Origin of the sequence: Kushneria sinocarnis (assembly GCF_003633775.1) — a bacterium.
In the GTDB taxonomy this organism is placed as follows: domain Bacteria; phylum Pseudomonadota; class Gammaproteobacteria; order Pseudomonadales; family Halomonadaceae; genus Kushneria; species Kushneria sinocarnis.
Genome location: NZ_RBIN01000009.1, coordinates 1 through 114,042, shown reverse-complemented (window position 1 = coordinate 114,042; position 114,042 = coordinate 1). Strand labels below are relative to the sequence as shown.

Annotated in this window: 105 protein-coding genes, 1 tRNA gene and 1 pseudogene (1 of these 107 only partly in view); 40 read left to right on the top strand and 67 right to left on the bottom strand. The window is 64.9% G+C overall.

The window, feature by feature from the left end; translation table 11 throughout:
- The 4 genes from msrB to htpX all read left to right on the top strand — a co-directional run.
- A protein-coding gene (gene msrB, locus C7446_RS14595) for a peptide-methionine (R)-S-oxide reductase MsrB (RefSeq protein ID WP_121173861.1) crosses the window boundary here: on the top strand, window positions 1-291 show its 3' portion. Its footprint begins 108 nt before the window's first position; 291 of the gene's 399 nt are visible here — the last part of the coding sequence; its start codon lies off the left edge, out of view; its stop codon occupies window positions 289-291.
- Between the two features lie 105 nt (window positions 292-396).
- Window positions 397-1,296 (top strand): ribosome biogenesis GTPase YlqF, encoded by a 900-nt coding sequence (gene ylqF / locus C7446_RS14590; RefSeq protein WP_121173860.1) that lies wholly within the window; start codon window positions 397-399, stop codon window positions 1,294-1,296.
- 124 nt (window positions 1,297-1,420) lie between these two features.
- Window positions 1,421-2,635: a pyridoxal phosphate-dependent aminotransferase gene (locus tag C7446_RS14585; protein WP_121173859.1), complete on the top strand. Its 1,215-nt coding sequence runs from the start codon at window positions 1,421-1,423 to the stop codon at window positions 2,633-2,635.
- Window positions 2,636-2,746: 111 nt separating this feature from the next.
- Window positions 2,747-3,652 carry a protease HtpX gene (gene htpX, locus C7446_RS14580; protein WP_121173858.1) on the top strand — a complete coding sequence of 302 codons (906 nt, stop codon included), beginning with the start codon at window positions 2,747-2,749 and terminating at the stop codon, window positions 3,650-3,652.
- A 62-nt stretch (window positions 3,653-3,714) separates the two neighbouring features.
- On the opposite strand, the gene pdxB is transcribed toward htpX, so the two are convergent.
- Window positions 3,715-4,872: a 4-phosphoerythronate dehydrogenase PdxB gene (gene pdxB / locus C7446_RS14575; protein WP_121173906.1), complete on the bottom strand. Its 1,158-nt coding sequence runs from the start codon at window positions 4,870-4,872 to the stop codon at window positions 3,715-3,717.
- Between the two features lie 155 nt (window positions 4,873-5,027).
- On the opposite strand from pdxB, the gene C7446_RS14570 reads away from it, so the two are divergent.
- Entirely contained in the window at window positions 5,028-5,312 is a 285-nt protein-coding gene (locus C7446_RS14570; protein ID WP_121173857.1) for a hypothetical protein, read from the top strand.
- A 60-nt stretch (window positions 5,313-5,372) separates the two neighbouring features.
- Here the strand turns inward: C7446_RS14570 and rlmKL are convergent, their stop codons facing one another.
- Window positions 5,373-7,634, bottom strand: a complete 2,262-nt coding sequence (gene rlmKL / locus C7446_RS14565; RefSeq protein ID WP_121173856.1) for a bifunctional 23S rRNA (guanine(2069)-N(7))-methyltransferase RlmK/23S rRNA (guanine(2445)-N(2))-methyltransferase RlmL — start codon at window positions 7,632-7,634, stop codon at window positions 5,373-5,375.
- Window positions 7,635-7,856: 222 nt separating this feature from the next.
- Here rlmKL and rmf point away from each other — a divergent pair, with 222 nt between their 5' ends.
- The gene (gene rmf / locus C7446_RS14560) at window positions 7,857-8,063 is read left to right on the top strand and encodes a ribosome modulation factor (RefSeq protein ID WP_121173855.1); all 207 of its coding nucleotides are present in this window, start codon (window positions 7,857-7,859) and stop codon (window positions 8,061-8,063) included.
- Window positions 8,064-8,237: 174 nt separating this feature from the next.
- Here the strand turns inward: rmf and C7446_RS14555 are convergent, their stop codons facing one another.
- The 3 genes from C7446_RS14555 to C7446_RS14545 all read right to left on the bottom strand — a co-directional run bounded on the left by C7446_RS14555 (window position 8,238) and on the right by C7446_RS14545 (window position 11,548).
- The gene (locus C7446_RS14555; protein ID WP_121173854.1) at window positions 8,238-9,245 is read right to left on the bottom strand and encodes a quinone-dependent dihydroorotate dehydrogenase; all 1,008 of its coding nucleotides are present in this window, start codon (window positions 9,243-9,245) and stop codon (window positions 8,238-8,240) included.
- Window positions 9,246-9,318: 73 nt separating this feature from the next.
- Entirely contained in the window at window positions 9,319-10,479 is a 1,161-nt protein-coding gene (locus C7446_RS14550) for a hypothetical protein (RefSeq protein WP_170150103.1), read from the bottom strand.
- 187 nt (window positions 10,480-10,666) lie between these two features.
- Entirely contained in the window at window positions 10,667-11,548 is an 882-nt protein-coding gene (locus C7446_RS14545) for an MOSC domain-containing protein (protein WP_121173852.1), read from the bottom strand.
- Between the two features lie 154 nt (window positions 11,549-11,702).
- Here C7446_RS14545 and C7446_RS16505 point away from each other — a divergent pair, with 154 nt between their 5' ends.
- Window positions 11,703-11,846, top strand: a complete 144-nt coding sequence (locus tag C7446_RS16505; RefSeq protein ID WP_170150102.1) for a hypothetical protein — start codon at window positions 11,703-11,705, stop codon at window positions 11,844-11,846.
- 73 nt (window positions 11,847-11,919) lie between these two features.
- On the opposite strand, the gene C7446_RS14540 is transcribed toward C7446_RS16505, so the two are convergent.
- The 7 genes from C7446_RS14540 to C7446_RS14510 form a co-directional block, all read right to left on the bottom strand.
- Window positions 11,920-16,758, bottom strand: a complete 4,839-nt coding sequence (locus C7446_RS14540) for an NAD-glutamate dehydrogenase (RefSeq protein WP_121173851.1) — start codon at window positions 16,756-16,758, stop codon at window positions 11,920-11,922.
- A gap of 153 nt (window positions 16,759-16,911) precedes the next feature.
- A complete protein-coding gene (gene trmA / locus C7446_RS14535) occupies window positions 16,912-18,039 on the bottom strand; it encodes a tRNA (uridine(54)-C5)-methyltransferase TrmA (RefSeq protein WP_121173850.1) in 1,128 nt (375 codons plus the stop codon).
- Window positions 18,040-18,130: 91 nt separating this feature from the next.
- A complete protein-coding gene (garD, locus tag C7446_RS14530) occupies window positions 18,131-19,687 on the bottom strand; it encodes a galactarate dehydratase (protein ID WP_121173849.1) in 1,557 nt (518 codons plus the stop codon).
- Window positions 19,688-19,813: 126 nt separating this feature from the next.
- Window positions 19,814-20,551 carry a FadR/GntR family transcriptional regulator gene (locus tag C7446_RS14525; RefSeq protein ID WP_121173848.1) on the bottom strand — a complete coding sequence of 246 codons (738 nt, stop codon included), beginning with the start codon at window positions 20,549-20,551 and terminating at the stop codon, window positions 19,814-19,816.
- Window positions 20,552-20,664: 113 nt separating this feature from the next.
- A complete protein-coding gene (kdgD, locus tag C7446_RS14520) occupies window positions 20,665-21,588 on the bottom strand; it encodes a 5-dehydro-4-deoxyglucarate dehydratase (protein ID WP_121173847.1) in 924 nt (307 codons plus the stop codon).
- A 77-nt stretch (window positions 21,589-21,665) separates the two neighbouring features.
- On the bottom strand, window positions 21,666-23,003 hold the full coding sequence (locus C7446_RS14515) for an enolase C-terminal domain-like protein (protein WP_121173846.1): 1,338 nt from the start codon (window positions 23,001-23,003) through the stop codon (window positions 21,666-21,668).
- Between the two features lie 140 nt (window positions 23,004-23,143).
- Window positions 23,144-24,445: an Nramp family divalent metal transporter gene (locus tag C7446_RS14510; protein ID WP_121173845.1), complete on the bottom strand. Its 1,302-nt coding sequence runs from the start codon at window positions 24,443-24,445 to the stop codon at window positions 23,144-23,146.
- A gap of 334 nt (window positions 24,446-24,779) precedes the next feature.
- On the opposite strand from C7446_RS14510, the gene C7446_RS14505 reads away from it, so the two are divergent.
- The gene (locus C7446_RS14505) at window positions 24,780-25,367 is read left to right on the top strand and encodes a DsrE family protein (protein WP_170150101.1); all 588 of its coding nucleotides are present in this window, start codon (window positions 24,780-24,782) and stop codon (window positions 25,365-25,367) included.
- 177 nt (window positions 25,368-25,544) lie between these two features.
- Window positions 25,545-26,132: a DsrE family protein gene (locus C7446_RS14500; protein ID WP_121173843.1), complete on the top strand. Its 588-nt coding sequence runs from the start codon at window positions 25,545-25,547 to the stop codon at window positions 26,130-26,132.
- 99 nt (window positions 26,133-26,231) lie between these two features.
- Here the strand turns inward: C7446_RS14500 and C7446_RS14495 are convergent, their stop codons facing one another.
- The 6 genes and pseudogenes from C7446_RS14495 to C7446_RS14470 form a co-directional block, all read right to left on the bottom strand.
- Window positions 26,232-26,783, bottom strand: a complete 552-nt coding sequence (locus C7446_RS14495; protein WP_121173842.1) for a hemerythrin domain-containing protein — start codon at window positions 26,781-26,783, stop codon at window positions 26,232-26,234.
- A 141-nt stretch (window positions 26,784-26,924) separates the two neighbouring features.
- Window positions 26,925-27,623: a hypothetical protein gene (locus tag C7446_RS14490; protein WP_121173841.1), complete on the bottom strand. Its 699-nt coding sequence runs from the start codon at window positions 27,621-27,623 to the stop codon at window positions 26,925-26,927.
- A 38-nt stretch (window positions 27,624-27,661) separates the two neighbouring features.
- Window positions 27,662-28,996 carry a replication-associated recombination protein A gene (locus tag C7446_RS14485; RefSeq protein WP_121173840.1) on the bottom strand — a complete coding sequence of 445 codons (1,335 nt, stop codon included), beginning with the start codon at window positions 28,994-28,996 and terminating at the stop codon, window positions 27,662-27,664.
- An 18-nt stretch (window positions 28,997-29,014) separates the two neighbouring features.
- Complete coding sequence (gene lolA, locus C7446_RS14480; RefSeq protein WP_121173839.1) at window positions 29,015-29,722, bottom strand: outer membrane lipoprotein periplasmic chaperone LolA; 708 nt, start codon at window positions 29,720-29,722, stop codon at window positions 29,015-29,017.
- Window positions 29,723-29,798: 76 nt separating this feature from the next.
- On the bottom strand, window positions 29,799-33,356 hold the full coding sequence (locus tag C7446_RS14475) for a DNA translocase FtsK (protein WP_425454115.1): 3,558 nt from the start codon (window positions 33,354-33,356) through the stop codon (window positions 29,799-29,801).
- A 190-nt stretch (window positions 33,357-33,546) separates the two neighbouring features.
- Window positions 33,547-35,415 (bottom strand): annotated as a pseudogene (locus C7446_RS14470) (methyl-accepting chemotaxis protein); the annotation flags it as partial.
- A gap of 331 nt (window positions 35,416-35,746) precedes the next feature.
- Between C7446_RS14470 and aat the strand changes: the two are divergent.
- From aat to infA, 3 genes are all read left to right on the top strand, one after another.
- Window positions 35,747-36,433, top strand: coding sequence for a leucyl/phenylalanyl-tRNA--protein transferase (gene aat / locus C7446_RS14465; RefSeq protein ID WP_121173836.1), 687 nt, complete (start codon window positions 35,747-35,749; stop codon window positions 36,431-36,433).
- Between the two features lie 34 nt (window positions 36,434-36,467).
- Complete coding sequence (locus C7446_RS14460) at window positions 36,468-37,223, top strand: arginyltransferase (RefSeq protein ID WP_245977865.1); 756 nt, start codon at window positions 36,468-36,470, stop codon at window positions 37,221-37,223.
- A gap of 185 nt (window positions 37,224-37,408) precedes the next feature.
- Window positions 37,409-37,627, top strand: a complete 219-nt coding sequence (gene infA / locus C7446_RS14455) for a translation initiation factor IF-1 (RefSeq protein WP_025732678.1) — start codon at window positions 37,409-37,411, stop codon at window positions 37,625-37,627.
- Window positions 37,628-37,832: 205 nt separating this feature from the next.
- On the opposite strand, the gene clpA is transcribed toward infA, so the two are convergent.
- From clpA to icd, 3 genes are all read right to left on the bottom strand, one after another.
- Window positions 37,833-40,106, bottom strand: coding sequence for an ATP-dependent Clp protease ATP-binding subunit ClpA (clpA, locus tag C7446_RS14450; protein WP_121173834.1), 2,274 nt, complete (start codon window positions 40,104-40,106; stop codon window positions 37,833-37,835).
- 29 nt (window positions 40,107-40,135) lie between these two features.
- Window positions 40,136-40,465, bottom strand: a complete 330-nt coding sequence (gene clpS / locus C7446_RS14445) for an ATP-dependent Clp protease adapter ClpS (protein ID WP_245977864.1) — start codon at window positions 40,463-40,465, stop codon at window positions 40,136-40,138.
- 303 nt (window positions 40,466-40,768) lie between these two features.
- Window positions 40,769-42,025 carry an NADP-dependent isocitrate dehydrogenase gene (gene icd, locus C7446_RS14440; protein WP_121173832.1) on the bottom strand — a complete coding sequence of 419 codons (1,257 nt, stop codon included), beginning with the start codon at window positions 42,023-42,025 and terminating at the stop codon, window positions 40,769-40,771.
- A 93-nt stretch (window positions 42,026-42,118) separates the two neighbouring features.
- Between icd and C7446_RS14435 the strand changes: the two genes are divergently transcribed.
- The 8 genes from C7446_RS14435 to C7446_RS14400 all read left to right on the top strand — a co-directional run bounded on the left by C7446_RS14435 (window position 42,119) and on the right by C7446_RS14400 (window position 48,762).
- Window positions 42,119-42,730, top strand: a complete 612-nt coding sequence (locus tag C7446_RS14435; RefSeq protein WP_121173831.1) for a pseudouridine synthase — start codon at window positions 42,119-42,121, stop codon at window positions 42,728-42,730.
- Entirely contained in the window at window positions 42,727-43,206 is a 480-nt protein-coding gene (locus C7446_RS14430) for an NUDIX domain-containing protein (RefSeq protein ID WP_121173830.1), read from the top strand. Before C7446_RS14435 ends, C7446_RS14430 begins: the two co-directional genes overlap by 4 nt.
- An 81-nt stretch (window positions 43,207-43,287) precedes the next feature.
- A complete protein-coding gene (gene mnmA / locus C7446_RS14425; protein WP_121173829.1) occupies window positions 43,288-44,418 on the top strand; it encodes a tRNA 2-thiouridine(34) synthase MnmA in 1,131 nt (376 codons plus the stop codon).
- Window positions 44,415-45,023 (top strand): high frequency lysogenization protein HflD, encoded by a 609-nt coding sequence (gene hflD, locus C7446_RS14420; protein ID WP_121173828.1) that lies wholly within the window; start codon window positions 44,415-44,417, stop codon window positions 45,021-45,023. Before mnmA ends, hflD begins: the two co-directional genes overlap by 4 nt.
- Window positions 45,024-45,080: 57 nt before the next feature.
- The gene (gene purB, locus C7446_RS14415) at window positions 45,081-46,448 is read left to right on the top strand and encodes an adenylosuccinate lyase (protein ID WP_121173827.1); all 1,368 of its coding nucleotides are present in this window, start codon (window positions 45,081-45,083) and stop codon (window positions 46,446-46,448) included.
- Between the two features lie 61 nt (window positions 46,449-46,509).
- Complete coding sequence (locus C7446_RS14410; RefSeq protein ID WP_121173826.1) at window positions 46,510-47,682, top strand: cupin domain-containing protein; 1,173 nt, start codon at window positions 46,510-46,512, stop codon at window positions 47,680-47,682.
- Complete coding sequence (locus C7446_RS14405; protein WP_121173825.1) at window positions 47,679-48,140, top strand: GNAT family N-acetyltransferase; 462 nt, start codon at window positions 47,679-47,681, stop codon at window positions 48,138-48,140. Before C7446_RS14410 ends, C7446_RS14405 begins: the two co-directional genes overlap by 4 nt.
- Window positions 48,141-48,291: 151 nt before the next feature.
- Window positions 48,292-48,762, top strand: coding sequence for an outer membrane lipoprotein (locus C7446_RS14400; RefSeq protein WP_121173824.1), 471 nt, complete (start codon window positions 48,292-48,294; stop codon window positions 48,760-48,762).
- 87 nt (window positions 48,763-48,849) lie between these two features.
- On the opposite strand, the gene C7446_RS14395 is transcribed toward C7446_RS14400, so the two are convergent.
- Together C7446_RS14395 and C7446_RS14390 are read right to left on the bottom strand one after the other, a co-directional pair.
- Window positions 48,850-49,227 (bottom strand): GtrA family protein, encoded by a 378-nt coding sequence (locus C7446_RS14395; protein ID WP_121173823.1) that lies wholly within the window; start codon window positions 49,225-49,227, stop codon window positions 48,850-48,852.
- Window positions 49,224-50,219, bottom strand: a complete 996-nt coding sequence (locus C7446_RS14390) for a glycosyltransferase family 2 protein (protein WP_121173822.1) — start codon at window positions 50,217-50,219, stop codon at window positions 49,224-49,226. Before C7446_RS14390 ends, C7446_RS14395 begins: the two co-directional genes overlap by 4 nt.
- 140 nt (window positions 50,220-50,359) lie before the next feature.
- Here C7446_RS14390 and C7446_RS14385 point away from each other — a divergent pair, with 140 nt between their 5' ends.
- Both C7446_RS14385 and C7446_RS14380 read left to right on the top strand, forming a co-directional pair.
- Window positions 50,360-51,118 carry a lipopolysaccharide kinase InaA family protein gene (locus C7446_RS14385; protein WP_121173821.1) on the top strand — a complete coding sequence of 253 codons (759 nt, stop codon included), beginning with the start codon at window positions 50,360-50,362 and terminating at the stop codon, window positions 51,116-51,118.
- 221 nt (window positions 51,119-51,339) lie between these two features.
- Window positions 51,340-51,906 (top strand): OmpW/AlkL family protein, encoded by a 567-nt coding sequence (locus C7446_RS14380; RefSeq protein ID WP_121173820.1) that lies wholly within the window; start codon window positions 51,340-51,342, stop codon window positions 51,904-51,906.
- Between the two features lie 70 nt (window positions 51,907-51,976).
- Here the strand turns inward: C7446_RS14380 and C7446_RS14375 are convergent, their stop codons facing one another.
- Both C7446_RS14375 and C7446_RS14370 read right to left on the bottom strand, forming a co-directional pair.
- Entirely contained in the window at window positions 51,977-52,486 is a 510-nt protein-coding gene (locus tag C7446_RS14375; protein ID WP_121173819.1) for a gamma-glutamylcyclotransferase family protein, read from the bottom strand.
- Complete coding sequence (locus C7446_RS14370; RefSeq protein WP_121173818.1) at window positions 52,483-52,833, bottom strand: YqcC family protein; 351 nt, start codon at window positions 52,831-52,833, stop codon at window positions 52,483-52,485. The genes C7446_RS14375 and C7446_RS14370 overlap by 4 nt, the downstream gene beginning before the upstream one ends.
- Window positions 52,834-53,079: 246 nt before the next feature.
- Between C7446_RS14370 and C7446_RS14365 the strand changes: the two genes are divergently transcribed.
- From C7446_RS14365 to C7446_RS14350, 4 genes are all read left to right on the top strand, one after another.
- Window positions 53,080-54,087 (top strand): DUF3549 family protein, encoded by a 1,008-nt coding sequence (locus C7446_RS14365; RefSeq protein ID WP_170150099.1) that lies wholly within the window; start codon window positions 53,080-53,082, stop codon window positions 54,085-54,087.
- Window positions 54,084-54,521 (top strand): ATP-dependent zinc protease family protein, encoded by a 438-nt coding sequence (locus C7446_RS14360; RefSeq protein ID WP_121173816.1) that lies wholly within the window; start codon window positions 54,084-54,086, stop codon window positions 54,519-54,521. Before C7446_RS14365 ends, C7446_RS14360 begins: the two co-directional genes overlap by 4 nt.
- Window positions 54,522-54,560: 39 nt before the next feature.
- Window positions 54,561-55,469: a 30S ribosomal protein S6--L-glutamate ligase gene (gene rimK / locus C7446_RS14355; RefSeq protein ID WP_121173815.1), complete on the top strand. Its 909-nt coding sequence runs from the start codon at window positions 54,561-54,563 to the stop codon at window positions 55,467-55,469.
- Window positions 55,470-55,595: 126 nt separating this feature from the next.
- Window positions 55,596-56,045 carry a hypothetical protein gene (locus C7446_RS14350; RefSeq protein ID WP_121173814.1) on the top strand — a complete coding sequence of 150 codons (450 nt, stop codon included), beginning with the start codon at window positions 55,596-55,598 and terminating at the stop codon, window positions 56,043-56,045.
- Here C7446_RS14350 and C7446_RS14345 read toward each other — a convergent pair.
- The 7 genes from C7446_RS14345 to C7446_RS14315 form a co-directional block, all read right to left on the bottom strand.
- Window positions 55,963-56,760, bottom strand: coding sequence for a SanA/YdcF family protein (locus C7446_RS14345; RefSeq protein ID WP_121173813.1), 798 nt, complete (start codon window positions 56,758-56,760; stop codon window positions 55,963-55,965). The two genes, C7446_RS14350 and C7446_RS14345, sit on opposite strands and share 83 nt — an antisense overlap.
- 122 nt (window positions 56,761-56,882) lie before the next feature.
- Window positions 56,883-57,443 (bottom strand): putative Fe-S cluster assembly protein SufT, encoded by a 561-nt coding sequence (gene sufT, locus C7446_RS14340; protein ID WP_121173812.1) that lies wholly within the window; start codon window positions 57,441-57,443, stop codon window positions 56,883-56,885.
- Between the two features lie 61 nt (window positions 57,444-57,504).
- On the bottom strand, window positions 57,505-58,749 hold the full coding sequence (locus C7446_RS14335; protein WP_121173811.1) for a cysteine desulfurase: 1,245 nt from the start codon (window positions 58,747-58,749) through the stop codon (window positions 57,505-57,507).
- Window positions 58,746-60,074: a Fe-S cluster assembly protein SufD gene (gene sufD, locus C7446_RS14330; RefSeq protein WP_121173810.1), complete on the bottom strand. Its 1,329-nt coding sequence runs from the start codon at window positions 60,072-60,074 to the stop codon at window positions 58,746-58,748. Before sufD ends, C7446_RS14335 begins: the two co-directional genes overlap by 4 nt.
- A complete protein-coding gene (gene sufC, locus C7446_RS14325; protein ID WP_121173809.1) occupies window positions 60,071-60,823 on the bottom strand; it encodes a Fe-S cluster assembly ATPase SufC in 753 nt (250 codons plus the stop codon). The genes sufD and sufC overlap by 4 nt, the downstream gene beginning before the upstream one ends.
- Before the next feature lie 109 nt (window positions 60,824-60,932).
- Window positions 60,933-62,375 carry a Fe-S cluster assembly protein SufB gene (gene sufB / locus C7446_RS14320; protein WP_121173808.1) on the bottom strand — a complete coding sequence of 481 codons (1,443 nt, stop codon included), beginning with the start codon at window positions 62,373-62,375 and terminating at the stop codon, window positions 60,933-60,935.
- A 43-nt stretch (window positions 62,376-62,418) separates the two neighbouring features.
- Window positions 62,419-62,913 carry an SUF system Fe-S cluster assembly regulator gene (locus tag C7446_RS14315; RefSeq protein ID WP_121173807.1) on the bottom strand — a complete coding sequence of 165 codons (495 nt, stop codon included), beginning with the start codon at window positions 62,911-62,913 and terminating at the stop codon, window positions 62,419-62,421.
- A 210-nt stretch (window positions 62,914-63,123) separates the two neighbouring features.
- Here C7446_RS14315 and C7446_RS16705 point away from each other — a divergent pair, with 210 nt between their 5' ends.
- Window positions 63,124-63,606 (top strand): thiamine pyrophosphate-binding protein, encoded by a 483-nt coding sequence (locus tag C7446_RS16705; RefSeq protein WP_245977863.1) that lies wholly within the window; start codon window positions 63,124-63,126, stop codon window positions 63,604-63,606.
- On the top strand, window positions 63,581-64,837 hold the full coding sequence (locus C7446_RS14310) for a thiamine pyrophosphate-dependent enzyme (RefSeq protein ID WP_245977862.1): 1,257 nt from the start codon (window positions 63,581-63,583) through the stop codon (window positions 64,835-64,837). The genes C7446_RS16705 and C7446_RS14310 overlap by 26 nt, the downstream gene beginning before the upstream one ends.
- Window positions 64,838-64,914: 77 nt before the next feature.
- Here C7446_RS14310 and C7446_RS14305 read toward each other — a convergent pair whose 3' ends face one another.
- The 11 genes from C7446_RS14305 to C7446_RS14255 all read right to left on the bottom strand — a co-directional run bounded on the left by C7446_RS14305 (window position 64,915) and on the right by C7446_RS14255 (window position 78,188).
- The gene (locus C7446_RS14305) at window positions 64,915-66,210 is read right to left on the bottom strand and encodes an adenylosuccinate synthase (protein ID WP_121173806.1); all 1,296 of its coding nucleotides are present in this window, start codon (window positions 66,208-66,210) and stop codon (window positions 64,915-64,917) included.
- 69 nt (window positions 66,211-66,279) lie between these two features.
- On the bottom strand, window positions 66,280-67,464 hold the full coding sequence (locus C7446_RS14300; protein ID WP_121173805.1) for an ATP phosphoribosyltransferase regulatory subunit: 1,185 nt from the start codon (window positions 67,462-67,464) through the stop codon (window positions 66,280-66,282).
- A gap of 167 nt (window positions 67,465-67,631) precedes the next feature.
- Window positions 67,632-68,546 carry a protease modulator HflC gene (hflC, locus tag C7446_RS14295; RefSeq protein WP_121173804.1) on the bottom strand — a complete coding sequence of 305 codons (915 nt, stop codon included), beginning with the start codon at window positions 68,544-68,546 and terminating at the stop codon, window positions 67,632-67,634.
- Entirely contained in the window at window positions 68,546-69,751 is a 1,206-nt protein-coding gene (hflK, locus tag C7446_RS14290; RefSeq protein WP_121173803.1) for an FtsH protease activity modulator HflK, read from the bottom strand. Before hflK ends, hflC begins: the two co-directional genes overlap by 1 nt.
- Before the next feature lie 177 nt (window positions 69,752-69,928).
- Window positions 69,929-71,257, bottom strand: a complete 1,329-nt coding sequence (gene hflX, locus C7446_RS14285; RefSeq protein ID WP_121173802.1) for a ribosome rescue GTPase HflX — start codon at window positions 71,255-71,257, stop codon at window positions 69,929-69,931.
- 13 nt (window positions 71,258-71,270) lie between these two features.
- Window positions 71,271-71,522, bottom strand: a complete 252-nt coding sequence (gene hfq, locus C7446_RS14280) for an RNA chaperone Hfq (RefSeq protein WP_121173801.1) — start codon at window positions 71,520-71,522, stop codon at window positions 71,271-71,273.
- A gap of 175 nt (window positions 71,523-71,697) precedes the next feature.
- Entirely contained in the window at window positions 71,698-72,651 is a 954-nt protein-coding gene (gene miaA / locus C7446_RS14275; RefSeq protein ID WP_121173800.1) for a tRNA (adenosine(37)-N6)-dimethylallyltransferase MiaA, read from the bottom strand.
- A gap of 2 nt (window positions 72,652-72,653) precedes the next feature.
- On the bottom strand, window positions 72,654-74,651 hold the full coding sequence (gene mutL, locus C7446_RS14270; protein WP_121173799.1) for a DNA mismatch repair endonuclease MutL: 1,998 nt from the start codon (window positions 74,649-74,651) through the stop codon (window positions 72,654-72,656).
- Between the two features lie 76 nt (window positions 74,652-74,727).
- Window positions 74,728-76,182, bottom strand: coding sequence for an N-acetylmuramoyl-L-alanine amidase (locus C7446_RS14265; RefSeq protein ID WP_121173798.1), 1,455 nt, complete (start codon window positions 76,180-76,182; stop codon window positions 74,728-74,730).
- On the bottom strand, window positions 76,179-76,673 hold the full coding sequence (gene tsaE / locus C7446_RS14260; protein ID WP_121173797.1) for a tRNA (adenosine(37)-N6)-threonylcarbamoyltransferase complex ATPase subunit type 1 TsaE: 495 nt from the start codon (window positions 76,671-76,673) through the stop codon (window positions 76,179-76,181). Before tsaE ends, C7446_RS14265 begins: the two co-directional genes overlap by 4 nt.
- A 21-nt stretch (window positions 76,674-76,694) precedes the next feature.
- A complete protein-coding gene (locus C7446_RS14255; RefSeq protein WP_121173796.1) occupies window positions 76,695-78,188 on the bottom strand; it encodes an NAD(P)H-hydrate dehydratase in 1,494 nt (497 codons plus the stop codon).
- Window positions 78,189-78,301: 113 nt separating this feature from the next.
- Between C7446_RS14255 and queG the strand changes: the two genes are divergently transcribed.
- Window positions 78,302-79,477 (top strand): tRNA epoxyqueuosine(34) reductase QueG, encoded by a 1,176-nt coding sequence (gene queG / locus C7446_RS14250; RefSeq protein WP_121173905.1) that lies wholly within the window; start codon window positions 78,302-78,304, stop codon window positions 79,475-79,477.
- Between the two features lie 273 nt (window positions 79,478-79,750).
- On the opposite strand, the gene orn is transcribed toward queG, so the two are convergent.
- Window positions 79,751-80,302 (bottom strand): oligoribonuclease, encoded by a 552-nt coding sequence (orn, locus tag C7446_RS14245; RefSeq protein WP_121173795.1) that lies wholly within the window; start codon window positions 80,300-80,302, stop codon window positions 79,751-79,753.
- 156 nt (window positions 80,303-80,458) lie between these two features.
- Here orn and rsgA point away from each other — a divergent pair, with 156 nt between their 5' ends.
- A complete protein-coding gene (rsgA, locus tag C7446_RS14240; protein WP_121173794.1) occupies window positions 80,459-81,466 on the top strand; it encodes a small ribosomal subunit biogenesis GTPase RsgA in 1,008 nt (335 codons plus the stop codon).
- Window position 81,467: 1 nt separating this feature from the next.
- On the opposite strand, the gene C7446_RS14235 is transcribed toward rsgA, so the two are convergent.
- Together C7446_RS14235 and C7446_RS14230 are read right to left on the bottom strand one after the other, a co-directional pair.
- On the bottom strand, window positions 81,468-81,941 hold the full coding sequence (locus C7446_RS14235) for a YbaK/EbsC family protein (protein ID WP_121173793.1): 474 nt from the start codon (window positions 81,939-81,941) through the stop codon (window positions 81,468-81,470).
- Window positions 81,942-82,048: 107 nt separating this feature from the next.
- Window positions 82,049-83,377, bottom strand: coding sequence for an NCS2 family permease (locus C7446_RS14230; protein WP_121173792.1), 1,329 nt, complete (start codon window positions 83,375-83,377; stop codon window positions 82,049-82,051).
- Window positions 83,378-83,574: 197 nt separating this feature from the next.
- Between C7446_RS14230 and C7446_RS14225 the strand changes: the two genes are divergently transcribed.
- Complete coding sequence (locus C7446_RS14225) at window positions 83,575-84,399, top strand: sulfurtransferase (protein WP_121173791.1); 825 nt, start codon at window positions 83,575-83,577, stop codon at window positions 84,397-84,399.
- 78 nt (window positions 84,400-84,477) lie between these two features.
- The gene (gene asd, locus C7446_RS14220) at window positions 84,478-85,320 is read left to right on the top strand and encodes an archaetidylserine decarboxylase (RefSeq protein ID WP_121173790.1); all 843 of its coding nucleotides are present in this window, start codon (window positions 84,478-84,480) and stop codon (window positions 85,318-85,320) included.
- Window positions 85,321-85,344: 24 nt separating this feature from the next.
- Here asd and epmA read toward each other — a convergent pair whose 3' ends face one another.
- Both epmA and efp read right to left on the bottom strand, forming a co-directional pair.
- Window positions 85,345-86,325 carry an EF-P lysine aminoacylase EpmA gene (gene epmA / locus C7446_RS14215; protein WP_245977861.1) on the bottom strand — a complete coding sequence of 327 codons (981 nt, stop codon included), beginning with the start codon at window positions 86,323-86,325 and terminating at the stop codon, window positions 85,345-85,347.
- A gap of 186 nt (window positions 86,326-86,511) precedes the next feature.
- Complete coding sequence (efp, locus tag C7446_RS14210) at window positions 86,512-87,078, bottom strand: elongation factor P (protein ID WP_121173789.1); 567 nt, start codon at window positions 87,076-87,078, stop codon at window positions 86,512-86,514.
- Between the two features lie 78 nt (window positions 87,079-87,156).
- Between efp and epmB the strand changes: the two genes are divergently transcribed.
- Complete coding sequence (epmB, locus tag C7446_RS14205; protein ID WP_121173788.1) at window positions 87,157-88,182, top strand: EF-P beta-lysylation protein EpmB; 1,026 nt, start codon at window positions 87,157-87,159, stop codon at window positions 88,180-88,182.
- Between the two features lie 49 nt (window positions 88,183-88,231).
- Here the strand turns inward: epmB and C7446_RS14200 are convergent, their stop codons facing one another.
- Window positions 88,232-88,582: a protealysin inhibitor emfourin gene (locus C7446_RS14200; protein WP_121173787.1), complete on the bottom strand. Its 351-nt coding sequence runs from the start codon at window positions 88,580-88,582 to the stop codon at window positions 88,232-88,234.
- Window positions 88,583-88,664: 82 nt separating this feature from the next.
- A complete protein-coding gene (locus C7446_RS14195; RefSeq protein ID WP_245977860.1) occupies window positions 88,665-89,621 on the bottom strand; it encodes a M4 family metallopeptidase in 957 nt (318 codons plus the stop codon).
- Window positions 89,622-89,814: 193 nt separating this feature from the next.
- On the opposite strand from C7446_RS14195, the gene C7446_RS14190 reads away from it, so the two are divergent.
- A complete protein-coding gene (locus tag C7446_RS14190) occupies window positions 89,815-90,258 on the top strand; it encodes a DUF4385 domain-containing protein (protein WP_121173786.1) in 444 nt (147 codons plus the stop codon).
- Here C7446_RS14190 and C7446_RS14185 read toward each other — a convergent pair.
- From C7446_RS14185 to pgi, 7 genes are all read right to left on the bottom strand, one after another.
- Window positions 90,255-90,623, bottom strand: coding sequence for a DUF2237 family protein (locus C7446_RS14185; protein ID WP_121173785.1), 369 nt, complete (start codon window positions 90,621-90,623; stop codon window positions 90,255-90,257). The genes C7446_RS14190 and C7446_RS14185 overlap by 4 nt on opposite strands.
- 95 nt (window positions 90,624-90,718) lie before the next feature.
- Window positions 90,719-91,510: a PilZ domain-containing protein gene (locus C7446_RS14180; RefSeq protein WP_121173784.1), complete on the bottom strand. Its 792-nt coding sequence runs from the start codon at window positions 91,508-91,510 to the stop codon at window positions 90,719-90,721.
- A gap of 89 nt (window positions 91,511-91,599) precedes the next feature.
- Entirely contained in the window at window positions 91,600-92,835 is a 1,236-nt protein-coding gene (gene serB, locus C7446_RS14175; RefSeq protein WP_121173783.1) for a phosphoserine phosphatase SerB, read from the bottom strand.
- Window positions 92,832-95,126, bottom strand: a complete 2,295-nt coding sequence (gene parC, locus C7446_RS14170) for a DNA topoisomerase IV subunit A (protein ID WP_121173782.1) — start codon at window positions 95,124-95,126, stop codon at window positions 92,832-92,834. Before parC ends, serB begins: the two co-directional genes overlap by 4 nt.
- A gap of 2 nt (window positions 95,127-95,128) precedes the next feature.
- A complete protein-coding gene (parE, locus tag C7446_RS14165) occupies window positions 95,129-97,009 on the bottom strand; it encodes a DNA topoisomerase IV subunit B (RefSeq protein WP_121173781.1) in 1,881 nt (626 codons plus the stop codon).
- Window positions 97,010-97,064: 55 nt separating this feature from the next.
- The gene (locus C7446_RS14160) at window positions 97,065-97,733 is read right to left on the bottom strand and encodes a YqiA/YcfP family alpha/beta fold hydrolase (protein WP_121173780.1); all 669 of its coding nucleotides are present in this window, start codon (window positions 97,731-97,733) and stop codon (window positions 97,065-97,067) included.
- 96 nt (window positions 97,734-97,829) lie between these two features.
- Window positions 97,830-99,476 (bottom strand): glucose-6-phosphate isomerase, encoded by a 1,647-nt coding sequence (gene pgi / locus C7446_RS14155; protein ID WP_121173779.1) that lies wholly within the window; start codon window positions 99,474-99,476, stop codon window positions 97,830-97,832.
- Window positions 99,477-99,614: 138 nt separating this feature from the next.
- Here pgi and cmoA point away from each other — a divergent pair, with 138 nt between their 5' ends.
- From cmoA to C7446_RS14140, 3 genes are all read left to right on the top strand, one after another.
- Entirely contained in the window at window positions 99,615-100,355 is a 741-nt protein-coding gene (cmoA, locus tag C7446_RS14150) for a carboxy-S-adenosyl-L-methionine synthase CmoA (protein ID WP_121173778.1), read from the top strand.
- A gap of 16 nt (window positions 100,356-100,371) precedes the next feature.
- Entirely contained in the window at window positions 100,372-101,355 is a 984-nt protein-coding gene (gene cmoB, locus C7446_RS14145; RefSeq protein WP_121173777.1) for a tRNA 5-methoxyuridine(34)/uridine 5-oxyacetic acid(34) synthase CmoB, read from the top strand.
- A gap of 136 nt (window positions 101,356-101,491) precedes the next feature.
- A complete protein-coding gene (locus tag C7446_RS14140; protein ID WP_121173776.1) occupies window positions 101,492-102,472 on the top strand; it encodes a ChuX/HutX family heme-like substrate-binding protein in 981 nt (326 codons plus the stop codon).
- Window positions 102,473-102,573: 101 nt separating this feature from the next.
- On the opposite strand, the gene cysN is transcribed toward C7446_RS14140, so the two are convergent.
- The 5 genes from cysN to C7446_RS14115 form a co-directional block, all read right to left on the bottom strand.
- Window positions 102,574-104,001, bottom strand: a complete 1,428-nt coding sequence (gene cysN, locus C7446_RS14135; RefSeq protein ID WP_121173775.1) for a sulfate adenylyltransferase subunit CysN — start codon at window positions 103,999-104,001, stop codon at window positions 102,574-102,576.
- Window positions 104,002-104,063: 62 nt separating this feature from the next.
- On the bottom strand, window positions 104,064-104,975 hold the full coding sequence (gene cysD / locus C7446_RS14130; protein ID WP_121173774.1) for a sulfate adenylyltransferase subunit CysD: 912 nt from the start codon (window positions 104,973-104,975) through the stop codon (window positions 104,064-104,066).
- A gap of 217 nt (window positions 104,976-105,192) precedes the next feature.
- Entirely contained in the window at window positions 105,193-105,921 is a 729-nt protein-coding gene (locus C7446_RS14125) for a metallophosphoesterase (RefSeq protein WP_121173773.1), read from the bottom strand.
- Between the two features lie 5 nt (window positions 105,922-105,926).
- Window positions 105,927-106,373, bottom strand: a complete 447-nt coding sequence (locus tag C7446_RS14120) for a DUF1249 domain-containing protein (RefSeq protein ID WP_121173772.1) — start codon at window positions 106,371-106,373, stop codon at window positions 105,927-105,929.
- A 2-nt stretch (window positions 106,374-106,375) separates the two neighbouring features.
- Window positions 106,376-107,002 (bottom strand): NUDIX domain-containing protein, encoded by a 627-nt coding sequence (locus C7446_RS14115; RefSeq protein WP_121173771.1) that lies wholly within the window; start codon window positions 107,000-107,002, stop codon window positions 106,376-106,378.
- 181 nt (window positions 107,003-107,183) lie between these two features.
- On the opposite strand from C7446_RS14115, the gene greB reads away from it, so the two are divergent.
- Complete coding sequence (greB, locus tag C7446_RS14110; protein WP_121173770.1) at window positions 107,184-107,729, top strand: transcription elongation factor GreB; 546 nt, start codon at window positions 107,184-107,186, stop codon at window positions 107,727-107,729.
- 15 nt (window positions 107,730-107,744) lie between these two features.
- On the opposite strand, the gene C7446_RS14105 is transcribed toward greB, so the two are convergent.
- Window positions 107,745-108,722: a methyltransferase gene (locus C7446_RS14105; protein ID WP_121173769.1), complete on the bottom strand. Its 978-nt coding sequence runs from the start codon at window positions 108,720-108,722 to the stop codon at window positions 107,745-107,747.
- Between the two features lie 4 nt (window positions 108,723-108,726).
- Window positions 108,727-109,044, bottom strand: a complete 318-nt coding sequence (locus C7446_RS16610; protein WP_211327962.1) for a class I SAM-dependent methyltransferase — start codon at window positions 109,042-109,044, stop codon at window positions 108,727-108,729.
- A 107-nt stretch (window positions 109,045-109,151) separates the two neighbouring features.
- Between C7446_RS16610 and C7446_RS14095 the strand changes: the two genes are divergently transcribed.
- Window positions 109,152-109,228 (top strand) — tRNA-Arg (locus tag C7446_RS14095).
- Between the two features lie 53 nt (window positions 109,229-109,281).
- Here C7446_RS14095 and C7446_RS14090 read toward each other — a convergent pair.
- The 3 genes from C7446_RS14090 to C7446_RS14080 form a co-directional block, all read right to left on the bottom strand.
- The gene (locus C7446_RS14090) at window positions 109,282-109,833 is read right to left on the bottom strand and encodes a hypothetical protein (protein WP_121173768.1); all 552 of its coding nucleotides are present in this window, start codon (window positions 109,831-109,833) and stop codon (window positions 109,282-109,284) included.
- Window positions 109,834-110,128: 295 nt separating this feature from the next.
- Window positions 110,129-111,901: a SulP family inorganic anion transporter gene (locus C7446_RS14085; RefSeq protein WP_245977859.1), complete on the bottom strand. Its 1,773-nt coding sequence runs from the start codon at window positions 111,899-111,901 to the stop codon at window positions 110,129-110,131.
- A 33-nt stretch (window positions 111,902-111,934) separates the two neighbouring features.
- Window positions 111,935-112,849, bottom strand: a complete 915-nt coding sequence (locus C7446_RS14080; protein ID WP_121173767.1) for an MBL fold metallo-hydrolase — start codon at window positions 112,847-112,849, stop codon at window positions 111,935-111,937.
- Between the two features lie 181 nt (window positions 112,850-113,030).
- Here C7446_RS14080 and C7446_RS14075 point away from each other — a divergent pair, with 181 nt between their 5' ends.
- On the top strand, window positions 113,031-113,945 hold the full coding sequence (locus C7446_RS14075) for a DMT family transporter (RefSeq protein ID WP_245977858.1): 915 nt from the start codon (window positions 113,031-113,033) through the stop codon (window positions 113,943-113,945).
- Window positions 113,946-114,042 lie beyond the last annotated feature (97 nt).

Genomic DNA, 114,042 nt, shown 5'->3' with positions numbered 1-114,042 from the left:
CAGGTCGAGCCGGTACAGGGCATCTACCACTGCATCTGCTGTGGCGCCCCGCTGTTCGAAAACGAGCACAAGTTCGAGGCTCACTGTGGCTGGCCGAGCTTCGATCGCCCGCTGGCCGATGCCGCCATCGAGGAGCACGAGGACACCAGCATGGGGATGCGACGCATCGAGGTCACCTGCCGCCGCTGCGACGCCCATCTGGGGCATGTCTTCCCCGATGGGCCGCGTGACACGACCGGCATGCGCTACTGCATCAATTCGGTGGCGCTGACCTTTCACCAGGGCGAGTGATTCCGGCAGGCCCTGCTGATAACCTCTGCGCCGGGCGGGCCATGATCGTCCCGCCCCCTGTACGGCTTCCCACCGCCGAAAGCCCCTTCAAACGGAGACGCTGCCATGCTCGGCTGGTACCCCGGTCACATGCACAAGGCCCGCCGTCAGATCAATGAGACGCTACCGGAGATCGATGTCGTCATCGAGGTGCTCGATGCCCGACTCCCCTACTCCAGCAGCAATCCCATGCTGGCGGAACTGGTACGCCACAAGCCGACCCTCAAGATCCTTACCCGGGCCGATCTGGCCGATCCGGCACAGACCCGCGTGTGGACCGAGCACTTCAATGCACGGGGGGATACCCGGGCGCTTGCCGTGGTCACCACCGAGGGCAGGCAGCTCAAGCGCATTGCCGGACTGTGCCGCGAACTGGCCGGCCATGTGCGCACCGACCGGGACGTCCGGGTAATGGTGATGGGCATTCCCAATGTCGGCAAATCGACCCTGATCAATGGTCTGGCCGGTCGGGTAATTGCGAAGGTCGGCAACGAGCCGGCCGTCACCAAGCGTCAGCAGAAGATCCGTATTGCCGGCGGCGTGGCCCTGACCGACACCCCCGGTGTCCTGTGGCCGCGCATCGAGGACCAGGCCAGCGCCTACCGGCTCGCCGCCAGCGGGGCGATTCGCGATACGGCGCTGGAGTACACCGATGTTGCCACCACCATTGCCCTGGAACTGAAGTCGCGTTACCCACAGGCCCTGAAACAGCGCTATCGGCTGGAAACCCTCGGCGCCACCGGCGAAGAGATCGTGACCGCCATCGCCGCCAAACGCGGCGGTCTGCGCAGCGGCGGCGAAGTCGATCTGCATCGTGGCGCCGAGGTCCTGCTGATGGATCTGCGCGGCGGCAAGCTCGGCCGTCTGACGCTGGAGACGCCCGATGACATCGTGCCACCCGAAGTGCTTGCCGAACGCCGGGCAGCCGAGCAGCACGGCAGTACCGACGAGCGTTCCGACGCCTGATCGCCCACGCCGGTTTGCCTCTTGCCAACAGCGCGGTATTCTTGATCATTCGCCCGGCGGCGCTGGCGTCGACAGCCGCCTGCGGCCATGATCGCTCTCAACCCCGCGCTGGATAACCGAACGCATGACCTCACCGATTCACAAGTCCCGCAAGCTCGACCACGTTTGCTACGACATCCGCGGTCCGGTACTCGAACACGCCAAGCGGCTCGAGGAGGAAGGCCACCGGCTGCTCAAGCTGAACATCGGCAACCCTGCGCCCTTCGGTTTCGAGGCGCCCGAGGAGATCCTCCAGGACGTGATGCGCAACCTGCCGACCGCCCAGGGCTACTGCGACTCCAAGGGGCTCTATTCGGCGCGCAAGGCGATCATGCAGGAATGCCAGCGCAAGGATATCCCCGGTGTCGGCATCGAGGACATCTATGTCGGCAACGGCGTCTCCGAACTGATCGTGATGGCAATGCAGGCCCTGCTCGATGACGGCGACGAGGTCCTGATCCCCGCCCCCGACTATCCGCTGTGGACGGCAGCCACCAACCTGTCAGGTGGCCGGCCGGTGCACTACCTGTGCGACGAGCACAACGAGTGGATGCCCGACATCGAGGACATGCGCTCGAAGATTACCGCCCACACCCGGGCACTGGTGATCATCAACCCCAACAACCCCACCGGTGCGGTCTACTCCGCCGAAGCCGTGCGCCAGATGCTCGAACTGGCACGCGAACACAACCTGATCGTGTTCAGCGACGAGATCTACGACAAGATCCTCTACGACGGGACCGAGCATGTCTCGACCGCCGCGCTGGCCGATGACCTGCTGATCCTCACCCTCAACGGCCTGTCGAAGAGCTATCGCTGCGCCGGCTTTCGTTCCGGCTGGATGATCCTCTCCGGCGAGCGGCGTCACGCCCGCGATTTCATTCAGGGCCTCGACATGCTGGCGTCGATGCGCCTGTGCGCCAATGTCCCGGCCCAGCACGCCATCCAGACGGCGCTGGGCGGTTACCAGTCGATCAACGACCTGGTACTGCCCGGCGGGCGGCTGCTGGCCCAGCGGGACGCCGCCTGGCAGAAGCTCAACGCCATCCCCGGGGTGAGCTGCGTCAAGCCGAAGGGGGCACTCTACATGTTCCCCCGGCTGGACCCCGAGATGTACGATATCCGGGACGATCAGCAGCTGGTGCTGGATCTGCTGCTCGAGGAGAAGATCCTGATGGTCCAGGGCACCGCCTTCAACTGGCCGGACCCGAACCATCTGCGCATCGTCACCCTGCCCTGGGTGGATCAGCTCGAGGATGCCATCGACCGCCTCGGACGTTTTCTCGCACGCCGCCGGTAATCCCCTAAACCATCCTTAACGGATGATTGAAACGAAACGGCTCAGGACTTATCTAAGGCGTGAAACGCGACTCGTATCGCGACTTACCAAGCCCTATCGGAGATCCATCACATGATGAGGATTGTCCTTTTCCTGGTCACCAACCTGGCCGTTGTGCTGGTCGCCAGCGTGACCCTGCGCATTCTGGGCGTGGACAGCTATCTCGATGGCGCCGGCGGCCTGAACCTCAACAGCCTGCTGATCTTCTGTTTCATCTTCGGCATGGCGGGTTCCCTGATCTCGCTGCTGCTGTCCAAGAAGATGGCCAAAATGAGTACCCGGGCACGCATCATCGAGCAGCCCGGCAACTCGACCGAACAGTGGCTGATCAGCACCGTGGGTGAGCTCTCCCGCGATGCCGGTATCGACATGCCCGAAGTGGGCGTCTTTCCGGCCCGTCAGGCCAATGCCTTTGCCACCGGCTGGAACAAGAACGCCGCGCTGGTGTGTGTCTCCGAGGGGCTGCTCGAGCAGATGCGCCCCGAGGAAGTGCGCGCCGTGCTGGGTCACGAGATCGGTCACGTGGCCAATGGCGACATGGTGACCCTGGCGCTGATCCAGGGGGTGGTGAACGCCTTTGTGATGTTCTTCGCCCGCATTGCCGCCATGGTTCTCGACAACTTCCTGCGCAGTGACGAGGAAGGCGGCGGCCTGGGCTTCTTCGGTTACATCGCCGTGGTGTTCGCGTTCGAGATGGTCTTCGGCATCGCCGCCTCGGTGATCGTCGCCTGGTTCTCGCGCTGGCGCGAATATCGTGCCGACGCGGCCGGCGCCCGGCTGGCCGGCAGTGGTGCCATGATCAATGCCCTGAACCGTCTCAAGGCGCAGAAGGACATGCAGGACGAAATGCCGGGCTCGATGACCGCGTTCGCGATCACCACCGGCCAGACCCGGCAGTTCATGGAGAAGCTGTTTGCCAGTCATCCGCCGCTGGATGATCGCATCCGGGCCCTCAAGGAAGCGGCCTACCGCCAGTAAGCCGGCACTATCCGCGCTTCCGGCCCGCTTTCGTGGCGGGCCTTTTCATGCACGCCAGGCAGTCAGCCCTGCTTGCCTGCCAGACGCAGCGAAAAGCCGGCGCTGACGATGATGTCGCGCAGCTCGCCGGCGTTGTGCTTGAGACTCACCCGCAGGGTGGAGAACTCGCGTCGCAGCGGATACTCCCGGCGCATGCGATCAAAGCCCTCCGCCATGCCATAGTGGCGGCGGTAACGCTCCAGCAGCATGGCGTCGCGGCGAATGTCATAGCAGGCGCGGGCGCACAGCATCAGTGCCTCCAGCGGTGGCGCCCAGCCGGTCAGGGTAATCCGGCGCAGCCATGACTCCGGCTTGAGCTGTCCGAGCCGCTTGCGTACCGGCAGTCCGAAATGCCGGCTCATGGCCTGATGAATCATGTCGGTGCCGGCCATCTTGCCATCCACGCTGTAGCCGGCCACATGCGGGGTGGCAATATCCACCAGCCGATAGAGGGCCTCGTCGATGGTGGGCTCGCCCTCCCACACATCCAGAATCACGCGCAGGTCGCGGTGTGCCTCCAGACGCCGGCACAGCGCGCCGGTATCGACGCACTCCCCCCGCCCGGCACTGATCAGGATCTGGCCGGAACGCAGTGCCGCGATCCGCCGCTCATCGAGCAGATGGTGAGTGGGATGCGCGCCATCGCGCACCAGCGGGGTATGCAGACAGAGCACATCGGTGCGCTCGATCAGGGTATCGAGATCGACGAAATCCTCGCGCTCCTCGGCATCGGCCCGCGGTGGATCGCAGATCAGACAGGGAATATCCAGCGCTTCGAGCCGGGCCTGCAGTCGGCTGCCGACATTGCCGGCGCCCACGATGCCCACGGTACGTCCGGTCAGGGCCTCGCCATCCTGCTCGCTCATCAAAAGCAGCCCGGAAAGCACGTAATCAACCACCGACTCGGCATTGCTGCCCGGCGCACTGGCAAAGCCGATGCCCTGCTCGTGCAGCCAGTCGACATCGACGTGATCGACCCCGATGGTCGCCGTGCCCACGAATTTCACCCGGGTGCCAGCCAGCAGTGTGGCATCCACCCGGGTTACCGAACGCACCAGCAGCACATCGGCATCAAGCAGCTGGTCGCGCGTCATGCTCCGGCCCGGCAGGCGAATCACTTCACCGTGGTCACCGAAGAACTCATCGATCAGCGGGATGTTTTCATCCGCCACAATACGCATCATGATCCCCTTTCCGGATTCCGACATGACCGGCACCCGACCCTGCGTCGCCATGCCGATCGGCTTTGTTCCCTTCACTGCGGCCTTTACAATCAGGCAGCTGTACCCGGGGGCAGCATGCCTTGCAGTATTCTCTCATCAGTGTGGAGTGACGAGTGATCATTCGCTGGGAAAGCGGCCACGACTATGTGCTGATACACGTTCACCGCGACATGCTCGGTGACTGGATCCTCAGTCGCGCCTGGGGCCAGATCGGCACGGGCTACGGCGGCCTGCGCCACGCTCTGGCCGAGAGTTTCGAACAGGCCATGACCTGGGTCGACAGCATCGATCACATCCAGACCTCGCGCGGCTTCCAGCGGGTCCTGACCAGCGAGGATGACGACACCCCGGAAGCCCGCGATGCGCTCGCCCAGCTGCACCGTCTCGATCCGGGCTGAAAGACCGGCAACCGGCGCCGGACAGTGCCGGAGCACGCACACGCCGGAGGCCCCCTGCTGCTACTGCACCGCAGCTTCATGCCGATGCCGGATCACGAAGACATGGTGAATGCCCGGACGTCGCTCGAAATCCGGGTCCAGCATGGCCTTCGAGCGCTCATCGACATCAAAGCGCTCGCGCAGTGCGTCATCGAGGCGGAAGCGGCGCTGATTGTTGGAGAACAGCAGCGTGCCGCCCGGGGCCAGCCGGGCCATGGCCAGCTCCACCAGCCGGACATGATCGCGCTGCACATCCAGCGCCTCCTCCATCTTCTTCGAGTTGGAAAAGGTCGGCGGGTCGAGAAAGATCAGATCGAAACTGTCGCGGGCGCGCTCCAGCCACTGCAGGCAGTCGGCGCGTACCAGCTGATGGCGCTTTTCATCCAGCCCGTTGAGGCGGAAGTTCTCCCGCGCCCAGTCGAGATAGGTATTGGAGAGATCAACGCTGACGCTCGAGTGTGCCCCGCCCAGCGCCGCATGAACGGTAGCCGTGGCGGTATAGCAGAACAGGTTGAGAAAGCGCTGCCGGCTGGCATGCGCCCCCAGCCAGCGGCGCACCGGCCGGTGGTCGAGAAACAGCCCGGTATCGAGATAGTCGCGCAGATTGACCAGCGCCCGGATCGGTGACTCCATCACCTCCAGCCGCTGCCCCGAATCGGCCTGGCGCTCATACTGGGAGCGCCCGCTCTGACGCTGGCGCCGCTTGAGATATACCGCTTCCGGGTCGACCTCCAGCACCTCGGGCAGGACGCCCAGCGCTTCCATCAGCCGCTTTTCGGCCTGCTGCGGGTCAACCGAACGCGGTGGCACGTACTCCTGTACATGCACCCGGTCGGCATAGCAGTCGATCGCCAGCGCATATTCCGGCATGTCGGCATCATAGAGCCGGTAGCACTGCTCGCCGCTGCGCCGAAGCCATTTCGCCAGACGCTTGCGGTTCTTGCGCAGCCGGTTGGCAAACATCCGTGCCCCCTCGGAGTGCCGCGCCGGCGCACTCTCCGACGACACGGCCTGCGGCTCGCTGCCGCCCGCTTCCCCTGCGCGCTCCTCGGCATCAGGCGCAGCGCCTGACGCATCCTGCCGGGGGTGGATCTCGATCAGCAGCAGCTTGCAGTCGAGCTGCCCGTTCTTCAGCGCGTACTGGCGGTGCGCGCGCAGGCCGAGGCGGTGACCCAGCTCGGGGTTACCGGTAAACAACGCCAGCGACCAGCCCGGAAAGTGCTGGCGCAGCGCGCTGCCCAGCTTCTGATAAAGCACCACCAGCCCGGGCAGCTCCCCGAGCCGCTCGCCATAGGGCGGATTGGTAATGATCAGCCCATGCGCCATGTCGCGCATGGCATGCGGCTGCGTCAGCGTTTCGGCTTCCGCGAGCACGAACTCGAGCTGTTCGGTCAGTCCGGCCCGCTCGGCATTGTTGCGGGCCGCCCGGATTGCCCGTCGATCCCGATCCCGCCCCTGCAGCAGGCAGGGTGGATGCTGCCGCCCCCGGGCAGCGCGCGCCTCGGCCTCGCTGCGAACCTGCTCCCAGAGCGCTGCATCATGCAGTGCCCAGCCGTGAAAGCCGAAGCGGCGCCGGGCGAGATTGGGCGCGATATCACAGGCCATCATGGCCGCCTCGATCACCAGCGTGCCCGAGCCGCACATCGGATCCAGCAGCGGCTCACCGCGTTCGGCGCGCTCGGGCCAGCCGGCTCGCATCAGCAGCGCTGCCGCCAGGTTCTCCTTGAGCGGGGCTCCCCCGCCTTCGCGCCGGTAACCCCGCAGATGCAGGCTCTCACCGCTGAGATCGATCCCCAGGGTCAGGGTCTGATGATGAAAGTGCGCATGAATGCTCAGGTCCGCGGCTTTCGGCTCCACCACCGGACGAGAGCGCCCTGCCGCCATCACTGCCTCGACCACCCCGTCCTTGACGCACTGGGCACCGAAGCGGGTATGACGAATGTGCTCACTGGTGCCATGAAAATCGACGCGGATCGTCGCCGTTTCGGCGATCTCCTCCTGCCAGGCAAGCCCCGCCGCAGCCCGGGTGATCGCAGCACCATCCGGCACCCCTTCCACCCGGGCCAGCAGCCGCACGATGCGATTGGCCAGCCGCGACCACAGACAGAGCCGATAGAGCGTCGCGCTGTCGGCCCGGCCCATCACCCGGGCACTGGAAGTCTGCGTCACGCTGGCCCCCAGCGCAGTCAGCTCCTCGACCAGCAGGCCTTCCACGCCCCACGGGCAGGTCGCCATGAAGTCCATCATCAGGGAATTATCGGATTGCAAGTCAGTGGCGCTCATCGAATTCGAATCATGGTGGCAGAGAGAGTGAGGCTGTCATATTGCTGAAAGGTTTAAGAAGTGCACATGCTTAGAAGAAAAGAATTTTCGACACCCGGGAAGTGCTGACTGATGATGACAGTGTAGCTACACAAGGCACGTGCTGTTGTCATCCGCGGAATCATCGATGCTCGCCCGACTGGCCGGGCGGGTGCATAAATCCCTCGTGCAAGAGGTAAGCCGATGAAGCGACAGAAACGAAACCGTTCACAAAAAGCTTACATCCATGGTTACAAGGCCGGCGTTTCCGGACGCTCCCGGGACCAGTGTCCCAGTCAGGACATCGACCTGCGTGAATACTGGATGAGCGGCTGGCGTGAAGGCCGCGAGGATAACTGGTCCGGCATGACCGGCATCGCCGGTATTCACAAGAATCCACGCGTGCTCTAGAGCTCTCCGGCACTCGCCGGGCGACTGAATCGCCCCTGCCTTCTCCCGTCACCACGGGGCACGGGGCAGCGGGTTGCAGGCGATGAAGCATTCGATCCATGGAAGGCTCGAGCTGCTCGGGCCTTTTTAACGTTCCGACCCTGCGATTGCCCGCTCAGGATACCCTGGTGCCGCTCAGGCAAGCGCCCGCGCACACTCGCCGACCAGCGCCGGGCCCCGGTAGATCAGCCCCGTATACAGCTGGACCAGATCCGCTCCGGCAGCACGCTTCTCCCGCGCGTGCTCGGCTTCCAGAATGCCGCCGACACCGATGATGACCACCCCGGGCAAACGCTCGCGCAGCGCTGCAATCATCCGGGTCGACGCCTCCCGCACCGGTGCGCCGGAAAGCCCGCCGCTCTCCTTGCCGAGGCGGGAACCAGCCACGGCCGTGCGGGATATCGTGGTATTGGTGGCAATCACGGCTTCCACGCCGCTTTCGGCCAGGCAGTGCGCTACCAGCTCGAGTTCCTCATCGCTCATGTCGGGCGCGATCTTGACCGCCAGCGGCACGTGCCTGCCGTTCTGGACATCGAGGCGCATCGCCGCTTCCGTCAGCGTGGTCAACAGCTGCTGCAGATGATCGCCGAACTGCAGCTCACGCAGACCCGGCGTATTGGGCGAGGAAATATTGACGGTGACATAGTCGGCATGGGCGTGCACCGCCTCCAGGCAGCTCAGATAGTCCGCGGCGGCATCGGCCACCTCGGTGGTCAGGTTCTTGCCGATGTTGATGCCCAGTACGCCATTGAAATGGCGCTGCCGGACATGCTCGACCAGCGGCTCGACGCCGCTGTTGTTGAACCCCATGCGATTGATGATCGCCTGATATTCCGGCAGCCGGAACAGCCGGGGCCGCGGATTGCCGGGCTGGGCCCTGGGCGTCACCGTGCCGACCTCGAGAAACCCGAAGCCCAGTGCCCCCAGCGCATCGACATGCGCACCATCCTTGTCCAGCCCCGCTGCCAGACCGACCCGATTGGGAAAACGCAACCCCATCAGGGTCACCGGCGATTCGAACGCTTCACCGCCCAGCGCCCGGCTCAGCCGCCAGCGATGCGCCAGATCCAGCGCCGTCAGGGTCACGCCATGGGCGGTTTCGGGGTCGAGGCGGAACAGCAGGGCTCGAGCAGGCGAATACATCAGGGGATCTCGACAGTGGAAAGGCGGCAGTATACGCAGCCGCCGTGTTCACGTCACGGCGGCTGCCGGAGCGCTACTTCTGCTCGACGCGCAGCGTGTAGCTGTCGTTGCCGGAACGGGCCGAGCCGTATTTCTGGCCGTTGACGCGGATCGAGTAAACCCCGGGCTGGAGCTGCTCACGGATATGGAAATCGCCATCCAGCCCCTGACCGCTGTCACTGGCCACCACATCGCCATCGGCATTGACCACTTCGGCAGAGAGCCGGTAGCTGCCCTGGTTGGCACCGAAGGAGGAGCTCTCCACCACCACGGTACCGGGCTGCATGACTTCGAATTTCAGCACCTCGCCCTTCTCGCGAATCGAGAGATCCCGCAGCACCCGTTGCTGCATGGGCGTTACGTTGTCCTGACCGGAAGAGGCTTCACTCGAGGAGGACGATGGCGGCGGTGTCGTACCACCTGATGCAGCGTCGGAGGCCTGCGTCGGCTGACCGGCATGCTCCGATGAAGCAATGGCCGGGGGCTGGCTGCCGGTGGTCGAAGTGCCGGCCGAGGTCCGGTCAGCACTGCCGGCGACCGTGCGCTCCAGTGCTTCGCCACTCGGCCCCGGCGATGCCGGCAGCGGACTGGGAGAGGTGACCTGGCTGGCACTGCGCTGCGAAGCACCGATCCCGGCGCTGGTCGCCTGCGGCGCCAGTCGCGGCGGCTGACCATCCTGACCGTCGCGATCCGCTGCCGCCACTGCCCCGGCCGGTGCCAGCCGCTCGACCCGATTCTGATCCCCGAGTCCCTGCTGGTTGTCGAGATTGACCACCCGTACCGTGACACTCTGATGGCCGTCCCGGGCGGGGCCCCGGCTGCGTCCGGAGATGGTGACCGTATACTGCCCCGGCGCGAGCGTCTCGGTCATGGCGATGCCGTTGGTCCGCTCGTTGCCGTCGGCCTGTTCGAGCGCCACGCCATCGGCATTCTTCAGCACGCCGTGTACCTCGTAGGCACCGGAGGCGCCGGGAAATCCACCGGCCTCGATGCGATAGCGCCCCTGCTTGCTGATCTCGAACTCGTGGGTCAGCGGCTTGTCTCCCAGAAAGAGACTGCGGCTCTGACGATCGGAGCTGTTGTGCAGCGAATCGGAGAGATCCACCTGGGAGGCGGCCGCCTCCGCCCGCTTGAGCGCCGCACTCTTGTCCGCCAGCACGGGCTGGCTGACCAGCACGCCCAGGCTCACGCTCACACCTACTACCAGTCGAAATGTCCTGCCTGTCATCATCGTTGTCACCGACGGTTCCGATTCGCTCATCGACACCCGCAGGACCACGACACCGGGCCGCCCCCGCCCTCACGGAGCAGCCACCGCCGCCCGCGGGGTCTGCCAAAACCGGCCCAGCATACCAGAGCCGAAAGCCGCTGCGAGGAATTGATCAGCCGGAAGTGGCACAGGTGTCGAGCCCCACCCCGCTCTCGCGGGGAGCGGTCAGCTCGATTCGATCCCCGACCCTCAGCTGACATCCGCTGCCCTCGAGTACCACGGCATTCTCGCCGAAGAAGGCCCCGGCACGATCGGTGTGGTGATAGCCCAGCAGGGTATCCAGGGGCTCGCCCGCCTCGACGATATCACCGCTGCACTGATCCACGGTGGTCACCCGGCAGCGCTGGCAGGGCTTGCAGAGCCAGAGCGTGACACCGCTGCCCACCAGATGCTGGTGATAGTGTTCGGCAAAGGGTCGCGTGCCGCCGAGCACGATATTGGGGCGAAAGCGCGCCATCGGCACCGGCCGATGCTCACCGGCCGCCAGGCGCCGGTTGAGATCCTCGAGCGAAGCGGTGGTGGTCACCAGCAGCGGAAACCCGTCGGCAAACCCGGTTCTGGCTTCCAGCGATCCCAGCCGCTGCGGATCGACCAGCCGATGATTGTCGGATGGTACCCGCTTGAGTCGCAGTGATTCGCCATGCCAGCAGCCCAGCACGCCGGTCAGCCAGGCCGCGGCCTCTTCACCCTCGTCGACGCCGGCACAATGATCGCGAAAGATCCTGAGCGGCTCGGCCGGCCCCGTCGGTCGGGTCAGCGGCACGAACAGGTGGCGGCGATCGGGCGCACAGAGAATGAGATGAGAGGCGTCGAAATGAACCTCGAGGGTGGCCATCATCGGCAGCTCGCGCTGGGTAATGAAACGACCGCTGGCGGTCGTCACCATCCAGCGGCGGTCCAGGGCCAGCCCCTCTTCGGTCAGTTCGGCGGTTTCAAGCGCGATACCGCCGAGCGACTTGACGGGATAGATGTTGAGCGCGGTGATTTCAGCCATGAGCGGACCCCGGGTTGGTCGTATCGGCGCCGAACGCCCGCCGCCGGCGGGCAGCGAATGGCACGCTTTTTCTTCATTACCGTTTTATCAGCGCGGCCGAAGGTGTACAACGCCTCATGCGCCCCTATCCTTTCACCCGTTGCGGACCCCTGCCATGCGTAATGATCATTCCGACAATGCCCGACAGCACGACCATGAACAGCCCCCCGAAGGCCATTCACCGATCGGCAAGATTGCGGTAGCCGTCGCCTTTCTGGGCATTGTCGCCTTCTTCGTGTTCGCCCTCGTGGCCGACTGAAGGGCGCCGGCGGCACCACGAAAAACGCCGCCCGGTGGGCGGCGTCGGCAGGGGTGGCCCGGCAGGCCGGCCGTCAGTGCTGGCTTTCCGCCAGCTCGCCGAGGGCCCGAACCGCCACGGTGAACAGGGCATAGCCGGTCTGGCTGCCGGAGTGCACTTCCTCGAGCAGATCACACCAGCGATCGATGCGGCCGCGATGCACCTCGAGCCAGTGCTCGACCCGCTCATCCACCTCAAGGGGCGCGGACTCCAGCCGCAGCACGCTGGAAGTCAGGGTCAGCTGCTGACGATCGAGATCATCGCGCAGTGCTTCCCGGGCCTGGGCCTCCCAGCTGTCGTGCACCTCGAGTCGATTGATCTGATCGAGCATCCATGGCAGCTGCAGCCGTTCACCGAGGGCGAAATAGGTATCCGCCACCCGCTCGAGCTTTTCATTGGTCATGCGCGCCGTATCGATGATGCCGAGCCCGGCGTAGAGACTGTCGGTGGCAGCCACCCGGCTGGCCAGCTGTTCCGGCACGCCCGCTTCGACGTAGCGATCGCGCAGCTGTTGCCACTGCTCCCGGGCACCGCCGCGCAGCCGCTCGCCGATATTCTCCTGCAGCTGATTGAGACGCGAGGCGAAGTGCTCGATGGTATCGCGCACCCCGTGGCTGCCCGAGTGCCGCATGAAGTGACGGGTGGCGCGCCGAACCAGTCGCACCAGTGACAGCATCATCTCGTACTGGATATCGCTGTCGATACGATAGTCGAGCGACTCGATCTCGTGCCACAGCGTGGGCAGGCTGAAGCTGTCACGCGCGATGACATAGGCCCGGACGACATCGGCACTGCCGGCGCCCGCGATATCCATCAGCCGCCGCACGAAGGGAATGCCCATGTGATCGACCACATCACCCGCCAGCTGGGTGGCCACGATCTGCGACTTGAGACGGTGGCGGTACGCCTCATCGCCGTAACGCTCCAGCAGGGTCGCCGGAAAGGCCCGCTCGACGTGCTGCTGGATGTAGTCATCCTCAAGCAGTTCGGCGTCCCCGAGCGTGCTCTTGAGATCGATCTTGGCGTACGAGATCAGCACCGCCAGCTCGGGATGCGTCAGCCCCTCACCGTTGCGCTGACGCTCCGCCAGGGTCTGGTCATCGGGCAGCGCCTCCAGTTCGCGATCGAGCACGCCGATCTCCTCGAGATCACGCACGAAGCGCCGATAGGGCCCCATGTTGTCCTTCGACAGCCGACGCGACAGGGAGAGTGCCTGGGTCTGGCGATAGTTGTCATCGATGACCAGCTCGGCCACTTCATCGGTCATCTGCGAGAGCAGCTCGTTGCGCTGCTTTTCGGTCATGTCGCCGCGGGCGACGACATCATCGAGCAGGATCTTGATGTTGACCTCATGGTCGGAGCAGTTCACGCCGCCGGCATTGTCGATGAAGTCGGTATTGACCCGGACGCCGTGATCGGCGGCCTCGCGACGTCCGAGCTGGGTTACCCCGAGGTTGCCGCCCTCGCCGATCACCCGGGCGTGCAGGTCACGGCCATCGATACGCAGATTGTCGTTGGCCTTGTCGCCCACCTCGGCGTGACTTTCGCTCGAGGACTTGATGTAGGTACCGATACCGCCGTTCCAGATCAGGTCGACCTCGGCCCCCAGCAGGGCATGAATCAGCTCGGCCGGCGAGAGCCGATTGGCGCTGATGCCGAAACGCTGCTGCATCTGCGGCGTGATGGCGATCGACTTGGCATCGCGCGAGAAGACGCCGCCGCCCTCGCTGATGACGCTGGTGTCATAATCCGACCAGCTTGAACGCTGGAGATTGAACACCCGCTGGCGTTCGGCAAACGAGGCCGCCTCGTCGGGGTCGGGATCGATGAAGATGTGACGATGGTTGAAGGCCGCCACCAGCGCAATCTTCTCCGACAGCAGCATGCCGTTGCCGAAGACGTCGCCGGCCATGTCACCGATGCCCAGCACGGTAAAGCGATCCTGCTGGGTATTGATGCCGATTTCGCGGAAATGGCGCTTGACCGACTCCCAGGCGCCGCGAGCGGTAATCGCCATCGCCTTGTGATCGTAGCCGTGCTTGCCGCCGGAGGCGAAGGCGTCCCCGAGCCAGAAGCGATACTCGTGCGCCAGGGCGTTGGCAATATCCGAAAAGGTCGCGGTGCCCTTGTCGGCGGCCACCACCAGATAGGGGTCATCCTCATCGCGGCGCACCACGTCGTGCGGCGCGACCACTTCCTTCTCCACCAGATTGTCGGTCAGATCCAGCATGCCGCGGATCAGTGTCTGGTAGCAGGCAATCCCCTCCTGCTGAACGGCATCCCGGTCACCGCCCTCGGGCAGCCGCTTGCAGATGAACCCGCCCTTGGCACCCAGCGGCACGATCACCGAGTTCTTGACCTGCTGCGCCTTGACCAGACCGAGGATCTCGGTACGAAAGTCCTCGAAGCGATCCGACCAGCGGATGCCGCCCCGGGCCACCTTCGCATTGCGCAGATGCACGCCTTCCATGCGCGGCGAACAGACAAAGACCTCGTACATCGGGCGCGGACGCGGTACGTCGCTCAGCTGACGGGTCGCCAGCTTGAACGAGATGTATTCGCGCGGCGTACCGTCCTCGTTGTTCTGGAAGAAGTTGGTGCGCAGCGTGGCCTCGATCAGCTCGATATAGCGCCGGATCAGGCGATCATCGTTGAGGCTGGTCACCTCCTCGAGCTGGCCCTCGATCGCCTCGCGGGTCTGGCGCTGGGTCTCGTCATCGGCAGCCTCTTCGGGATTGAAGCGCTGCTGGAAGAGTGTCACCAGATTGCGGGTGACATCGGGATAGGCCGTCAGGGTATCGGCAATGTACTGCTGCGACAGGCCGAACCGCACCTGCTTGAGATAGCGGGCGTAGGCCCGCAGCATCGCCACCTCGTGCCAGTCCAGACGCGCCGCGATCACCAGCCGATTGAAGGTGTCGCTTTCGGCTTCGCCGGTCCAGATCCGGGTAAAGGCCTCGATGAAATCGTCCCGCATCCGCGCCAGATCAACGCCGGCCTGTCCCGGATACGCCACATCGAAATCATGGATCCAGTACGTGCCATCGCTGCGCTCGATCTCGAAGGGCCGTTCGCCGAGCACCCGCAGCCCCATGTTTTCCAGCAGCGGCAGTACATCGGAGAGCGGAATCGGTGCCCCGGCGTGGAACAGCTTGAGCTTGAAGTCGCTGTGATTCTCGACCTGGCGGTAAAGGCTGATCCCCAGCGGCGCACCGGCCTCCACCTTCTGGATATAGGCGATGTCGTGCACCGCGGTGCGCGGCGAGAACTCGTCACGATAGCTGCCGGGGAAGGCATCACGATAATGCGTCATCAGCTGATTGGCGGGCTCCTCGCCGAAGCCCTCGACCATCGCTTCGTGCAGCGAATCGCGCCAGCTGCGGGCCAGTTCGATCACCTTGCGCTCGATGCGGCGGTCGTCGCGCGCCACCGGCGTGTCACCGTTGAAGCGCAGGATCAGCTGGATACGCGCCAGCACCGACTCCGACAGATAGGTATTGAAGTCGCCGAAGGTAGCGTCAAGCTCCTCGCAGAGCAGGTTCTGGATGCGCACCCGCAGGTCGGTGGAGAAGACATCACGAGGCACGAATACCAGACAGGAGTAGAACTTGCCGGAACGATCCTCGCGAATGAAGACCCGAACCCGGCGGCGCTCGCGAATGCCGAGGATCCCCATGGCGGTATGGCACAGGTCATCGGTATTGGTCTGAAACAGATCGTCACGCGGATAGACCTCGAGAATCTGCATCAGCTGCTTGCCGTTGTGTCCCTTGGGATCAACATTGGCGTTGTGCATCACGCTTGCCAGCTTGCGGCGCAGCACCGGAATGTTGCGCGGCGTCTCGTTGTAGACCGACAGCGTATAGAGCCCGAGGAAACGGCGCTCGCCGATTACCCGGCCGTGCTCGTCGAAGCGCTCGACAATGATGTAGTCCGGATAGGCCGGCCGGTGTACCCGGGCATGAAAGGCGCTCTTGGCGAAGGAGACCAGCTCCGGCACCAGCACGTATTCGCCGCTGTTCTCGTCCATGCTGGGCAGACGATCGGGACGCTCGTTGTAACGCGGCAGATCGAGCCCGAGCACGCCCAGCTCGGAATTCTCGCAGCGCTCGAGCCGTGGCTGGCCATCGCTTTCATCGAGGCGATACTCCTCGAAGCCGAGAAAGGTAAAGTGATCATCAAGCAGCCAGTCGAGAAAGGCGCAGGCCTCGTCGACATCGCGCTGCTCGATCGACGCAGGGCGATGCTCGCGCAGTTCGCTGATGGCCTCGCGCACCTGGTCGCGCATCGGCTCGACATCGCTGACGGCAGTGCGAACCTCACCCAGCACCTCGCGCAGGCTGTCGGCCAGCGAGGCAAGGGTATCGCCATCGGTATGCCGGTCGATCTCGATGTAGACCAGCGATTCACGGGCCTCGGGGGCTTCCGCGGCAGTGGGCGGTGTCAGCCGCTGCAGCTCGAGCTGCTCGTTGCGCTCGACCGCAAACACGGCGTTGTGAATCGCATGCACCGTGATGTTGCGCCGGTTGAGCTCGATGCGGATGGAATCCACCACGAAGGCCATGTCCCGGCCCAGCACCTCGACGATGGTATGGGTCGACTGCCAGCCATGCTCCTCGAAATCGGGATTGAACACCCGCACCTTCGGCTGTTCGAGCGACTCGCGCTGCTGCAGGAAGTGCCATGTCGACAGGGTCGCACCATAGATATCATCGGGCTGCCGTTCGGCCAGATCATCGAATGACGCCGTGGCATAGTAGTGACTGGCAAAGGCGATGACCTGTTCGGCCCGTTCGGCCGGCAGGCGCTCCCGGAACTGCTGCTCCAGAGCCTCGAAGAACTCGCTGCGACTCTCGGATGCGACTTTTTGCATCGCTCTACACTCCTCCCTGCATCGCGCGGCCACGGTGGCGCCGATTACATTGTGATGGATACCGTGACCAGCGTAGCCCACGACGCAGCCCGGTCCCTAATGAGTTGCCCGATCCGTTATTGCCCATGAGCATTCGGCATGATCCGGCGCCGGTCAGTCGCCCCCTGCCCGTCGGCGCAGCAGCACGCCACATTCGCAGTGATCGGTCCAGGGGAACTGATCGAACAGCGCCAGTCGCTCGATGGCGTGCGTGCGCGTCAGCTGCTCGAGATTGCCTGCCAGCGTTTCCGGGTTGCAGGAGATGTAAACAATCTCGTCGAAGCGGGCGATCCGCTCGCAGCTGGCCTCGTCCAGCCCGGCCCGGGGCGGGTCGACCAGCACGGTGGCAAAGTCATGCGTCTCCAGGGCCAGCTCGCTGACCCGCTGCCCCTGTTTCTCGCCATCCAGCGCCGCGCCGAACTCCTCGCTCGACATGCGCCCCACCACGGCATTATCGACCGCATTGGCGGCCAGGTTGACCTGCGCCGAGGCCACGGAAGTTCGCGAGATTTCGGTGGCGACCACGCGGCGAAAGTTCTCCGCCAGGGCGATGGTGAAGTGCCCGTTGCCGCAGTAGAGTTCGACCAGATCACGGGGGCGGCGCCCGCCGCCTTCAGCGCGGGTCACGGCCCGCGTCCAGTGCAGCATCGCCCGGGCAATCTCGGCGTTGGGCTGGGTGAAGCTGTTTTCCACCTGCTGGTAGTGCAATACCTGCCCATCCACCTCGAGATGTTCGGTGACATGATCGCGGGTCAGCACCCGGCGCTGCTTGCGCGCCCGGCCGATGATGGCGGCCCCCAGCCGCTGCTCCAGCGCCCGGGCCTGCTCGTCCCAGTGCTCGTCCAGCTGACGGTGGTAGATCAGCGTGATCAGCGTCTCCCCCGCCAGGGTGGTGAGATATTCGACCTGGAACAGCCGGTGGCGCAGCACCGGATTGTCGCGCACCGCCTCGATCAGCTGCGGCATCAGCTCGTTGATGCGGCGGCTGGCGACCGGATACTGCGTCAGCCGCACCACCGTCTTGCGCTTCGGATCGGCAGGATCGACCTCGAACATGGCATGGTGCAGCTCATCACCATCGTGCCAGAGCCGAAACTCGCAGCGCTGACGGTAATGGCTGGCAGGCGACGGGAAAACTTCGGGGGCCGGGGCAGCGAATCGGGCGAACAGTTCGACGATGCGGCTGCGCTTGGCCTCGAGCTGCTCGTCATAGCGATCGGGCTCGACGACGGGAACACTCACGGCGGTTCTACTCCACGGTGGCAGTGGCACGGGGCCGCGTAGTGTACCCGTCGTCGACGCCCGGCTGAACCGTTACCCGGCCCGCCCCCGCTCAGGTCACCGGTGCCGGGTTGAACAGCGCCAGATCATTCTTCAGTCCCCAGCGCTCGGTCCAGGTGCGGCGGCCACTGGCGGTGGCGATCACGGACTCGAACATCTGGCGTCCGACCTCCTCGATGCTCGCCTCTCCCATGGCCACCTGGCCGGCATTGATGTCCATCAGGTCATGCCAGCTCTGCGCCAGGGCGTTGCGGGTAGCGACCTTGAGCACCGGCGCCATGGCCAGACCGTAGGGCGTGCCCCGACCGGTCGAGAACATGTGCACGTTCATGCCGGCCGCCAGCTGCAGCGTGCCGCAGATGAAATCGCTGGCCGGGGTGGCGGCGAAGCTCAGCCCGGCCACCCTGACCCGCTCCCCGGGGGGAATGACGCCGCTGATCGGTTGCGTGCCGGACTTGACGATCGACCCCAGTGCCTTCTCGACAATGTTGGAGAGCCCGCCACGCTTGTTGCCGGGGGTGGTGTTGGCACTGCGATCCACCCCACCGCCGGCCAGATAGTCATCGTACCAGGCCATCTGCTCGATCAGCTGTCGGGCGACATCGCGATTCGCCGCGCGCGCGGTCAGCAGATGAATGCCATCGCGCACCTCGGTCACTTCCGAAAACAGTACCGTAGCTCCCGCCCGCACCAGCAGATCGGTGGCGTGGCCGATGGCCGGATTGGCCGTCACGCCGGAGAAGGCATCACTGCCGCCGCACTGTACGCCCACCACCAGGCCGGAGAGCGGACAGGGCTCGCGCCGGCGCTCGTTGAGCACGGCCAGCTTCTGACGCGCCATCGCCACGATGGCATCGAGCATCTCCCCGAACCCCTGATGCTCCTGCAGGCGCACCACCCACTGTTCGGCATCGCTTTGCTCGAAGCCCTCGCCGGAGAGCAGCCGGTCGGGCTGCAGCTTTTCGCAGCCCAGACTGACAACCATGGTCTGCCCGCCCAGGTTGGGGTTGCGGGCGAGATTGCGCACGGTGCGAATGGGGATCGGCGCATCCGGTGCATCGATGGCCACGCCGCAGCCATAGGTGTGATTGAGCGCCACCACGTCATCCACGTTGGGGTAGGCCGCCAGCACCTCGCGGCGAATGCGCTCCACGGCGTGTTCCAGCACACTGGCCACGCACTGCACCGTGGTGGTGATGCCGAGGATGTTGCGCGTCCCCACGCTGCCATCGGCATTGCGATACCCCATGAAGGTGTGACCTTCCAGCGGCGGCTGGTCAGGCGGGGCCGTGGTGGCCATGGGCAGGTTATCCAGCTGCGGCGATGCCGGCATCTCCAGCAGCCCCTCATGCACCCAGCAGCCCGGCGCCAGTGGCTGGCGCGCATAGCCGATGGCCACCCCGTAACGAACCACGGCCTCGCCCGCCTCGATTCGCTGCAGTGCCACCTTGTGCCCCTGGGGGACCCACTCGGTCAGCGGCGGCCCGTCCGCCAGCTCGGTGCCGGCCGGCAGTCCGCCATCGTTGGCAACAATCGCGACGTTGTCGAGCTCGTTGATGCGAATGATCAGCGGCGCCTGGTGGCGATCGGTTTCGATCACGCTGCTCATGCTATTCCTCCGTGAACAGAACACTCTTTGCGTACCGACACCCGGGCGCTGACCGCCGGCCCACCGAGGGCAACAGGGCACGGGCGGCCCTGCAGGTCATGCCCCGGCCCCTTCACCGTGTCTGCGTCAGTCGGCGGACGTTTCCAGCCGGCCGTGGTACAGCCGCCAGGAGCGGCCCAGATGATCCTGCATGGCCTGTCGGGCGCGATCGCCCGCCTGATCGACAATGGCGCGATAGATCGCCCGATGCTCTTCCAGCACGTTCTCCAGATAGCGAATCACTTCATCCCGCGCGCCCAGATCCTCGACATGTGAGCGCGGCACCATGGTTTCGCCGAAGAAATCGTAGAAACGCAGATAGACATGGTTCCGGCAGGCCGCGCCGATCAGCCGGTGGAATTCGAAATCCTCCTGCTTGGCCAGATGCCGATCCCCGATGCTGCGCGCAAAACGCGCCAGGTTGTCTTCGAGCGCGGCGATATCCTCCGGCGTGCGTCGCGCTGCCGCCAGGCCGGCTGCCTCCGTCTCGATCGGGATCCGGAACTCCAGCACCTGTACGATCTCGCTGGCGGTTTCCAGGCTCAGTCCTTCGGTCATGAAGGAGGTCGAGGCATGCCGGCGCAGCACGAAGGCGCCGATGCCACGCCGGGTTTCGACCATGCCCCGCGACTTGAGATGCGACACCGCCTCGCGCACCACGGTGCGGCTGACATCGAACATCTCGCCCAGCTGGCTCTCGGTGGGCAGCCGGTCCCCCACCTTGAGCTGCTCCTGCTGGATCATCTCCTCCAGGGCACTGACAACGTAGGCCGACAGGTTCTGGCGTCGGCGCGGTGGCGTATATCGCGAATCAGGCGAGATCATGTGGGCATCCGCTCGAAAATATGGCTGTCACTGAACCGGCAGTATCGCCTGACGGCCGGACCGGGGTCCAGGCAGTGCCTGCAGGCCGCCCCCGGCCGGCCCTGTCGCCCGACCTACCGGGTCATCTGCCTGAAGATGCCGATCAGCCGCTCGAGCTCGGCTCGCTCGTCATCACTGGGCATGACCAGCGGTGTGCGCACACTGCCACCGGGATGGCCGATCAGTTCGGCGCCGGCCTTGATCAGGCTGACGGCATAGCCGCGCTTGTGCTCGCGCAGGGCGACAAAGGGCACGAAGAACTTCTCCACCAGTCGTGACACCTGTGCGGTGCGCCCCTCCCTCAACAACTGATAGAACTTCACCGCCTCTTCCGGCACGAAGTTGAACACAGCCGAGGAGTAAGTGTTCACGCCGATTGCCATGTAGGCCTCGGCAAAGATCTCCGCCGTGGGGACGCCCCCGATGTAGACCAGGCGATCGCCCACCGTCTTGATGATCGAATTGAGCGCCTGGATATTACCGACCCCATCCTTGAAGCCGATCAGATTGGGGCACTGGGTGGTCAGGCGCAGGACCGAGGCGGCATCGAGCTGCCCATTGGCCCGGTTGTAGAGCACCACGCCGAGATTCGTGGCCGCGCACACCCGGGAGACATAATCGACCAGCCCCTCGTGCGGGCACTCGGTCAGGTAGGGGGGCATCAGCAGCAGGCCGTCGGCGCCCTTCTCCTCGGCAATTCGCGCCTGCTCGATGGCATCGCGCACGTTACGCCCGGCGCTGGAAAGAATCGGCAGCCGACCGCCGCAGACCCGCACTGCCGAATTCACCACGGTTTCGACTTCACGCGTGGTCAGCGAGAAGAACTCGCCGGTGCCGCCGGCCACGAACAAGGCCGAGACATCATACTGCCTGAGCCACTCCAGCCGCGCCTCGTAGGAAGGCACATCGAATTCGCCGGCTTGATCGAAGTCAGTGATCGGAAAGGAGAGCAGCCCGTCGCTCAGGGCGGCACGCAGTTGCTGATGATCGAAATGCATGATGACCTCCAGGGTAGTGATCGCAGGGCGGTGCTGCCGCCTTTCTCGCTTTGGGCAGCTCGCTGCCGGTAATGTGGCTAACGCACCATGGCCGGGCGCTTGGGATCGAATTGCCAGCCCGGGATCAGATACTGCATGGCCAGAGCGTCGTCACGGCGCCCGCCTGCCAGCGTGCGATAACGCTGATGAGCCTGCTCGACGGCGGCCATGTCGAGTTCGATGCCGAGCCCCGGGGCCTCGGGCACCGCGATCCGACCGTCACGTATTTCCGGGGGCGTACGGGTCAGCCGCTGCCCCTCCTGCCAGATCCAGTGGGTATCGATAGCCGTGGGCGCCCCCGGTGCTGCAGCGCCCACATGGGTAAACATCGCCAGCGAGACATCAAAGTGGTTATTGGAATGACAGCCCCATGTCAGTCCCCACTCATTGCACAACTGCGCCACCCGGACCGCGCCGCTCGGCGTCCAGAAGTGCGGATCGGCCAGCGGAATGTCGATGGCGTTCTGCATCATGGCGTGCCCCAGCTCCCGCCAGTTGGTCGCAATCATGTTGGTCGCCACCGGCAGCCCGGTGGCACGCTTGAACTCCGCCATGATTTCGCGACCGGAAAAGCCCTGTTCGGCGCCACACGGATCCTCGGCATAGGCCAGCACGTCGCGCAGGCCGCGACACAGCCGGATCGCCTCGTCCAGCGACCAGGCGCCATTGGGATCGACGGTAATGCGGGCATCGGGAAACGCCGAGGCCAGTGCCTGCACCGTTTCGATCTCCCGGGCACCGGGCAGCACGCCCCCCTTGAGCTTGAAATCGCGAAAACCGTAACGATCCTGCGCTGCCTGCGCCTGATGCAGCACGGCGGCCGTATCCAGCGCCGGCTCGTTGCGCAACCGGTACCACTCGTGGGTGCCTTCCGCGCTGTCGCGGTAGCCCAGATCGGTTCGGCGATGATCACCGACATGGAACAGGTAGCCCAGCACGGTGACTTCCCGGCGCTGCCGGCCTTCCCCCAGCAGCTCGGCGACCGGCACGCCGAGCAACTGCCCCAGCAGATCCAGTAGCGCCGACTCGAGTGCTGCCACGGCATTGACCCGCAGTTCGAAGGTCCAGGCCCCTTCGCCGGTCGCCGCGAAGTCCGAGCCCTGATGCCCCCGCTGCAGCTCGCCGACGATCCGGTTGAGATGAGCGATCGACTGCCCCTCTACCTGCTCGATGGCCTGACGCAGGGTGCGCTCGATGACGTCACCGCCGGGCGCCTCCCCCAGCCCGACATGACCGGCACTGTCCTCGAGAATGACCAGGTTGCGGGTAAACAGCGGGCCGTGCGCGCCGCCGATGTTCAGCAGCATGCTGTCCTCTCCGGCGACCGGGATGACCTGCATGGTCGTGAGCCGGGGGGTCTCGCTCAGCGCTGTCATGGGCACTCCATTGAGCGGAACATGATCCATCGGGCACCTGCCCTATGTATGATGTCATACAATTTATGCCTCCGCGGCATCGGCGCCAACCCGAACTTTGGTCGATACCGGCCACCACGGTCCGGACCGCGTCCGAAAGCTCAACCCAGCAGGCTGCGCGCCAGCTGAACGGCACTCCACAGGGTGAGCAGCGTGGCAAAGCCCAGGGCGAGGTTTTCAAACCAGTTGTTGCGGTAGCGCCCCAGCAGCCCCTTCTGGTTGGACATGATCAGCAGTCCCAGCGCAATGACCGGCAGCCCCACGATATTGAGGGCATTGACCCCAATGGTCAGGGTGACGAAGTTCGGCGTGCCGGGCAGCGACCAGATCAGCGGCGTGAACAGGATGAACAGCATGAACCACTTGTGCATCGGATCGTCGCGAAAGACCCGTCCGTAGCGCTCGCGGCGCCCCGGCCGAATGCGGTGCAGGGCATCGGTGATCAGCATCGGAAAGGCCGTGGTCTTGCCCGAGACACTGGCAAACAGGGTGGCGAACACCCCCAGATAAAAGAGCAGCCAGCCGAAGGTGCCGAAGTACATCTCCAGCGCCGCCGCGATGTCATCAATGGAGTTCACCTCGATGCCGTTGGGGCGCAGGATCTCGGCGCCCACCACCCAGATGGCCAGGTTGATCACGATTCCCACCAGCACGGCAAACAGCAGGTCGTTGCGCTGGATACGCTTGTGCTCCGGCCCCGTCCAGCCCTTTTCCTTCATCACATAGGGGTGAACGAAGTTGGCGATCGAGCCGGCTACTGCCCCGATGATCGACACGGCCACCAGCAGCGCCCCGTGCACTCCCGTATCCGCCGGAATGCTGAAACCCACCGTGCCGGCCAGCAGACCGCCCATGTCGGGCGTGGACATGATTGCCAGAATCAGAAAGGCCAGTGTCATGGCGGCCAGCAGCAGTTTCATGGCGCCTTCGATGACCGGGTAGACATTGCGCCCGACCAGCAGCCAGACGGCAACCGCCACGGCGCAGGCGCACAGCAGCGGCTGGTTGATGTGCAGGAGGGTCGCCAGCGCCTCGCCCGCGCCCTTGAGCATGTAGGCGTTCATCAGGTGCCCCATCAGCAGGGCGTAGATGAACATGAACCAGCCGAACAGCGGATGCAGCTGGGCGTAGCCCTCCAGAATGGTCATGCCCTGATTGTTGCAGAGCTGGAAGCGGGCAATGATGTTGACGATCAGAAAGCGCAACAGCAGCGAGACCGCCAGCACCCACATCAGTCCGTAGCCATAGTTCGAGCCGGAGACGGACGAGGTGATCAGATCCCCCGCCCCCAGCCAGGCCAGCACTGCCACGATGCCGGGCCCCAGGGTACGCAGCAGCTGGCCGAACCTCTGGCGCGCGGGAGCCGATGCAGTTCCCGTGGCCTGATGCGGTCGAGTCGTCATGTCCACCTCCTCCGGGGTCGCAGGCGTCACCACTCGTGCCGTGCCACAGGGACGCCATATTTCAGATATGACGTCATACAAGCTATGAGTGCGCCGGGATTCAGGCCATACCACCTTGGTGGTGTTCAGACCTTCTGCCCGCCCCCATCCCGATGCTCGGTCATGCCGCAGGTGCTGGCTGCCTGGCGCGGCGATAACCGGAACAGCACAATAATTCGGCATTTCATGCCTTAAGCTGCCCTTCAATATCAGCCGTCAACTCATACAGCAGATGCCTTCGACCTGGTCCATTTGGACTACAATCCCCATACTCACATTGCAAGGGAGAACGCTCATGGGAATCAGACATCAGTGTGCGGTGGCCGGTGTGCTCGCCACGGCCCTCACCATGCTGCCGCTCGGCGCTGCCAGTGCCCGGCAGAACGACAGCCAGGGCAATTCGGACAGGGCCGTGCATCCGGTCATCCAGGAGTACGGCGGCGTCATTCCCCGCAGTGACGACAACACCAATCAGCCCGATCCCGACAAGACCTACCACGTCATCTTCGATGTCTTCCATGGCGGTGATGATCCGGCGAAGCTCAACCCGCAGCTGGATCGGCTGGCGCGTGCCGTCAATGTGTTCGCCGCGCACGGGGTGGATCCCGACCATCTCGATTTCGTGGCCATCCTGCACGGCGACTCGACCCGCAGCGTCATGACCGAGCAGGCCTACCAAAAGCGCTTCGGCGTGGCCAATCCCGACAGCGACGTCATCGCGGCACTGGAGCAGGCCGGCGTACAGATGGAAGTCTGCGGTCAGGCCCTCAGCCGCCGGGACATCAGCGAGGAAATGGTCAACAGTCAGGTGGATGTCACTCCTTCCTCGCTGGTCACGCTGGCAATGTACGGTCAGAAGGGCTATGCCTATGAGCGGTTCTGACGGGTTCGCCGCCTGCTGAAACCGGACCGGGAAAGGCACCGGGACCGGGCCTGCCAGGGCCTGGCGTGAGTGTTGCGCCGGCAGGATCCTCGCGGCCGGCGCACATGCTCCGATGGGAACGGTCCCGGCGGCCGGCCACTCAACTTCCGCCCCGCCACGACACAAAAGAACACCATCATGGGAATGACCCGCCACTGGAAACCGATCGCCCTGCTCGCTGCAGCCCTTGTCATGCTCCTGGCCGGCCTGCTGGCCGCCCGCGAGGCACCGGGTTCGAAGCCCCCGCTCAAGATGGAGTATCCGGTCATCAGCCAGTACGGTGGCGTGGTGCCACGCGATGACGACAACGAGGACGTACCGGCCAGCGATGGCACCTACAAGGTCATCTTCGATGTCGACAGCGGTGCCGAGAGCCCGTCGCAGCTCAACCCCGGACTCAAGCGCGTGGGCCGTGCCATCAATGTGTTTGCCGCCAACGGCGTCGCCCCCGAGCGGCTGCACTTCGTGGCCATCATCCATGGCGCCGCCACCCGCAGCGTGATCGCGGATCCGACCTATCGTCAGTGGTTTGATACGAAAAACCCCAATACCGACCTGATCGCGGCGCTCAGGAAGGCCGGCGTCAAGGTGGAGGTCTGCGGTCAGGCGCTCAGCCACTGGCGCATCGGCGATCAGGCGATCAACCCGGATGTCGCCGTGGCACCGGCGGCGCTGACCACGCTGGCGATCTACGGCATGCGGGGGTATGCCTATGAGAGGCTGTAGGGCCCGGGTGGCCTGAGACAGCCGACAGGCGGGGTGGCCACCGGGGCCACCCCGCTGCACGTCCGGCCACGCCGAAGCCACTTCGAACAGGGCGGCACCCTACGGCAGCACGACCTGCGCTTCGCGGAACTCGGCATAGAGGCTGGGGTAATCCTGCTGCAGCTGCTCGACACGAACCCGGGCGTCGCCCGGCAGCAGGTTACGCAGATGCTGATACTCCTGATCGTCGAAGTGACGTTCGATCAGCGGGAAAAGGCGCTCGCGCTCCAGGCGCAGATAGTGCCGGTGTGCATCGACATACGCCTTCAGGCTTTCGGCAAACTGCGCCATGGGCACGATGGCATCCATCAGGATCATGTCGAGGTCGTTGCTGAGCCGGTTCAGGCGATTTTTCAGGGCGCGGTAATCGTTGGCCGCCTCGAAGACCAGCGCACCGTTTTCACTGTCGCGCTCGACGAGCCGCTCGGAACACAATCGTTCCAGGGGGACGATGTATTCATCCATGTAGGCCAGGATGTAGTCGAGCACCTCCCGCATCATGCGAAAGTCGGGACGCTCCCCCTCGGCCAGCATCCGGTGGCGTTGTAGCAGGACGTGCAGCAGGCGCGCCATGTTGGCGTGATCCTGGCGAAGCTGTGACATATCGAGCATGGCGGCTTCTCCGGAAGACGTCGTGGAAACTTCCAGTCTAGCCCGGCGCTGTGACGTTGTATTGCAATCGGCTCATTCTTTGGTCGATGGTCCGACAGGCCGGGCGTCACCGGGTCGGCACGCCCCGCGCCATGCCCGTGCTCAGGTCAGCATCCGGCGCCAGCGACGCAGCTCGAGCTGCTGACGGCGGGTATTGAGCTGCTGGGTGGTGATCTGACCGGGCACCACGCTGATGCGGCCATCGTCTTCCTGTCTGAGTTCGAAATGCCGCCGGGCGCCCACCGGCCGCTTCTCCGAACCGAAGATCGCAATCAGCCGGATCTCGATGCCCTGCAGCTTCGTCTCGCCCTTGACCACATTGCAGCTCTCATCGAGTTCGAGACCATGAGTGCCGGCGACTTCCCGGATCAGGGTGCCGAACGAGCCACCCTCCATGTACTGCCCCTTGTTCAGGGGCCCCTGACGGGTCATGCGGCTCAGCGGATAGGGCGTCTCGGTCTGACTGCTGTCCTGCTGACGCTGATCGTCCTCGGAGTGCTGCTGGTCCACGGTATCGGTAATGTCACCGAACCAGACGCCATCCGAGGTTTCCAGCTGAGCAAAGATGGTTTCGACGAACACCGCTTCCTGACTCATGTTGCTGATCAGGCAGAGCGAGTCAACGTCACGGCCGCGCCCCCGATTGATGATGATCTGGGGTTTGCGCTGCATCCGGAAGTTGTGCAGCAGCAGCTGCAGATAAACGAACCAGATGATGAACATGCCAAAGCTGCATAAGGCACTGAACAGTGCGGCGTTCGCGGTCAGCCACTGCCAGGAGACTCCGATCCAGTTGAACATTCCCTGTTGCCTCACTTGCGGCGTCGATTAGTCGGTATTCATGACGAGCGACCGTTTCCGGCATCCAGCGAGGCCAGCCAGTCGAGCTTTTCGGCAATGCGCTTTTCCAGTCCGCGATCGACAGGGTGGTAATAACGTGTTCCGGCCAGCGCCTCGGGAAAATAGACCTCGCCCGCGGCATAGGCATGCGGCTCATCGTGTGCGTAGCGGTACTCGTGTCCATGGCCCAGCGACTTCATCAGAGCGGTGGGCGCATTGCGCAAGTGTACCGGCACCTCGTGGGCGCCTGTCGATGACACATGTTGTCTGGCTTCGTTGTAGGCCCTGTAGACGGCGTTGCTCTTGGGCGCGCAGGCAATATAGACGATGGCCTGGGCCACGGCGAGCTCCCCTTCCGGAGTGCCCAGCCGCTCCTGCACCTGCCACGCTTCGAGCGCCAGGCTCAGGGCCCGCGGGTCGGCGTTGCCGATCTCCTCGCTGGCCATGCGGACCACACGCCTTGCGATGTAGAGCGGATCGGCGCCGCCATCGAGCATGCGACAGAACCAGTACAGCGCCGCATCCGGAGCGCTGCCACGCACCGACTTGTGCAGTGCCGAGATCTGATCGTAGAAGAGGTCCCCGCCGCGGTCGAGGCGACGGGTACTCTCACCCAGCACATCCTCGAGAATCGACTCGTCAATCCGCGCCGCCTCGCCCGCACTGCCGGCCTGCGCCATGTCGGCGGCAATCTCGAGCAGATTGAGCACCCGACGGGCGTCGCCGTCGGCAGCGGTGGCCAGCATGTCGCGGATCTCTTCGGAGACCTCGAGCGCCAGCTCGCCCAGCCCTGCCGCCTCCACCAGGGCACGATCCAGCACGCGCCGCAGCTCGCCATGGGTCAGCGGCTTGAGCACGTGCACCCGGGCGCGCGACAACAGGGCGTTGTTGAGTTCGAAGGAGGGGTTTTCGGTCGTGGCGCCGACAAGGATGAACACCCCCTCCTCCACCCAGGGCAGGAAGGCATCCTGCTGCGCCTTGTTGAAGCGGTGCACCTCATCAACGAACAGCAGCGTCCTGATCCCGCTCTGGCGGCGCTGCTGGGCCTGTTCGGCCGCGCTGCGGATATCCTTCACCCCCGCGGACACGGCCGATAGCGTGGCGAAGTGGGCCCGCGTCTGCTCGGCCATCATGCGCGCCAGCGTGGTCTTGCCCACCCCGGGTGGTCCCCACAGGATCATGGAGTAGAGCTGATCATGCTCCAGCGCCCGACGCAGGGGCTTGTCCTCTCCCATCAGGTGCACCTGGCCGACATAATCCGCCGGCGTCCGCGGGCGCAGTCGCGCCGCCAGGGGCTGTCCCGGCGGCGCATCCTGATCGAACAGATCGCTCATGACCGGCGCCCCCGCTTCTCAGGGGCTCTGACGGTCACGAATGACGTCGGCGCCCTCGGGAATCCGGAACCGGAAACGCGCCTCGTCGATCTGCGGATTGACCCGGATATTGCTGAAGCTGATGCGTGTCTGCTGACCCGTGCTGTCCGTCAGATCCAGCCCGGTGAGCTGCTCGCTGCGGAAGGTCATGTCGAGGGATTCGAACAGGGTCTCGTTGGTTTTGGGCGAGAGCGTGAAGATTTCGGTCGTGCCCTGCTGTCGGCGCGTCACGCTGTAGCTGTCGGTCAGCTCATCCGCCTGACCGGAGAGCAGCAGCGCCGGCGTATGCGTCACCCGCTGGTCGAGCGGCCGAATGCTCACCTGCTGCAGATCGGGATCATGCAGGTAGATCTTCTCGCCATCGGAGACCACCGTCTGACTGTAGGGCTCACTGACTTCCCAGCGGAACCGCCCCGGCCGCGACAGCCACATGTGGCCGCTGGCATTCTGCATGCTGCCGCCCTGGTCGGCCTGACTGACGACCTTCTGCTGAAAATCCGCCGAATAGGTCTTCAGCGGCTCCAGCAGCTCGGTCAGCCGCTGTGCCGGGCTGGACGAGTCGGCTGCCTGGGCACCGGAAAGCGGCAACAGCAGCGCCAGCACGATGATCAGCAGCCTGCCGACAGCCCGCGACAGGCCGCCGAAGGGCGCAGTGGTCGATGCAGTGCAAGGATGGTTGTGAAACATGCGCTATTCCTGAAAGCTCATTCGTGATTTCTCCGGCCCCGGGACGGCGCCCGGGGCCCTGTACATCCGGTCGCGCTCAATGGTTCGGCGGAGGTGCCACCACCTCGCGCTGGCCATTGGTGCCCATGGACGATACCACGCCGGCGCTCTCCATCGCCTCGACCAGCCGGGCGGCCCGGTTGTAGCCGATCTTGAAGCGGCGCTGCACGGCCGAGATGGAGGCCCTGCGCGATTCGGTGACATAGGCGACCGCCTCGTCATAGAGCGCGTCCTGTTCGGCATCGCCCCCTTCGCCGCCTTCGGCTTCCAGCCCGGTCAGGGCATCGGCGTTGACGCCGCCGGTCAGGATCTCGTCGACATACTCGGGCTCACCGCGCCGTTTCCAGTCCTCGACGACCCGGTGGACCTCGTCATCATCGACAAAGGCGCCATGGACACGAGTCGGCATGCCGGCCCCGGCCGGCAGATAGAGCATGTCACCATGCCCCAGCAGGTTCTCGGCACCCCCCTGGTCGAGGATGGTACGCGAATCCACCCGCGAGGAGACCTGGAAGGCCATGCGCGTCGGAATGTTGGCCTTGATCAGGCCGGTGACCACGTCCACCGAGGGGCGCTGGGTCGCCAGGATCAGATGGATGCCTGCCGCACGCGCCTTCTGCGCCAGTCGGGCAATCAGTTCCTCGACCTTCTTGCCGACGATCATGAACATGTCGGCAAACTCGTCGATCACCACCACGATATAGGGCAGTTTCTCCAGCACCGGCGGCTGCTGATGCATCTCCCAGGGCTGCGGCTCCCACAGCGGATCGGCCACCTGGGCGCCGGCCTGCTCGGCCTCGTCCAGCTTGGCATTGAAGCCGGCCAGATTGCGCACGCCCATCGCCGCCATCAGCTTGTAGCGGCGTTCCATTTCGGCAACACACCAGCGCAGCGCGTTGGCGGCCTCCTTCATGTCGGTCACCACCGGCGCCAGCAGATGCGGGATGCCGTCGTAGACGGACAGCTCCAGCATCTTGGGATCGACCATGATCATGCGCACATCATCGGGCGTGGCCTTGAGCAGCATCGAGATCAGCATCGCATTGACCCCGACCGACTTGCCCGAACCGGTGGTGCCCGCCACCAGCAGGTGCGGCATCTTGTTGAGATTGGCCACCACCGGGTTGCCGCCGATGTCCTGACCGAGCGCCACCGTGACCGGGGATTCGGCATTCTGGTAGGCGTCGGAATCGAACACCTCGCGCAGCCGGATCATGGCCCGCTGCGGGTTGGGAATCTCGATACCCACCGTGGGGCGACCGGGAATCACCTCGACCACACGCACGCTCTTGACCAGCAGCGAACGGGCCAGATCCTTCGCCAGATTGCTGATCTTGGAGACCTTGACCCCCGGTGCCGGCTTGATCTCGAAGCGGGTGATCACCGGACCCGGCCAGGTGTCCACGACCTCGGCCTTGACCCCGTACTCGCGCAGCCGCACCTCCAGCAGCTCCGCCATCTCGGCCAGCTGCTCATCGGTATAGTTGGGCTGATGATCGCTGGGCGGCGTCAACAGCGACAGCGACGGCATCGTCCCGACAGGCTCATCGGCCACGTCGCTTTCCGGCCGCTGGCTCTGCAGGTGCTCGACCGTCCAGAGCGTCGGACCGTTGTCATCGGCGTCTTCCGGCGCGTCGTCCGTTGCCGTGATCGGCGCTTCGCTCCGACCGTGATGCTCTTCCCGGCCATCGGGCCGGGTCGGGGCTTCGGCGCCGTGATCACTCGCATGGACGTCACCGGCGGGTGCGGATGCAGCAGCGGCGGACGGCGCGTCATCCCCGGTCGCCGGCTCCCGTCCGGCAGGTGCGGAAAACGGGGCATGGCGCGCCGTGTCCGACGATGCCGTGTCTTCCTGCATACCGTGCCGTTCATGTCGCTCGGCGGAAATGACGCTGTCGTCGGGTGCCTTGTCGTGAGCGTCGTCAGCCCGCAGGGGGAAGGCTTGCTCCTCCGGCTCGTCATGCGCCTGCTGCAGGGCATGCACACCGCCCGGAGCCGCCGACTGCCCGGAAGGCGCGCCCGCTTCTGCTTCTTCGGGCCTCTCCCGGAAATGGGGAGCCGACCGGGAGTCGCTCGATGATGGCGCCGCGACAGTGGATGACGGTTCCGGCTCGTCACTTCGCTCGTCACAGCTCGGAACCGGCGCGTCATCGTCCCGGATCGAGGAAGCTCGAGCCGAAGAAGTCGACACCGGTGGCTCATCATCATCGGGCACGATCGGTTCGGGAATGACCTCGGGAATGCGCCGGCGGGTCACGTCAGCCAGTGGCTGCCGATCACTGTCATCCGTATCGACTCTCTCCTGGCGACTGGAAGAGGCCTCGGCCGAAGCAGGCGAATGGTCGCGGGCCGGCTCATGGTGAGGCGTCGGCTCGGTCCCGACTGACGGCGACGACGCATGTTCGGCCTCACCGGCGGAGCTCTCCGGAGCGACCTGCGGCTCCGCAGCCGAGGATGGTGCAACGCGCTCTTGCGGTTCTGCCCGGGTGTAGGCGGTGGTCGATGACAGTTCGGGCTCGATGCGCTGACGACGCGCCGATGGCGTCTGCGCCGGCACCTCCCAGGGGATGCTGCTGTCGTCGTTGGCCTCGGCATGCCCGTTGGAGTGGGCCGCCGGTTCGAACGCCCGCTCGGCAGCCGCGGGCTCCTGCTGCATCGCGGGCGCCTGAGCGGCCTCCGCCGGGGCCTCCTCCCCGGACTCGTCCCGCCGCCAGAAGCGCCAGCGAGAGGCACGCGGCGACGTCTCTTCGGCCCGAGCGTCGGCGTCGGCCTCGGCGGACGTTTCCTCGTCACCGAAGTCGAACTCCTCTTCCGCAATGGCGGCGCGTTCGGCCTGGCGTGCCTGCTGGTGCCGGTGGCGACGCTGCGAAAGATGCTCGCCGGCGTGGCCGACCGCAACACTGAACCAGAGTATTCCCCGCAGCCCGGCGCGACCGAGCTCATCGATGATGGCCAGCCATGACATGCCGGTCAGCAGCGGCACACCGCACAGCAACAGCCCCAGCGCCATCAGGGTGGCGCCGTGTACGCCCACCAGGGCGCCCAGGCCGTTGGATATCCCTTCACCGATGATACCGCCAGCCCCGTAGGGAAGATCGCTCTGGGGGGTGTAGAAATGAATCGCGCCCAGGGTGCAGGTCGCCACCAGCACCAGCAGCATGCCACCGCCCCGGACTGCCAGCGCCACCGGATCCCAGACCAGATGCGCCTCCTTGAGCCGCATCAGCCGCCAGGCTCCGAAGCCCAGAATCCCCGGCCACCAGAGGGCACTGGCGCCGAACAGTGAATAGAGGACATCGGACAGCCAGGCCCCCAGGGGCCCCATCCAGTTGGAGACACTCTTCTCCGGACCGCTGTAGGACCAGCTCGGATCATCGGGTGCATAGCTGAAAAAGGCCAGCAGCAGGAACAGGCAGGCCACCAGCAGCAGAATGACGGTGCCTTCCTTGGAAGCGCCCTGCAGCCGGGCACTCATGCGACGAGCGCTGGCACGCGCCTTCTGGGCGCGTGGCGCGGCTGACCGGCGACTGCGCTCGTCACGCCGTGGCCTGCGCTGACTCGTCTGCTTGCGGTTACTGGAATTTCTGGCACTCAACGGCCATCCCCCTTGCGCCATTTCGGCGTACCTCGTGTTCTGCCATCAGGGGGTATCCCGAATACCGGGTGTCAATCAGGCGCTACCGCGTGCGATCCATGACCCGGGATACCCGCAGACGGGTATCATACCTGGCCTGCCGGGTGTGGCACAGGGCCAGGTAGTGCCTGATTGACCTACAGGGCCGATTTCAGTCTTCGGCCACCCTCTCATCCCCACGGGTCTCGCGCTGACGGAACATGTCGATGCTTTTCAGCAGTGACCGGGACTGCTGATCGAGCTGGCGCGTTGTCTGCGAGGAGGCCTCGACCAGTGCCGCATTGTTCTGCGTCACGTCATCCAGCTCGGCCACGGCCGTATTGATCTGCTCGATACCCGCAAGCTGCTCGTCGGAAGCCTGACTGATATCGCGCACCAGACGGCTGACCGCCTCGACCCGGCCCATGAACTCACCCATCCGGGTGCCCATGGTCTGCACTTCCTCATTGCTGAGTCGAATACCGTTGACCGCATCACCGATCAGCCGCTGGATATCCGAGGCGGCCTCGGCACTGCGACTGGCCAGCCGTCGGACCTCTTCGGCAACCACGGCAAAGCCGCGCCCGTGCTCACCGGCGCGTGCCGCCTCGACCGAGGCATTCAGCGCCAGCAGATTGGTCTGGAAGGCGATGGTATCGATCACGCCGACGATGTCGCGAATCTTCTCGGCGTTGTCATTGAGCGAGTTCATGGAGTGCTCGGTATGGCTGACCTGGGTCCGGGTCTCCTCGGCCATGCGCGTCATGTCCTCGGTACGCTCACGCCCCTGACGAGTGTGTTCGGTGTTCTGGCGTACCGTGGCACTGAGCTCCTCGATGCTGGCAGCGGTCTCTTCCAGACTGGCCGCCTGCGACTCGGTGCGTCGGGAGAGGTCGGTGTTGCCGCTGCTGAGCGAATGGCTGCTGGCATGGATGTCACCCGCCACGTGCCGGACCTCACCCACGATGCGGTCAAGCCCGTCACCGATACCGTTCATGGCGATGATCAGCTGCCCGATCTCATCCTGCCGACGACTCGAGAGCCGATGCCGGAGATCCCCTTCGGCAATCTGACTTGCCAGCTCTACCACGCTGCGCAGCGGCTGCGAGATGAGACGCCGCATCAGCCAGTACAGGCCACCTGCAATCAGCAGCGCCATCACCAGGGCGGCCAGCATGAGCTGCCAGCGCATCTCGCTGATGGCGGCATCGATCTCGTTGTCATGAGCGGTGGCAGCAATGATCCACTGCCACTCCGGATAGGCCTGGAAGTAGGTGGTACGCTCGCCCTCTCCGCCCTGACCGGCCAGCGAGTAATGCAGCGTGCCACTGGCGGTCTTGAACATGGCCGGCCAGATCGCCTCGCCATTGCGGTCGTGCTGCTCCAGCAGCGACTGCCCTTCGTGCTCGCCTCCCGCAATCACCTCGCCCTGATGCTCGCCGGCTGCCGCATTGACGATCATGAAGTTGCCTTCATCGCCGACCTTCAGCTGACGAATCCGGTCCTTCAGATCATTGAGCTCATTGCGGATATCGACGCCGATGAAAGTGGCTCCGATCACCCGGCCACGCTCGTCGAACATCGGCTCATAGCGAGTGATGTAAGGAATACCGAACAGATTGGCAAGACCGGAATAGGGCTTGCCATCCATCAGCTGGGCATAACTGCGCGAATGCCGGTCCAACAGCGTTCCCATCGCCCGCGCGCCCTGCTGATCCTTGAGCGACGTGGCCACCCGCAGGAAGTCGTCACCGGTGCGCGCGAAGATGGTAACCGGCGCACCCGCCATGTCGCTGAAGTCATCAAGCCGCTGGGTATCCAGCGTCAGCACGCCCCGGCTGTCGGCCAGGGTCGGGGCCGCCCGGCCCTTCACTTCCATGCCACTGGCATCATCCAGCGTATAGGGTGGCTTTAGCTGCTGCCCCGTGAAGAGCTTCAGAAAATGTCTGGTCTGCTGCTGCAGACTGTGATCGAACAGGGCGATCATTTCGCTGACACGCTCGGTCTGGGCCTGCATGGCCGTTTTCTGCTGTTGCCTGAGCATCTGCTCGATTCGGGCAGACAGCCCCCAGGCCAGCAGCAGAAAGCCGGCTATTACCACTATCCCTGTCAGCAGCGCCATTCTGGCGCCAATACTCATCCGTGATAGACGTGAACGAAAATCGGATCCGGGCATGGGCATGGGTCCTCGCGATCAATGTGCCGGGCGCCCCCGGAATGGGGCGCAACAGCCTCAATCACGGCATTCGCGACGTTTTCTTTAAATCAGGCTTATCCAGCCCGGGCCGGATGCCGGCATGACAGGTGATTTCGGCTGGACCGGGGAAATCCCGTATGATGACGGGCATTTCCGAATAACCGCGAGTATCTCCATGGTGCCATGGCTGGCGGCCTATCCGGTCCGGTTTCCACCGGTGGAGCAGGCCCTGCACGAACCCGACGGGCTGCTGGCAGCGGGCGGCGCCCTGACCCCCGACTGGCTGCTGGCCGCTTATGAGCGCGGCATCTTTCCCTGGTTCGGGGAGTCGGACCCCATCCTGTGGTGGAGCCCCGACCCGCGGCTGGTGCTGTTTCCCGACGAGCTGCGCGTACGCCGCAGCCTTGCCAAGCGACTGCGCAACGGCGGGTTCCGGGTCACGTTCGATGGCGCCTTCGACAGCGTCATTCACCAGTGCGGTGCCCTGCGGGAGAGCCGCGAGGGCACCTGGATCACCCATCAGGTCAGGGCAGCCTATGGACGCCTGCATCGACTCGGCTATGCCCATAGCATTGAGGTCTGGCAGGCGGGCGAACTGGTGGGCGGCCTTTATGGCCTCGCGCTGGGGCGGGTATTCTTCGGCGAATCGATGTTCTCCCTGCGCCCGGACGCGTCAAAGATTGCGCTGGTCGAGCTGAGCCGCCGGCTGCAGGCACAGGGTTTCACCCTGATAGATTGCCAGGTGCGCACCGACCATCTGCTCAGCATGGGAGCCCGCGAAATCGACCGGGACGAGTTCATTCGATATCTTGAACAGCATGCCTGGATCGAGCGCGCCCCACAGCCCTGGGCGGCGGACTGATCCATTCCGACCACCTGACGCGAGGTTCCGGTCAGTGTCCTACTCTCATGCTACCCGAGACAGCCATGACGCCGCCCGTGCGCCGGATTTTTATCTGACCGGCGAGCACGATTGCGGTTATCTCGATGGCCACCGGGCCACCTCGCTGGTACTCGATCCCGCCCATCCGCTGGACCGGCACACTCACGATGCCCTGCTGGAACGAGGCTTCCGGCGCAGTGGCGGACATCTCTATACGCCCTACTGCCGGGCGTGCTCGGCCTGTATTCCGGTGCGGGTACCGGTCGAGGCCTTCAGCCCCGATCGCACCCAGCGGCGCCTGATGCAGCGCAACAGCATTCTGACAGCCCACGAGGGCCCTGCCCTCTTCCATCATGAACACTACGCCCTGTACGACCGCTACATTCGCGCACGCCACGCGCAGGGCGCCATGTACCCGCCCGATCAGGATCAGTACCGCAACTTTCTGACCCTCGGACACGACTGGGCCCGGCTGGTGGAGTTCCGCCATCACGATGAGCTGGTTGCCGTGGCTGCCATGGACCGGCTCGAACACGGTCTGTCAGCCGTCTACACCTTCTTCAGTCCGGCTCCGGAGTGGCAGCGGCACTCGCTGGGCAGCTGGGCCATTCTCTGGCAGATCATGCATGCCCGGGCACTGGGCCTGCCCCATGTCTACCTCGGCTACTGGATCCGGCAGAGTCGCAAGATGCGCTACAAGGCCAACTTTCAGCCGCTGGAGTATCTCCGGGGCGGGCACTGGCAGCGCAGCATTCCCCTGCAGCAGTGACATTCGCCGCCTGCAGGCATCACGGCTCCAACGTCCTTTTGCCCTGCTCCGCCGGATCAGGCAAAATATCACGCCGCATCGATAGCCCTGATTGATCATGATCATCGTGATCACAGTGGCAAATCCGGTGACGATGCACTATAACCTTCGGCATCGTCCCATCATCCAGTGAGGAATGACGCCATATGGCAAGAGAAGACCATATTGAAATGGAAGGTGTCGTGGTCGACACGCTTCCCAACACCATGTTCCGTGTCGAACTCGAGAATGGCCACATCGTGACCGCTCATATCTCGGGCAAGATGCGCAAGAACTACATCCGCATCCTGACCGGCGACAAGGTCAAGGTCGAGCTGACGCCCTATGACCTCTCCAAGGGCCGCATCGTTTATCGCTCTCGCTGATGTCCCATCCCGGGGTCTGCCAGTATCCTCTTCCCTTCCGCCCCGCTCATGACTGCTGCCAGTCCGGGTGATCGCCGTGTCGCCGCCGCGCCGGCACCGACCTGATCGCTCGCTCACGCCATACGCATGAAAAAATGCCCCGTCCGCAGACAGGGCATGATTCGGTGGTTCAGGAGACGCCCGCGCGATCCGGCGGGCGGGCCGATCAGGCCACCTCGGCTTCGGTTGCCAGATGCAGCTGACCCTCCTCGACCGTGACATGCACGGTACCGCCATTGTCGGCCAGATCGCCGAACAGGATCATCTCGGCCAGCGGCTTCTTCAGCTTTTCCTGCAGCAGCCGCGCCATCGGCCGGGCGCCCATTTCCGGATCGTAGCCGTGCTCGGCCAGCCAGGCCCGGGCCTCCTCGTCGACATCCAGCTGGACACGCTTCTCGTCGAGCTGGGCCTGCAGTTCGACCAGGAACTTGTCGACCACGCTGCGCACCACCTCGGTATCCAGATGATGGAACTGGATGATGCTGTCGAGCCGGTTGCGGAACTCCGGCGTGAAGGTTCGCCGGATGACTTCCATGGCGTCGGTCGAATGATCCTGGGTCTGGAAACCGATCGAGCGCCGCGCGGCCTGTTCGGCACCGGCATTGGAGGTCATGATCACGATCACGTTGCGGAAGTCCGCTTCACGCCCGTTGTTGTCGGTCAGGCGGCCATGATCCATGACCTGCAGCAGCAGGTTGAACACATCGGGATGCGCCTTTTCGATCTCGTCGAGCAGCAGCACGCAGTGCGGCTGCTTGGTCACGGCCTCGGTCAGCAGGCCGCCCTGGTCATAACCGACATAGCCCGGCGGCGCCCCGATCAGGCGCGAAACGGTATGCCGTTCCATGTATTCGGACATGTCGAAGCGCACCAGGCCGATACCCATCAGCTGCGACAGCTGACGCGCCACCTCGGTCTTGCCGACCCCGGTCGGACCCGCGAACAGGAAACTGCCCACCGGCTTGTCGGGCGAAGCCAGACCGGCGCGGGAGAGCTTGATCGCCGCCGACAGGCCGTCGATCGCCTCGTTCTGACCGAAGACCAGCATCTTGAGGTCGCGCTCCAGATTGGCCAGCAGCTTGCGATCGGAGCTGGACACGCTCTTCGGCGGAATCCGGGCAATCGAGGCCACGATCGCCTCGACCTGCTCGACGTCGATGGTATCGACCCGCGCCTCTTCGGGCAGCAGTCGCTGATGGGCGCCTGCCTCGTCGATGACGTCGATGGCCTTGTCCGGCAGGTAGCGATCGTTGATATAGCGATCGGAAAGCCGTACGGCGGTCTCGATGGCGCCATCGGTGTACTTGAGCTGATGATGTTCCTCGAAGCGACCGCGCAGTCCCTTGAGAATCCGGATGGCATCATCGACCGAAGGCTCGAGGACATCGACCTTCTGGAAGCGCCGTGCCAGTGCCCGGTCCTTCTCGAAGATGCCGCGGAACTCCTGGAAGGTGGTCGAGCCGATGCAGCGCAGTTCGCCCGACGAGAGCATCGGCTTGAGCAGGTTGGAGGCGTCCATGACACCACCGGAAGCTGCCCCGGCACCGATCACCGTGTGGATCTCGTCGATGAACAGGATCGAGTTGGGCTCCTTCTTGAGCTCGGCCAGCAGTCCCTTCAGGCGCTTCTCGAAATCGCCGCGATACTTGGTACCGGCGAGCAGCGCGCCCATGTCCAGCGAGTAGACCACGGCATCGCTGATGACGTCAGGCACATCCTCCTCGACGATCCGCTTGGCCAGCCCTTCGGCGATGGCCGTCTTGCCGACCCCGGCCTCACCCACCAGCAGCGGGTTGTTCTTGCGCCGCCGGGCCAGGATCTGGACCACGCGCTCGAGCTCGTGATCGCGACCGACCAGCGGATCCACCTTGCCGATGCGAGCCTGCTCGTTGAGGTTGGTGGCATAGCCGGTCAGCGGATTCGAGCCGGATTCGCCCATGCTCTCCTCGGCTTCCTCGCCTTCCTGGCTGCCGGTATTGCCCGACTGCTGGCTGTTGTGGCCGGACACCTTGGAGATGCCGTGGGCGATGTAGTTCACCGCATCGACCCGGGCCACGTTCTGCTGCTTGAGAAAATAGACCGCCTGACTCTCCTGCTCGGAGAAGATCGCCACCAGCACGTTGGCACCGGTCACCTCCGACTTGCCGGAGGACTGGACGTGGAAGACGGCGCGCTGAAGCACACGCTGGAAGCCGAGCGTGGGCTGGGTTTCGCGGTCGTCCTGATCCTCGGGAATCAGCGGGGTCGTGGTATTGATGAAATCCTGCAGATCGCTGCGCAACTTGTCGAGGTTGGCGCCGCAGGCCTTGAGCACGTCGGCTGCCGAGGCATTGTCAAGCAAGGCCAGCAGCAGGTGCTCGACGGTCATGAACTCATGGCGCTTGGAGCGCGCCACGGTAAAGGCCGTGTTCAGGGTGAGTTCAAGTTCTTTGCTCAACATGGCAGTCCCCTCGTTCCGCCTCGGACGGTTCAGTCCGCCCGGTCGATGTCGCACAGCAGCGGATGCTGGCACTCTCGAGCATACTGGTTGACCTGCTGACTCTTGGTTTCCGCAATATCGCGGGTAAAGATACCGCAGGTCGCCTTCCCCTGAGTGTGGACGGCCATCATGATCTGGACCGCCTTTTCATGATCCATGGCAAAGAAGGTCTGCAGAACCTCGACCACGAACTCCATCGGAGTATAGTCGTCGTTGTGCAGCACGACCCTGTAGAGCGGCGGTTCCTCGAGCTCGGGATCGCTCGTCTGCTCCGCCACGTCACCATGATCATCCTCTTCCGGCTCAGGTGGTGGTGTCATGCCCAATCGCACGACCGACACCGCCAGCGGAAAAACTGCATCGCTGTCTGTCTTGAACATAAGTTGCCGGGCCAGTGAACACAAGCGGGAAAGTGACTGAAGCGCTCGATATCATGGGTCGAGGGCGCATTCAGATGGCTTGGATACCCTTCAAGATGGTGGCACGCCGGGCCGGTTGCAACCTTCGACCAATAAAAAGAGGGCAATGGCGGCGATAGCGTCTGCCTGAAATGAAGCGCCCCCCGAACCCGGGGCTCGGAGGGCGCTGATGACCGGGCGCAGGGCGCCGGAGGCCGCGGCTGACTACATGTTGGCGGCCACGGCGCGGGCAAAGTCGCGGCTGCCGAGCAGCGTGGCCCCTTCCATGACATCATGAAAATCGAAGGTCACCTGCCCCGCGGCGATGGATTTCTCCATGCCCTGCAGGATCAGCTCGGCGGCCTCGTGCCAGCCCATGTAGCGCAGCATCATCTCGGCGGAGAGAATCAGCGAGCTGGGATTGGCCCGATCCTGGCCTGCCAGCTTCGGCGCCGTACCGTGCGTGGCCTCGAACATGCCGATGGCATCGGAGCGGTTGGCGCCGGGGGCAATGCCGATCCCCCCGACCTGAGCGGCCAGCGCATCGGAGAGATAGTCCCCGTTGAGGTTGAGGGTGGCCACCACGTCGTACTCCGCCGGATGCAGCATGATCTCCTGCAGCATGGCATCGGCGATGACATCCTTGATGACGATCTCGCGCCCGGTATGCGGGTTTTTGATCATCTGCCAGGGGCCGCCCTCGAACGGCTGGGCATCGAACTCCTCGACCGCCACCTCGTAACCCCAGTTCTTGAAGGCCCCCTCGGTGAACTTCATGATGTTGCCCTTGTGCACCAGGGTCACCGATTGTCGATCATTCTCGATGGCGTAGGTAATGGCCTTGCGCACCAGCCGTTTGGTGCCCGCCTCGGACACCGGCTTGATGCCGATGCCGCACTGTTCGGGGAAGCGGATGTTGTCGACTGCCATCTCCTCGCGCAGAAAGCGGATCAGCCGATCGGCCTCGGCCGAACCGGCCGGCCACTCGATGCCGGCATAGATGTCCTCGGAGTTCTCCCGAAAGATCACCATGTCGACATCCTGCGGGCGCCGGACCGGTGACGGCACGCCCTCGAACCAGCGCACCGGACGTTCGCAGACATAGAGATCGAGCTTCTGGCGCAGGGCCACGTTCAGCGAGCGGATACCGCCACTGACGGGCGTGGTCAGAGGGCCCTTGATGGAGACGACATGATCGCGCACGGCCTCCATGGTTTCCTCGGGCAGCCAGGTCCCGTCACCATAGATCCGGGTGGCCTTTTCACCGGCGTAGACCTCCATCCAGTGAATCCGGCGCTCACCGCCATAGGCGTGCTCGACGGCCGCATCCACGACGGTCTGCATGGCCGGGGTGACATCCACGCCGATACCGTCACCCTCGATGTACGCCACGATCGGATTGTGCGGTACATTCAGGGAATCATCATTGTTGACGGTAATGCGTGCGCCCTGTTCCGGCACCCTGATGTTCTGGAAAGCCATGGTGTCTCCCATGCGGTGAATTCGACGGGCCCCGGAGTATAACACCGCCCCGCCCCGGGCGAGTAGATTCGTGTCGACAATCAGGACAGCTTCATGAGCACACTCTATCTGCTGCACAAGCCCTTCAGGGTGCTCTCGCAGTTTACCGACAGTCGCGGGCGTGCCACCCTGGCACACTATATCGACGTCCCCGGCATCTATCCGGCGGGCAGGCTGGATCATGACAGCGAGGGACTGCTGCTGCTGACGGGCGACGGCCGGCTGGCGCATCGCATCACGCACCCCGACCGCAAGCAGCCCAAGACCTATCGGGTGCAGGTAGAGGGCGAGCCGGACGAACACGCGCTGGCCGCACTGCGCCACGGGGTCACCCTCAACGATGGCCCCACCCGCCCGGCCCGGGTAACACGTTTCGACTGGCCGGATGTGCCGCCACGCGAGCCACCGGTGCGCTACCGGGCCAGCGTGCCGACCTGCTGGCTGGAGATCACCCTGACCGAGGGCCGCAACCGTCAGGTCCGACGAATGACGGCTCATGTCGGCCACCCGACCCTGCGCCTGATCCGCTGGTCGATCGGGAGCTGGCAGCTGGCGGGCCTGGCCCCGGGCGAGTGGCGCGAGGAGCGCATTCACCTGCCACGCCGGGACGCCGGCCACGACAAGCAGGCGCGACACCATCATCGACCCCGCCGGAGACGTTCATGAACGATCGCTTTTTCCCTCATGTCACGGTAGCCAGCGTCATCGAGCACAATGGCGTCTACCTGCTGGTCGAGGAGCCGGACCGGCAGGCAGCGCACGCAAGCAGCGTCTACAATCAGCCCGCCGGCCATCTGGAAGCCGACGAGGGGCTCGAAGCCGCCGCCCGGCGCGAGGCACTCGAGGAGAGTGGCTGGCAGATCACCCTGACCGGCTATCTGGGGCTTTACATCAACACGACCCCGGAGGGCATCACCTATCACAGCCATACCTTTCTGGCACGACCCGAACAGCGTCGGAACACCCGGCTGGATGACGACATCATCGCCGCCCACTGGCTCGATTACGCCACCATCGAACGCCTCGAGCAGCAGCAGCGCCTGCGCAGTCCGCTGGTCCTGCGCCGCCTGCAGGATGCCCGTGCCGGCCTGTGGCATCCGCTGACGGTCATTCGGGACTTCTCCCGCACCACTACCGGTTAAGGAGTGCTGCCGCATCCGGTATAATGAGGGTCACATGACCCGATCCGCCCATTTCCTGCCATTGATCCTGCGAGTGTGTTGATGACCCAGCCTGCCTCTCATGCCGAAACCGGTCACAAGGTCATTGTCGGCATGTCCGGCGGTGTCGACTCCTCGGTAACGGCTCTGCTGCTGCTGGAGCAGGGCTACCATGTCGAAGGCCTGTTCATGAAGAACTGGGACGAAGACGATGGCACCGAGTACTGCACTGCAAGGGCCGACCTGGCCGATGCTCAGGCCGTCTGTGATCGTCTCGGCATTCGTCTGCACACGGCCAATTTCGCTGCCGAATACTGGGATAATGTCTTCGAGCACTTCCTTGAGGAGTATCGCTGCGGGCGTACCCCCAATCCCGATGTACTGTGCAATCGCGAAATCAAGTTCAAGGTCTTTCTGGAATACGCGGAGATGCTTGGCGCCGATCTGATCGCCACCGGTCACTACGTGCGCCGCGGCACACACGATGGCCGGGCCCGGTTGCTCAAGGGGCTCGATGGCAACAAGGACCAGAGTTATTTCCTGCACGCCGTGGGCGAGCCGGCACTGGCACGCACCCTCTTCCCGGTCGGTGAACTCGACAAGGGCGAAGTACGTGCCATTGCCGAGCGGCATGATCTGGCCACCGCACGCAAGAAGGACTCCACCGGCATCTGCTTCATCGGCGAGCGACGCTTCAGCGACTTCCTGCGCCAGTATCTGCCGGCCCAGCCGGGTCGTATCAAAACCCCGGCGGGCGATGTCATCGGAGAGCATATCGGCCTGATGTACTACACCCTCGGCCAGCGCCAGGGACTGGGCATCGGCGGCCTCCCCGATTATCCCGAATCGCCCTGGTTCGTGGCCGACAAGGACCTCGAGCGCAACGTGCTGATCGCCGTTCAGGGCCAGCACCACCCGCTGCTCTACAGCACGGGCCTGACCACCGAAAACATGCACTGGGTGAACGGGGAGCCACCCGCCCGGCGCTTCCGGGCACACGCCAAGGTACGCTACCGCCAGCCCGATCAGCCCTGCGAGATCGAGGTGCTCGATGACGCCCGCATCCGGGTGCGCTTCGATGCGCCACAGCGGGCCGTGACACCGGGCCAGTCGGTCGTGCTCTATGACGGCGAGATCTGTCTCGGCGGCGGTGTGATCGCCATCATCGAACGGGCAATGGAGCAGGCGGCATGAATCGCGAAGCTCGGCAGGCCCTGGCGCTGGCCGGGGTCTTTCAGGCAGCAGCCGTGGTGGATGAGCTGGCGCGCACCGGACACGCCGACGAGCGTGCCTGGCAGACCCTGATCCGGGCCACCATCGACACCAGCCCCGAAACCTTCGAGGCGATCTATGGCGACAATCACAACAACCTGCGGCTGGGGATCGACACCCTGGACCGGGTGCTCAGCCGGGGAGAGACATCCCCCAACGTGATGCGCTACGGCTTTTCGATGGTGCTGCTGATGCAGAAGCTGCGCAAGCAGCCGCAGATGATGAGCACCCTGAGCGAGCGGCTTGACCGCGTCAGCGAGCAGGCCCGCCATTTCGGTGACACCCATGAAAACGTGGTCGCCAGTCTCGGCCAGATCTATCAGGATACCCTGTCGACCTTTCGCTACCGGGTGGTCGTCAACGGCGATCCGAGTCTGCTGCAGAGCCGCATGATGCCCGAGCGCGTGCGTACCGGACTGCTCGCCGGCGTACGCTTTGCGCTGTTGTGGCATCAGCAGGGCGGACGTCGCTGGAAACTGGTAATGGGCCGCAGCGGCCTGCGCCGCGCCCTGGCCTCGATCGACTGAATCACCGTTCGGCCCGGGGCCTGCCCGGGCGCTTCTACCACCCATTCGGAACTGCCCATGGAACTCTCTGCGCTGACTGCCATCTCTCCCATCGACGGCCGCTATGGCAGCAAGACCGAAGCCCTGCGTCACTGGTTCAGCGAATACGGCCTGATCCGTGCCCGGGTGCTGGTCGAGGTACGCTGGCTGCAGCGGCTGGCGACTCATCCCGGGATTACCGAAGTGCCGGAGCTTTCTGCCTCGGCCAACGCGTTTCTGGAAGCCCTGGTGGCGGAGTTTGATGTCACCGATGCCGAACGCATCAAGCAGATCGAGCGCACCACCAATCACGACGTCAAGGCGATCGAATACTTCCTCAAGGAGCGCCTCGCCGACCACGCCGAACTGCTGGCGGTCAGCGAATTCGTGCACTTCGCCTGTACCAGCGAGGACATCAACAACCTCTCCCATGCCCTGACGCTGCGCGGGGCACTCGACGAGGTGCTGCTGCCGGTCATGTGCGACGTGGTGGGAGCGATCGAACGGCTGGCGCACGAGCATGCCGATCAGCCCATGCTGTCGCGCACTCACGGCCAGACCGCCAGCCCGACCACACTGGGCAAGGAGATGGCCAATGTGGCCTGGCGCCTGCGCCGTCAGCTCGACCAGCTCGAATCGCTGGAGATGCTGGGCAAGATCAATGGTGCGGTCGGCAACTACAACGCCCACATGGTGGCCTATCCGGAGATCGACTGGGCCGAGAATGCGCGGATCTTCGTCGAAGCACTGGGACTGACCTTCAACCCCTACACCACCCAGATCGAACCCCACGACTACATCGCCGAATTCTTCGATGCCCTGTGCCGGTTCAACACCATCGTACTCGACTTCGATCGCGACATCTGGGGCTATATTTCGCTGGGCTATTTCAAACAGCGCACGGTCGAGGGCGAGATCGGCTCCTCGACCATGCCGCACAAGGTCAATCCGATCGATTTCGAAAACTCCGAAGGCAATCTCGGGGTCAGCAACGCCCTGCTCGAACACCTCGCCCGCAAGCTGCCGGTATCCCGCTGGCAGCGGGATCTCACCGACTCCACCGTACTGCGCAATCTCGGCGTCGGACTGGCCCATGCACTGATCGCCTGGCAGGCCACGCTCAAGGGCGTCGGCAAGCTCGAGGCCAATGCCGCCCGGCTGGAAGAGGATCTCGCCGGCAGCTGGGAGGTGCTGGCCGAACCGGTTCAGACCGTGATGCGCCGCTACGGCATCGAGCAGCCCTACGAGAAGCTCAAGGAGCTGACCCGTGGCAAGCGTATCGACCAGGCCGGCTTTGCAGCCTTCATTGAAGGTCTCGAACTGCCCGAAGAGGTCAAGCGCGAGCTCAAGGCGCTGACCCCCGCCAACTATCTCGGCAGCGCCGCCGATCAGGCACGCAGCCTCTGAGCCGGAAGATGATCATGCACGTCAGCCCATCCAGCCACACCCACACTGCGCGAGGCCACTCATGAGCTCTGCCCTGCCGCTGGGCGGCATGGACGCCGCCACCTTTCTGCGCGATTACTGGCAGAAGAAACCGCTGCTGATCCGCGGCGCCTTTCCCGATTTCGAGTCCCCGCTGGACCCCGATGAGCTCGCCGGACTGGCCTGCGAGGAGGAGGTCGAGTCGCGGCTGGTCGAGGTCAGGGGGGAGCGCACACCCTGGCAGCTGCATCAGGGGCCGTTCGATGAAGCGACCTTCAACCGGCTGGGGCGCCGGGACTGGAGCCTGCTGGTGCAGGCCGTCGATCACTGGGTACCCGAGGTAGCCGAGCTGCTCGAACACTTCACCTTCCTGCCGCGCTGGCGGCTGGACGACGTGATGGTCAGCTTTGCCCCGCCCGGCGGCAGCGTCGGTCCTCATGTCGACAGCTACGATGTCTTTTTGCTGCAGGGCAGCGGTCAGCGCCGCTGGCAACTGGGCGGGGTGGTCGATGAACAGGCTCCGATCGTCGAAGGCATCGACCTGCGCATTCTGGCCCATTTCGAGGTCGAAGCCGGGCAGGACTGGGTACTGGAGCCGGGCGACATGCTCTATCTGCCCCCGCGCATTGCCCATCACGGCATCAGCGAGAGCGAGGATTGCCTGACCTATTCGATCGGCTTCCGCGCCCCCTCGCTCGATGAAATGGTCACCTCCTGGGCAGACTATCTCGGCGCGCAGTTCTCCGAGACCCAGCGCTACGGTGACGCCGACCTGCAGCCGGTCGCTCATGCCGGCGAGATCGATGAGGCGGCCCTGCAACGGGTACGCCAGGCCATGCTGAGCGCGCTGGACAACCCGGCCCAGATGGCCCAGTGGTTCGGCCGGGTCATGACCCAGGTCCGTTACCCCGATCAGCTCGCGCCACCACAACAGGCGCCTTCCGCCGACCAGGTGCGGCGGCATCTTGATGAAGGCGGCGCACTGCAGCGCACCCTGGGATCCCGCTTTGCCTGGCACGGCAGCGGCGAGCAGGTCACCCTGTTTGCCGATGGTGATGGTCTGACATGTTCGCAATCGCTGGCCCGCTGGCTGGCCGATACCCGGCCGCTTGATGCCTCGGTGCTGCAGCATGACGATGCGCCGCCCATTCTGGCGCAACTGCTTGCCAACGGCAGCCTGCAATGGGCCGATGAAGGCGACGAGGACGAGGCGTGAACGTGACCATCGCTGACGGCGACTGGGCCGAGCTGGGCCCGGCCTGTCTCGCCATCCGCCGCCGGGTCTTCATCGAGGAACAGGGCGTCAGCGAAGACGAGGAAGTGGATGGCCGCGATGTGCAGTGCCTGCATTTCCTGCTGAAGGTGGAGGATGAGCCGGCAGGCACCGCCCGTCTACTGCCCGATGGGCATATCGGCCGTGTCGCGCTGCTGCCACGCTGGCGTGGCTTCGGGCTGGGCCTGCAACTGATGCAGGCGGTCATTGCCGCCGCCGGGCGGCGCGGCCATGGCGTCTGTGAACTGGCCGCCCAGACCCATGCGCTGGCATTCTATCAACGCCTGGGTTTCGTGGCCCATGGCGAGGAGTTTCTGGATGCCGGACTGCCCCACTACCACATGCGGCGCTCGCTGGCAGGCGACGGTTCTGAAGGCGTCACCCCGGACACTGACTGGTGATCGCGGGCCGGGCCAGCTACAGTGCAGGCGCGAACGCCGTGGCGCCAATCGCCTGGGCGCTGTCACACGGCATGGCTGACTTTTCAAGAACATTGTTCGATAATGGCGTCATTACACGCTGCGAAGGGGCTCGCCCCCGGGAGTGCACTTCATGAAACGCTATCTTGCCGTAGCCCTGCTGGGCATGCTCACCCTGGGCGGGTGTGCCAACAGCGATATCTATTCCGGCAATACCTACACCGGCAATCAGGCCAAGACGGCCCGCAATGTCACCTATGGCACCGTGACCGGCGTGCGCCCGGTAACCATCCAGGCCGGCAATCAGAACGATACCGGCCTGGGCGGTATCGGCGGCGCCATTCTCGGTGGCCTGCTGGGTAACCAGGTCGGTGGTGGCTCCGGTCGGGTGCTGGCCACCGCCGTGGGCGGTATCGGTGGCGCCGTGGCCGGCAAGAAGGTCGAGGACAGCGCCAATCGGGTGGGCGCCTACGAAATTCAGATCCGCACCGAATCCGGCCAGGATGTCGTGGTGGTTCAGAAGGCCGACACCCAGTACCAGGTCGGCCAGCGCGTCCGCCTGATCGGCTCGGGCAACAGCATGAGCGTGGCCCCCGCCCAGTAAGCGGAGCTTCGCCGGTGCACCTGCTCGAAAGCCGCCCCTGACGGGGCGGCTTTTTACGGCATGGCTCGCCGAGTTCGCCCCGCCTGGCTAGCGAAAGGCCCACAGTCGAGCAGCCAGATACGACACGACCGGCACTGCCAGCGTGGAAATGGTCAGCGCCACGAAATCGGGCAATGGCGTCATGGCCAGCATCGAGGCCAGCAGGAAGTTGTTGAGCGCAAAACCGGCAAGCGCTACCACGAAGAACTTCACGGCACTGCCCTGCCGGTTGAAGGTGATGTGGCGATGGCCGTAGAGCGATACCAGAAACGCCACCAGAAATGCCACCACATTGGCGATAAAGGGCGAGAGCCCGGCGAACAGCCCCAGCAGCGCGCCGGCCACCATCAGATGAATCAGGGTCGCTGCTCCCCCGACCAGTCCGAAGCGGGTAATCCGGCCGGCCTCTCCGAGAATCGCCTTCATGATGCGCCCGCCTTCGCTGCCGGTCTGGTCTGCGCGATCGGCTTCCGGGCGGCGCCACTGTCATGCTCGATCAGATACAGCGGTCGCTGCTTGGCCTCGATGAACAGGCGACTGATGTACTCTCCCAGCACACCGATCGAGATCAGCTGCATGCCACCGAAAAACAGAATCGCGGTCATCAGCGACGCATAACCCGGTACCTCGCTGCCGAAGATCAGCACCCTGGTAATCAGAATCAGAATATAGACAAAGCTCAGCAGTGCCACCACGCCGCCGATGTAACTCCAGACCCGCAGCGGCCAGGTCGAGAAACTGACCAGACCATCGAGGGCAAAATTCCAGAGCTTCCAGAAATTGAACTTGGAACTGCCGACCTGGCGTGCCGGTCGATCGTAATAGACCCCGACCGAGCGATAACCCGGCCAGGAGAACAACCCCTTCATGAAGCGGCTGCGCTCCGGCAACTGACGCAGGGCTTCGACAATGCGACGATCAATCAATCGATAGTCACCGGCATTGCTGGGTATGGTGGTGGTCGAGAGCCGGTTGAAGAAGCTGTAGAACAGGCCGGCCGAGGTGCGCTTGCTCCGGGTATCCTCGTGGCGCGATCCCCGCACCCCGTACACCATGTCATAACCTTCGTCACGCCACTTGCGCACGAACTCGTGAATCAGTTCGGGCGGATCCTGCAGATCCACATCCATGGGCACCACGGCATCCCCCACGGCGTGATCGATACCGGCCGACATGGCAGCTTCCTTGCCGAAGTTGCGTGTCAGCCTGAGCCAGCGTACCCGGCTGTCACGCTGCGCCGCCGCTGTCAGCGCCTGTGCGGTGCCATCCGTGGAGCCGTCATCGATGAAGAGAATTTCCAGCTGCGGCGCGACATCATTCAGGGTATCGTCGATGGCCGACAGAAAGGGGTCTATGGCCTCTTCCTCGTTCATGACCGGAACCACCAGTGAAAGTGTCCAGGCATCCTTCTCTGTCATCAGTCCCTGCTCCCTAGAAGTTGTTCTCTTCGCGACAACATGTCCGTTATTGGATCGAACCCCCTATCCTACCAGTTTACTTCCAGTGACGACCCCGACATGCTATGCACCAATGTGCACATATCGTATCCCGGTAATTGATGAAAAAATTCGTTGCTCCCCAGTATCACCCCCTCCTGAAACAGCACGGCCTTGACGACTTCGAGGCGCTCTGGGCGCTGGACCTGACGCCGGTGGATGCCCCCAATCTGGAACGCGGCGGCCATTCGGAAGTCGTGGTCCTGACCCTGGAAACTTCCGGCGCACCGCAGCGCTTCTTTCTCAAGCGTCAGACCAATCATCTCGGACGCAGTCTTCACCGGCCCCTGGGCGAACCCACCTTTGCCCGGGAAATGCGCAACATACGAACCTTCGAACGGCTGGAGATCCCCGCCCTGAGCGCCGCATGGTACGGAGAACACCACCGTAACGGCGACTGGCGGGCCATCCTGATGACGCCGGCACTGGATGAGTACCGGGACATGATGCAGTGGCATCAGCAGTGGGCCAGCCTGCCGCTCGCAACCCGCGATGCCGTGATCGACAGCTGTGCCAGCCTGCTGCGACGCCTTCACCAGCGCCGCTGGCGCCACGGCAGCCTCTACGCCAAGCATGTCTTCCTGCGCCCTGAGCAGTCACGACCGGAAGCCCCTGAAGCCCGCTTCATCGATCTCGAGAAATCCCGGCCTCTCATCAATGGCCGTCGTGAACGGCTGCGCGATCTCGAACTCTTCGGCCGGCGGCTGTCGCAATGGGATGACGAGACATGGCGACGGTTTCTGGCCCGCTATCTCGCCAGCAGCAGTGATTCTCGGATAGTCGGCAACTGGCTGCAGCGTCTTTTGCCGAAACTGCGCTGACGCTGTCACTGTCCACAGTCGCTATCCGCAAGCCCTGTCCGCATGCACATGCCCGCAGGCATGTCATGAATTTCTCCCATGAGGGTAATCGGAATTTTTTTCAGCCTGGGGGGTGACAAATCGAACAGTGTTTTTTATATTGCTCCCATCAGTTAGGGAACACTGTTCACTAATCAAAAGAACCCCGGGGCCGACGTCCGGTCCCCGCCAGGAGATACATCATGAAAATGTCCCGCATCCTGACCGCTACCATCGTCGCCGGTTCCTGTGCCTTCGCCGCCCAATCGGCACTGGCCTATGGCCAAGGCGATGTCTTTGTCCGTGGCGATGTCACCAAGTCCGAGCCGACCGGTACCGGCGCCTATGACAGCGACCACGGCTGGACCGGCGCCATCGGTGTCATGCCCTTCGACAAGATCGGCGTGGAACTCAACACCAGCAACCGTGCCAAGTACGATGGCGACAACGGCGGCCACTTCAAGGCACGTCCGTACAGCCTGCTGGCCCAGTACTATCCGCTGGGTGGCACCGATGCCACGGTACAGCCCTACGTGGGTGCCGGTGCCACCTACATGCGCTTCAACGGTGCCGACCTGAATGATCGCAGCGGCGTCGATGACAGCAACTGGGGCTGGACCGGCCAGGTGGGTGTCGACATGCAGGTTACCGACCACTGGGCCGTCAACGGCTTCGCCCAGTACACCGACATCGACGTCGACTACAGCGGCGGCGGTGACGACAAGCTGAACCCGGTCACCGTGGGTGGCGGTATCACCTACCGCTTCTGAAGTCTTCCCGCACGGGAAAGTGAATACGCCGGCCTTCGCCGGCGTTGTCCGTTCAGGAGCGGGACAGGGTTCAGCGGGGCGTCTGCTGACGGATTCCGATGTCCTGCAGTACCTTTTGGTCCAGCCCGTCGATACAGGGCTGCTGCAGGAGCGCCTCGTAATAGGCGCGCGACAGCCAGGGGCGTCCGGCCAGCAGATGCGCCATGTACTCCCGGGCCGGCAGGCGACCGGCTTCCGTCTTGTCCGACAGTGCCACGTATACCCAGCCACTGAGCATTCCGTGCTCGGTCTCGAAGCTCTCGATACGCCGCTGATACTGATCCGGATGCCCCTCGTAGGGATCCATCAGCTCGATCTGCTCGGGATGAGCGAGCTCATGAAGCACACCTTCCACGACGGCCCGTTCATCCGGAGCGACGTTGGCGTGCGCCACCCCTGCCGGCCGGGCAGCCTTGTCAAAGCTCAGCCGCCAGCCCGGCAGGCGTGCTGCCAGCGCACCGCGCGTCTCCCCCACGCGCGCCTGCATGCGTGCCGGATTCATGTTGCTGCCATAAGCGAAATAGTAGTGCACTGCGCTCATGAGGATGCCTGTTCCCGCAGGTAGCCGGTATTGAGCACGTGGTCGATGTCGTGCAGTGATTCCAGCACGGGAACGCGTCTGCCGGTCGACAGTCCCTGCAGCTGAAGCTCGGCGGCCGGGGCCACCTGCGACTGCTGCGGCAGGGCGCTGCCGTGCTCGATGCTCTCGCGCAGACGCGCGCAGAACACGAAACGCAGCCACTGCGGCAGCGTCATGGTATCAATGCAGAAGGGCTCCGCGCTTTTGAAGGCCTCCTCGGGTGGCCGTTCCTGGCGCCAGAGATCGCCGGCCCGCATCGAGGATTCGAGCCGTTCGAGTGCCACGGCAAGCTGCTGATACTGATTCATGCTGTCTCCTGGAAGTAAAGCGGCCCGGCCGTGTGAACCGGCGAAGCCGATGATCGGAACACGTCCGGTCGTGCACAGAAAGGCTGAATGAGCCTGTGAACAAGTTCGGGATATCCTGCGTCAGCACCGGTGACGGCCGGGCTATCACACGATGGTCAAAATCTGAGCAGTCGGTTGCCGGGCTCTGGAAAGCCGGAAAACGACACGTTACATTGCCTGCCCTGTCGACAGAAGACGAAGGTTCAAGTGAGTCTACCACTGACGCTCGATGCGCTGTTCAGCCGCGCCGGACAACCGCCACGCTACTATCATGCCGGCCGCCGTGTGGTCCCCTGCGACCGTACGCACATGCAGGCCCTTGAAGCACTGAAGCAGGCCTGGGAGGCGCCCTGGCAGGGTCATGCCCGTCTGGCCATAGTGTTTCCGGGAGCCAGTCATGACGACCCCAATCTCTGGTGTCTGAGCCTGCCACTGGATGAGCAGGGCATGCTGCAGCCGGGCCCGCGCGATGCCCTCATCGAGCGTCTGCTGCATACGCAGGCTGACGTTCATGATGGCAAAGCCGATGATCTGGAGAGCGAACCGCTGGCCTTTCAGCCGGATACCCGGACACTGGCCATGCTGCACGCCCGGATCACCCATGATCTGGCACTGCCGGCCAGCAGCTGGTGGCAGCCTGCATACGAAGCGCTGACCGACGTCAATACCGCCCGGCACTGGTCAACCCTCGGTCTGCAGGGAGTGGCCGATACCGCGGTGCGCCGCAGCCCGGCAGATGAAGCCCTCATCGCCGAGCGACTGCCCGCGCTTTCGGTCGAGGCCCTGCATGAGCTCTGCTACTGTTTGGAGCATGCACCGCCGGAAACCGTAGTACTGATTCGAGCCCTGAGGGCGCAAGCTCAGACCGCAGGCGAGGCCCCCGACACCCGGCGCGCCTGTCAGCGCGCCGGTATCAGCAGCACGCTGCCCGAGGCTGCGGAGTGGGTGACCGCCCTGCTGCGTGACGAGCCGGACGATGAAACCCTCGCTCTGGTGGCCGCACGCGGCTGGCATCATCTGGAGCATGAGCTCCGGCTTCGGCTGCTGCTGGATCAGCTGGCCGAGCGGCCGTCGGCGGTGTTTCGGGCCCTGATCGGCGATCTTGCCCTGATGCCGCGTCTGCGCCTGCCATTGCTGATGATGATGCGTCAGGCCGAGCACCATACACCGCTGGCGCACCAGGTCCGAACGATGCTTGGGGAAGCTGCTTCATGACACCACTGCCCTATGAACCACGCGCCATCCTCGGTCGCCGGGAGATGATCGAGCTGCCGGAGCTGTCACTGCGGCTGGCCTGCAAGATCGATACCGGCGCCCGCACCTCGGCGCTCCATGCCGAACGCATCGAACTGATCGAGGAGAGTGGCGCCCAATGGATCGAATTCGATACCTGGACAGGCGATGATGGCGCCACCAGCCAGCGCTTCAGGCTCCCCTTCTATGATCGGCGTCGGGTACGCAGCTCCAACGGCCATATCGACTGGCGGCATGTCATTCGTACGCCCATTCAGCTGGGCGAGATGAACTGGGAGATCGAACTGACGCTGGTCGATCGCAGTCGCATGCGTCACCCCATGCTGCTGGGACGGCGCGCCATGCGCCGGATGCTGGTAGCACCGGGGGCTTCCTTCCTGCACGGTGCACCCTGAGCTACACACCTTTGGTGCCCGCCAACAAGAGGTGTTTTCATGCACATTGCCCTGCTCTCTCGCAATCGCAACCTGTATTCGTCACGCCGCCTCATCGAGGCGGCCGAACAGCGGGGGCATACGGTCCGGGTCGTCAACACCCTGCGCTGCTACATGAACATCGCCTCGCACCGCCCCTCGATCCACTACCGTGGCGAAGAGCTGGAGGCCTTTGATGCCGTGATCCCGCGCATCGGCGCCTCCGTCACCTTCTACGGCTGCGCCGTGCTGCGCCAGTTCGAGATGATGGGCACCTATGTGCTCAACGACTCGGTGGGCATCACCCGCTCCCGGGACAAGCTGCGCTCGCTGCAGCTGCTTTCCCGCAAGGGACTGGGCCTGCCGGTGACCGGTTTTGCCCACTCACCGGATGACATTCCCGACCTGATCCGGATGGTGGGCGGCGCGCCGCTGGTCATCAAGCTGCTCGAGGGCACCCAGGGCATCGGCGTGGTGCTGGCGGAGACCGTCCAGGCAGCCGAGAGCGTGATTCAGGCCTTCATGGGGCTGCATGCCAACATCATGGTGCAGGAGTACATCCGCGAGGCGAAGGGCGCCGATCTGCGCTGCTTCGTGGTCGGCGACAAGGTCGTGGCCGCGATGCGCCGCCAGGCGGCCGAAGGCGAATTCCGCTCCAATCTCCATCGCGGCGGCACGGCGCATACCATTCGCATTACCCCCGAGGAGCGTTCCACCGCCATTCGTGCGGCACGTGCCATGGGCCTGCAGGTCGCCGGGGTCGATCTGCTGCGCTCCCATCACGGGCCGGTCATCATGGAGGTCAACTCCTCGCCGGGGCTGGAAGGCATCGAAACCACCACCGGGCGTGATGTTGCCGGACTGATCATCGAGCACCTCGAGAAGCATGCCGCTCCGGTTCAGAAGGTGCCTCCGCGGCCACGTGGCTGATCCATGACCGGTACGCCCTTGCGTGGTCCAATTCGGCAATGCCAGCTATCGCAGGACGCGTTAGAATCAGGAGTGTGGTACACCGCCCGAATTCGCGCATACCAGCGTCAGCGGAGATGATCGCTCATGTTTCTCGATAATCGCCAGGCGGCGATCGACGGCCTGCTCGAGGCACTGGCCGACAGCCTCGACTATTTTCAGGACAACGCCGCACGCCTGCCGGGTCATCTCCGCGAGCAGTTCGGCCCTGTCTTCGAAGAGCGCCGCGAGGAAGTGCGCAAGCTGCAGCAGCTGGCCCGCCGGCACATGAAACTGCTGCCCCGCGATGCCGATGTGGAACGCGACGACTACCTCTGGCTGTGGAGCCGGCTGAAGAGCTTTGTCGGCAATGATGTCCAGGTACTGATACGCGAACTGCTGGAGCAGGAGCGGGTCCTGATGCAGGCACTCTCCAATGCCTTTACCCATCCGCTTCCCGAGGACATGGAAGCGGTCATGGAGCAGCTGTGGCGCAACTGCCGGCAGATGATTCAGCTGCTCTATCGCCATCAGAGCCGTCATCAGAAACGTCGCTGAGCACTCTGCACAGCGGTAGCTTCGGCAGCCGCTCGGCCTTCTCCTCATCGCCCGAAGCCTCTTGCCCGGGTTGCATCCTGATCCGGGGACCGAGGAAATGGGGCTGACGCTGCCAGAGGAACAGATCCCCCAGCGTCCAGACCCGCGCCAGCCACTCGCGCAGGCGCAGCGACCAGTGATAACTCGGCGCGGCGGTTCTTGCCGTACAGCCGGTCGCCTCGAGACCGACATGATCGGCAATGTACAACGCCCTCGGCAAATGCCATGGCTGGCTGATCAGCATCACCCTGTGTGCCCCGAAAACGCGCCGGGCACGCACCAGGCTGTCAAAGGTACTGAAACCGGCATAGTCGAGCGTCATGGCGCCGGGCGGCACGCCGCGCTTTTTCATGTCGCGCCACATGACCACCGGTTCATTGTAATAGCGGGTATGGTTGTCACCCGACAGCAGCAGGTGATCGACCAGGCCAAGGTGATAGAGGCGCGCCGCAGTATCGAGTCGCGCCTGATACCAGGGATTGACCCCGCCACCTCTCAGCCCCCAGGACGTACCGAAGACCAGGCCGACCGGGGCAGCGTCGCAGGCAGCGGGATCGGGCCGGATACGCTCGTGGGTCCACCACCAGATCCAGCCATTGGCCAGCGCAAGCACGAGCGTCCCCGCCAGCAGCAGTGCTGCCAGCACGGCCGCGCCCTTTCGTATTACGCCGCTCATGCGTGTCGCTGCTCGCTCATGCCTGTTCGGGGTCACGGATCTTCATGAGCGAGCCAGCTTAAGCGAGCCCCGGCGGTCGCTCAACCCGGGGCATGGCAATCGCCGATCGCAATGGCGGGGTTTCAGAACATGTTGAGTTCGAGCTTGGCCTCGTCGCTCATCATCTCGCGCGACCACGGCGGATTGAAGACGATCTCGATATGCACCTTCTGTACCTGCGGGGCGCTCTCGATCTTGCGCTTGGCATCCTGGGCGATGACATCCCCCATGCCGCAGCCTGGCGCGGTCAGCGTCATGCGCACGTTGACCATCTTCTCGCCACTGATCAGGGTGTCGATACGACAGCCGTAGACCAGCCCCAGCTCAACGATATCGACGGGAATCTCGGGATCATAGCAGGTCCGCAGCTGCTGCCAGACAAAGGCCTCCAGCTCCTCGTCGGTGGCATCCTCGTGCAGCGTGGGACGCGGCACCGGTTCGAGCCCCAGGGCATCCAGCTCCTGCCCCTCGATCAGGTACATGCTGTGTTCAAGTACCACTGTCACGGCCGTTCCCAGCGCCTGGGTGACCTGTACCACGGTATCCTCCTCGAGCGTGACGGGCTGCCCGGAGGGAATCGCGAAGGCTTCCACGCTGCGCTGCAGCGGCAGCTGCTGCCCCTTGGCGAGGGATTCGAGTGCCATGCTATCTCCGTAATCTTTTCAGGGACTGTCGGTCAAAAACCGCCGGACCTGTATGTCCGGTTCAGCCCCGCACCATGGTCACGACCCGATCGAGCGCCTCGACAAAGCGATCGACCTCTTCGAGCGTGTTGTAGAGGGCGAAGGAAGCCCGGCAGGTGGCATCCAGTCCGTAATGATTGAGCAGCGGCTGGGCACAGTGGTGGCCGGTGCGGATCGCCACCCCGAACTGATCGACCAGCAGGCCGATGTCCTGGGCGTGCGCCCCTTCGACCACGAACGAGATTACCGCGGCCTTGTGTGGCGCATTGCCGATGATGCGCATGCCATTGATGGCCTGCATGCGTTCGGTGGCATGCTCGAGCAGTTGCTGCTCCCACTCCTCGATCAGATCGAAATGCAGATTGGTGAGCCAGCGCAGCGCCCGATCCAGTGCAATGACTTCGGCAATTGCCGGAGTACCGGCCTCGAAGCGGTGCGGTATGTCAGCAAAGCTCGTGCCCTGATCGAAGCTGACCGTGCTGATCATTTCGCCGCCCCCCTGCCAGGGCGGCATGGCTTCCAGTAGCGCTTCGCGACCGTAAAGCACCCCTACTCCGGTCGGGCCATAGACCTTGTGGCCGGAGAAGGCATAGAAGTCGGCCCCCAGCGCCTGCACATCGAGGCGCTGATGCGGCACCGCCTGGGCACCGTCCACCACCATGATCGCGTCATGCTGATGCGCCAGCGCGCTCATCTCGGCAATCGGATTGATGGTGCCCAGCGCATTGGACACATGGGAGATCGCCACCAGCCGGGTTCGATCACCCAGCAGCTGCCGATAGGCCTCGAAGTCCAGCACGCCCTGCTCGTCCACCGGAATCACCCGAATCGTCAGCTCGAGCTCGCGCGCCAGCAGCTGCCAGGGCACGATGTTGGAGTGATGCTCCATGTGCGAGATCAGGATCTCGTCACCGGGGCGCAGCTGACTGCGTCCCCAGCTCTGGGCCACCAGATTGATGGCCTCGGTGGTCCCGCGGGTGAACACGATCTCGCGGGTGGACTCGGCATTGACGAACTCGCGCACCGTGTCGCGGGACTGCTCGTAGGCCGCGGTCGCCTCATCCGCCAGGCAGTGCAGCCCGCGGTGAATGTTGGCGTTGTAGCGGCTGTAGTAGTCCTGCAGACAGTCCAGCACCGGCTGCGGCGTCTGGCTGGTCGCTGCGTTGTCCAGATAGAGCAGCGGCTGATCGCCATGCACCTGGCGCGCCAGGATCGGAAACTGCTCCCGAATGGCTTCGACATCGAGCACGAGTTCGTCGGTCGTCATGCGTCGCTATCCTCCACGACACCCATCAGATTGAAGCGATCAGGCAGCTTGCCGGCCACCGTGCGCTCGACACGCTCGGTGATCTCCGCCAGCGGGATCTGTTCCATCACCTCGGTGGCGAAGGCCAGCGTCAGCAGGCCGCGAGCCATCTCCTGGCTGATGCCACGGGCGCGCAGCGCAAAGATGGCATTCTCGTCCAGCTGGCCGGTGGTCGCGCCATGGGAGCAGAGCACGTCATCGGCGTAGATCTCCAGCTCCGGCTTGGTATCGATCTCGGCCCGATCGGAAAGCAGCAGGTTGGCGTTGTTCTGATAACCCCGCACCTGCTGGGCATCGCGCTTGATATAGACACGGCCGTTGAACACCCCGCGAGCGCGACCACCGAGGATGCCCTTGTAGCTCTCGTTGGAGTAGGTGCGCGGCGCGTTGTGATTGACCTGGGTATGATTGTCGATGTGCTGACGCTCCTGACCGAAGAACAGCCCCCAGAACTCGGTGGTGGCATTCTCGTCATTGAGCTCGCTGATCAGGTCGTTGCGGACCAGCGCCCCACCCAGGTTCAGGTTATAGGAGGCATAAAGGCTGTCGCGCTGCTGATCGATATGCATGCTGGAGACGTGATACTCGCTCTGGCTCGCCTCCTGCAGCTTGTAGTGGCGTACCCGGGCGTTGGCATCGAGACTGGCCTCACCCACCACGTTGGTGAAGTTGGCCGCTTCATGCTCGCCGATGTGGTGCTCGATCAGGCTGGCCTCGCTGCCCTGCTCGGCACGAATCAGCAGCCGCGGATGACTCATCACCGCACTCTCGCCGGTGCGCGAGACGAAGATGGCGTAGACCGGCTTCTCGAGCACGGCATTGCGCCCCAGATGCAGCAGCACCCCCTCGTGGGCAAAGGCCGTGTTGAGCGCGGCGAAGGGAGAGAAGTCCTCTCCGGTCAGCCGCCCCAGCTGGCTGCCGAGCACCTCACGGCCCTGCATCAGTGCCTGCGAGAGCGGCTCGACCACCACGCCCGCCGGCAGCTCACCGATATCGGAGTGTTCGGCGCTGAACAGACCATCGACGAACACCAGCCGATGGGCATCATCCACCTGCAGCCGCAAAGCGGCCAGCCGCGCTTCGCTCAGGGCGGCATCGCTGGCCAGTGTGAACCGGCTCTCGGCGATGCGCGAGACATCGGTATACTTCCACGCCTCCTGACGCGGACTCGGAAAGCCCTGCCGGGCAAAGCTTTCGGCCGCCGACTGACGCCGGCTGGTCAGCCACTCCGGCGCGCCCTGCTCGACGCGCTCCTGCAGATGTTGCAGAAACGTCTCGGTACTCATGCCGCGCTCTCCTGATGGATCCATTCATAGCCTTCATCTTCCACGCGCAGTGCCAGCTGCTTGTCACCCGAGCGTGCGATGCGGCCATCGATCAGGACATGCACCTGATCCGGTTCGATGTGGTTGAGGATGCGCTGATAGTGCGTGACCAGCAGGATCGAACGATTCTCGCTGCGCAGCGAATTGACCCCGTGGGAGACGGTCTTCATGGCATCGATATCAAGCCCGGAGTCGATCTCGTCGAGCAGGGCCAGCTTCGGCTGCAGCACCAGCATCTGCAGGATCTCGTTGCGCTTCTTCTCGCCGCCCGAGAAGCCCTCGTTGACCGCGCGCTGCAGGAAGCTGGTATCCATGCGCATGAACTCCAGCTTCTCCTTGACCAGCTTCATGAACTCCGGCGACGGGATTTCCTCTTCCCCGCGGGCTTCACGCTGGGCGTTGAGCGCCGACTTGAGCAGATAGATGTTCTTGACCCCGGGAATCTCCACCGGATACTGAAAGCCCATCAGCATCCCGGCGCGGGCGCGATCCTCGACCTCCATCTCCAGCAGGTCCTGGCCTTCGAAGGTGATCGTTCCCTGCGTCACTTCATACCCGTCACGCCCGGCCAGCACCGACGACAGCGTCGACTTGCCGGCCCCGTTCGGTCCCATGATGGCGTGCACTTCACCGGGATTGATGGTCAGATTGATCCCCTTGAGGATTTCGGTCCCTTCCACGGTAGCGTGCAGATCCCTGATCTCGAGCATGTTGTGACCCTGCCAAATGTTTGAATGACCGCTTGCCGGCCAGAAAGATTGAAGAGAAGCCGGGCGGGCCGCTGCCCGCCCGGTGATACCGGAATGGCGTGCGGTCGTATCAGCCGACCGAGCCCTCGAGTGTCACACCCAGCAGTGCCTCGGCCTCGACGGCGAACTCCATCGGCAGCTCCTGGAAGACGTCCTTGCAGAAGCCGTTGACGATCATGTTGACCGCATCCTCTTCGGAGATGCCGCGGCTCTGGCAGTAGAACAGCTGGTCATCGCCGATTTTGGAGGTGGTCGCCTCGTGCTCCACGGTCGACTTGCTGTTGCCGATCTCCTGATAGGGGAAGGTGTGGGCACCACACTGATCACCGATCAGCAGCGAGTCGCACTGGGTAAAGTTGCGCGATCCGGTGGCACGCGGCGTCATCTTCACCAGCCCGCGATAGGACTGGTTGCTGCGCCCGGCAGCAATCCCCTTGGAGACGATGGTCGACCGGGTATTCTTGCCGATGTGAATCATCTTGGTGCCGGTATCGGCCTGCTGCCGACCGTTGGTCACCGCCACCGAGTAGAATTCGCCGACACTGTCATTGCCGCGCAGCATGCACGAGGGATACTTCCAGGTGATCGCCGAACCGGTTTCCACCTGGGTCCAGCAGATCTTGGAACGATCACCGCGGCAGTCACCCCGCTTGGTCACGAAGTTGTAGATGCCGCCCTTGCCGTCTTCATCGCCGGGATACCAGTTCTGCACCGTGGAGTACTTGATGTAGGCATCCTCGAGTGCCACCAGCTCGACCACGGCAGCATGCAGCTGATTCTCGTCACGCTGCGGCGCGGTGCAGCCTTCCAGATAGGAGACCTGGGCACGCTTGTCACAGACGATCAGGGTCCGCTCGAACTGACCGGTATTGGCGGCGTTGATGCGGAAGTAGGTCGACAGCTCCATCGGGCATTCGACGCCTTCCGGTACGTAGACGAACGAGCCATCGGTGAAGACGGCCGAATTGAGCGCCGCGAAGAAGTTGTCACCGCGCGGCACCACGCTGCCGAGATAGGCCTGGACCAGCTCCGGATAGTCGCGGATGGCTTCCGAGATCGAGCAGAAGATCACTCCGGCCTCGGCCAGCGTCTCCTTGAAGGTGGTGGTTACCGACACCGAATCGAACACGGCATCGACCGCCACCCCGGCCAGCGCGGCCTGCTCGTGCAGCGGAATGCCCAGCTTCTCGTAGGTTTCCAGCAGCTTGGGGTCGACCTCATCGAGGCTCTGCGGACCATCCTCGGGCTTTTTGGGCGCGCTGTAGTACGAGATCGCCTGATAATCGATCGGCGGATAGTCCAGATGTGCCCAGGAGGGTGCCTTCATGGTCTGCCACTGGTGGAAGGCTTCCAGCCGCCAGTCGAGCATCCACTGTGGTTCACCCTTCTTGTGGGAGATGAAGGCGATCACGCTCTCGTCCAGACCGGGCGGAACGGTATCGCTTTCGATATCGGTGACGAAGCCCTGCTTGTACTCGCGCTGAACAAGCTGCTCCATTTCTTCGGTTGCCATGTGCTCTCCCCCTTGCGGGTGCCATTCAATCGGTCGGTCAGGATTATGATTGGTGCGCCCGCTCGGCGGGCGTGTCACTGCTGTCGCGACTGTGCGAAACGCTCTGGATCGGCAGTGTCAGCGGTAGCCTGAGCGGCGCATCGTGTACCAGGTCGGACAGCGTCACGCTGTCCAGCAGCTGACGAACGGCCAGCGAAACCCGCTGCCAGTTGTCGACCACACCGCAGGACGCCATCAGGTCACACTCGCCGTCGACATGGCCGCATTCGGTCATGGCGATCGGCCCGTCAATGGCGGTGATGATGTCGCGCACGGTAATGCGGTGCGCCGACCGGGCCAGACGATAACCGCCCCGCGCGCCCCGGTGGGACTCCAGCAGCCCGGCCCGGAGCAGCAGCTTGAGGGTCTTGCTGACCGTCGGGCGAGGCAGGCCTACGCTATCGGCGATTTCCGCGGCGGCGTGGGACTCTTCCGGCTGACGCGCCATCTGCGCCATCACCACGGCGCCATAGTCGCTCATCTTCGAGAGCTTCAGCATGTCGCCCCCTTGCCTGCTTATTGCGGACCATTTTAGTCCTCATTCGATGGGCTGTGAAGCTGTGTCACCCCCAATCATCCCGATAGGCATCATTCAATGGTCGCGATGAACCGTACATGATCAGCCGCCCCCCTCACGGCTTGAGTTTCCTGCCAGGCGCAATACGCTGAACGGACGGAACGCTGGTTCATGGATGAAAGGGAGAACGCAATGAGCCGCAATGTGGCCGAGATCATGGTCGATGTGCTGGCTGAAGCGGGCGCGCGTCGCTGCTACGGCGTGGTCGGCGATACCATCAATCAGCTGACGGATGCCATCCGGCGCAGCGACATCGAATGGGTGTCTGTCCGGCATGAAGAGGTAGGCGGCTTTGCCGCCGGCGGCGAGGCGGCCCTGACCGGCGAACTGGCTGCCTGCGCCGGCACCTGCGGCCCCGGCAGCCTGCATTTCGTCAACGGACTGTTCGAGACCCACCGCAACGGTTCGCCGGTAGTCTTCATCGCCTCCCAGGTACCCACTGCCGAGATGGGGGTCGGCTTCCCGCAGGACGTCGACCAGAAGAAGGTCTACGAGCAGTACAGCGTCTTCTGCGAGTATATCGTCAACCCCGAGCAGGCCCACCGGATGACGGTACTCGCCGCACAGGAAGCGCTGAACAAGGGGGGGCGTGGCGGTACTGATCGTCCCCGGTGACCTGTTCACGCAGACACCGCAGGAAGAGAAGGCCTGGCGGGTCCACCGGTTCGACCCGATCATTCGCCCTGGCGCCGAGGAACTGGTGCCGATCATCGAGCGGCTCAACGCCGGCGGACGGATCTCCATCTACGCCGGCTACGGCTGCGCCCAGGCCCGCGATGAAGTGCTGGCGCTGGCCGAGCGGCTCAAGGCGCCGGTGGCCTGGACCTCGCGGGCCAAGGACTTCATCGAGCACGACAACCCCTTCGATGTCGGCATGACCGGGGTCTTCGGTCTGGATGGCGGCTATCGGGCCGTGGCCGAGTGCGACACCCTGCTCCTGCTGGGCTGCAGCTTCGCCTGGAGCCAGTTCTATCCCGACAATGCCACGATCATCCAGGTGGATCTCGATGCCGGCCAGATCGGCCGCCGCCATCCGGTCGATATCGGCGTGGTCGGCAGCGTACGCGATACCTGTCAGGCGCTGGTACAGACGGTGCAGGCGCATGCCGATACCGGCTGGCTCGAGGAGTGCCGCAGCGCCTATGCCAGGGCCCTCGAACAGGCCACCCACCAGTCGCGTGACGACGATCTCATTCACCCCCAGGAACTCACGCTCGCGCTGGATCGGCTGGCCGCCGACGATGCCGTCTTTACCGCCGACGGCGGCAGTCCGATGGTGTGGATGCTGCGGCATATCCGCACCAATGGCCGCCGCCGCACCATGGCCAGCCTGATGCACGGCACCATGGCCAACGCCTACCCGCAGGCACTGGGCATCGCCAGGGCCATGCCCGAGCGGCAGGTCATTGCGATGTGCGGCGACGGCGGGCTCTCCATGCTGATGGGGGATCTGCTGACGGTGGTGCGTGACCAGCTGCCGCTCAAGCTGGTGGTCTTCAACAATGAATCACTGGGCTTCGTGGAGATCGAACAGAAGGTCGAGGGGCTGCTGGACGCCTATACCGAGCTCAACAACCCCGATTTCAGCCGCCTGGCCGAATCGGTGGGCATGCGCGGACGCCGCGTCGAGCACAAGCACGAACTCGAGGGCGCCATCAGTGACCTGCTCGCCCACGAGGGTCCCGCCCTGCTCGATGTGAAGGTCAACCGCATGGAGCTGGTGATGCCGCCGAAGGTGGAGGCCGGCGAGGTGGCCTCGACCGCGCTCTACTCTGCCCGGGCCATGCTCGATGGCCGGATGACCGATGTGGTCGATCTGGTGAAGAGCAACTTCCTCAAGCGCTGAGGCGCCACCCGGCGCAACACGACAACGCCCCGGCGGAGAGCCCGCCGGGGCGTTTCGAAGCACCTTCGGGGAGCGCGCTACTCGGCAAACGGGTTGCGCAGCACGATGGTCTCATTGCGATCGGGACCGGTCGAGATGATATCGATCGGCGTCCCCACCTGCTCCTCCAGAAAGGAGATATAGGCGCGCGCATTGGCGGGCAGGTCTTCCAGCGCCCGGATGCCCAGCGTCGATTCCTGCCAGCCCGGCAGATCGCGGTATTCGGGCTCGATGGTCTCGTAGCCCTCGCTGTCCACCAGGTTGTCGATCAGATCGCCATCCTTGGTGCGATAGCCGACGCAGACGCGGATGTTCTCCAGCCCGTCCAGCACATCGAGCTTGGTCAGACACAGGCCGGACACGGAGTTGATCTGCACCGCGTGACGCAGTGCCACCGCATCGAACCAGCCGCAGCGGCGCGCCCGTCCGGTGGTGGCTCCGAACTCGTGCCCCTTCTCGGCCAGATGGCGGCCGAACTCGTCGAACAGCTCGGTGGGGAACGGCCCCGAACCGACCCGCGTGGTGTAGGCCTTGGTGATACCCAGCACGTAGTCGAGATAGAGCGGCCCCACCCCGGAACCGGTTGCCGTGCCACCGGCCGTGGTATTGGAGCTGGTGACGAAGGGATAGGTGCCGTGATCGATGTCCAGCAGCGAGCCCTGGGCCCCCTCGAACATGATGTTCTGGTTGGCCTTGCGGATGTCGTGTACCAGCGACACGGTATCGCTGACCATCGGCCGCAGATCCTCGGCCATCGCCATCGCCTCGTCCAGCACCTGCTGGAAGTCGACCGGCTCCTCGCCGTGATAGCGGCTCAATACGAAATTGTGGTAGTCAAGCACCTCGCCGAGCTTGCTGGCGAAACGCTCGCGATGAAGGATGTCCCCCAGCCGCAGGCCGCGCCGGGCCACCTTGTCCTCGTAGGCCGGGCCGATGCCACGCCCGGTGGTACCGATCTTGGCCACCCCGCGCGCCTTCTCGCGCGCCTGATCGAGGCGTACGTGATACGGCAGGATCAGCGGACAGGCCGGTGACAGGCGCAGCCGTTCGCGCACCGGCACGCCCTTGTCTTCCAGCTCGCGGATCTCGTCAAGCAGCGCCTCGGGCGAGAGCACCACGCCGTTGCCGATGACGCAGGTGACATCACTGCGCAGAATCCCCGACGGGATCAGGTGCAGCACCGTCTTTTCACCGTCGATGACCAGGGTATGACCGGCATTGTGCCCGCCCTGGAAACGCACCACCGCAGAAGCCGACTCCGTCAGCAGATCGACGACCTTGCCCTTGCCTTCATCGCCCCACTGGGTGCCGAGCACGACTACATTCTTGCCCATTGCCTTCGTCTCTGTAATGCGGCCCGCTCGTGGTCTGCCAGCAGCAGCGGACCTGAATGAAAGATCGACTCAGTCCTCGAGCGGGCGCACCTGCCAGCGCCCCTCATGCTCGATGAGCTCACGGTCACAGAAGTGCGCCCGGGCCCCGGTTGTCTGACCGGCAAGCGCCTGCACCACCCGCTCGCCGGCCTGGCGCAGCTCGCTGACCCGGCGCGCCAGCGCTTCGCTCTCGCTTGCCGGCGCCCAGATGCCATCGTGGCTGGGACGCTGCTCGTCGAGCGAGGCCAGCAGCTTGAGATCCATCGAGCAGCCGGTCGCCGGGCGCGGACGCCCGAAGGCGCGACCGGTATCGTCGTAACGCCCCCCCTTGGCCAGGGCCTGCCCGTAACCCGGCACATAGGCGGCAAATACCATGCCGGTGTGATACTCGTAGCCGCGCAGTTCGGCAAGATCGAAATAGCGCGCCACCTGCTCGGAGTCACGACCGATCGAGGTGCGCAGCGCCGTGAGCTGCGCCAGCGCCTCGCCGACGGCGGCCGGCGCCCCGGCAAATACCTCGCGGGCCCGTTCGAGCACTTCGTCACCACCGTGCAGACGAGGCAGCTGACGCAGCATCTCGGCCAGCGAGGGGTCCTGCACATGCGCATCGACAATGGCATCGACCTCGCCCACGGCCTTGCGTTCGAGGGCGGCAAACAGTGCCCGTTCGGCTTCCGCGGCCAGACCGGCCTCGCCCGCCAGGGCGCGATAGATTCCGATATGGCCGATCGCCAGATGCACGTTGCGGGCGCCGGCCAGGTCAAGACTGGAGAGTACCAGCTGCATGATCTCCTGGTCCGCCTCGAGCCCGGCATGCCCGAACAGTTCGAGTCCCAGCTGGACCGGACTGCGGCCGCCCTGGTACTCATCGGCCTGGGCCCGCAGCACATGGGCACAGTAGCAGAGCCGAACCGGCCCCTCGCGGCGCAGCGAGTGGGCATCCATGCGCGCCACCTGAGGGGTCACGTCCGCACTGGCGCCCATCAGCCGCCCGGTCAGCTGATCGGTCAGCTTGAAGGTCTGCAGCTCGAGATCGGTCCCGGTCCCGGTCAGCAGCGAATCGAGAAATTCAACCGGCGGTGGCATGACCATGTCATAGCCCCAGCGGTAATAGAGATCCAGCAGCGCGCGCCTCAGCGACTCCATGCGAAGCGTCTGCGGCGGCAGCACCTCATCCATGCCGTCAGGCAGCAGCCAGCGGTCAGCGATGGTCATGGCATTCGTCCTGCCAGAAGAGTGAATGAATCCGGCTGGACCGCCCGCGTCACGGCATCGGGTAACGCTGTCATGCCGGCAGGCGGCCACAAAAAAACCGGGGAGGGTCCCCGGTTGCGAGAGTCTATCACGAAACGCCCGCGGTGGAAGCCCGCGAGCGCCCCCGTTCAGGGAGAAGGCAGTGTTCCGGCACCACTACCGCCACCGGCACCCTGCGGATCGAGCAGAAACCGGAAGAAGTCGTTGTTATGCGGATTGAGGACCAGCAGCCCGTTACCATCGCCGAAGCTGTCACGATAGGCCTGCAGCGACCGGTAGAAGCGGAAGAAATCCGGATTCTGCTGATAGGCGTTGCCATAGATCGCGGCGGCCGAGGCATCGCCCTCGCCACGCGTGGTTTCGGCAATCTGCCGGGCACGGGCCAGCAGCACCTGCTTCTCGCGATCCACCCGGGCACGAATCTTTTCCGCCTGCTCCTGACCCTGGGCACGATACTCGCGTGCCTCGCGCTCCCGTTCCGAGCGCATGCGGTCATACACCGACTGGGTGACCTCTTCGGGCAGCTCGATCTGCTTGACGCGGATATCCAGCACCGCCACCCCCAGCTCGTTGCGCATCTGCTTGTCCAGCGCCTTCGTCGGTGCCGACATCAGCTCATCGCGACGCTCGCTGACGATCTGGGAGAGGGTGTTGCGGCCGAACTCGTTACGCAGGGCCTCATCGACACGCGGCTCGATCAACCGCTCGGCCACCTGCTCATCACCGGTGGTGGCCTCGTAGAAGCGCTGCGGATTGATGATCTTCCACTTGATATAGGAGTCGACGATCACCGCCTTCTTTTCCTGGGTCAGGTAACGGCTGGCGCTGGCATCCAGCGTCAGTACCCGACTGTCGAAGGTCCGCACGGTATTGAGCACCGGCACCTTGGCGTGCAGGCCGGGACCGATGTCGCTCTCCACCACTTCGCCGAAACGCAGCTTGATGGCGCGCTCGGTTTCATCGACCACGTACAGGCTGCTGCTGGCCAGCCAGCCGAGCACCACGAGCACGACAATGATGACCAGGGCACGGTTATTGAACATTAACGGCCCTCCCGAAGGCTGTTCTGGCGGCTCTGTGTCGCAATCTGTTCGGCAATTCTACGGGTGAGCTGATCCACCTGCTGATCATCCATCGCCTGGCTGCTGCTGCCCGTGCCGTTGCCTCCGGATGATTGCAGCTGCCCCAGCGGCAGCACGGTCACGCTGTTGTCCGACCCCGGATCAACCAGTGCCTTGCGGGTATTACCCAGCACATTGCTGACGGTTTCCAGGTAGAGGCGTTCACGCGTGACCTCGGGTGCCTTCTCGTACTCGCGCGTCAGGGAGGTGAAGCGGTTGGCATCGCCCTGAGCCTGTGCCACCACCGACTCCTTGTAGCCCTGGGCCTCCTCCTTGATGCGCTGGGCCCTGCCCTGTGCCGCAGGCATTACCGCATTCTCGTAGGCCATCGCCTGGTTGATGGTACGCTGACGCTCCTCGCGGGCCTTGATCACGTCATCAAAGGCGTCCTGCACCTGGTCGGGCGGCGAGGTCGACTCCACGTTGACGGTCTGCAGCTGCAGGCCGATATGGTAACTGTCGAGGTAGGACTGCAGCCGTTCGGTCACCTGAGAGGCCACCAGTTCGCGCCCCGAGGTGAGGATATCGTTCATCTCGGTGCTGCCGATCACATGACGCAGCGCGGAATCCATGGCGTTCTGCATGCTGACCTCGGGCGAGCGCACGTTGAGAACATAGTTGCGCGGATCGGAGACCAGATACTGACTGGAGAGCTGAACCTTCACGATGTTCTCGTCCTTGGTCAGCATCGAGTCGGTCTGGCTCAGCGAACGCACCTGGGTCACGTTGACGCGATGGACATTGTCCACCAGCGGCGGATTCCAGTGCAGACCGGGCCCCACGGTATTGAGATACTTGCCGAAACGCAGCACGACGCCGCGCTCGGACTGATCGACCAGATAGAAGCCGGAACCGGCCCATACCACCAGCGCCACGACCACCACGATCAGCGGCAGCAGCAGGGTGCTGCGGCGCCCGCCGCCATCACCGTTGCCGCCATCGCTGCCGTTTGAACGCTGCGGGCGCTGCTGCTGACCGAGCAGGCCATTGAGGCGATTCTTCAGCTTTCTGAGCAGCTCATCGAGATCCGGCGGCCCCTGGTTGTTACCACCGCCGCCTCCACCACGACCCCCACCGCTCCAGGGATCCTGCTGGTTGTTGTTACCACCCGGCTCATTCCAGGCCATACATCGTCTCCAAAAGGGCAGGAAGTGCTGGCTGCTCGACGCACGGCCGACTCGCGAATCGGGGCATTCCAGCCGAATGCCCCGTAACAGGTTGCGCGTTGTAACATACCCCGAACCGGCATGTCCTGAAACCGGTCTGATGCGTTCGCATGACATCAGGGGGCCGATTCCGGACACTCAGGGCGAGGAATCGGGCAACGCTCCGGAATCATTCAGCTCCTGCCAATCCAGATAATCGGCGGGATCCTCATCGGCACGCGCCAGCAGCTGCATGAAGTCACGGCGCGGCAGGCGTACCGACAGATGCGAGCGGCCATCATCATCGAACTCTTCCTCGCGTACCGAGCCGAGTTCGAAGAGCTGCGCCCGCAACCAGCCCTGGGCAGGTGACAGTGTCAGCCGGGTATCCAGTACGTCAACCGCCAGCCGCTCGGAGAGCGCCTGCATCAGCAGGTCGAAGCCCTGCTGATGCTGGGCGGACAGCCAGACCACGGTCGGCAGCCCCTCGTCATTGCGCTCCAGTCGAGGCGCCATGCCCAGCAGATCGGTCTTGTTCATGACCAGCAGCCTGGGCACATCGCTGGCGCCGATCTCCGCCAGCACGGCATTGACCTGCTGCCCGTGGCTCTCACGCTCCTCGTCCGCCGCGTCGATGACATGCACCAGCAGGGTCGCTTCCGCGGCCTCCTGCAGGGTGGCCTGAAAGGCCTCGACCAGCTTGTGCGGCAGATCCCGGATGAAACCGACCGTGTCCGCCAGCACCACCGGGCCGACATCCTCCAGCTCCAGACGCCGCAGGGTCGGGTCCAGCGTGGCGAAGAGCTGATCGGCCGTGAACACGTCCGAGGCGGTGAGCGCGTTGAAGAGCGTCGACTTGCCGGCGTTGGTGTACCCCACCAGCGACACCGACGGGATCTCCGCGCGGGCCCTGGCGCGCCGATTCTGGTTGCGCTGGCTGCGCACCTTGTCCAGCCGCTTGTGGATCGACTTGATGCGCCCGCGCAGCAATCGGCGGTCGGTTTCCAGCTGGGTCTCGCCCGGACCGCGCAGCCCGATGCCGCCCTTCTGCCGTTCAAGGTGGGTCCAGCCCCGCACCAGGCGGGTCGCCATGTATTCGAGCTGGGCCAGCTCGACCTGCAGCTTGCCTTCATGGGTACGCGCCCGCTGGGCGAAGATATCGAGAATCAGACCGGTACGATCGAGCACGCGGCACTGCAGCTCGCGCTCGATATTGCGCTCCTGGGAAGGCGACAGGGCGTGATTGAAGATGGCAAGTTCCGCGCCGTGCTCGCGCAGCATGGCGCGTGCCTCCTCGAGCTTGCCCTCCCCGATCATGGTTTTCGGACTGGGCTTGCGCCGACTGCCCGTCAGCAGGGCAGCCGGTTCCGCGCCGGCACTGCGCACCAGCTCCAGAAACTCCGAGGTATCCTCCCGCTCGGTGCTGTCCTCGAATTCGACATGCACCAGAACAGCGGTCTCACCACTTTCGGGACGCTCGAAAAACAATCGGCGTCTCCCCTCAGGCTTCCTGACCGTTCTGCAGCCCCGGATCCTGGGCCGGCAGACGCACGTTGCGCGAGGGCACGACCGTGGAAATGGCGTGCTTGTAGACCATCTGGCTGACCGTGTTGCGCAGCAGGATCACGAACTGATCGAAGGACTCGATCTGCCCCTGCAGCTTGATGCCGTTGACCAGAAAGATCGAGACCGGAATGCGCTCCTTGCGCAGGATGTTCAGATAGGGGTCCTGAAGAGACTGTCCTTTGGACATGTAGTTCTCCAAAATTATTGCCTGGTGTTTATCGTTTATTGCAATGCGTCGTTTGATGCCTGAAGTCAGGCTTTTCGCCCGCCGCATTCCGGGTCCGCTGTATCGGACGACTGCCCTGGCAGGCAGCGCCCGACAGGCTGGCGTGCCACAATGAAATGTGACCACACATATTACGCTAAGTGCCGTTATCGCGCACGATTTTCAAGGCCTGTGCCAGGACGTCGGGCGCCAGTGCGTCGAGTCTGTGGCACTCCGGCCAGCGTCGCAGCCAGGTCAGCTGACGCTTGGCCAGCTGGCGGGTCGCGATCACGCCCTGCTCGCGCATCTCGGCCATTCCCGATCCCTGCGCCATGCCCTGCCACAGCTGCCGGTAGCCGACGCTTCGGATGGCCGGCAGATCGGCATGCAGATCGCCGCGTGCTCGCAGCGCCTGCACCTCTTCGGGGAAGCCGGAGGCCAGCATCCTGTCAAAGCGCTCGGCGATACGGGCATGCAGTACCCGGCGATCGCCCGGGACAAGCCCGATGGACAGCGGTCGAAAAGGCAGCGGCGCGGGCGTCTGGGCACGCCAGTGCTCGCCCATGGTCCGCCCGCTGGCACGGTAGATCTCCAGCGCCCGCAGCAGCCGCTGCGGATCGTTGGGATGCAGCCGGGCCGCCGATTCCGGGTCAACCCGGGCCAGCTCCTCGTGCAGCCCGGCACTGCCCCGCTCGGCCTGCAGGGCCGCCAGCTCACGCCGGATTTCCGGCTGCGCCGCCGGCATATCGGCAATTCCCCGGGTCAGTACCCGGAAGTAGAGCATGGTCCCGCCGACCAGCAGCGGTATCCGGCCCTGACGCGCGATGTCGGCAATATGGACAAGCGCATCGTCACGAAATTCCACTGCCGAGTAGGGAGCGGCCGGATCCCGGATGTCGATCAGCCGGTGTGGCGCCCGGGCCTGCTCCTCGGCACTCGGCTTGGCCGTGCCGATATCCATGCCGCGATAGACCATGGCGGAGTCGACGCTGATCAGTTCGCAGCCCAGCCGCTCGCGCAGCGCGATCGCCAGATCGGTCTTGCCCGAAGCGGTAGGCCCCATCAGCAAAAGGGCCGTCGGCCGTTCATCGGCAGCAGCCGTTGCGGTCATGGCTACTGCCCCCTGGCGAACAGACGATCGAGTTCGCGCATCGACAGCTCCTTCCAGGTCGGCCGGCCATGATTACACTGTCCGCTGCGCTCGGTGCGCTCCATGTCGCGCAACAGCGCATTCATCTCCTCGATCGTCAGCCGCCGGTTGGCCCGGACGCTGCCATGGCAGGCCATGGTGGAGAGCAGCTCCAGCAGACGCGCCTCGACCGCCTGACTGCGGCCATAGCGCTCGAGCTCGGCCAGCATCTCGCGAATCAGCCCCTCGCAATCCGCGCCGGCCAGCAGCGCCGGCAGCTGGCGCACCAGAATCGTCTCCGGCCCGCCCGGCTCGAGAACCACGCCGACCTGCTCGAAGGCAGCGCGCTCCTGCTCGATCAGCTCCACCTCGCCTTCGCTGGCCGCCAGCGAGATCGGCACCAGCAGCGGCTGGGATTCCACCCCCTCACCCAGATACTGCCCCTTGAGGCGCTCGTAGGTGATCCGTTCGTGGGCGGCATGCATGTCCACGATCACCATGCCACGTGCGCTCTGGGTCAGGACATAGACACCATGCAGCTGGGCCACGGCATAGCCCAGCGGTGGCACATCGCTCTGTGCCGCCCCGGGCTCGCGGCCCTCGTCACCGGCAACCCCCCCGGCGTCGGCTCGCGCCCGGTCCGTGGTCGGCGCAGCCGGCTCGCCGCGGTCCGGCGCTTTCTCGTGGCGCGGCTCGAGCAGGCGTGACTCGTGATCGGGATGCAGGGCGCGATAACCGGCCATGAACTCGCGGATGCGCTGTTCGCCGGGGCGTTCGGCCGATCCCTGGCGGTAGTCGCCGCCCCCGGCCCCCTGCGCACCGGAGGCCGCCTGCCGGGCCAGTGCCATGCCCTGCTGCTGCCAGCCGGCGCTGTCTTCCCGCGCGGGAGCGCCACGGCGCTCGGCCGCTGCGTCAGCCGGCTCCCCGGACGCTGCGGGCTCGCTGTCGGCCGACGCCTGTGCCGCTTCCGGACGAACGTCCGCCAGCGCCCGGTGCAGGCTGGAAAACAGAAAGTCATGCACCAGCCGCGAATCGCGAAAGCGTACCTCGTGCTTGGTGGGGTGCACGTTGACATCGACGCTGTGGGTATCGAGTTCCAGATACAGCACGAACACCGGGTGACGGCCATGGAAGAGCACATCGCGATAGGCCTGGCGCACGGCATGCGCCACCAGCCGATCGCGGATCGCCCGGCCGTTGACAAAGAAGTACTGCTGATCGGCCTGAGCGCGGGTATGGGTCGGCAGCCCCACCCAGCCCCAGAGGTGCAGGCCGCCGGCCTCGACATCGACATGCAGGGCGTTGTCGAGAAAGCCGCGTCCCAGCAGGCGACCGATGCGCTTCTCCATCGCCAGCTGATCGCCACCGGCGGCCAGCTGATGCACCACCTTGCGGTTGTGGCGCAGGGTCAGGTCGATGGCGTGATGGGAGAGCGCCAGGCGGCGAAAGGCCTCCTCCGCGTGACCGAACTCGGTCTTCTCGGTGCGCTGAAACTTGCGGCGGGCCGGGGTATTGAAGAACAGATCGCGCACCGTGACGGTGGTGCCGCGGGGATGGGGGGCCGGCGAGACGCGGGGGGTCATCTCGCGGCCTTCGGCCACCGCCCGCCAGCCATCGCTGTGCTCCTCGCTGGTGTTGGAGAACAGCTCCAGCCGGGCCACCGCACTGATCGCGGCCAGCGCCTCGCCGCGAAAGCCGAGCGTGGCCACGCCCTCGAGATCATCGAGCGTACCGATCTTGCTGGTGGCATGGCGTGACAGCGCCAGCCCCAGATCATCGTGATCAATCCCGCCGCCGTTGTCGCGCACCCGGATCAGCTTGCTGCCACCGGCCTCCAGCTCGATATCAATGCGACTGCTGCCGGCATCAATGGCGTTTTCCACCAGCTCCTTGAGCACCGAGGCCGGACGCTCGACCACCTCACCGGCCGCGATCTGATTGGCCAGGCGCGGGACCAGTACCTGAATGCGGCGTTCGCTCACACGGCCTCCTTGCAGCTCGATGGGGTCGGGAATCGAAGGCCCATTGTAACCCGAACGCTCATCAACGGGGATGCACTCACGGCAGCGTCAGCACCTGCCCGACCCGGACCACATCGCCATCGAGATCGTTGACCCGCCGCAGGGCACTCAGCGAAACATCGTGGCTGCTGGCAATGCCGGAGAGCGTATCCCCCGCCATCACCCGATACTCGTCGGCGGCCCCGCCCCGGCGCTGGTCGCGCTGCCAGGCCAGCAGACTGTCAGGCGGCGGGCTGTTCATGAAGTGGCTACGTACGCCCTCGAACACCGCATTGGTCAGTTTCTGCTGATGGGAAGCCGAATTGAGCAGCCGCTCCTCGGTCGGATTGGTGATGAAGCCGGTCTCCACCAGCAGCGAGGGAATATCCGGCGACTTCAGCACCACGAACGCGGCCTGCTCGACCCGTGAACGGTGCATGCGGTTGAACTGGGCAATCTGGCGGATGACATCGCCCCCGGCCGCCAGCGAATCATTGATGGTCGCGGTCATGCTGAGATCGAGCAGCACGCCACGCAGCATGCGATCCTTGTCCTCCAGGCTCAGGTCGCCACCGGTACCGCCGATCAGATCGGAGCGGTTTTCGGTCTGGGCCAGCCAGCGGGCGGTTTCCGAAGTCGCCCCGTGCTGCGAGAGTGCATAGACCGACGAGCCCCTCGGACTGCTGGAGCCTACCGCATCGGCGTGGATCGAGACGAAGAAGTCGGCGTGGCGTTCACGTGCAATGCGCAACCGGCCCCGCAGCGGAATGAAGGTGTCGTCATCGCGGGTCAGCCAGGCCTTGAAACCGGGCGCGGCATCGAACTTCGCCTTCAGCCGCCTGCCGATGGCCAGCACCACGTCCTTCTCCTTGCTGTGATCCCCCAGCGCGCCGGGGTCCTTGCCCCCGTGGCCGGGATCGATCACCACCACGATGTCACGCTTCGGATGCGGCCGGGCCGTGCGACTGGCGGTCGAGGCCGTACCACTGCCCTCGCCCCCGCCGGACTGGCTGCGCCCCAGCTTGCGGCGGGCATCCCGCTCCTGCTGACGGATCATGGCCTCGATGGGGTCGCCGTCGTCACCGCTGGCCAGTGCACCGGACTCTCCTGCCCCGGCGCCCCCCAGATCCACCACCAACCGGTGCCCCTTGCCCCCGCTCGGCCCGAGCTTGAAGGCGTGCGGCGTGACCGCGTCGGCCAGATCCATCACCACTCTCAGATCGTTGCCGTTACGCACCCCGGAGCGCACCCGGCGAATCAGGGCACTGCCGCTGCCGGTCGTATCCAGCGTGGTCTCCAGGGCGGTATCGGTGAAATCGATCACCAGGCGAGCGGGATCATCGAGCGTGAAGACATTGGTCTCGACCTCGCTGGAGAGATCGAACACCAGTCGGGTGCGATCACCATTGTCCCAGGCACGCAGCTCATCCAGTTCGGCTGCCTGGCTCAGCACGGGGAGCAGTATCAGCATCAGCAGGCCGAGCAGCCTGGCCGGCAGGGAGTAACGCTTCATGAACCGCCTTCCGAAGAGTGTCGGAGCCGCGCGAGCAGTGACGGCAGCTGTGTCAGGGCCTGCTCGCCGTGGGGTGACAGGGCCTCGGCTTCGGCATGACGCCCCTCGCCGGCCAGCGCCAGGCGAATGCGCAGATCGGGCGTCGGCAGTCGATCACCGCCCTGCGAGGGCCACTCGATGAGACAGAGCGCCTCGCTGTCGAGCCAGTCACGCGCCCCGATGAATTCCAGTTCCTCGGGATCGGCGAGCCGATAGAGATCGAAGTGATACACCTGCTGCGCCCCGACCTCGTAGGGTTCGACCAGCGTATAGGTGGGGCTCTTGACCGCCCCGGTAATGCCCAGCGCCCGCATCACGCCGCGCGCCAGCGTGGTCTTGCCGGCGCCCAGCTCACCTTCCAGCCAGACATGGCCCCGGAAGCTCATGGCGGCGGCCAGTGCCCGTCCGAAGGCCACCTGGGCGTCTTCATTGTCGAGTACGAATTTCTGCATATCTTGCTCACACCGTGCCGGCTACGGGTTGACCAGCTGCCGCGCAAAGGATGCCAGATCGGTTGCCAGCAGACCACGCTCACCCCCCGAAATCGCCGCCCGATCCGCCGCCATGCCGTGCACCGCCACGCCGGTTGCCGCCGCCTGCAGCGGCGACAGCCCCTGCACCAGCAGCGAGGCAATCATGCCCCCCAGCACATCCCCCATGCCGCCCGACGCCATGCCGGGATTGCCGAACGGACTCACGAAGCACTCATCACCCGAGGGGCCGCCCACCACCAGGGTGCCGGCACCCTTGAGCACGATCACCCCGCCATATCGGCCGTGCAGGGCGCGGGCTGCAGCAAGGCGATCCCGTTGCACCTCGCTCACCGCACAGCCCAGCAGACGCGCGGCCTCGCCGGGATGCGGCGTCAGGATCCAGTTGTCACGCTGCACCTTTGGCCAGCGCGATGCGAGCAGATTGAGCGCGTCGGCATCCACCACGCAGGGCGTCGCGGTATTCAGCACCGCCTGCATCAGCCCCTCGCCCCAGGCCTGCTGCCCCAGACCCGGGCCGATCAGCACACCGCTGGCGGCCTCGAGCAGCTCCTCGAGATCCAGGCCGTTGCGTACCGGCTTGACCATCATCTCGGGGCAGCGCGTCAGCGCGGGCGGCACATGGACTGCCGAAGTTGCCAGACTGACCAGTCCGGCGCCCAGCCGGGCCGCGGTTTCGGTCGCCATGATGACCGAGCCGCCGAACCCCTCGCGCCCCCCGATCACCAGCAGGTGGCCGCACTGCCCCTTGTGGGTGGTCGGCCGTCGGCGCGGCAGCGTCCGCGACGGCAGCCCGGCATCCAGCAGCCAGCCGAGGTGATCGACACCAGCCCGGCGCTGCCGGGTCAGCGACAGCGGCGCATACTCGATCGTCCCGGTGTAATCGGGGGCCTGGCCGGTATACAGCCCGAACTTGCGGCCGATGAAGGAAATGGTACGCGCCGCCTCGACGGCAGCGCCGAGCACGGTGCCGGTTTCGGCATCGAGCCCGGAAGGCAGATCGATGGCCAGCACCGGCAGGCCGCTCCGATTGATCGCCTCGATGGCCTCGTCATAGGGCGCGCGCACCTCACCGGTCAGACCGGTCCCGAGCAGCGCATCGACGATCAGCTCGCCGCGGGGCGTCCAGTCCGACTGCCAGGCCGTGATCGTCACGCCCGTGCGCTGCGCCATCGCCACCGCCTCGGCGGCTTCGCCGGCAAGCGTCTGTGGCGCCTTCAGTGCGATCACTTCCACCTGCCAGCCGGCGCGGTGCGCCAGCGCCGCCACCACATAGCCGTCCCCGGCATTGTTGCCGGCGCCGCACAGTACCGACAGGCGCCGGCAATCCGGCCAGTGGCGCTGCAGACACGCCCAGGCCGCTTCACCGGCCTGGCTCATCAGTTCGAAGCCCGGCGTGCCCGCCTCGATCAGGGCGCGATCCAGCGCGCCGGACTGCTCACGGCTGTATAGTGCCAGCGCTTCATCGTTTATCATGAGACTCTTCCCTGAAGTCATTGCCACTCGTCGCTGACCACACCCCCGACGATACCCGGGGCGAGCACCAGCGCTGTATTTACCATTATCTGCCGCTACCGGCGGCCGCCATCATGACCGACTCCGTACTGCCTGCGGCCCACCATGACAACGGCGAGCTCGATTTTGCCGCCATCGCCGAACGGCTCAGGGTATGGGCGCGTGAACTGGGATTTGCCCAGCTCGGGATCACCGATACCGATCTCTCCAATCATGAAGCCTATCTCGAACGCTGGCTGGCCGCCGGCTACCAGGGCGAGATGGACTACATGTCGCGTCACGGCACCAAACGCACCCGCCCGGCAGAGCTCGAACCCGGCACCCTGCGCGTGATCAGCGTGCGCATGGACTACCTGCCGCCCGAGGTGGAAACCACCCGGGTACTGGGTCAGCCGGCGCGCGCCTATATCTCACGCTACGGCGTCGGCCGTGACTATCACAAGCTGATGCGCAAGCGCCTGACCCGGCTGGCCCGACAGCTGGAAGCCGAGATCGGCGAGTTCGGCTATCGCGCCTTTGTCGACTCGGCGCCGGTCATGGAACGGGCCCTGGCACAGAAGGCCGGACTGGGCTGGTTCGGCAAGAACGCCATGATCCTGCATCCGCAGGCCGGCTCGTTCTTCTTTCTCGGCGAGCTCTACACCGATCTGCCGCTGCCGGTGGATGAGCCCTTCGAGAGCGAGCACTGCGGCTCCTGCAGCCGCTGCCAGACCTGGTGCCCGACCGGTGCCATCGTCGATGACCGGGTCATCGACGCGCGCCGCTGCATCTCCTATCTCACCATTGAAAAACATGGCGAGATTCCGGTCGAATTTCGCGAGGCGATGGGCAATCGCGTCTTCGGCTGTGACGACTGTCAGCTGGTCTGCCCCTTCACCCGCTTCACCCGCGCCACCCGGGAGGATGACTTCACCCCCCGTCACGAGCTCGACCGCGCCGAACTGGTGACGCTGTTCAACTGGAGCGAGGAGGAATTCCTCGAACGTACCCAGGGCAGCCCGATCCGCCGCATCGGCTACGAGCGCTGGCTGCGCAATCTCGCCGTCGGCCTGGGCAATGCCCCCCATGATCCGGCCATCATCAGCGCGCTGCGCGCCCGGCTGGCCTGGCCCTCGGACATGGTACGCGAGCACGTGCGCTGGGCGCTGGCAAGACAAGAAGAACGCGCCCACCCTGACAGTCCGACCGACGAACGCCCTACCCCGAATGATGCCGGCTATCGCGACATCATCGCCCGGGAGGCGCACTGAATGGCCCCCGGCCACGGGGGATAGCGCAATTCGCGACTGAAGTCGCGCCTGCAACCCCGCAGGACTGATCAATCCCGTGAATCAGCAGTCCGGCCCCTGCAGGAACGCCTTCAGTTGCGAAAGGGGTTGCACCATGGTAACCGAAGCGCGCCTACAGGAATTCATGGACCGAACCACCCGGGCCAAAGATGGACCGGCAACCCTTCCCGCAGGAGCGACTTCAGTCGCGAAAGCGAACCATCAACTGCTTGCAGGCACGGCTGTCACACCTCATCAGAGCTTCAGGAAATGTTCACGGTAATATTTCAGCTCTTCGATCGAGTCGCGGATATCATCCAGCGCCAGGTGGGTGCCTTGCTTGGTCAGCCCCTTCAGCACATCCGGCTTCCAGCGCCGCGCCAGCTCCTTGAGGGTCGAGACATCGAGGTTGCGGTAGTGGAAGAAGGCTTCCAGTTCGGGCATTTCCCGCTGCATGAAGCGGCGATCCTGATGCACGCTGTTGCCACACATCGGTGAGGTGTTCGGCTTCACGTACTCCGCCAGAAAGGCCAGGGTGCGCCTCTCGGCCTCGCGGATGTCGATGTCGCTCTGGCGTACCCGCTCGGTCAGTCCGGTATTGCCATGGGTCCGGGTGTTCCACTCATCCATGGCATTCAGCAGGCTGTCGGAACGGTGGACGGCCAGCACCGGCCCCTCGGCGATCACGTTCAGCGCATTATCGGTCACGATGGTGGCGATCTCGATGATGCGCTCACGCTCGGGATCGAGCCCGGTCATTTCCAGATCGATCCAGATCAGGCGTTCCTGCTCGCGATCCTCGGACATGGCGTTGCTTCCCGTATGAGAGATTGAGAGTAATGACAGGTTGAAGGTGGCGCGGGATGAAAGCACGCCTGCCGGCAGCGTACAATCGCTGCCAACGTTTCTCCATGTTGTCCTGCTCCCCCGAGAGTCTGGCAGCACCATTGATCACGGGGGCTCATGAGCGCACGCAAGCTCAGTCGCCAGCAGCACTGGCGCATCGAAAGGATCCAGGCCGAACGCGCCCGTCGCGCAGAGCGCCGGGAAGCATCCCGGGCGGACGAGGATACGCCGGAGGACGAGCGCCCCGGCCGGGTGGTCGCCCATTTCGGGCATCGGCTGGAAGTGGAGGATGAAGACGGCAAGCGTCACCTCTGCCACCTGCGCGCCAACCTCGATGCGCTGGTCACCGGGGACCGGGTCAGCTGGCGGCCGGTGGCGGAAGGCAGCGGTGTGGTCGAGGCCCGACTCGAACGCGTTTCAACCCTGGAACGCCCCGACAGCCGGGGCCGGTTGCGGCCTGTCGCCGCCAATATCGATCGCATCATGATCGTCTTCGCCGCCGAGCCCGAGCCCTATCCCGGGCTGATCGACCGCTATCTGGTCGCCGCCGAGGCCACCGGCATCACGCCGGCACTGATTCTCAACAAGGCCGACCTGCTGCCGGAGGCGGCCGGTCGCCTGCATGAACTGCTCGCCGGCTACCAGCGGCTGGGCTACGAGATCATCACCGCCTCGGTACGCAGCACCCAGGGGCTGAACGATCTGCATCACTCCCTGCTCGACCAGACCGCCGTCTTCGTCGGCCAGTCCGGCGTGGGCAAGTCATCGCTGATCGATGCGCTGCTGCCCGACGAGCAGCTGCGGGTCGGCGCGCTCTCCGGCGAGCGCGGCAAGGGCACCCACACCACCACGACCGCCCGGCTCTACCAGTTGCCGGCCGGCGGGCAGCTGATCGACTCGCCCGGCATTCGCGAATTCGGCCTCGGCCATCTCGACGAGCGCCAGGTCGCCGAGGGCTTCATCGAATTCCGCCCCTATCTCGGCTACTGCCGCTTTCGCGACTGTCATCATGCCCGGGAGCCGGGCTGCGCCCTGCGCGAGGCCGTCGAGCGCGGCGAGATCGACGCCGCCCGCTTCGAAAGCTTTCGGCATATCGTCAACGAACAGGCGCTCTCCTCGCGCTGACTCAGGCGTTCGATGATGCCTGACAGACATCCACCCACTGCGCGCCGGTCAGCTCAACCAGATGCGCCGGGGCAAGCCGCACGGCACTGTTGATCGAGCCGGCTGCCGGCAGCACCTCATCAAAGGCGCGCAGCGACTCGTCACAGTAGACCGGCAGTCCGGTGGCCAGCCCGAACGGGCAGACGCCGCCCACCGGATGCCCGGTCAGCGCCTCCACCGAGGCGGCATCGAGCATCTTCGCCTTGCCGCCGAATGCCGCCTTGAGCTTGCGATTGTCCAGCCGGGCCGTGCCGCAGGCCACCACCAGCACATGCGTATCCCCGACACGCAGACACAGGCTCTTGGCAATGCGTGCCGGCTCGACGCCGTGTGCCTGCGCCGCCAGCTCGACGGTAGCCGTACTGTCGGCAAGCTCGACGATTGCCAGTTCAGGGGCATGCCTGGCAAGAAAGGCACGTGCTGACTCGAGACTCATGACTCACTCCTCGTGCAGGAAACGGGGCCACCCGGCCCGTCCGATAGCGCCTCGCCCGTATCCTGCCCGATCGGCAGGAGCGAGCGACACGCCCCTTCGGGCCGGGCTCAGTACTGAAACAGCAGCAGGATCGACAGTACAAACAGTACCCACATCGCCGGGCGCACCTCACGGGCCTTGCCGACCCCGACCTTGACCGCCACGAACGACAGGAAGCCGAACACCACGCCGTGCGTGATCGAGTAGGTCAGTGGAATCAGGATCATTGCCACGAAGGCGGGAATGGCATCATCCAGCCGGTCCCAGTGGATATTGCGAATCGGTGCCAGCATGAAAACGCCCACCATGATCAGTGCCGGCGAGGTCGCAATCGAGGGCACCAGTGACAGCAGCGGCGACAGGAACAAAAACGGCAGGAACAGCACGCCACAGACCACCGCTACCAGTCCGGTACGCCCGCCCTGGCTGATGCCGGCGGCGGATTCGACATAGGCACTCGCCGGGCTGGTCCCCAGCGGCCCCGAAATCAGCGCCGAGAGCGAGTCGATCACCATCGACTGGCGGATATTGCGCGGCTCGCCCTGCTCATCGAGCAGGTTGCCCGCCTGACAGATCCCCATGAAGGTGGAGAGCGCATCAAAGAAGGCCGTGAACAGGATCACGAAGATGAACGGCCAGTAGGCCACCTTCAGTGCGCCCATCAGATCGAGCCGACCGATCAGGCTGAAATCCGGCCAGGCCACCAGGCCGTGATAGTTCACCAGGGTCGCCGCCTGATCCGGCGTGACGCCACTGGCGTCGCCCCACCAGCGGCCGACCGGGGTGGCCAGCAGCGTGGTGAGAATGATGCCGATGATCAGCGCCCCCTGCTGCTGCCGGGCGACCAGTATGGCCGTGATCCCCAGTCCGATCAGGAAGGTCACCAGCATCGGTGTCATCTCGCCCAGCCCGACCACGGTATCGGGATTGCCCACCAGAAAGCCGGCATTGACCAGCCCGATCACCGTGATGAACAGCCCGATGCCACAGGCAATGGCGTGCCGCAGCTGGGCGGGAATGGCGTCAATGACGTACTGCCGGGCGTTGAAGATGGCCAGGATGGCAAACAGCACCCCGGCCCAGAACACGCAGCCCAGTGCGGTCTCCCAGGGGAGTCCGGCGCCCATTACCATGGTATAGGTGAACAGCGCATTGATTCCCATGCCCGGCGCCACGAGCACCGGATTGCGGGCGTAGAACCCCATCATGGTACTGCCGAAGAAGCTGATCAGCACCGTGGCCGTCAGCGCCCCGGAGAAGGGAACCCCGGCACTGGAGAGAATCGAAGGGTTGACCACAATGATGTACATCGCGGCCAGGAAGGTGGCAATGCCGGCCAGAATTTCCCGTCTGACCGAACTGCCGGCCGCTGCAATGCTGAAGTAACGATCGAGCACGTCTCGTCTCCGCCGATTTATTGTTGAACCGCTCGGACATCACTGCCCGGACGAGTCGCTTGCAGCGGGCGATTATAACCGGATGCCGGGGCTGCGCGCAGCGACCGCCCCACTCGCGGCAGCGACGCCGGTATGCGATCCTGTGATCGGAAGTTCGATCAAACGACCGGGGTCGCGCCCCGTCAGGAGAGGCACCCATGACCGAGCAGGACAAGCTGCCACTGATCATCGAACCCGAACAGCTGGCGCAGCACCTCGATGACCCGCGGCTGCTGATCATTGACGTGCCGGCCCGCGCCGACAGCTATCGCGAAGGCCATGTGCCCGGCGCCATCTTTCTGGATCACACCCGGCTGCTGAGCGGCGAAGCGCCGGTGGCCAATGACGTGCCCGACGAGGCCCGGCTCTCCGAGCTGTTCTCGTCGCTGGGGCTGACCGAGCAGACCCATGTCGTGGCCTGTGATGACGAGGGCGGCGGCTGGGCCGGTCGGCTGCTGTGGACCCTCGAACTGCTGGGGCATGCGCACTACAGCTACCTCAACGGTGGCATCCAGGCCTGGCGCGGCGACGGGCTGCCGCTCTCCACCGATGATGTGACACCTCGCCCCACCGACTATCACGCCGAAATCCGCCATCCGCACATGCTGATGACACGCGACGAGCTGCAGTCACGGCTGGATGACACCGGACTTGCCATCTGGGATGCCCGCAGCGCCGACGAGTATACCGGGCGCAAGGGGCAGAACCGTCATCTCGGTCACGTGCCCGGCGCGGTCAACTTCGACTGGCTGGATGTCATGGATCGACGCAACGGTGCGCGGCTGCGCGATCTTACCGAACTGCTGACCGAGCTCAACGCCCGCGGCATCACCGCCGAGCACGAGATCGTCACCCACTGCCAGAGCCATCACCGCAGCGGGCTCAGCTGGCTGGCCGGACGCGCCCTGGGCTTCGATATCCGCGCCTATCCCGGCTCCTGGCAGGAGTGGGGCAATCGTGACGATACCCCGGTGGAACGCTGAGTACAGTGCCGGCAGTTGAGCGGCCCCGCGCTTCAGGATAAGGTGCGGGCCACCCTGTCCCGCCGGAATGATGACACCATGAATCGCGAGCAGCTCTTCGCCTGGCTTCAGTACCCGATTCCCCATCACGCCCTGTCGCGGCTGATCGGCCGAGTCGCCGACAGCCGCCAGCCGTGGATCCGGGAGACGTTCATCCGGCGTTTTGCCAGCCACTACAACGTCGACATGAGTCAGGCCGAGCAACCCGATCTCGAGGCCTACGCCAGCTTCAACGAGTTCTTCACCCGACCCCTGAAGCCCGAGGCGCGGCCGCTGGGCGACGGCCTCCTCTCCCCGGCCGATGGCGTACTCTCGCAGTTCGGGCGCATCGACCACGGCACCCTGATCCAGGCCAAGGGCCACGCCTACTCGCTCACCGCCCTGCTGGGCGGTGATGAAGCCCGCGCCGAGCCCCTGCGCCACGGCCGCTTCGCCACCGTCTATCTCTCGCCGCGCGACTACCACCGGGTCCACATGCCGTGCACCGGCACCCTGCGGGAGACGGTCTATGTCCCGGGGCGGCTGTTCTCGGTCAACCAGGCCACCACCCGACAGGTGCCGGCGCTGTTTGCCCGCAACGAGCGGCTGGTCTGCCACTTCGATACCGAGCACGGTCCCATGGCGCTGGTGCTGATCGGCGCCATGATCGTCGCCGCCATCGAAACCGTCTGGGCCGGCCGCGTGACACCGATCCCCCGCGAGCCACGCCGCACGTCCTTCGACGCTCAGCCCGTCATGCTCGAGCGGGGCGCCGAGATGGGCCGCTTCATGCTCGGCTCATCGGTGGTCATGTGCCTGCCGGAGAGTATCGAGTTCAATGAGGCGCTGACGCCGGGGCAGATGGTCAGCATGGGGCAGTCGCTGGCGATCCCGCACGGCTGAGGCGGCCGCCGCGCCATGCGGCACTCAGCAGCGGGGCGTGGTGAAGGCCATCACCTCGGCCACGCTCGCCCTGCCCAGCGCCAGCTGGATCAGCCGGTCGATCCCCAGCGCCACGCCACTGCCCTCGGGCATGCCGGCGGCGAGCGCGGCCACCAGTCGCCGGTCACTCTCGACCGCCGGCCGGCCGAGGCGCGCCCGCTCGCGGCTATCCTCGGCAAAGCGCGCGGCCTGCTCGGCGGCATCGATGAGCTCGTCATAGCCGTTGGCCAGCTCCAGTCCGTCGGCATAGACCTCGAAGCGGGCCGCCACCCGCTCGCCTTCGGCATCGACCCCGTGACGCGCCAGCGCAGCCTGACTCGGCGGATAGTCGATGACCACCTCGATGCCGTCGCGTCCCAGCTGCGGCTCGATGACCAGACTCATCAGCAGATCCAGGCAACCGTCACGATCGGTATCCTCCATCGGTGCACCGCTGCGCTCGGCCGCCAGGCGCTGCAGGGTCGTCAGCGCGGTGGTGAAGGGATCCACCCCGAGGGTGTCGCGAAACAGCTCACGGTAGCGGCTCAGCCGGCGCGGCCCGGCCCCGGGCAGCAGGGTGCGGATCAGCGCCTCGGTCTCGTCGATCAGCGACTCGAGCGCCCATCCCGGTCGATACCACTCCAGCAGGGTGAATTCGATGTTGTGGCGCGTCCCTATCTCGCCATCACGAAAGGCGCGTGCCAGCTGGAAGATCGGTCCCGAGCCGGCCGCCAGCAGCCGCTTCATGTGGAACTCCGGCGAGGTCTGCAGCCACAGTCGTTCGCGCCCACCCGGGGTGGTGGCCTCGGTCGAGAGCGAGTCGAGCTGCACCTCGGTACTGCCGCCGTGCCCCAGCACCGGCGTCTCGACTTCCAGCACGTCGCGCGCATGAAAGAACCGGCGCACCTCACCCAGCAGCCGGGCCCGCTCGCGCAGCGTCTCGATGGTCGCCGATGGCAGCCAGTCCTCTACCGAACCATCCATCATCCTGTATCCCGAAACAGTGACGCGATCACGCCATGAGCGTGATCGCGTCAATCAACACGAGCTGCCGCCCTCTTCAGGCGATGCCGGACAGGGCGAGCCCTGACGGGGTAGCAGAGTCCAGCAGCGCTGAAGACGCATGAGGCCAGGCATCAGCACTGTCTGGGCGAGTGTTGCAAGAGCCCTCGATCAGGCGCGGCCGACGTACTCACCCTTGCGCGTATCCACCTTCAGCTTCTCGCCCTCGTTGATGAACAGCGGCACCCGCACCACGGCACCGGTGGAGAGCGTGGCCGGCTTGGAGCCGCCGTTGGCGGTATCGCCCTTGACGCCGGGATCGGTCTGGGCCACTTCCAGGTCGATGAAGTTGGGCGGCGTTACCGCAATCGGATTGTCGTTCCACAGCGTAACGGTGTAGACCACCTGCTCCTTGAGCCACTTCTCGGTATCGCCCACCGCCTTCTTGTCGGCGGCATACTGCTCGAAGGAGCCGTCGGTCTTCATGAAGTGCCACATCTCGCCATCGTTGAAGAGATACTCCATGTCGAGCTCGAGCACATCGGCGCCCTCGATCGACTCGCCTGACTTGAAGGTGCGCTCCCACACCCGGCCGGTCATCAGGTTGCGCAGCTTGACGCGGTTGAAGGCCTGGCCCTTGCCGGGCTTGACGAACTCGTTCTCGACGATGTTGCAGGGATCGCCATCCAGCATCACCTTCAGACCGGCCTTGAATTCGTTGGTAGAATAACTCGCCATGTTGCCTCGCTCTGTAAGCGGCGTCTTCGGCAGGAGCGCGACGCCGATGTGAAACACTGCGGAATTTGAAGTGTGTCGATGATAACGCGAACCCCAGACGGTGTGCAGACCATTGCCGCACACACCCCCGATGCCGACTGGCAGACCCAGCTGCGCGAGGTCATTCGTGATCCGGTCACGCTGCTGGACGCGCTCGGACTACCGCACAGCCTGCTCGAGGGTGCATATGGCGGTCACCGGCAGTTTTCGGTACGGGTGCCGCGCGCCTACCTGAACCGCATGACGCCGGGTGATCCCGATGACCCGCTGCTGCGTCAGGTGCTGCCGCTGGCCCAGGAGAGCGACAGTGTGGCGGGTTTTGTCACCGATCCGCTGGCGGAAGCCGAACACACCCCGCACTCGGGGCTGATCCACAAGTATGCCGGGCGGGTACTGCTGATCGCCAGCGCCGGCTGTGCCATCAACTGCCGCTACTGTTTCCGGCGCCACTTCCCCTACGAGGATCATACGCCGTCGATGGCGCAGTGGCAGGCGACCCTGGACTATCTGCGTGACGACTCCTCGATCACGGAAGCCATTCTGTCAGGGGGCGACCCGCTGGTCTCGAGCGATCGGCGGCTGGCCTGGCTCTGCCGCGAACTGGCGGATATCCCCCATCTCAGGCGGCTGCGCCTGCATACCCGGCTGCCGGTCGTGATTCCGGACCGGATCGATGACGCCCTGCTGGAGTGGCTGGGGACCACCCGCCTGCAACGGGTAATGGTGTTGCACATCAACCATCCGCGCGAGATCGATGACGCCGTGCGTGACGCCTGCCGGCGGCTGCGTCAGGCAGGCGTGACCCTGCTCAACCAGAGTGTGCTGCTGCGCGGCATCAACGATGATGCCGACACCCTGGCCGCGCTCTCGGAGACGCTGTTCGAGGCCGGCATTCAGCCCTACTATCTGCACGTGCTGGATGCCGTGGCCGGTGCCGCCCATTTCGATGTACCCGATGACGAGGCAAGGGCCCTGGTGGCGCAGCTGCGCGCCCGACTGTCGGGCTTTCTGCTGCCCAGGCTGGTGCGGGAAGTACCGGGTGCGGTGTCCAAGACACCGCTGTAAGCGGCAGGAAGCGGAAATCCGCGGCCTCACCGGCCGTCGGAAGACGCCTTCAGGCAGGCTCGGGGCCGTCGCGCCACAGCGCCACCAGTGAGGATGGCGCATGCGCTTCCGGCACCTTCAGTTCATCGCCGGGCGCGGTGTCATCATCGCCGCCCGTGCGCTCGGCTCCTCGCCAGATCAGTACCCGATAGAAGCGCTGATCGCCACGCCCGGGCGGTTCGCCCAAGGGCAGGCAGCGATCGGCCTCGTCGAGAATGGCACTGATCCGCTGGCGCTCCCGGGCCGAACAGCGCTGAAACTCGATCTGCCGCGGCCGGGTCAGCCCCGGCGCCGCGACCACTCCGCCCTCCCGGGCGAGACGGATCAGGGCATGTTCGTCGAGATCGGCGAAGCGGTTCATGGCGTGATGCCGACACCCTGCCAGCCGTCGCGGACCGCGGTTGCAACCTCGCCACCGAAGCGGCGCTCGGCATTGTCCAGGGTCAGACGCGCAAAGGTCCGCGGGTCAGGCGCTCATCGAGCAGGGTGTCATACCAGACATGGCCGGCACGCTCCCAGCTGTAACCGCCCAGGGCGGTGGCGATGAGATAGAAGGCGTGGTTGGGAATGCCCGAGTTGATGTGCACGCCGCCGTTGTCCTCTTCGGTCTCGACGTACTGATCCATGTGACCGGGCTGTGGATCCCGGCCCAGTACCGGATCGTCATAGGCCGACCCGGGCTCGGCCATCGAGCGCAGCGCCCTGCCCTGCACGCCTTCGGCCAGCAGTTCGGCGCCGATCAGCCAGTCGGCCTCTTCGGCGGTCTGCTGCGCTGCATACTGTTTGGTCATGACCCCGAACACGTCCGACACGGACTCGTTGAGCGCCCCGGACTGATTGGCATAGGCCAGGCCCACGGCAATCTCGGTCACGCCGTGGGCCAGCTCGTGCGCCACGACATCCAGCGCCCGGGTAAAGGGCAGGAAGATTTCGCCATCGCCATCACCGAACACCATCTGCTGTCCGTTCCAGAAGGCGTTCTGATACTCATGGCCGTAGTGGACGGTGCCCAGCAGGGCCATGCCGGCATTATCGATCGAGTCACGACCGAAGACCTCATGAAAGAACCGCCAGGTGGCTCCGAGATCCTCGTAGGCCTCGTTGACCTCGCGGTCGCCGGTCTCCGACTCGCCTTCCGATCGCACTTCCTCGCCGGGCAGCTGCATGCCGTGCCGGGCATCGAAAATGTGGCGCTGCGGCGAGTCGCCATCATCGGGGGCATGGCTTTCATGCATGGTGTCGGCCTGACGCCGTGCGGCATGACCACGAAAGCCGTCATCAAGGTTGAGGGTGGTCAGGGCACGACGACGCTGCTGCTCGTTGCCACGCTGAATGACCCGGTTGAGTAGGTGGGGCGGGATAATCCCATAGGGATTATTGCTCGCTGCAAGCGCTCGCATTCTATGACTCCCTGTCGACGCGAGAATAAGCCTTGGCGGTGAACGTCGACCTATCAAGGCTAGCCCATTCGGCGGGGGGCATGATTTAACCGAAGTCATCCTCTCGCTTCGACCTTGGTTGTAGCCTTTCGCCGGGCTGGCACAAGACCCTGCCTTTTCTACACTGTCGGCATCATCCCGGGAGCCTTTCATCATGTCCGACCGGCAGAGCCACGATGCCCCCACCGATTGCCGCGCCCACCCCGAGTGCTATCGGGTGGGGCGCGGCGAGCAGGGGGTACTGACGATCGAACCCTACAAGGGCGAGCTGCTGCCGCACTGGCGCTTTCGCACGTCGGATATCGCCCGCGAATCCTCGCAGACCCTGCTGGCCATGTTCGAGCAGTATCGTCGCGACGACGATTTCGTCGGCATGGACATGGCGCGCAAGTTCATTCAGATGGGCTACACCCGGGCACGGCGCTATGCCAACTACCGCGGCGGCCGCAAGTACGACCGCCAGGGGCGCATCAACGAGCGTGAAATCGACGAGACCAAGGCCGAAGCCGCGCGCATCTTCGAAGACGTCTGGAAGCAGGTGCGTGAGGACGAGGACTATCTGGCGCGCAAGCGCGAGCACCAGCGGCGCTACGGCTAGCGCGCGTAGCGGCGCAGGGTCTCCATCGGCACGCGCTCCAGCGCCTTCTCGTGCGTGGCCTCGAGCCGCACCGGGGGTGCCACGCCGGCCCGGAAGGCCTCGCTCCAGCGCTGCAGGCACAGGCACCAGACATCGCCCGGACCCAGCCCGGCAAAGCCGAATTCGGGGCGGGCCGTGGTCAGATCGTTGCCCTGCGACTTCGAGTAGTTCAGAAAGTCCTCGGTCATCACGGCGCAGACCACGTGCTCACCGAGGTCCTCGTTGCCGGTATGACAGAAACCGTCACGATAGAAGCCGGTAACGGGATCATGACAGCAGTCCTCGAGCGGTTCGCCAAGGACGTTGCGAGCCTGGTCGCTCGGCATACGGTACCTCCTTCGGGTTGAACTCGGCGATGCCACGGGCACCGCCACTCGAAGAAGAATCTGGCAGCTGTAGCGCCATCCTGCAAAGTCGGTCATCACGACGCCGACGCCGGCCCCTCGCTCTCATCCGGCGCCGGCTGGAACAGCCGGGAGGGAGCCAGCGGCCGGGTGGCGGAAGCCCCGCGCTGCTGGCGCACGCTCTCCCGCTCGATTTCACGCACGTAGAACCACACCCGGCGCTCGTGCACGGCCAGCCCGATATCGAATCCGATCCCCAGCTGCACGGTGACCTGATCGGTGTGCAGATGACAAAGCCGGCTGCTGGCCTCGAAGACCTCGCCATTGGGAAAATGCGCCCGCACCTGCAGCCGGGTCTCAAGAGCCGGCAGCGAGGCGGCCGCCTCGGCCGGGAGGGCCAGCAGACAGCCACCGATCGACAGATCGCACAAGCGGGCCCGCCAGCAGCGACCGTCGGCCGCGGCCAGCTCGACCATCACCTCCATGCCCTCGCTCAGCGCCGCCCGGAAATAACTCCGCTGACGCGAGAAGCGCAGCTGCCGTGGCAGGGTACAGTACACCCCCAGCCGCCCGGCCCGTTCGACCGTCCGCTGGACCTGCATCGGCGAACTGCGCAGCGCCAGCGCCTCCTGGCGGGCGTGGAGCATGAAACAGCGCTCCTCGGCGAGCAGCTGATCGATGTCCCCCAGACTGGTGACATCCAGCAGACAGCCGGCATGAATGCGGTCAATGGAGACGACCGACACCGGGTAGTGGACCGGCGTGGCATCGAAACGCAGGGTAATCTCGTGGGCATTGCGGGTCAGTTCGACAAAGAGATCGGCAATGGCATCGGCGTTGTCGATCACACCGTGGCGCGGCTGGGACATGGCGACATCCGTTCTGGATAGCAGACACACCGCCGGGGCGGTGTGCTGCTTCTATCGGCCGCCGAAGCAGTGCCTTGAGCGCTGCCGCCTCACTCTGCGCCGAGCACCTCGTCGCGGTCATCGTCACGATAGCCCAGCAGATAGAGCACGCCATCAAGGCCCAGCGTCGAGATCGACTGGCGCGCCTGCTCGCGCACCATCGGCTTGGCGCGAAAGGCAATGCCCAGCCCGGCGGTAGCCAGCATCTTCAGGTCATTGGCGCCGTCTCCCACCGCCACCGTCTGTTCCAGGCGAATGCCCTGGCGGGTCGCCATCTCTTCCAGGAGCTGCGCCTTGCGATCGGCATCGACGATCGGTTCACGCACTTCACCGGTCACCACACCGTCTTCGATCACCAGCTCGTTGGCGTGAACCTCATCAAAGCCCAGCCGACGCTGCAGATACTCGGCAAACCAGCTGAAGCCCCCCGAAAGAATCGCCGTGCGATAGCCGAGCCGACGCAGCTGTGCCAGCAGATGTTCCACCCCCGGCATCAGCGGCAGCTCCTCGGCAATCTCGGCCAGCACCGACTCCGACAGCCCGGCCAGCTTGCTCATGCGCTCGCGGAAACTCTGCTGAAAATCGAGCTCGCCGCGCATGGCCCGTTCGGTCACCTCGGCGACTTCGTCATACACCCCGTGACGGCGGGCCAGTTCGTCGATCACCTCGGCCTGGATCAGGGTCGAGTCCATGTCGAAGCAGATCAGCCGCCGATGCCGGCGCCAGATGCTGTCCTGCTGGATCGCCAGATCGACGCCGTGGTCGGCACCGATCGCCAGCGCGCCCTTGCGCAGGGCGTCGAGATCGACCGCATCGCCCCGCAACCAGCACTCGATGCAGACGCCCCGCTCCGGTGCTTCGCCATCCAGCGGCTCGCGGCCGGAGAGCCGGTGAATCAGCTCGATGGTCAAACCGAAGGCCGACGTCAGCCGCCCCAGCTCGGCCAGTACCGTCGCCGGCAGCCGCGGTGCCAGCAGGGTCAGGATCAATCGTGTGGAGCCGGCCCCATGCGTCCAGCGCTCATGGTCGGCCTCGCTGACATCCACGGTCTGGATGGCCAGCGCATGGCGATCACCGGCCTCTTCGAGTGACTGCTCCAGGCGCGTGCGCTGCGCCTCCCCTGCCTCGTCCAGCGCCACCAGGGTTTCAAAGGTGACCATACCGAAAGTGACACTCTGATTGATGTCCAGCAGCCGGGCACCGGCCTCTGCCAGCGCCTTCCCCAGACCGCCCAGCTGCCCGGGGCGGGCACTGCCGGTCGCCCGGATGAGCACGCGGCGGGTCATTTGCCACCTCCACCGGCAGAGTTGTCACCGGGCAGTTCGACCGCCAGCCGGGCAACCTTCTGAAAGCCCTGGGGCAGCTTGTGACCGCGCCGTCCGGGCTCACCGACGTGGTAATCGAGCTCATCGCCGCTCAGCCGCTTCTTGCGCTTGCCGGCATGGATGACCAGCGCTGCCCCGGGAGGCAGCAGCGCCCAGTCGCGGACGAACTCCTCGCGTCCGGCAGCCCGCGCCGAGGGGATGTTGATCGTGCGAGTGCCCTTGCCACGTGTCATGGCCGGCAGATCGACGGCGTTGACGACCAGCAGCCGGCCCTCGTTGGAGACCACGGCCAGCCGGGTGGCGGACGTGTCGCCGTCATCGGTGGCCGGCAGCGCCAGCGGCGCCAGCACATCACACCCCTTGGGCACGGTCAGCGCACTCTTGCCGGACTTGCTGCGTCCGGAGAGCTCATCGAGCGTGACCCGGAAGGCATAGCCGCCGTCGCTGCCCAGCAGCCACTGACTGTCGCCGGCTCCCAGCATCACTCCGCGAATGCGCGCCCCGGCCGTCAGATTGACCCGCCCCGAGATCGGCTCTCCCTGGCCACGCGCCGAGGGCAGCTGATGCGCCGCCAGGGTATAGGCCCGGCCGCCGTCATCGAGCAGCACCAGCGGCTGGTTGGACTTGCCCCGGGAGGCCAGCGCAAAGCTGTCACCGGACTTGTAGGAGAGGCTTTCAGGGTCGATTTCGTGTCCCTTGGCCGCCCGGATCCACCCCTTCTGCGAGACCACCACGGTAATCGGATCGGCCCCGATCAGTTCGACCTCGGAGAGCGCCTTCGCCTCGCCGCGCTCCACCAGCGGACTGCGACGCTCGTCACCGAACCTGTCGGCGTCCTCGCGCAGCTCCCGCTCGATCAGGTCGGTCAGGGCGGCATCGCTGCCCAGCAGCTCCTGCAGCTGCTGGCGCTCCGCTTCGAGATCGCTCTGCTCGCCCCGGAGCTTCATCTCCTCGAGCCGTGCCAGATGGCGCAGGCGCAGTTCGAGGATCGCCTCGGCCTGGCGCTCGCTGAGCCCGAAGGCATTCATCAGCGCCGGTTTGGGCTCATCCTCGTCGCGGATGATGCGGATCACCTCATCGATATCGAGATAGGCAATCAAGAGCCCCTCGAGAATGTGCAGGCGATCCTCGACCTTGCCGAGACGATGCTCGAGCCGGCGGCGTACGGTCGCCCGCCGAAACTCCAGCCACTCGTCGAGCAGCCGATCGATCGACATCACCTGGGGGCGGCCGTCGAGCGCAATCACGTTCATGTTGACGCGGGCGTTCTTCTCGAGATCGGTGGTGGCGAACAGGTGCGCCATCAGCCCCTCGACGTCGGTGCGGCCGGAACGGGGCACGATCACCAGCCGGGTCGGCTCCTCGTGCGTCGACTCATCGCGCAGGTCGGCCACCATCGGCAGCTTCTTGCCCTGCATCTGCGCGGCGATCTGTTCGAGCACCCGCGACCCGCTGACCTGCCAGGGCAGGGCCTCGATGATCACCTCACCCTGCTCGACACGATAGCGGGCACGCATGCGCACCGAGCCCCGGCCACTGGTATAGAGCTTCACCAGGTCGGCCTTCGGGGTGATGATCTCCGGGGCGGTGGGAAAATCGGGCGCCGGCAGGTAGTCGCACAGGTCGGTAATGCTGGACTGCGGATGACGCAGGCGGTGGATGGTCGCCTCGATCACCTCGCCGACATTGTGCGGCGGAATATCGGTCGCCATGCCCACGGCGATGCCCGAGCCGCCGTTGAGCAGCACGTGCGGCAGCCGCGCCGGCAGCACCGCCGGCTCGTTCATGGTGCCGTCGAAGTTGGGCACCCACTCCACCGTGCCCTGCCCCAGCTCGGCCAGCAGCACCTCGGAAAACCGGGTCAGGCGGGCCTCGGTATAGCGCATCGCCGCGAATGACTTGGGGTCGTCCGGACTGCCCCAGTTGCCCTGGCCATCCACCAGCGGATAACGGTAGGAGAAGGACTGCGCCATCAGCACCATGGCTTCGTAGCAGGCGCTGTCACCATGGGGATGAAACTTGCCGAGCACATCGCCCACGGTACGCGCGGATTTCTTGTACTTGGCGCTGGCGGTCAGCGAGAGTTCGCGCATGGCATAGACAATGCGCCGCTGTACCGGCTTGAGGCCATCGCCCACGCTGGGCAGGGCGCGATCGAGGATGACGTACATCGAGTAGTCGAGATACGCCTTCTCGGTATAGCGGGAGAGCGACAGGCGTTCGACGTCGCCCTCTTCGACATGAATGTCCATTGTCAGACTTCCACCTCAGCCATGTTGCCGTAGCGCTCGAGCCAGCTGCGTCGGTCGGCGGCCCGTTTCTTCGCCAGCAGCATATCCAGAATATCGAGCGTGTCGTCGCCGGACTCGCGGGTCAGCTGCACCAGCCGCCGGGTATCCGGGGCCATGGTGGTCTCGCGCAGCTGCACCGGGCTCATTTCCCCCAGCCCCTTGAAGCGCTGCACGCCGGGGGTGCCCCGCTTGCCCTCGAGACGCTTGAGAATCGCGGCCTTCTCGCTCTCGTCGAGGGCGTAGTGCACCTCCTTGCCGAGATCGATGCGATACAGCGGCGGCATGGCCACGAACACATGGCCGGCATCGACCAGCGACGGAAAGTGCCGCACGAACAGCGCACACAGCAGCGTGGCAATGTGCAGCCCGTCGGAATCGGCATCGGCAAGAATGCAGACGCGGTTGTAGCGCAGCTTCTCGAGATTGTCGCTGCCCGGGTCCATGCCCAGCGCCACGGCAATGTCATGCACCTCCTGGGAGGCCAGCACTTCCTGGGGGTCGACCTCCCAGGTGTTGAGGATCTTGCCGCGCAGCGGCAGGATCGCCTGGGTCTCGCGGTTGCGCGCCTGCTTGGCACTGCCCCCGGCGCTGTCCCCCTCGACCAGGAAGAGCTCACTGACCGCCGGATCCTGGCTGGAGCAGTCCGCCAGCTTGCCCGGCAACGCCGGCCCCTGGGTCACCTTCTTGCGCGCCACCTTCTTCGACGAGCGCTGGCGCCGCTGGGCGGCGCTGATCACCAGTTCGGCGAGCTGTTCGGCCTGGTCGGTATGCTCGTTGAGCCAGAGCGAGAAGGCATCCTTGACCACGGCCGAAACGAAACCGGCCACGGCCCGCGACGACAGCCGCTCCTTGGTCTGGCCGGCAAACTGGGGCTCGAACATGCGCACCGAGAGCACGAACGAGACCCGTTCCCAGAGATCATCGCCGGTCAGCTTGACGTTCTTCGGCAGCAGATTGCGGTAGTCGCAGAACTCGCGCAGCGCTTCCAGCAGGCCGCTGCGCAGGCCGTTGACATGGGTCCCCCCCAGCGGGGTAGGGATCAGGTTGACGTAGGACTCGACCAGCGCATCGCCACCTTCGGGCAGCCACTGGATCGCCCAGTCCACGCCGTGCTCCTCATCCTCGAAGCGACCCACGAAGGGCGTGGCCGGCAGCGGCTCGAAGCCATCGGTCGCCTGGGCGAGATAGTCCCGCAGGCCATCCTCGTACTGCCAGGCGGTTTCGGTGCCATCGGCCTCGACCAGCACCATTTCCAGCCCCGGGCAGAGCACGGCCTTGGCCCGCAGCAGATGGCGCAGCCGCGAGACCGAAACCGTGGGGCTGTCGAAGTAGGCCAGCTCCGGCCAGAAGCGCACCACGGTGCCGGTGGTCTTCTTCGGACAGCTGGCCACGACCGAGAGCTCCTCGATCTTCTCACCCCTGGCAAAGGCCATGGCATGGCGCTCACCGGCCTTGCAGACCTCGACCTCGAGGCGCTCGGAGAGCGCATTGACCACCGACACACCGACCCCGTGCAGCCCGCCGGAGAAGCGATAGCTCTCCTGCGAGAACTTGCCGCCGGCGTGCAGCCGGGTCAGGATCAGCTCGACCCCGGAAACGCCGTGTTCGGGGTGATGATCGATCGGCATGCCGCGACCGTCATCGGTCACCTCGATCCCGCCATCCTCGAGCAGGCGTACCACGATTCGCCGGGCATGGCCGGCCAGCGCCTCATCGACGCTGTTATCGACCACTTCCTGGACGAGATGATTGGGACGCGAGGTGTCGGTATACATCCCGGGACGCTTGCGAACCGGTTCCAGACCGGAGAGCACCTCGATGGAGCTGGCGCTGTATTGGCTCATACCACCTGTTGTATCCGTCAGAGAATAGGAATGGCCGGGGCCTGGCGCGACCGGGTCACGACCCGGCCGGCTGATCCTCGGGCAGGCCCGGCGGATCGGCCCGCAGTGTCTCGCAGACCGGGGCCGGCAGCATCAGTCCGCCGTGTGCCAGCACATCCGGCAGAAAGGCGGGGTAACGACTCAGGCCATGATCGTCGTCTTCGCTGAGCAAGAAGCGGCTGCCCTGAAAGGCGTCCATGGCCTCGCGATAGTCGAGCACCTCATCGGCGGTGCCCAGTATGACCAGGCTGGGCGCCGGCGAGGCGAAGACCGCTTCGAGCGCCCGGGCCTGCTGCTCGTGCGTTGAGTCGATCAGGAATGTCTCGCCGGTCCAGGTATTTTCAAAGGACTGCCCCTGATAGGCCACGGCGATCCGGGATGGAAAGATCGCCGGGTTAATCACGGCAATGGCAGCCACCGGCTCGTGACGGGCCAGGCAGGCCGCCAGAAAACCGCCCATCGAGCTGCCGATCACCAGGGTGCGCCCCCTCAGGGAACGCAGCGCATCCAGGGCCGCATCAAAGGCTTCCTGCGGCCGATGGGGCAGCCAGGGCGCATGAAAGCGCGGTCGCGGCTCGGCCCGGGCACAGACCCGGCGGGTCAGTTCCGCCTTGACCGAAGTCGGATGGCTGTTGAAACCGTGCAGGTAAAGCACATTGTCGACCGGGCGAACGTGATCATTCATGACGCCAGCATAACCCAAAAACTGTATATATAACCAGCACCCTGTTAACGGAGCCCGGCACTGAAGCCGGGCTCCGGGCGGCAGGCCATGACGCGATCATGCGCGCCGGCTGCCGGCCCACACGGCCTCGATCAGTGCCCGGCTGGAATCATCGAGCCGGTCGGCACCGCTGCCGCTTCTGAGGATGTCATCGGTTTCGTTGGCAATCTGCTTGCCCAGCTCGACCCCCCACTGATCGAAGGAATCGATGTCCCAGAGGGTGCCCTGGACAAACACCTTGTGCTCGTAGAGCGCCACCAGCGCCCCCAGCGACTCCGGAGTGAGCTGCTCGAGCAGCAGCGTGGTCGAGGGCTGATTGCCGGCATAGCGCTTCCAGGCCGGACGCTCCTCGCCTTCCGGCAGGGCATCATCGCCCAGCATCAGCACCCGGGACTGGGCAAAGCAGTTGGCCAGTGCCAGCCGGTGCTGATACTTGAGATCCTCGCGCAGCGTGTCGTCCTCGACATCGCTGTAGCGATCGATCGGGGCAATGAAGTCGCAGGCCACGGGACGGGTGCCCTGGTGCAGCAGCTGATAGAAGGCATGCTGACCGTTGGGACCGATTTCGCCCCAGATGATCGGGCAGGTGTTGTAATCGACCTGCTCGCCCTCGTTGGTGGTCGACTTGCCGTTGGATTCCATCTCGAGCTGCTGCAGATAGCCGGGCAGATGGCTGAGCCGGCCGTCATAGGGCAGCACCGCCAGCGACGGGATATCCAGGAAGTTGGTGTTCCAGACCCCGATCAGGGCGAACAGTACCGGCAGGTTCTGCTCCAGCGGTGCGCTGCGAAAGTGCTCATCCATCTGATGGGCACCGGCCAGCATGCGGCGGAAGCCGTCCATGCCGATCTTCAGTGCGATCCCCAGGCCAATGCCGCTCCAGAAGGAGTAGCGACCGCCGACCCAGTCCCAGAACAGCAGCTGATGCTCGGGATCGAAGCCCCACTCGTCCATCTTCTCGGACTTGGTCGACACGCCGATGAAATGCTGGCGCTTGATGTAGGCCTCGTCCTCGCCCAGCCCGGTCTTCAGCCAGTCCAGCGCGGTGGCGGCGTTGGCGGCGGTATCAATGGTGCCGAAGGACTTGGAGGAGTAGATGAACAGCGTGGTTTCGGGATTCAGCTGCGGCAGGATATCCGCCAGCTGGGAGCCGTCAATGGTCGACGCGAAGTGCAGCTCGACCTCGTGCACCCCCTCCGGGGCAAACTCTTCCAGCGCGGTCGAGGCCATCAGCGGACCGAGATCGGAACCGCCCACCCCGAGATTGACCACATCGGTGATCGGCCGGCCGCTGGTACCGCGCCACTGCCCGGCATGCAGCTTGTTCACCATCCGCTCCATGGCGTCCAGGCTGTCATGCACCGCGGCGACCACATCGGTTTCGTTGACATGCAGCCGGGCATCGCGCGGCAGACGCAGTGCACTGTGCAGCGCCGGCCGATCCTCGGTGCGGTTGACATGCCGGCCTTCCAGCAGCCGCGGAATGGCCTGTTCGACACCGGCCTCGCGCGCCAGGTCCAGCAGCATCTCCATGGTTTCGCCGCGCACGCGCTGCTTGGACAGGTCCATGCGCAGGCCTGCCGCCTCATACGTCAGCGCGCCGGCGCGCTCGCCCTCACTGAACAGGGTACTCAGGTGCACATCGCGCATGCTGTCGCGATGCTTCTCGAGTGCCTGCCAGGCGCGGTTTTGACGAATCGACATCCGAACTCCTCCTCGAACACGTGCAGCTGAAATGATCAAAGCGTAGAATGGCAGCGACCTGCTGTCCCGCCGGGCGAGCATCGCGACAGCACCCCCGCATCCCATGTCTCTCCGAGATGACCCGATGGCCAGAGCCCGATGAATGACGCATCTTACCGTGACGCACTCTTTTCAACACCCCTGGACCGCGTCGCCAGTTTTTCGTTCGATGAACAGGTGGTGCGCTGCTTTCCCGACATGATCCGTCGTTCGGTGCCCGGCTACGGTCAGATCATCGGCATGCTGGGCGTGATCGCCGCCCGCCATCTGCGTCACGGCGCCCATGTCTACGATCTCGGCTGCTCGCTGGGCGCCTCGACCCTGGCACTCTGCCAGCAGTTGCCGGCCGATGCATTTACCCTTGATGCCATCGACCTCTCGCCGGCCATGGTGCAACGAGCGCGCGATGTCCTCGCCGAGCACTGCCCCGGGTACGCCATCGGGGTGCACGAGGGCGATATCCGTACCTGTCCGCTGCAGCCGGCCGGGCTGATCATGGTCAATTTCACCCTGCAGTTTCTCGACCCCGCGGATCGCGACGCGGTCATCGAGCGGCTCTGTCGGGCCCTCGAGCCCGGTGGCGTCCTGATCCTGGCGGAAAAGATCACCTTCGCCGATGACGCGCAACGCACCCTGATGAGCGACTGGCATCACGATTTCAAGCGGGCGAATGGCTACAGCGAGCTGGAAATCTCGCAAAAGCGCAACGCGCTGGAGAACGTGATGATCCCCGATACGCTCGACGCCCACCATGAGAGGCTGACGCGCTGCGGTTTCACCCGGCACTACACCTGGTTTCAGCACCTCAACTTCGCTGCCATGGTGGCCTTTCGCAACTGATCCGCTTGTTCCGGCCATGTCCAATTGCAACTACCAGCAGGCACTCTATCACGCTTTCGTCGATGCCGGCCTGACCGGCTGGCTGGCACGCCTGCCCGACCAGCTCGCCCGGGGCCTTGATCGCCAGCGCTTCGGCGACCTGCCGCAGTGGGAGAAGGCGGTCGGCAAACTGCCAGTCCTCCCCGCCGAGCGCAGGGTCCGGCTCGATGCCGATACCGTGGCCGTTGACGCCGGCCTGAGCGATGCCGACCGACGTCGCAGCCGCAGCCTGCTCGGGCTGCTGGCGCCGTGGCGCAAGGGCCCCTACCGGATCGACGACATCGTCATCGACACCGAATGGCGCTCGGACTGGAAGTGGCAGCGTGTGGCGCCCCACCTGAGCCCACTGGCCGGCCGGCGCATACTCGATGTCGGGGGCGGCAACGGCTATCACGGCTGGCGCATGGCCGGCGCCGGGGCCGATCTGGCCGTGGTGGTCGATCCCTCGCCGCGCTTCTACTGGCAGTTTCTCGCCATGCGCCACTTCATCGGCAGCGCGCCCCCGGTCCACTTCGTCCCCGTCGGGCTGGAAGACGTGCCCGGCGGGCTCGAATACTTCGATACGGTCTTCTCGATGGGCGTGCTCTACCATCGCCGCTCGCCGATCGACCACCTGCTGGCCCTGCGCGACACCCTGCGCCCGGGCGGCGAACTGGTGCTGGAGACCCTGGTGGTCGAAGGCGATGAGCACACCCTGCTGATGCCCGGCGACCGCTATGCACGGATGCCCAATGTCTGGTTCCTGCCCTCTGCCGCAGCCCTGACACACTGGTGCCGGCGCTGCGGCTTCGAGGAGGTGCGGGTGGTCGACGAAGGCCCCACCTCGCTCGAGGAGCAGCGCGCCACCGAGTGGATGACCTTTCAGTCGCTGCGCGACTTCCTCGATCCCGCTGACCCTACCCGCACCGTGGAGGGACACCCGGCCCCGCGCCGCGCCGTCCTGGTGGCCCGGCGGCGCTGACCCCCACCCGGCTCGCGGTTCCTGCCGACCGCCGGGGGTTGTCCACGCCGCGCTTATCGACAATAATTCTCATTCTCGAAAAAGCTACCCTGTTCGCCTGTCCGACGTGCACGCCACCCCGTGCAGGAGTCATGCAATGACGCTAGCCACCGCCGTGTTCGAAGCCTTCGAGGAAGCGCGCCTGCGCGCCCCGCATCTGGACAGCCGGCAGCTGGCCGAGCTGCTGGGCGTCAGCGAGGGCGAGATTCAGGCGGCCAGACTCGGTCAGGGCGTGCGGGCCCTGGCGCTCACCGCCTGTGATCTGGCCATGATGCTGCCCCGGCTGGGGCCGCTGCTGGCGGTGACCCATGCCCGGCATGCCACCCTGCGCAGCCACATCGCGCACTGCCGGATCGACGTGGGCGAACGCCATGCCTATCTGGCCCATGGCGATACCCTTGCGATGGAAATGCTGCTCTCCGGCTGGTACTGGGTCTGTCTCTCCCACGAACAGGCCGCCCCGGATCAGGAAGTGACCCCCTGTCTGCAAATCTTCAACCGCTTCGGACAGGCCATCCACCGGCTCTACGCGCTGGAGCCGGACCATCCGGCGTGGCGTGCGCTGACATTCCGGACCACGCTGAAAAGCCCGGCCTTTACCCGCGGCATCGAGGTGCTCGCCAGCCCCGTGCCGCAATGCCTGCCTGCCCTGCTGGCGCAGTGGCGCGGCCTGCGCACCGAACGGGCCTTCCACCGCATGCTGAGCCGGCACCGTCTGCGCCGCATCGATGCCAACCGGGCGGTCGAGGGTCATTTCAGCCAGCGTATCGACATCAACCGTTTCATCATGGCCATGGCCGCGGCCTGCCACAACCGGCGGGCCACCCGGGTCAGCCTGGCCCGTGACGGCGGCCTGCACCGGCACTGCGCCCGTTTTGACTACCTGGCTCCGGGGCCGGATCACCGGCTGCAGCTCGAAGGCGACACCCTGACCCTGAGTCTCGACAGCCTGGCGCTTGATGAGGCGTGGCTGGTTACCCGGCCGGATGAACAGGGCCTGCGCACACTGCTGGAAGCCTTCGATGAGCGCGGCCGGCTGATTGCCGCACTGGAAGCCTCGCGCTCGCAAGGCTTTTGAAGGCATTCGCGCATCGCCGCCCCGCGCTCGCTTCGTGCCCCCAAACGGCATCGCCCCGCAGACGCGGGGCGATGTGATCGGCCTGCATTCGGGCGGCGGGCTCAGCGGCTGCGGAACAGCTCGCGCACATCCTTCGCCTCCCAGTGCGGGAAGTGGCGGCGGATCAGCGCATTGAGCTCGATCTCGAAGGCTTCCCAGTCCACCGTGGTGGCCCCGCTGCCTTCACTCAGTGCCTCGCGCACCATGCCGGCGCCGACGGTCAGATTGGTCAGCCGGTCGATGACGATGAAGCTGCCCGTGCCGGGGCTGACCTCATAGGCATCCACCGGCACCGCCTGGGTCAGCTCGACCCGGCAGCGCCCGATCTCGTTGAGGCCCAGCTCGCCGGTGTCGTGATGGGTCAGCGTATTGACGTCGATGCCGTAGTCGATGGCATTGATCTGACCGCTGGCATCACGGGTGGCCAGCTTGAAGTCATAGCCGCGCCCGGGCACCAGGGCGCGCTCATGCATCCAGACGATGTCCGCGGTAAAGCTGTTTGACAGCGGCAGCTCGGCCTCGCCGCCCACCAGCCAGTCGCCGCGGGAGATGTCCACCTCATCGGCGAGGGTCACGGTGATCGCCTGGCCGGGATAGGCCTCCTCGAGATCGCCATCGAAGGTCACGATCCGCTCGACCGTCGAGGCCTTGCCGGAGGGCAGTACCTTCACGCTTTGACCCGGCCGCAGGACACCGGCCTGCAGGGTGCCGGCATAACCGCGGAAATCGAGATCGGGGCGATTGACATACTGCACCGGGAAGCGCAGATCACTGAGATTCTGATCCTCGGTGATCCGCACATCCTCCAGCAGCGAGAGCAGTGCCGGCCCCTCGTACCAGCTCATGTTGTCGCCGCGATTGACGACACTGTCGCCTTCCAGCGCCGACATCGGCACGAAGTGAATGTCCTTGGTCGAGAGATTGCCGGCGAACTCGAGATAGTCGCGGCGGATCTCCTCGAAGCGCTCCTGCGAGTAATCCACCAGGTCCATCTTGTTGACGGCGATCACGAAGTGCTGGATGCCCAGCAGATCGCAGATGAAGCTGTGGCGCCGGGTCTGCACCTGCACGCCGTAGCGGGCGTCGATCAGGATCACCGCCAGGCTCGCGGTCGAGGCCCCGGTCGCCATGTTGCGGGTGTACTGCTCATGCCCGGGCGTATCGGCGATGATGAACTTGCGCTTGTCGGTGGAGAAGAACCGGTAGGCGACATCAATGGTGATGCCCTGCTCGCGCTCGGACTGCAGTCCATCCACCAGCAGCGCCAGATCGACCCGATCCCCGGTGGTGCCGCTGGTCTTCGAATCGCGCGACAGCGCCGCCAGCTGATCCTCGTAGATCATCTTCGAATCGTGCAGCAGCCGACCGATCAGGGTCGACTTGCCGTCATCGACGCTGCCGCAGGTGATGAAGCGCAGCAGATCCTTCTGCTCGTGCTCCTTGAGATAGGCTTCGATGTCTTCCGAGATTTTGGGGGAAGAGTGTGACATGTCGGACACCCTGAAAATGAAAAACCTGTATCGGCGCGTATCCAGTCGGATCCGGCCTGACCTCAGAAATAGCCTTCGCGCTTCTTGCGCTCCATCGAGCCGGCCTGATCGTGGTCGATGGCCCGGCCCGAGCGCTCGGAGGTCCGGGTCAGCAGCATCTCCTGGATGATGTCCGGCAGCGTATCGGCCTCGGACTCCACCGCGCCGGTGAGCGGATAGCAGCCCAGGGTGCGAAAGCGCACCGACTTCATCTCCGGCTGCTCGCCCGGCTCCAGCGGCATGCGCTCGTCGTCGACCATGATCAGCGTGCCATCGCGCTCGACCACCGGCCGCTTCTTGGCGTAGTAGAGCGGCACGATGGGAATCGACTCGAGATAGATGTACTGCCAGATATCCAGCTCGGTCCAGTTGGAGAGCGGGAAGACACGAATCGACTCACCCTTGTTGACGTGGCCGTTGTAGAGATGCCACAGCTCGGGACGCTGGTTGCGCGGGTCCCAGCGGTGATAGCGATCACGGAAGGAGTAGACGCGCTCCTTGGCCCGCGAGGCCTCCTCGTCACGCCGTGCCCCACCGAAGGCCGCATCGAAGCGGTACTTGTCCAGCGCCTGCTTGAGCGACTGGGTCTTCATGATATCGGTGTACTTGGCACTGCCGTGATCGAAGGGGTTGATGCCGGCCTCGCGCCCCTCCTCGTTGATGTGCTCGATCAGCTCCATGCCGGTTTCGGCCGCCATGCGGTCGCGAAACTCGATCATCTCACGGAACTTCCAGGTGGTGTTGACGTGCATCAGCGGGAACGGCGGCGTGCCGGGGTAAAAGGCCTTGCGGGCCAGATGCAGCATCACCGAAGAGTCCTTGCCGATGGAGTAGAGCATTACCGGGTTGCGGAACTCGGCTGCCACCTCCCGGATGATGTGAATCGACTCGGCTTCGAGCTGCTTCAGATGGGTCTGTCGCTCGGCGGAAAGCATGCGATCGGCAACCTCTTCATGACAGGCGTGCGCGGCCCCTCGGCCAGCGCTGAAACAATAGACTGCTGCTGCGAATGGACACAGCGGCGAGCGTTCATGGGCAATGATCGGCCCGATGGTCACAGGACCGTGATGATGCAGCCACGTTAGCCATCCATCATCATAACGTCAAAGAATCAACTTCTATCCCTTTAGATGATAATGGCATAAACGGCTGTCAGGCAGTGTTCACGCGGATCACCCGCGACTGCAGGGCGCCGCTGTCCGCCAGCTCGATCACCCGGTAGCCGGGGCGCGCCGCTTCATCGAGGGCAAACTCGGCGCTGGCGGCAACGAACTGCCGGGAAACCGCCGGCACGGTCTCGACCGACACCTGCCGGTGACACGTCTCGAACACATGATGGACATGGCCGGCAAGCACGGCACGCACCTGGTCAAACAGCGCCAGGCGCTGCCAGAACTCGTCGCGATCGGCGAGTCCCGCCGCATCCATCCACGCCGAGTTCACCGGGACCGGCGGATGATGCATGGCGATCAGGGTCGGGCGCGAATCGGCCACCAGCCGTTCGGAGAGGCGCTCGAGTGCGGCCGGGCCCACGCGCCCGCCGGTGTCACCGGGCACCAGCGTATCCAGCAGCAACAGCTGCCAGCCCTCGATGACCAGCCGTTCGGGCAGGGGTCGCACCTGCACCATGGCAGTGCGCTCGTCATGGTTGCCGGGCAGCCACTCCCAGTCGCAGCCGAGCCGGTCGAGACAGCTGGCTGCCAGCCGATAGGACGCCACGCTGCCATCCTCGCTGACATCGCCGGTGACCAGCACCAGATCGGGATGCTGATGGCGGATATCGGCGACGACCGCCTCGCAGTGGCGTCGCGCATGCACCCCGCGGTACCCGGCCTCGGGATCGGCACTCAGATGCAGGTCGCTGAGCTGAATCAGACGCATGGCGATCAGGGGGTCTCGGGCTGATTCATGGCCTGGCCGTGGGCCAGGGTGTGGTCGAGCCACTCACCGAGAAAGCGGTTGAGCTGAAGCTTCTCGTCGGGCTGGTGCATATGCGCATTGGGATAGCGATAGCGCCCCTGGAAGTGGCGGCGACGCTGAAAGTCCGTCACCTCCGCCATGCGCACATCGTGATAGAGGTGAACGACCATGCGCGGGGTTTCAAGCATGCCGTCGAGCGTGCCGCTCTGGGACACCCTCAGCATGGTGGTATAGGGCGCACGCTCACGCACTTCCAGGTGCAGCGAGCCGAAATGCCCGGTGCGCCCGGTGAGAGGAATCTCGATATGGTCGCCGGCCTCGGCCTCCCCCAGCAGACGGCACAGGCGCGCATAGTTCGCCGCGCACTCGCCCTGCAGGGTTCTGAGATCTGTTACGTAAGCGTTTTTCGTCAAGATTATCTCCTTGCCCTCAGGCTGGCGCGCTCACGCGCCAGCCAGTACATGGCGATCAGCGCCATGGCATTGTCCAGATGTCCTTCTTCCATGAGTTGCCATGCCTGCATGAACGGCAGGACATGCACCAGAATATCCTCGTTTTCACTGTCGAGCCCGTGCACGCCTCCCAGCTCGCGACTGTCGATCAGCGCACAGTAGAGCGTGACATATTCGGTGCAGGCGCCGGGACTGGGAAAGTAGCGCTGCATCTCGATCAGCTCGCCGATCCGGCAGCCGGCCTCCTCTTCCGCCTCGCGCCGGGCGACCGCCTCGAGGGATTCGCTGCTGTCGATGATGCCTGCCACGGGCTCGATCAGCCAGGGGGTGCGCGTACGATCCAGCGCCCCGGGACGAAACTGTTCGACCATCGCTACCGTATCGCGTTCGGGATCATAGAGCAGCACGCCAACGGCATCATGACGCACGTGCACCTCACGGCCGACCGGCTCGCTCCACCCCCCGTCAAACCGACGATAGCGGACATGACGCCGGTAAAGCTCGAAAAACCCCGCCTGCAGACACTCATCCCCGAGACGTTCGACATCCTCGCGACCGAACCGGCCCAGAGGTGATTGCTGCTGCGTCATGACACCCGCTCCCGTCACATGATTCCGATTAACGACACAGTATCGGAAAGCCGATTCGTCTTTGCCAGGTCGAAGGGGTCGGCCGTCGCACTCCCGCCCTCGCCTGTCACCCGCTTGGCAATGATCGGACTCCCGGCTAAGGTAGCGGCTTTGATTACTTCGCAAACCTCGGGCAGGCGCCATGAAGGGACGCAACATGACACGCTGGCGCGATCCGGCCAAGGATCCGCGTCAGGAGAAGAAAACCAACCTGATCACCGCAAGGGGTTACGCGGACATGCAGGGGCTGCTCGATCACCTGGTACGCGAGCGCCGCCCCGAGCTCTCGCGCAAGACCGGCGAGGCCGCGGCCCAGGGCGATCGCAGCGAGAACGCCGACTACACCTATAACAAGAAGGCGCTCAACGCCACCATCTCGAAGATCGCCTGGCTGCAGCGGCGTCTGGACGATCTGACCGTGGTCGACCGCCTGCCGGAGGATCTCGAGCGGGTCTTCTTCGGTGCCTGGGTGACCCTGGAAGACGATGAGGGCGAGGAGATGACGGTGCGCATTGTCGGCCCCGACGAGACCGACAACCGCCACCGCTGGATCAGTGTCGATGCCCCGCTCGCCCGCGCCCTGCTGGGCAAGCGGCTGGACGATGATGTCACCGTCGACGCCCCCGGCGGCGAGCAGCACTATATCGTGACCGGCATCGACTATGCCGGCACCGACCACCGCCGCTGACAGCGGCCGGAGTGTTCAGCTACCGGCGCGATAGACCCGGAAGCGGCGATCCTCGCTGATCACCTCGACCCGACTGAAGTTCGCCTCGAGCATGGCGCGATACGGCAGGAAGGCATTCGCCACCAGATAGAGGGCACCGCCCGGCACCAGATGGCGCGCGGCCGAGGCAATCAGCCTGCGGGTCGGATCGGTATCGACCTGACGCTCCTGATGAAACGGCGGATTGGTGACGATCGCCTCGAACCGACCCTCGATGCCCTCCAGCATGTCACCGGCCTGCACCGCGGCTTCCAGCCCGTTGGCGGCCAGCGTACGCCGGGTAGCCTCCACGGCAAGGTGATTGCTGTCCACTGCCGTCACTTCGGCCCCGCCACGCGCCAGCGTCGCCGCGATCACGCCATCGCCGCAGCCGATCTCCAGCACCCGCCCGTGCAGTTCGGGCAGCGCCGCCAGCAGCATCTGCGTGCCTTCATCCACCCGACCGTGGCCGAAGACACCCGGGTGGCTCACCAGCGTCAGCGCCAGGGCCTCGAAGCTCTCCCACTGATCGTCCTCCGCCATCGCCACGGTGGCACTCTCGAACAGTGAACAGCGCCGGGCGTTATCGACCCGCTGACACGCCATGCCCAGCGCCTCCAGCATCTTCGGCACCCGACGCACTCCGCCGTGATGCTCACCAACGATCATCAGCGGCGTACCGAGTGGCAACTGACGGCAGAGCTCCTCGATCCACCAGCGCCCCAGCGCCAGCGTCTTGGGCCAGAACAGCAGCACCCCGGCGGGCGTGGCGGGCAGCGCGAATTCGAGCCCTTCATGGACCTCATGGCCGGCCCGGCGCCACAGCGCCGCCACCGCGTGATCAAGTGTCAGAATCCGCCGGGCACCACCGTGCAGCAGCCCTTCATCGGCCGGCGGCGCCACCAGCAGCCAGTCGGCGAAACGCGCCTCCGGCTGGCGTGCCAGCAGCTGCCCCATGGGCGTGGTCATGGTCATGACGTCAGCACTTCCTTCGAAACGAGGCATCGACGCCGGCAACGGGTCGATGCAGGGTGTAATGCAGATAGCGCCCCAGGCGCCAGTACGGCTCGCAGCGACAAAAGCGCCACTCCAGCGCGAAGAGTTTATCAAGGGTGGCCGCCTCGGGGTGTCGTTCGCGCAGATAATCGTGGAAGACCCGCAGCCCGGTCACCCCGCGCTGACGCGTCTCCCTGAGCAGCACCGGGCACAGCTGGCCCCGATGGGCGCCGTACATCGAGCGGGCAATCCCGTCGACCCTGCCATTGAAATGACGACCCCTCCGAAAAGACCCGCGCACGGTCAGACGCTCCGGTAGATGACAGGCACCTCGATAGCGCACTGGCGCCTCATTGGGCAAGTCGGGTTTAACCCACGGAGCAAAATGCCTATAATACGCCCCGCTTTGCCCCCGTAGCTCAGCTGGATAGAGCGTCCCCCTCCTAAGGGGAAGGTCTCAGGTTCGAATCCTGACGGGGGCACCAGCGACGCTTCCTGCCCGCGCCTGCCCTGCTGCCGAGAGCGAAAGCGACAAACCTCAGCCCTCCCGGTGCAGGAACGCCGCGAACCAGGCGACTCTCTGCTCGAGCTCATCGTCGGCGGCAGACTGGGACTCTTCACTGTGGCCGGCCAGATAAAGATCCATGATCCAGCCGCTACAGCTTTCCGCAATCAGGTTGGCTCGCTGAATCTCCAGCATCGGCGCGGTGATCTGAGTCGCCATCAGCGGATGAAACAGCATCTCGTTGAGCATGCGCCCGGCCAGCAGCATGCACTGGCCCTGCTGGGCAAACAGCGCACGATTGCGAAAATGAAAGCCGATTGCACAGCAGGTGATGTACCCCTGCTCGCTGTCGCGCCAGGTCAGCACCCGAGCCGTCTCGAAGCTGGCATTCGGCCGGTTGATATCCAGCAGCGCCCGGCGCAGTTCAGGAAACTCCTCGACCTCGGGGATCCGGCTGATCAGCTCCGGGGCTGCCACCAGGCTCTGATAGGGATATATTCGGCCGTGATCGCTCTCGCCGGCCTTGTAGGGGATATCGATGGCGCCATCATCGAGACTGATGCGCAGCTCGGTTCGATTCTGCATGCGACTCTCCAGTGAAAAGCACGGCCTGCCAACAACCTACCAGCCATCACCCATGCCGCGTGACCCCTCGCTGCGACTGACATGCCCCTGCCAGGCCCACTTTCACATGCCAGAACACCCCGGACACCCAGCCCCCGCTCCCGGAACGTGAACCACACTGGCAAACCCGACGGTTTGACGAGTCTGGCGCTCGCCAATGCAAGAGCCCGAGCAGGGGGCAAAACCGAAACATGCCCTGCTCACCTGACAGGCGGTATGGGGTCAGTCGATTCCGGATCGGGCGCCGGGTGCTGCACTACTCCGATGACGTTGCAATATCAGGATGCGTCAGCGGCGTCGGGGCTTGTCCGTGCAGGCAGTGCCAGGCTTCGAAGGTGCTCAGAAAGACCCGGCCGTTCAGCGAGGCCAGCAGTTCGGTGCCGCTCAGGCGGTCCATGACCGGTCCCTTGACCTCCGCCAGGTGCAGGCCGATGCCACCCTCCTTCAGGCGCTGATTGAGGGTTTCCAGATTCTCCAGCGCCGTGGCATCGATCACGTTCACCGCCTGACAGGTCAGCACCAGGTCACGCGGAGGCGGGTCGCGATGGATGACCGTCGTCACCAGATCCTCCAGATAGCGCACATTGGCGAAATAGAGGCTTTCATCCACCCGCAGGATGGCCACGTGCGAATCGGTTTCCACCGCATGACGATGGATGTTGCGAAAGTGCTCGGTGCCGGGAATCCGCCCCACTTCGGCACTGTGGGGGCGACTGGTACCGTAGAGATGCAGCGCCAGCGACATCGCCACGCCCACCAGAATGCCGATCTCCACGCCCAGCAGCAGCGTGGTCAGCAGGGTGACCAGCATCGCCGCCCCCTCGCCGCGCGAGTAGCGCCAGACCCGCGCGAACGCTGGCAGATCGACCAGCGACAGCACGGCGACCACGATGGTAGCGGCCAGGCTCGCCATTGGCAGCTCACGCAATAACGGGGAAAAAAGCAGCATCACCAGCAGGATGCCGAGTGCCGTGAAGGCCCCGGCCGCCGGGGTGCGGGCGCCGGCATCGAAATTGACCACCGAGCGCGAGAAGCCGCCGGTGATCGGCATGCCGCCGGTCAGCGAGGCCGCGATGTTGGCCCCGCCCAGCCCGATCAGCTCCTGATCGGGGTCCAGCCGCTCACCGCGTCTGACCGCGAGGGCCTGGGCCACCGACACCGATTCCACATAACCGACAATACTGATCAGCACTGCCGGCCAGAGCAGCGACTGCCACAGCTCGGGCTGCCACTGCGGCAGGGTCAGCGGCGGCAGCCCGGCGGGCACCTCGCCGATCACCGCCACCCGGTTGCCCAGCCAGCCGGCACTGCCGGCGATCACCGCTGCCAGGGCAATGATCACAATGGGCGCCAGCCGGGTCAGCATGGCGGCCGGGCGGGGTGATATGCCGCAGCGCTGAAGCCCTCGACCACCCCAACGGCGCACGCTCCACAGCAGCAGCAGCGAGCCGCCGCCGATGGCGAGGGTCGCCGGACTGAACCCGCCCAGCGCCGCGGGCAGTTGCTTCAGCAGCGCCGGCAGTGTGGCGCCGGTGAGGTCGATGCCCAGCAGATGCCTGAGCTGGCTGCCGGCAATCAGGATGCCCGAGGCACTGACAAACCCGGTCATCACCGGGCGGCTGAGGAAGTTGACCAGAAAGCCCAGCCGGCAGAGTCCCATTACCAGCAGGATGCTACCGGACAGCAGCGCCAGCCCCAGCGCAGCGGTAATCGGATCGGTAAAGCCCTGTTCGGCGACCCGGCCCAGCGCCGCCGCGGTCATCAGCGAGACCACCGCCATGGGGCCGACCGAAAGCGAGGAGCTGCTGCCCAGCAGGGTATACAGCAGCAGCGGCAGCAGGCTGGCGTAGAGTCCGACCACCGGCGGCAGCCCCGCCAGCATGGCGTAGGCCAGCGCCTGGGGAATCAGCATCAGGGTGACGATGAGTGCCGCCAGCAGATCGTCGCCGAGTGTGCCGGCATCGTAGCGCCGCCCCCAGTCGAGAATCGGCAGCCAGCGCCGAAGGCCGCGCTTGTCGTGTTGCATCATGTTCGTGCCATTACCCGGCTTGTCAGGCGAGACTCACTCCCACGCGGCCCCTTCCAGAGCGTCCAGCGGGATCTTCAGATAGCGTCTGCCGTTGTCTTCCGGTTCGGGCAGACGCCCTCCCAGGATGTTGACCTGCAGGGCAGGCAGGATCAGTTTCGGCATCGGCAGCTCGCGATCACGCTGCTCGCGCATTTCGACATACTCGGCCTCGCTGCACTCCCCCACCCGGTGCCTGTTGTACCTGCGCTGTTCGCGCACCGTACTCTGCCACTGCGGCTCGCGGCCGTCGGGCAGGTAGTCATGACCGGTAAACAGCCGGGTCTCATCCGGCAGCGCCAGAATTGCCTGAATCGAATGCCACAGCTGATGCGCACTGCCGCCGGGAAAGTCGGCCCGGGCCGTGCCGAAATCGGGCTGAAAGAGGGTGTCGTGCACGAAGGCGGCATCGCCGATCACATAGGTGATCGAGGCCGGGGTATGACCGGGTGAATGCATGACCCGGGCCTGCAGCTCACCGATCCGGAAGTTCTCGCCATCCGCGAAGAGATGATCCCACTGGCTGCCGTCATCACGCAGCTCGGGCCAGTTGTAGATCTGCTTCCAGAGTGCCTGAACCCGGGTCACCTCGCGTCCGATGGCGGTCGGCGCGCCCGTTCTGTCATGCAGATAGCGAGCGGCGGAGAAGTGATCGGCATGCGGGTGGGTATCGAGAATCCACTCGACCTCGAGCCCCTCGCGCTCGATCCAGGCCAGCAGTTCATCGGCATGATGGGTCGCCGTGGCGCCGGACTGCTCATCGTAGTCCAGCACCGGATCGATGATCGCGCAGCGCCGGGTCGCGGGATCGGCCACCACATACTGAATGCTGAAGGTGCGGGGATCGAAAAAGCCGGCGACATCAGGCCAACCTGCCTCCCGATCCCCCGATGAGAACGCAAAGGTGTTCATGGATCCCCCCTGCTACGGCACGTTTGGTCTCCAGCATAACTCTGTTTATCTTCTAACGTTAGACCATCAGGGAATATAAGAGGCTCGATCATTTCTTCCGGGTTGGCGCGTGGTACAGCACGTGGTGAACTGACGGCCCTTTCAGGGCAACAATGGCCTCATGAGGCATAGCGGATCACCCATGGCAGAAGCCGGCACATCATCGCCCCACAGCCAACACCGCCGCTCCATCGACATGACGGCCAGCGCCCTGATGACGCTGTTCTGTCTGGCGCTGGGCTTTCAGCAGGTCGCCATCAAGGCCGTGGCCATGGATATACCACCGCTGGTTCAGGTGGCGTTGCGCTCCACCATGGCCGCGCTCCCGGTCATGCTGTTGATGCGCTGGCGCGGCATCCCCCTCGCCTCCCTGCTTTCTCATGCGAGGCCGGGCGTACTGGTCGGGCTGGGCTTCGCCGCCGAGTTTTTGTTCGTCGCCTGGGGGCTGAACTACACCCTCGCCTCGCACATGTCGGTGTTTCTCTATACCGCGCCGGTCTTTGCAGCACTCGGGCTGCACTGGCTGGTGCCGGGAGAGCAGCTGCGTCGCCCCCAGTGGTGGGGGGTCGCACTGGCCTTCACAGGCATGGTGATCGCCATGGCGCCAACGCCCACCCGGCTTGATGAACCCGCCCTGCTGCTGGGCGATGCGCTGGGTCTGCTGGCCGGGCTCGCCTGGGCGGCCACCACGCTGGTGCTCAGAAGCTCGACCCTCTCGGAGGCGCCGCCGGAACAGACCCTCTGCTATCAGCTGGTGGTGGCCGGGGCACTGCTGCTGCCGGCGGCCCTGCTCTTCGGCGCACCCGGAGCGATTCACTTAAGCGGCCCGGCGATTGCCAGTCTGGCATTCCAGACGCTGGTGATCTCGTTCGGCGCCCTGCTGTTGTGGTTTGCCCTGCTGCGCCGTTACAAGGCGTCGCAGCTGGGCATCTTCTCGTTCCTGTCGCCGCTTTTCGGGGTCCTGTTCGGCGCGCTGCTGCTCGATGAGCCGCTGACCCTCAATTTCATGCTGGGCGGGCTGGTCATGCTGGGCGGCATCGTGCTGGTCAGCCGCTAGGGAATCGCTGATCAATTCGTCTCTGAGCGGTTGAAGGGCTCAGAGTGGCACAACCATCGCGTCAGCGATCATTTTCTGACCACCTCAGGTGGTCCGT

Excerpts from the sequence above, each read along its gene's own strand:
- cysN (WP_121173775.1), bottom strand. The coding sequence starts at position 104,001 with ATGTCACACTCTTCCCCCAAAATCTCGGAAGACATCGAAGCCTATCTC.
- C7446_RS14160 (WP_121173780.1), bottom strand. The coding sequence starts at position 97,733 with ATGAATGATCACGTTCGCCCGGTCGACAATGTGCTTTACCTGCACGGT.
- sufT (WP_121173812.1), bottom strand. The coding sequence starts at position 57,443 with ATGGCACTCGAATCCCTCGCCAAGGGGCAGCAGCTGCCGCTGCAGCGC.
- C7446_RS14485 (WP_121173840.1), bottom strand. The coding sequence starts at position 28,996 with ATGAGCGATCTGTTCGATCAGGATGCGCCGCCGGGACAGCCCCTGGCG.
- C7446_RS14185 (WP_121173785.1), bottom strand. The coding sequence starts at position 90,623 with ATGCCGAGCGACCAGGCTCGCAACGTCCTTGGCGAACCGCTCGAGGAC.
- C7446_RS14495 (WP_121173842.1), bottom strand. The coding sequence starts at position 26,783 with ATGCTCGATATGTCACAGCTTCGCCAGGATCACGCCAACATGGCGCGC.
- icd (WP_121173832.1), bottom strand. The coding sequence starts at position 42,025 with ATGGCTTTCCAGAACATCAGGGTGCCGGAACAGGGCGCACGCATTACC.
- pdxB (WP_121173906.1), bottom strand. The coding sequence starts at position 4,872 with ATGCGTATTGTGGCGGATGAAAACATCCCGCTGATCGATGAGTTCTTC.
- C7446_RS14515 (WP_121173846.1), bottom strand. The coding sequence starts at position 23,003 with ATGACAGCGCTGAGCGAGACCCCCCGGCTCACGACCATGCAGGTCATC.
- epmB (WP_121173788.1), top strand. The coding sequence starts at position 87,157 with ATGATAACGCGAACCCCAGACGGTGTGCAGACCATTGCCGCACACACC.
- cmoA (WP_121173778.1), top strand. The coding sequence starts at position 99,615 with ATGAATGACGCATCTTACCGTGACGCACTCTTTTCAACACCCCTGGAC.
- serB (WP_121173783.1), bottom strand. The coding sequence starts at position 92,835 with ATGACCCGCCGCGTGCTCATCCGGGCGACCGGCAGTGCCCGCCCCGGG.
- epmA (WP_245977861.1), bottom strand. The coding sequence starts at position 86,325 with ATGATGGATGGTTCGGTAGAGGACTGGCTGCCATCGGCGACCATCGAG.
- C7446_RS14390 (WP_121173822.1), bottom strand. The coding sequence starts at position 50,219 with ATGACAGAGAAGGATGCCTGGACACTTTCACTGGTGGTTCCGGTCATG.
- rmf (WP_121173855.1), top strand. The coding sequence starts at position 7,857 with ATGAAGCGACAGAAACGAAACCGTTCACAAAAAGCTTACATCCATGGT.
- htpX (WP_121173858.1), top strand. The coding sequence starts at position 2,747 with ATGATGAGGATTGTCCTTTTCCTGGTCACCAACCTGGCCGTTGTGCTG.
- tsaE (WP_121173797.1), bottom strand. The coding sequence starts at position 76,673 with ATGCAGAAATTCGTACTCGACAATGAAGACGCCCAGGTGGCCTTCGGA.
- C7446_RS14370 (WP_121173818.1), bottom strand. The coding sequence starts at position 52,833 with ATGAATCAGTATCAGCAGCTTGCCGTGGCACTCGAACGGCTCGAATCC.
- C7446_RS14375 (WP_121173819.1), bottom strand. The coding sequence starts at position 52,486 with ATGAGCGCAGTGCACTACTATTTCGCTTATGGCAGCAACATGAATCCG.
- rsgA (WP_121173794.1), top strand. The coding sequence starts at position 80,459 with ATGAGCGCACGCAAGCTCAGTCGCCAGCAGCACTGGCGCATCGAAAGG.
- garD (WP_121173849.1), bottom strand. The coding sequence starts at position 19,687 with ATGAGCAGCGTGATCGAAACCGATCGCCACCAGGCGCCGCTGATCATT.
- cysD (WP_121173774.1), bottom strand. The coding sequence starts at position 104,975 with ATGCTTTCCGCCGAGCGACAGACCCATCTGAAGCAGCTCGAAGCCGAG.
- C7446_RS14105 (WP_121173769.1), bottom strand. The coding sequence starts at position 108,722 with ATGACCATGACCACGCCCATGGGGCAGCTGCTGGCACGCCAGCCGGAG.
- cmoB (WP_121173777.1), top strand. The coding sequence starts at position 100,372 with ATGTCCAATTGCAACTACCAGCAGGCACTCTATCACGCTTTCGTCGAT.
- hfq (WP_121173801.1), bottom strand. The coding sequence starts at position 71,522 with ATGTCCAAAGGACAGTCTCTTCAGGACCCCTATCTGAACATCCTGCGC.
- mnmA (WP_121173829.1), top strand. The coding sequence starts at position 43,288 with ATGACCCAGCCTGCCTCTCATGCCGAAACCGGTCACAAGGTCATTGTC.
- clpS (WP_245977864.1), bottom strand. The coding sequence starts at position 40,465 with ATGACACCACCACCTGAGCCGGAAGAGGATGATCATGGTGACGTGGCG.
- C7446_RS14125 (WP_121173773.1), bottom strand. The coding sequence starts at position 105,921 with ATGCGTCTGATTCAGCTCAGCGACCTGCATCTGAGTGCCGATCCCGAG.
- C7446_RS14225 (WP_121173791.1), top strand. The coding sequence starts at position 83,575 with ATGACCGAGCAGGACAAGCTGCCACTGATCATCGAACCCGAACAGCTG.
- greB (WP_121173770.1), top strand. The coding sequence starts at position 107,184 with ATGAAGGGACGCAACATGACACGCTGGCGCGATCCGGCCAAGGATCCG.
- parC (WP_121173782.1), bottom strand. The coding sequence starts at position 95,126 with ATGGACATTCATGTCGAAGAGGGCGACGTCGAACGCCTGTCGCTCTCC.
- hflD (WP_121173828.1), top strand. The coding sequence starts at position 44,415 with ATGAATCGCGAAGCTCGGCAGGCCCTGGCGCTGGCCGGGGTCTTTCAG.
- C7446_RS14085 (WP_245977859.1), bottom strand. The coding sequence starts at position 111,901 with ATGATGCAACACGACAAGCGCGGCCTTCGGCGCTGGCTGCCGATTCTC.
- C7446_RS14140 (WP_121173776.1), top strand. The coding sequence starts at position 101,492 with ATGACGCTAGCCACCGCCGTGTTCGAAGCCTTCGAGGAAGCGCGCCTG.
- C7446_RS16705 (WP_245977863.1), top strand. The coding sequence starts at position 63,124 with ATGAGCCGCAATGTGGCCGAGATCATGGTCGATGTGCTGGCTGAAGCG.
- C7446_RS14195 (WP_245977860.1), bottom strand. The coding sequence starts at position 89,621 with ATGCGAGCGCTTGCAGCGAGCAATAATCCCTATGGGATTATCCCGCCC.
- lolA (WP_121173839.1), bottom strand. The coding sequence starts at position 29,722 with ATGTTTCACAACCATCCTTGCACTGCATCGACCACTGCGCCCTTCGGC.
- C7446_RS14190 (WP_121173786.1), top strand. The coding sequence starts at position 89,815 with ATGTCCGACCGGCAGAGCCACGATGCCCCCACCGATTGCCGCGCCCAC.
- asd (WP_121173790.1), top strand. The coding sequence starts at position 84,478 with ATGAATCGCGAGCAGCTCTTCGCCTGGCTTCAGTACCCGATTCCCCAT.
- C7446_RS14525 (WP_121173848.1), bottom strand. The coding sequence starts at position 20,551 with ATGATCTCGCCTGATTCGCGATATACGCCACCGCGCCGACGCCAGAAC.
- C7446_RS14540 (WP_121173851.1), bottom strand. The coding sequence starts at position 16,758 with ATGCAAAAAGTCGCATCCGAGAGTCGCAGCGAGTTCTTCGAGGCTCTG.
- C7446_RS14335 (WP_121173811.1), bottom strand. The coding sequence starts at position 58,749 with ATGACGACCGACGAACTCGTGCTCGATGTCGAAGCCATTCGGGAGCAG.
- C7446_RS14115 (WP_121173771.1), bottom strand. The coding sequence starts at position 107,002 with ATGACGCAGCAGCAATCACCTCTGGGCCGGTTCGGTCGCGAGGATGTC.
- C7446_RS14400 (WP_121173824.1), top strand. The coding sequence starts at position 48,292 with ATGAAACGCTATCTTGCCGTAGCCCTGCTGGGCATGCTCACCCTGGGC.
- C7446_RS14360 (WP_121173816.1), top strand. The coding sequence starts at position 54,084 with ATGACACCACTGCCCTATGAACCACGCGCCATCCTCGGTCGCCGGGAG.
- parE (WP_121173781.1), bottom strand. The coding sequence starts at position 97,009 with ATGAGCCAATACAGCGCCAGCTCCATCGAGGTGCTCTCCGGTCTGGAA.
- C7446_RS14395 (WP_121173823.1), bottom strand. The coding sequence starts at position 49,227 with ATGAAGGCGATTCTCGGAGAGGCCGGCCGGATTACCCGCTTCGGACTG.
- C7446_RS14505 (WP_170150101.1), top strand. The coding sequence starts at position 24,780 with ATGGGAATCAGACATCAGTGTGCGGTGGCCGGTGTGCTCGCCACGGCC.
- C7446_RS14410 (WP_121173826.1), top strand. The coding sequence starts at position 46,510 with ATGAGCTCTGCCCTGCCGCTGGGCGGCATGGACGCCGCCACCTTTCTG.
- C7446_RS14075 (WP_245977858.1), top strand. The coding sequence starts at position 113,031 with ATGGCAGAAGCCGGCACATCATCGCCCCACAGCCAACACCGCCGCTCC.
- C7446_RS14585 (WP_121173859.1), top strand. The coding sequence starts at position 1,421 with ATGACCTCACCGATTCACAAGTCCCGCAAGCTCGACCACGTTTGCTAC.
- purB (WP_121173827.1), top strand. The coding sequence starts at position 45,081 with ATGGAACTCTCTGCGCTGACTGCCATCTCTCCCATCGACGGCCGCTAT.
- C7446_RS14350 (WP_121173814.1), top strand. The coding sequence starts at position 55,596 with ATGTTTCTCGATAATCGCCAGGCGGCGATCGACGGCCTGCTCGAGGCA.
- hflC (WP_121173804.1), bottom strand. The coding sequence starts at position 68,546 with ATGTTCAATAACCGTGCCCTGGTCATCATTGTCGTGCTCGTGGTGCTC.
- C7446_RS14545 (WP_121173852.1), bottom strand. The coding sequence starts at position 11,548 with ATGGCTGAAATCACCGCGCTCAACATCTATCCCGTCAAGTCGCTCGGC.
- C7446_RS14510 (WP_121173845.1), bottom strand. The coding sequence starts at position 24,445 with ATGACGACTCGACCGCATCAGGCCACGGGAACTGCATCGGCTCCCGCG.
- efp (WP_121173789.1), bottom strand. The coding sequence starts at position 87,078 with ATGGCGAGTTATTCTACCAACGAATTCAAGGCCGGTCTGAAGGTGATG.
- C7446_RS14180 (WP_121173784.1), bottom strand. The coding sequence starts at position 91,510 with ATGTCCCAGCCGCGCCACGGTGTGATCGACAACGCCGATGCCATTGCC.
- C7446_RS14235 (WP_121173793.1), bottom strand. The coding sequence starts at position 81,941 with ATGAGTCTCGAGTCAGCACGTGCCTTTCTTGCCAGGCATGCCCCTGAA.
- C7446_RS14435 (WP_121173831.1), top strand. The coding sequence starts at position 42,119 with ATGAGCACACTCTATCTGCTGCACAAGCCCTTCAGGGTGCTCTCGCAG.
- C7446_RS14315 (WP_121173807.1), bottom strand. The coding sequence starts at position 62,913 with ATGCTGAAGCTCTCGAAGATGAGCGACTATGGCGCCGTGGTGATGGCG.
- C7446_RS14300 (WP_121173805.1), bottom strand. The coding sequence starts at position 67,464 with ATGACCATCGCTGACCGCTGGCTGCTGCCTGACGGCATGGATGAGGTG.
- queG (WP_121173905.1), top strand. The coding sequence starts at position 78,302 with ATGACCGACTCCGTACTGCCTGCGGCCCACCATGACAACGGCGAGCTC.
- C7446_RS14345 (WP_121173813.1), bottom strand. The coding sequence starts at position 56,760 with ATGAGCGGCGTAATACGAAAGGGCGCGGCCGTGCTGGCAGCACTGCTG.
- C7446_RS14265 (WP_121173798.1), bottom strand. The coding sequence starts at position 76,182 with ATGAAGCGTTACTCCCTGCCGGCCAGGCTGCTCGGCCTGCTGATGCTG.
- C7446_RS14090 (WP_121173768.1), bottom strand. The coding sequence starts at position 109,833 with ATGCAGAATCGAACCGAGCTGCGCATCAGTCTCGATGATGGCGCCATC.
- C7446_RS14385 (WP_121173821.1), top strand. The coding sequence starts at position 50,360 with ATGAAAAAATTCGTTGCTCCCCAGTATCACCCCCTCCTGAAACAGCAC.
- clpA (WP_121173834.1), bottom strand. The coding sequence starts at position 40,106 with ATGTTGAGCAAAGAACTTGAACTCACCCTGAACACGGCCTTTACCGTG.
- C7446_RS14080 (WP_121173767.1), bottom strand. The coding sequence starts at position 112,849 with ATGAACACCTTTGCGTTCTCATCGGGGGATCGGGAGGCAGGTTGGCCT.
- rimK (WP_121173815.1), top strand. The coding sequence starts at position 54,561 with ATGCACATTGCCCTGCTCTCTCGCAATCGCAACCTGTATTCGTCACGC.
- orn (WP_121173795.1), bottom strand. The coding sequence starts at position 80,302 with ATGTCCGAGGATCGCGAGCAGGAACGCCTGATCTGGATCGATCTGGAA.
- C7446_RS14305 (WP_121173806.1), bottom strand. The coding sequence starts at position 66,210 with ATGGGCAAGAATGTAGTCGTGCTCGGCACCCAGTGGGGCGATGAAGGC.
- C7446_RS14500 (WP_121173843.1), top strand. The coding sequence starts at position 25,545 with ATGGGAATGACCCGCCACTGGAAACCGATCGCCCTGCTCGCTGCAGCC.
- rlmKL (WP_121173856.1), bottom strand. The coding sequence starts at position 7,634 with ATGAGCGCCACTGACTTGCAATCCGATAATTCCCTGATGATGGACTTC.
- hflK (WP_121173803.1), bottom strand. The coding sequence starts at position 69,751 with ATGGCCTGGAATGAGCCGGGTGGTAACAACAACCAGCAGGATCCCTGG.
- miaA (WP_121173800.1), bottom strand. The coding sequence starts at position 72,651 with ATGACCGCAACGGCTGCTGCCGATGAACGGCCGACGGCCCTTTTGCTG.
- aat (WP_121173836.1), top strand. The coding sequence starts at position 35,747 with ATGGTGCCATGGCTGGCGGCCTATCCGGTCCGGTTTCCACCGGTGGAG.
- sufB (WP_121173808.1), bottom strand. The coding sequence starts at position 62,375 with ATGGCAACCGAAGAAATGGAGCAGCTTGTTCAGCGCGAGTACAAGCAG.
- kdgD (WP_121173847.1), bottom strand. The coding sequence starts at position 21,588 with ATGCATTTCGATCATCAGCAACTGCGTGCCGCCCTGAGCGACGGGCTG.
- sufD (WP_121173810.1), bottom strand. The coding sequence starts at position 60,074 with ATGAGTACCGAGACGTTTCTGCAACATCTGCAGGAGCGCGTCGAGCAG.
- C7446_RS16505 (WP_170150102.1), top strand. The coding sequence starts at position 11,703 with ATGCGTAATGATCATTCCGACAATGCCCGACAGCACGACCATGAACAG.
- C7446_RS14380 (WP_121173820.1), top strand. The coding sequence starts at position 51,340 with ATGAAAATGTCCCGCATCCTGACCGCTACCATCGTCGCCGGTTCCTGT.
- C7446_RS14555 (WP_121173854.1), bottom strand. The coding sequence starts at position 9,245 with ATGTATTCGCCTGCTCGAGCCCTGCTGTTCCGCCTCGACCCCGAAACC.
- infA (WP_025732678.1), top strand. The coding sequence starts at position 37,409 with ATGGCAAGAGAAGACCATATTGAAATGGAAGGTGTCGTGGTCGACACG.
- C7446_RS14255 (WP_121173796.1), bottom strand. The coding sequence starts at position 78,188 with ATGATAAACGATGAAGCGCTGGCACTATACAGCCGTGAGCAGTCCGGC.
- C7446_RS14430 (WP_121173830.1), top strand. The coding sequence starts at position 42,727 with ATGAACGATCGCTTTTTCCCTCATGTCACGGTAGCCAGCGTCATCGAG.
- C7446_RS14200 (WP_121173787.1), bottom strand. The coding sequence starts at position 88,582 with ATGAACCGCTTCGCCGATCTCGACGAACATGCCCTGATCCGTCTCGCC.
- pgi (WP_121173779.1), bottom strand. The coding sequence starts at position 99,476 with ATGTCGATTCGTCAAAACCGCGCCTGGCAGGCACTCGAGAAGCATCGC.
- sufC (WP_121173809.1), bottom strand. The coding sequence starts at position 60,823 with ATGCTCGAGATCAGGGATCTGCACGCTACCGTGGAAGGGACCGAAATC.
- ylqF (WP_121173860.1), top strand. The coding sequence starts at position 397 with ATGCTCGGCTGGTACCCCGGTCACATGCACAAGGCCCGCCGTCAGATC.
- C7446_RS14490 (WP_121173841.1), bottom strand. The coding sequence starts at position 27,623 with ATGTTCAACTGGATCGGAGTCTCCTGGCAGTGGCTGACCGCGAACGCC.